Below are 115,343 nucleotides of genomic sequence, written 5' to 3'. Positions count from 1 at the left end.
TCGAAGTTGAAGGCGGCGACGATGTATTCGTGCACTTCACTGCCATCCAAGGCGAAGGCTTCAAAAGCTTAGAAGAAGGCCAAGAAGTTTCTTTTGAAATCGTAGAAGGAAACCGCGGACCTCAAGCTGCTAACGTTGTAAAATTATAATAACAACTCGCGCATTGATATAACGAAAACCTCCTGTCCTCACAGGAGGTTTTCTAATGTTAGGGACGGCTGAAAAGGAGCGTAACTCCTTTTCAGCCGTCTTTTTCTTTTATCAATTACTTTTTATTTATTTATCTTCTTCTTTGAAATAACTCAATAATTCTTACCTAAGCAAGTGGCAAGAACCCGCAAGGGAGCTTGCCACTTGCTTAGGTATAAATGACGGGATACGAATGCTTTTTATTCGTATCCCGTCATTTATGTCGATTCATTAGTCGAATATTTTTGGGCTGATTAAAACACTCTATTACTATGGAGGTGTTTATATGGACAGATTACCAAATCAAGAAGTAACAACAGGATATAACGATTTACAACAAGTTGAGGTCTTAGTCCAAACCGCTCAAAAAGTAGTCGGTTCCGCTACAATTACGATGGATCCGGAATTTCTTCAACATGCCCAAAACGCTGTCAACATTGCGAAAACTCAGCTCCAAAACGCAAAAGCCAACATTGCTACTGGAGCAGATCAGGACTTTTTAGCCAAATGTGAAAGTTCTCTTTTTCAATGTGAGCATCAATTGCAGGAAGCTTTACGGTAGCCTATAATATCAAAAAATGAGCCTTGCTTTTATTGCAAGGCTCATTTTTTGAGGAGCAACCTTCCATACTTTTGGATTTTTTCCCCTATCGTACATTGATTAATGCAAAAAGACTGGGCATAGTTCTTCCCCTTCTCTTTATTAAATGTACGTTTGATAAAACAATCTTGACAGTAATAATCTAACATTTGGGTCACTTCTTCGAGTAACTGTTTTCGTTCCAAGTTTTTCATCTCCTGTGCTTCAATCTTCTATCTGCTTATGACTGCTGATGTCCGTACCTTGTAGAGCCTGTGTGGCTAATTGATCCGCTTCCTGGTTTTGTTTTCGGGAAATGGATTCATAAACAGGATGGATTTTTAATTCTTTCATCTTTTCTTCAATACGGTCTAACCAACGATTAAACTCTTCTTCAAAACAAGGCCATTCACCGGATAGCTGTTTTAAGACCACTTGGGAATCTCCTCGAAACACAACAGATGCCTTTGATACCCCCATTGCTTCAAGCTGCTGCAAAGCGAAATAAAACGCGGCATACTCTGCTTCATTATTCGAGTTCAATTGTTCGACACGGGTGTTTTCGCGAATCCTGAATTTCTGGCGATTTTGCATATAATAAATAGCAGCACCCAGCCCGGCCTTGTTCAAATCAAGATCAAAACCTCCATCAAAATAAACCGTAATATCATCAGGCTCCGTTTCTACTTGTTTCACTAGCTTTTTCGCTTCTTTGATGGTCCATATATTTTGCTGTTCGTCCAACAAGAAGATTTCTTTCGTCCGACCTGTTTTTTCTAAATCCTCTACAATTAAGAGCGCTTCCTCAGCGTTCGTATATTCAGACAAGAACGTCAGTTCTCGGCTTTTTATTTTATAATGCCATTCGATTTGAAATTTCATCGTTTATAATCCTTTCTTCTGCAGTATGAATGGATTTTTTTCGTTGCTTTTTTAATATCGGAAACCATGGTACCACTACTTATTATATACAATCAAGCAAACACCCCTTCCCTGTCTATTGCAATGCGAATTAAGCATCTTTTTGTTTTTTTAAGTTTACACCTAAAAGCCTTCTCATATGATAAAATACAAGCAGAAAACTTATATAATGGGGGTGCTGAATTGATTGAAGTATACATAGATGGTGCAACAGCGGGAAATCCCGGTCCATCGGGAGCTGGCATTTTCATTAAAGGAAATGGAGAAAACCTTCACTACTCCATTCCATTAGGAACGATGACAAATCATGAAGCCGAATACCATGCTCTTATTAAGGGACTGGAAATTTGTCTTGAAAAAAACTTCTCCATTGTCTCTTTCCGAACAGATTCACAGCTCGTTGATCGGGCAATCGAAAAGGAATTTGCCAAGAATCCCGATTTTGCCCCGCTGCTTGAAAGAGCATTGGAGCTTTCCAAACAGTTGGATTTATTTTTTTTGAAATGGATTCCAAGCAGCCAGAATAAAGTGGCGGATGAGCTCGCAAGAAAAGCCGTGGTCCGGCAAAAAGCTGATGGGAGGGTGCTATGAAGAAAATTTGGTTAGCAGATGGTGCTTTATTATTTGTCGCGTTCATATGGGGAGCCACGTTCGTTATTGTACAGCAAGCCATTCAATACCTGCCTCCCCTCAGTTTTAATGGAATTCGCTTCTTCCTTGCTACCCTCTTTTTAGCAGCATGGCTGCTTCTATTTCAACGTCAGCAGCTCAAAGCGTTGACCAAAAACACTTGGCTGCATGGAGCCGCCATGGGAGCATGCTTATTTGCAGGATATGCCTTCCAAACGGTAGGGCTGATGTATACCACTTCCTCAAAAGCCGGATTCATTACAGGCTTAAGTGTTGTGCTTGTTCCCCTATTTTCTTTTTTACTGTTGAAACAAAAGCTGAAAGTGAACGGGATTTTCGGGGTAGCAATCGCAACCATCGGACTTTATTTTTTAACACTCGGTGATAAGTTAACGATTGATAAAGGAGATTTCCTTATTTTATTGTGCGCTATTTCGTTTGCACTGCATATTTTGGTGACCGGCTTGTTCAGTCAGCATCATCCTACTTTATTACTAACGATTATGCAATTGTTCACCGTCACTGTTCTTTGTTCTGTTTTTTCGTTTTTTATGGAAGATTGGCGGTTAGTCCTTCAACCATCTTTATTATTCAAACAAGAAATCTTAGTTGCTTTACTCATTACTTCCCTGCTCGCCACAGCACTTGCCTTTTTATTGCAAACCTCCGTGCAGCAATATACAACAGCAACCAGAGTCGCGCTCATTTTCGCTATGGAACCTGTTTTTGCCGCGCTGGCCGGTTTTTTCTGGGCAGATGAGCGATTGTCAGGTTTAGCGGTCATCGGCTGTTTATGCATCTTTATCGGTATGATCATTGCCGAATTGCCCCCTCTTAAAAGAAAGGCATCCATTGAAAAAGGAGCAGGACTGTCCTAGATTCATTTACAGCAGAAGGGCGGCTTCGGTAAAGTAACGAAACCGCCCCTCCCATTGCTTAACGATGAAAAAAACTGCTTGCATTCTTTCCTGCTCTATTCAATCATTCCTTTTTTCTTTAAAAACGAATGAATTTGTTTCCTTGTTTTAACATTTTGAACGATTAAGCTTTCCAGTAATAACATAAAGAAGCTGCCGTCAAATTCTTTTTGGACTTTCAACGTCCATTCAATGGCACCATTCACTATTTCATCGGATGCTCCTGTATAATGTTTTCCAAAGGAAATGAATCCTCTGGCATCTTCTTTTAAATGAAACCCCTTATCTTCTAAATAAAGAAGGTAATCCTCAATCTTTTGCAAAGACATATCCACCCATCCTTGTTGATTCAGAAAATTCCTTCCTTATCTTAGCGTAATTTTTAAGATTTGACTATGCTTTTTCACCTAAAAAGTAACCGAATGCTCCCATTACAATACCTAATAAAGCCCCTCCTATTACCTCTTCCGGCTGATGACCAAGCATTTCCCTCAACCGGGCATTTTTAAGGTCGATAAGCTGTCGGTCAGGCTCGCCCGCAAGTCGTTCAATTTCTTCGTCCAGTGTATTGACCCTTAATGTAATTTCTCCTGTTTGTCTTCGTATCCCCTGGGCATCGTACATGACAATCAACCCAAAAACGGAAGCTAGTGCAAAGTCTATAGATGAAATCCCTTTTCTTAAGGCCACGTATGTCGCCAGTGATGTGACACCGGCTGAGTGGGAACTGGGCATTCCACCGCTTGCAACGGCCATTTTCCAATCCCACTTCCCCGTTTGGTACTTTTTAATAGGGATTTTTAAAAGCTGCGCCAAGCCGATGGATGTAACGGAAATGGCAACCCCTTTATTCATATGCTTCACCTCTTTCTTAGTCTCTATTTTGTTGAAGCGAACTATTCACTGAATAACAAGAATAGCATCAGTTTCCTATTAGCCGCTCCTCACACCTACCAAATAAAAAAGCGATAAGGGGATTCCCCTCATCGCTTTTTTATTATTGGTGATTTCCTTGCTTAACGTTTGTCCGCTGTTTCCGATTGCTCATTTTAGTTGCCTCCAACTCTGCATAGGAAGCAAATTCTTGTCCATATTGTTCTTTCATCGCTTGAGCATTTCGTTTCATTTTGTTTGACTCTGCCATTGATTCCTGGGCAAACTCTTCATTGAGCTGATTTTTTTGCTTTGCATTATTATTACGCTGTGCATTAGCGTTTCCTAATTTTGTTTTACCCATTGCAATCTCCTCCTTTTGCACCTTTAAGGTACAAAGTTAGTATGAGGAGAAAAGGTTCAATTTAGTCAGCTTCTGCAGCGATTAGGTTTCCTTCGTAGGAAATCCAATCACTCCAGCTTCCCGCATACAGCTTCACATTCTTAAAGCCAAGCTCCGTTAAAGCAAGCACATTGGGACAAGCCGTGACACCAGATCCGCAATATACAATCATTTGTTGATGATTATTTGCTTCTAAAAAGCGCTTGTTCAACTCTTCCTTATCTTTCCACATGCCCTTTTCGTCTAATGCTTCACGCCAAAATTTATTGATGGCACCTGGAATATGCCCCGCAACCTGATCAATAGGCTCCTCCACACCGGCGAAACGCTTTTCTTCCCTTGAATCGATCAATAACATAGATGCATCGCTTAAACGCTGTTTTACTTCGTCCATGGATGCCAGCATCGATGGCTGAACAGATGGCTCATAAGACTTGGCAGCAACGGCGGGTTTCTCTGAAGAAACAGGATAAGAGTGCCTTTTCCAATTTGGGAAACCGCCGTTCAATACGTATACCTTCTCATGGCCTATGTATTTCATCATCCACCAAAAACGAGAAGCCATCGCACCAGCTTGACTGTCATATGCAACTACTGTCATCTCTTTCGAAATTCCGATGTTCTCAATAAAATGGATAAAATCGGCGAGACGAGGGAGCGGGTGCCTTCCGCCATGTTTTTCAACCATGCCCGATAAGTGTCGTTCAAGGTCCGCATACACCGCTCCGGTAATATGCTCCTCTTCATATTCTTTATACCCTTTTTCTTTTTCTCCTAGGTAAAAACGGCAATCGACAATTCGTACATTGGTATTTTGCATATGTTCTTTCAGCCAATCAGCTTCTACAATATGCTGAAACATGTCCTGCTCCCCCTTTTTAGATTTACTTTAAACGATTTACGTACTCTTGAACCATCTCAGGCGTCACAATTTTGCGTGTCGGCACGATTCCTTGGCGTGCTAACTCATTGATTCTTTTCGTAACTTCATTGATTTTCTCTACATTAAACGCCTTTCCTTCTTTACAAAGAGAAACGGCTTCTTCAATATACTGTTCTCTTGCCATGTCTAATTGAGCGAATGTTCTCACTCGTTGATGTTGTCTGTTTGAATGCTGACTAATTTCTTTATGTACGCTCATGTTCGTTATTCCTCCTAGTTACCTTGTAATGATATAATCCATTGGTTAAGCAATTCTTCATCCAAAGCCCCTTCTCCCAGCTCTTCCAGCTGTTCTTTAAAAAAAGGAAGCTGCTGTTCGGCAAAGTTCATGATGGAAAGACAAACCTCTTTCTCAACTACTTCATCATGTCTTTTTGCCTGTTGTAAAGAAATAGTATATTCACTAATGTCTTTAGGCAGCGTGCCTTTCATCACCAGCTCCTCAAATGAGAGCGGGGGCAATGCATGATGTGTCCGCATGGATTGAACAGACAGATATGCACGCATCACATGCAGACATACTTTAATGTCTCCTATACTAATAGGGGATGAAAGCTTTTTTTTCAGATTGGACTTCATCAATTGCCAGTAATGGAATCCAAGCTTTTTTAATGCATATTGAGACTCGATATACCTTCTTAATTGGCTGCTGAATGCCTGATCTTCCTGATAGACAACGGGTGAATGCAGCCATTCATATAAAGAAGGATTTGACTTTGTAAACAGATGCATTGCTTTGTAGAGGTCCCACCCCTGTATGTCCGCTCCTCTTAAGGATTGATCGTTTATCACCTCCCGAGGAGCTTTCAGCTTCAAATATTGTGTAACATCATATTTGAAAATAAACCGGACATCATAATCGCTCTGTTCTGTATGAAGGCCGTAAGCACGGCTTCCTGCCTCACAAGCATATAAAATTCGAATGTTATGCATTTTTTCAATGTGCTGCAATCGCTGTTTGATTTCCTGTTGCATCGCTGTCAATCCTTTGCTTTAGGCTATAGGTCCAGTGTTGAAAGCGTTCAAAATAGCCGTTTTGCACGAATGAGTTAAAATGTTGAAAATCAACCTCATTTTTTAACAAAGTCTTACTTTAAAGATGACAAGGTACTAATCGGCTAGACTTTGCTGCAGGATTTGTTTTGCTTTTTGCAGCTGATCCATGCTGATTGGATGAGTAATGGCTTTTTCTAAGCCTTTATATGTTTGTTCAATGTCTGTCAACAAATGATGCTGATATTGTTTGATGATTTCGGCAAAGACAGACGTGAAAGTATCAGCCAATCGTTGTTCTTGTCCTTTTACATACTCTTCCACAACCGGAGACAGTCTCTCTTTCAATTGCTCGCCCATTTTTTCTTTCTCATTTTTTTCAAAGAAACTTTTGCTGTTTTTGTATAAAGACAATGGCTTTTTGAATTCTTGGACATCAATTCCTTCAAACGGCGAAATAAATGTCAGATCCGTTGAACGAATGTCGCTTTTGAAGCTCCATTGAAGCGAAGCATCTATTTTGCCTGCATCCTTTATAAAGGATGCGTGAACATCTTTACCTAAACGTTTAAGCAATGTTTCCATTCGAAGCGAGGTCGCTCTCATTTCTTGGGCCACATCGAACCCTACAGACTGGATCAATTCTTCGAAACAAGATTGAAGCTGCTCTTTTATCCGCCCTTTATCATCCCTTAAATTGGCCGGGCTGAATGTTTCTCTAAAAAAGTCCGTATATCGAAGCATCGCACGCTGCTTCACATAATAAAGCAACTCTTCTATTTCCTGGCGCAGTCGCTGCTGTTCCTGATCAATATTCAAAGAATTCACCGTGTATTCCAATTGCTGCTTGGACCTAATGATGCTTTCAAGACGCGCTTGCTTTTCCTCTTCGCTCTGTGTTTGCCATTTCAACAATTCCTCTACCATATAAAGCGCCCGCTTTATTTCCTCATATGCGGAAGTTGTTACTAACTGTGTTAATTCGGTCGAAATGAATCGGTCAAACGCTTCTTCAAATGGCGTAAAACCCGCTGCTTCTTTATCTGTTAAAGCAAGGAGACTCGACAGCGGAAACAAGCGAGGAAAACGAATGCCGTATTGCTCGAGCTGCTGTCCAACATATTTCACGACCATATTCAATTCTTCATTTGATGAAGCCAAATCCGCCGCATTGATGATAAAAAACATTTTATCGAGCGTGAACAAATCTTTGACGCGCCCTAGCTGAATCAAAAATTCACGATCAGCCTTGGAAAACGCATGATTATAATACGTAACAAACAAAATGGCATCCGCGTTTTTAATGTATTCAAACGCTACATCCGTATGCCTTGCATTAATCGAGTCTGCTCCTGGTGTATCAACTAATGTAATCCCTTTTCTCGTTAGCTCGCAGTCAAAATACAGCTCGATGAACTGTACGAAACAAGCCTTTTCTTCCTTCGCTACATACTCATGGAATTCCTCAATCGTTACCGTCACCGCTTTGCCCAGCTGTTCAGAAACGGTACGATAGCCTTTCCTTACTGCTTGCAAAAACGATAAATGAAGCTTATGACGTACATCCATATCGTCATCATAGCGCAAATTGGCAATGGCGTTCAATGCCTCTTCTAAACTGTCCACTTGATGTTGGAATAGCTTTAACGAAGCTTGCAAATCAAGGAGCAGCTGCTCTTCAGATTTCAAATAGACATTTGCCGTACGATGCGGATGTTCCGTTGTTGGCGGCATGATTTTATTGATGGTCGCCGTCGTCGGGTTAGGCGATACCGGAAGCAATTTTTCCCCGATCAGCGCATTGGCAAAAGAAGATTTCCCTGCGCTGAAGGCTCCGAATAAAGCAACGGTAAACTGATGATCTTCCAGCCTTTTCGCTTTTTCCTCTAAACTGCCGATAATGCCTTGCAAAGACTCGAACGGAGAGACCGCTTTAATAGCTTTATGAACATCTTCAACAGCTTGCGGTATTCGTTTGCCGTCATGATGAATGACAACATCTTCTTGTTCTTCACTCACGACACGTTCTTCCTGTACGGATACGGAACCTAGTTCTTCTCCTTGTTTGACAAGGAACGTTTCATCCGCCAGTGCCCGCAAATGCTTCTTCGTTTGTTCGTTTACCTTAATATCGTGACCATTCAAAATAGACTGCAATGCTTTTTCGGCTTCTTCTCCCTTTTTTTGAAGCTGGGCAAGATGCTGGAGTTCTTTTTCATATTGTGCATAGCGTGCCAGTTCTTCTCTGTGGGATTCGATTTTCCCTTGTGAAGATTTTCGCTTATTGAAAAGAAGATGAGTCAAAATACTTTGGAGCTGTCTTTCTGCCTTTTTTTTGATGTCAGTGGCCGTATCATCGGCAAACGTCAAGATGTAAGTACCCGTTACCCCAGCACCGCTCTTCACCAATGAACGCAGCTCTTCTTCTTCCACCACTACTTCAAATTCACTTGCTTCCTTGAGCAACTCGCTGTCTTCTACATCATACTCCTTAAAAAAGCGGTGCAAAAACTGCTGTAAATGCCAGTTTAACTGAGAATTCACTTTTTCGTTCAATTCCTCGTGAAATCTGGTTAACCGTTCCTGACGCTCTTGTTCGGTTTTTTTCTTTGAAAACAAAAAGCCGACTTTAAAGTCACTCTGACAGCTTTCAATGAACAGTCCCGCCTTTTCCCGTGTTTCATACGGCATAAGGTTGGCATTTTGCAAAATATTTTTCGCTCCAGACCAAAATGCTTTCTCCATTTTAGTCTCTTCTTGCTCTATTTTTTGTGTTTCATGTTCAAGTGCGGAAACCGTTTGGAGCAGCTTCTCTCTTTCCTCCAAAGACAATTCCGTCAGTTCGTTGGCATAAGCGGCCATTTCCTCTTCCTGCTGCCGCTCTATCCATTGCAGATGATGGCCGAGCAGTCTTTTCATTCCTTGTAAAAGATGTTCTTCCATATACTGCTTTTTTTCTTGAACATATGTGGCCAAAAGCTCTTTTACTTTATTAAGCTCATTATATGTATGATCTCTTTTCTTTAACGTCGTATAAAAAATATCATCGGGCTCTACTTGCCAATTCGCAAATGACTGCCTGACAGATGCTTTAAATTGAGGAAAGGTCAGTTCTTGTTCTTGATGTTTATCGATTTGGTTGATGATTAAATATACTTTCTTCCCTTGTTGCTTCAGCTCTTTCGTAAACTGAAAATTCAGCTCTGATTGTACATGGTTATAATCCATGACATAAAAAATGATATCCGCTAAATGGAGCGCCGACTCCGTTGCCAAACGGTGAGCATCGTCCGTAGAATCGATTCCCGGTGTATCCATTACCGTAATTCCTTGCGGAAGCTGGTCCGTCTTCACGGAAAGGTGGATGGATTCGATTTCATCTCCATCAATCGCAAACGCTTTAATCTGTTCATAATCGTACGGAGCTAAATACCGGATCGGTTCACCTTTTTTGAAATGCACGGTCGCATGTTCTTCTCCCGCCCTTACCGATACTAAATTTGCGCTTGTAGGAATCGGACTGGAAGGCAATAAATGATAGCCTACCAGTTCATTGATCATACTTGACTTTCCCGCTGAAAAATGGCCGCAAAAGGCAATGACAAACTGTTGCTCTGACCATTTTTTATATAGTTGTACAATTTTTTTCGCATTTTCCGTATCCTGTGCCTTCGTAAACTGATCGTATAATGCTGCTAATTGATTTTCCGTCTCCGGTGAATGGCCTCGCTGTTTCACATTCAACATGATTTATACCCCTTTTTTGTTCCTGATTTATCCCTCATCAACGGGCAGTAAGCCCCACTGATGGAAGTTTCCTTTATAACAGTCCTATTTGACTTTTGGCGTCATTATAGTTTGTTATTTTTTTAACGCTGTATGACTCCCGCCCAGGGAGCCGAAAAAGCGCAAAAAGCATTTAAAGCATATGCATACATTTTACTTGATTTTGCCCCTATTTCATATGATAAATGTTTGAATTGTTTTATTTTTTACTCATGAATAAAAAAGGAAGTGCTGTTTAATCAGCACCTCCTTTTTTGCACGAACTCTATTCATTTATGCCTTTTGTGCACTATGTAAACCTTTTAAGACATATTTTCCTACGGCTGCATAAACCGCAATTGTTCCGATCACGAATAAGCTTACCATTATTTTCACCTCGTTATTATTTGTGAAAGTGATAATCTTTATCAAGTAATTACATCTTATCACGAAAGATAATCATTTTCAATGAGAATTTTTATCATTTTTTACCGGCAAAAAACGAGAGTGGCATTCAGTCACTTCCTTATAGTTTGTGAAAGCAGACAGCGCTTTTTCTTCCGCTGGGATACGGATAGATAAAACAAGAATATTCAGCAGGCTGAACAGCACCATTGTTGTATATGCTTCAAATAATAGCGGAATAATCAGAAACTCAAGCGCAACAATCACGTAATTTGGATGTTTTAAAAATTTATACGGGCCTTTTAATACGACGTCCGCTTTTGGGAGCACGAGAATTTTCGTGTTCCAAAACCTTCCTAACGAGGCAATTGTCCAAAGGCGTCCCAGCTGTGTAAACAAAAAAATTGCCGCCAATAACCCCCAAAACGAAGATAGCTTCCTTTCCATCCATACTACTTCGCTAATGAGCGATATAAAAAATAAGAAATGAACGAGAACGATCCACTTATAATGTGATTGTCCGATTTCCACTGCTCCTTGCTCACGCATCCACTTCTCATTTCGTTTGGCGACGGCCAATTCAAGCAGACGCTGAATGATAATGAACGTGAGCACTGCATAAAATAACATCTTCTCACCTCCACTTCACTAGAAGAAGCTCGGAACTGAAGCCGGGACCTAGCGCTGTAATGAGTCCATACTCGCCTTTAGCAGCTCCCTTTTGCATAAATTCGTGCAAAACATAGAGAACAGTTGCCGAGGACATATTTCCATGCTGTTTTAATATATTAAACGAGAGCTCAATCATTCCAGGATGAAGGTTCAATGCTTCGACATAAGCCTCCAGCACTTTTTTCCCTCCAGGATGCGCGATAAAATGCTGAATATCTTTTGTCGTGAGATCATGCCGTTCTAAAAAAGGATTGACTTGTCCTCCATACCAGCTTTGGACAATAGAAGGAATGTCCCGTGAAAAGATGACATAAAGTCCATCATTTTTTATATCCCATCCCATCACATCTTCTGAATGGGGCATAAGGGTAGAGTGGGTATCGAGAATAGCAGGATGCTCGAAATGCTTAGAAAAGTGGTGAACATTGACTTTATCCCCTGCCAACAGGACACATGCCACTCCATCCGCAAATAACGACGTTCCGATCAAGTTACTTTTGGAGTAATCATTAGGCTGAAATGTCAAACTGCAAAGTTCCACACATAGAACAAGAACCTTGGCATCAGGAAACGCCAGACAATATTCGTACGCACGGGCCAGTCCAGAAGCTCCTCCCGCACATCCCAACCCCCAGATAGGAATGCGCTTTGTATGCGGGGAAAAAGGCAGACGGTTCATAATTCGCGCTTCAATGCTTGGAGTAGCAATTCCTGTAGTCGAAATGTAGAAGATAGCGTCGATGTCTTTATGTGCAACGGGCTCCGCCAAATAAATGTCGGACTGCAAGCATTGACCCACGGCTTCTACTCCTAACTCGATCGCCGCTTCAATGAACGCACCGTTTTTTTCTTCAAAGGTATGTTCCTTTTGAAACCAAGATAAGTCTTTAGCAAAATGCCGTGTTTCAATTTGTCCGTTGGAAAATACCCCCAAAAGTCGTTCGATATCTTTGAATCTTTCAGAAAATAGGCGGCGGGCAAATTCAAGCGTTTCTTGCTGCTTCAACTTAAAAGGAGGAATAGCTGTTCCAACCGATACAATTTTAGGCAATGCCCTCACCTCGATTATGACGTTATCTATAAAATCTGTAAGAAGCGGGAAATTTATACATGGAAAAGTGAAGGCGACTGTTCAGCTCGTGAGGGAAATAGGGATTGATCCAGAAGGCGCTTTTTGCCTTATGAGAGCAATCATCTTTTCCACAACGAGCTAGGAGCCGTAGCTGGACAACGAAGAAAAGCGGAGCGAGTTCGTTCACACCCATAGGGCATTTATAGCTTCTGACAGAGAAACCGCTTTTTGGTTTCGGCGGAAGGGGCGTAATGACCGTAGGGTGTAGCTCGCGCAGCTGGACAACGAAGAAAAGTGAAGGCGACTGTTTAATGAAGATAATAAAAAAAAGCTTTCCCGCCAATATCGGGAAAGCCTACGTCTTGAAGGAGTAATTTGTTGTGCCTCTTTATTATAACGCAAATCTCCGTCTACTCCACAAACAATATCTTCCAAATAAGAATATTTCTTTTCAAACATTGCATGATTTTGTTTGATTGGAATATATTAAGCATGCGTAAAGAGGGGTAATTATGATGCATCAATCAAAGAAAATGGCCATAAAAATTTCATCTACGTACTCGCCGTTTAAATGGGCTTGCTCCTTCATAATTCCTTCCTCATGAAAACCCGCTTTTTTATAAAGCTCATATGCAACCGGATTGGAGGCAAATACCGTTAAACACAGCTTATGCAATCGTTGTTCACGGCACCATTCCAGTGTATATTCCATCAGCTTTTTTCCAATTCCCATTCCTTGTGCTTTAGCAATCAGCCATGTGCGGAATAATCCTGTATGGTGTTTCATTTGCAAATCACCGCGCAGCACACGGGCAATTCCCACCACTTCATTATCGACTTCTGCCACCATATACATATTTTTCTTTTTTACGATTGAACGAATAAATGCCTTCTCTTCTTCAACCTCTCTTGGCGCTTCTTTTTGAATATATTGACCGGCTTCAATGATTTCCTGAACAGCAGAAGTAATTTGCTGTGCATCTCGTTCTTCTGCAGGACGAATCGTCACTATCTTGCCGTTTTTCGCTTCAAATGTCATTCTCTGCATTGTCATTGTTGTCATATTTCATTCCACTCCATTTCCACTTCGTCCATTATGTATTTAGTGTGAGCGTTCTTCAAAAATTTATCAATCTTGAAAAATGCTTTTACTTGCGCCTATTTGTGAAAAAACACACAAACAGGCATGAAAGTATATTTTGACACAATACGAAAAACGAACGCAACTATTTCACATCAAAAAGAGCATCCAATCCAAAAGGATAGATGCTCTTTATAATTAAGAAACTTTATGGTCTGCTAAATGAGTAACATTCGATACTGTTTCTTTCTTCTTCAACACATTAAAGACCATATTCAACACGATTGCTGTCATGCTTCCTGCTACAATCCCGCTGCCTGTTAAAATTTGAAGGGTTGGAGGGAATTGAGCGAATGCTTCAGGTACAACCGTTACACCTAAGCCCATACCGACTGAGCATGCAATGATCAATAAGTTTTCTTGTGAAGTAAAGTCTACTTTGCTTAACATTTTAATACCGGAAGCTACAACCATTCCAAACATCGCAACCATGGCACCGCCCAGTACAGGACTTGGGATGATCGTCGTGATCGCTGCAATTTTAGGAGCGAATCCAAGAAGGACCAGAAGGCTTCCCGCTACGACAATGACATTGCGCGTTTTGATTCCTGATAACTGAACAAGACCTACGTTTTGTGAATAAGTCGTATACGGAAATGCATTAAATAATCCGCCTAAAATAATGGCCAATCCCTCTGCGCGATATCCATTCTGCAAATCTTTTTCGGTTAGTTTTCGTTCACAAATATCACCCAGTGCAAAATAAACGCCTGTTGATTCGACTAAACTTACAATCGCTACAAGAACCATCGTTAAAATCGCTGTTGCATTAAAAGTCGGCACTCCGAAGTAAAACATTTCGGGCATGTGAAACCATGATGCTTCACTGACCGCAGATAAATCTACTTTTCCCATGAAGCCGGCCACAATCGTTCCTGCTACTAAGCCTAATAAGATGGCCACTGAACGGATGAAACCATTGAAAAAGCGATACAGTAAAAGAATAAACGCTAAAACGCCAAACGCCAGTGCAATATTGCTAAGGTTACCAAAGTCCTTGCTGCCTTGACCGCCGGCCATGTCATTCATCGCTACCGGGATAAGCGTAATTCCAATGACTGTCACAACCGAACCTGTTACGACAGGAGGAAAGAATTTTACCAATTTACCAAAATACTTCGCTGTTAGAACGACAATCACACCTGATGCAATTATAGCTCCGTATATAGCTGAAACACCATAGGACGTCCCAATGGCAATCATCGGGCCTACCGCTGTAAACGTACAGCCTAATACGACAGGCAAACCAATTCCAAAAAAGCGATTTTGTGCGACTTGCAATAAAGTAGCCACTCCGCACATTAGTAAATCAATGGCAACTAAATAAGTGAGCTGTTCTGACGTTAACCCTAACGCCCCCCCAACAATTAGCGGAACGATGATGGCACCGCCGTACATTGCCAAAACATGCTGAAATCCTAATGAAAACACTTTTCCTTTATTCATAGTTACACTCCTCCCGCCACTGCTTCTTTGACAAATTCCACTTTTCCGTTTTCCAATGACGCAATACGCGCAAGTGATTCTACTTGAACCCCCAGATCATCTAATCGCTGACGGCCGTCCTGGAATGATTTTTCAATCACGATCCCAATTCCAGCTACGGTCGCACCCGCCTGCTTCACGATTTCCATCAACCCTAATGCGGCCTGGCCGTTCGCCAAAAAGTCGTCAATGATTAAAATCTCATCGTCTTGCGAAAAGAATTTCGCCGCAACTGTAATGTCATTTTCCTCGTTCTTCGTGAATGAATATACTTTCGCCGTAATTAACCCTTCTTTTAACGTTAATGACTTGCGTTTGCGGGCAAAGATCATGGGAACTTCCAATTCTAAAGCTGTCATAATAGCTGGAGCAATCCCTGAAGACTCAATGGTCAAGATTTTTGTAATCTTTTTATTGCGGAAACGTCTCGCAAACTCTTTTCCCATTTCTTTCATCAACACCGGATCCATTTGGTGGTTAATGAATGAATCCACCTTCAAGACCGTATTTGATAATACGATTCCCTCAGCTAAGATTTTTTCTTCTAGCTGTTTCATGTTAAATTCCCCCACATCTTTCATTCTCTATTTCAGCTTGATTGGCCTTGTTACAAAGAAATCATCCAGCACTAGATCTACAGAACCGGCCTTCCTGTTCTTATACAATCAAGAAAAGAATTTTCTGTTTTCTTAGCAGCCAAAAAAAGCCCAAAAACATTACTGCACCCGATATGAGTGGAGCAATGTCTTTGGGCTTATTCCATAAACACAAAGAAAAGAACGAAAAAGACAAAAGGAGCCTTCACGATTCTTCACCGCTCACTCATAGTCGAACCGTTTACGGCAGTTCGGTAGAAACTCTCGGGCCCTATTCCCGCAATTATATGAGTGCGTTTATTAAGTTACTTGAATTATAGCAGGAAAAAAGAAGAATGAAAAGAGAAAATTAGGATTAACACGAACATTCCTAATGAAAAATATTTTAAATATTCGATTTTTACTCTTATCTATTCCTATATTTGCTTTTTTGCACCTAACTCAATCGTATTATTACTTGCCTTTTTCATTATACACAAATATGTGTATCACTTCACAAAAACTTCATGTTTCCCATTATTTTCTGGCTTATTAATCACTTTAATATATGGCTTAAGTAAATAACGGGGCATAGGTATTTTCCCCATGCCCCGTTATTTATGTCGATTGAATTTGATAAATGCGGCGATACTTCTCTTCCAGATAATCGATTAAATATTGTGCGTTTAACACTTCTCCTGTGACATCTTGAAGGATTTCCAACGGTTGCTTCGTCTTGCCGTATTGATGGATATGATAGGTGAGCCATTGACGGATTTCATCCACTTTTCCTTGCTCAATTAGTTGGTCAAAGTCAGGAAGATCTTTTAAAATTGCCTGTTTGAATTGCGCTGCGTACATGTAGCCGAGCGCATAAGAAGGAAAATAGCCAAAATCTCCGCCCGACCAATGGACATCCTGCAGTACCCCCTCGGCATCGCTTTCAGGACGAATGCCCAAATACTCTTCATACTTATCATTCCAAATTTGCGGCAAGTCTTTGACTTCCATTTCTCCGTTAATAAGCCCTTTTTCAATTTCATAACGAATCATGATATGGAGAGGGTAGGTGAGTTCATCTGCTTCAATACGAATGAGAGAAGGTTTGGACTCATTGACCGCTCGATAAAAATCATCCAATGACACATCATCAAACTGACCTGGCGTATATTGTTTTAACACATCGTAATTACGTTTCCAGAATGAATAGTTTTTACCGATGAACTTTTCAAAAAATAACGATTGGGATTCATGAATTCCCATCGATGTTCCATCACATAAGTTCGTGCCGATTAACTCTTTTGAAATGTTCTGTTCGTAAAGCGCATGACCGCATTCATGAATCGTTCCAAAAATGGCGGTACGGAAATCGTTCTCGTCATATTTTGTTGTAATCCGAACATCGCCGGGATTCAATCCTGTGGCAAACGGATGTACTGTTTCATCAAGGCGCCCCGCTTGAAAATCATATCCAAGCTCCTTTAAAATAGCACGGCTGAACTCTCGCTGCTGTCCTTTCGGAAAAGAGCGATATAAAAAGGATGTATCTGGTTTATTCGGTGAGGTGGCGATTTGTTGGACAAGCGGGACAATACGCTCACGCAGTTGTCCGAACACACGATCAATGACTTCAACTGTCACACCCGGCTCGTACATATCCAAAAGGGTATTGTATTTATTCCCTTTATATCCCCAATACTCTACAAACTTCTTTTTATATTCCACAATTTGTTCTAAATAAGGCTGGAACATCGCAAAATCAGATTGATCTTTCGCCTCTTCCCAAGCTGATTCGGATTTGGATGATAAAATTATGTATGCTTTATATTCTTCCGCGGGAATTTTTTTATTACGGTCATATTCTTTTTGGCATTCAACCAGCATTTTCTTTGTCAATTCAGATGTATGAAGCTTAGCTTCTTCTGTATTCAACTCAGTAAGGAAGGCCGCCATTTCATCTGATGTGGACATATTGAAAACTTCCGATGAAAGCATTCCAATGACTTCTGAGCGCTGCTCCACTCCTTTTTTCGGAGCACCTGTACGCAAATCCCAAAACATCACACCGATGGCTTCATTATAAGCCGTCATTTTTTTGACATAATCCATAAATTGCTTTTCTGTTAAAAATATGGTTTCTTTCGTCAACTTACTTCCCCCTATCGAAAAGTTTTCTAGATAATTTTACCATATCTTTTATTTGAACTAAAAGAAAACCGCTGCACATAAGCAGCGGTCGGTGATTATCGCATTTAGATCACTTCTGGCGTTGTGGGCAAGTTAGAGGTGATGATGTTCAATACTTCTTCCTCAATGTTAGAAGGAACAAAGATTGTCACATATCCTTTATCGTTATGGGAACGAACTAAACGCCCCACGCCTTGCTTCAAGCGAAGCAGCATATACGGCATCTCCGCATCCCAGAACGGGTCGGCCACTTGGTTTCGCTTCGCTTGGAATACCGGATCATTCGGTGGATATGGAAGCGACCATATAATCACATTGGAAAGAGACGGTCCTGGAATATCCAGCCCTTCCCATAAATGAACAGCACAAAGAATCGTTTCTTCTTGCTGCTGGAACCTCGATACAAGCTCACTGATTTCCTGATCGCCCTCAAACAAGAACGTGTATTGATTCTCATAGGCAACTGCCATTTTAAACTGCATTAATTCCTCTTTACTATTAAATAGCAAAAGAGCCCGTCCATTTGTTTTCTCGATCATCTTCATGCTCATATCAAACTTATCGGCAAATGACATCTCATCATGTGCGACTCGCTTGATGGTTAAATTCATCTGTTCCTCGTAGTCAAACGGTGACTCGACAGAAAAAGAAAGATAATCAGAGATACCTAAACTATACGCTAAATAGTCAAACGATTGATTGTCTGACAGCGTAGCAGACGTAAATAAATAAGGAATTTTTTTAGAAAACACTTTTTCTTTCAGAATGTCTTTCACCGCTTGCGGCATGACAACAAGCGTTAACTCTCCCTCATGCTCTTCGGCCCAGTAAATGGCATTTTCGTTCTCTAAAAAGAGGTGAATGGAATAATCGATTTGATCCAAATACTCGTCTACAATTTTCAGCGCGTAGTCTTCAATCGTATACGTTTCACTTTCAAATACCATTTCATTCCCTATTTGCTCTAGTAAAGCAAGCAAATGTCCAGCTGCATCGGAAAGATCTTTATTTAATGTAATTTCTTTACGATTGGACCCTGGAACAGTTTTCGCCGAAGCATTTAACACATCAAAAAACTTGCCGTACACTTCAATGGCACGCTCCACCTTGAACGCAAACTCTTCCCTCACATCGTTTTCAAGCAAACGTGTCAGCAAATTTTCCAATGTTCGCTCCTGCACGCGATATGTTAACGCTTTTTGAGCCGCAAATTCCAATAAATGCCCTTCGTCAAACACGACCGCACAGCTTTCAGGAAGCAATGGCAATTGACCTTCACGCTTACGGGCCTCGTATGTCCATACATGTTCCATATAAAAATCATGTGAACAAATGATCAAATCAGCCGATTTACGATAATGATCACGTGACAATGTTAAACCACAGCGATGACGCTGGTCACATGAAGAACAATCCTGGAACGAATCCCAGTTTACTTGCCGCCACTCGTCATCTGCTAAATGAGGATATTCTTTACGGTCACCATAATGATAAAACGCCTGCATCGCCCCATGCTCATGCACAAACGGCGGAAGCGAATCATAGATTTCTTCGATGTTGTCGTTATCCGTACGCATCGTGACATCATCCAATTTCTTTAAACAAAGATATTGTTCTTGAGATTTAGCCAGACGAACATCAATATTCAACCCTAAAATAGTAGACAGCTTCACAATGTCCCCTTCTTTTTTTACGAGCTGTTCAATTAATGTCTCATCCGCACAGGCAATAATAGCCGGCTTACCTGTATATCGGGCGTAACAAAGAGCATACAGCAAATAGACAAGGGTTTTTCCCGTTCCAACCCCTGCTTCTGCAAACATAATCTTTTTCTCTTTAAACGCTCGCTCGACTTGGAACGCCATGAAAATTTGCTCGTCGCGAAGCTCTAAACCCGCGTCCGGCAGTAAATCATAAAATACATCGCCAATCCATTCATTCAATTTATCAAAAAAGTTTTCTTTTGGTTCAAGTGCAAAAGGTAACCGTTCTCTAATCATGTAAGGATACTCCTTCATTAAAGTCGAATTAAACAAAACATAATTATCCATCATTACGCATTAGTTGTCAACATCCCTGCGTAACCTCAGACTATATTATAGACGATTTGTTTTAAGTAAAAAAACGTTAAGGACGTATGTACCTTCATAATAAGAAAAAACTAATGAAAGACAGAAAGGAGAGATGAAAATGTCAAAGAACCAGCACATCCCAGAAGACAGAATGAATTTCACGAATACAATCGCCCACGCACTTAAAAATGTGGCCAATGGAGGGACTCTGACTGGGGTGGATACAGAAAAAATGAAAAATGCTGAACAAGAGCTTTCAAACAGAGAGAAGTGAGAAGGAACAAAATAACTGTTTTAACCAGCAAAAAGAAACTGTCCTGGCGCAGCGCCAGGACAGTTTCTCATGCAGTTGTATATGGCAGGTATTTCTTATCAACGTTTGTCGCTAACGACATGGCGGATTGCAAATCTTCTTGCGCTTGTTGAAGCTCCCCTAAAATGGACGGAGAAACTTCATCCCCTGACATTAAAAGATGTTGATAGCTATGCTGCAATGCTTGATGAATCATTGAAAAATCCATTTGTCCTTTTGTCATCATGTCATCCTCCTTTGCCATTGTAACTTTTTCTAAATACTATCAATATATACTTGTTCCGTTCAGTTTATTCCTTTTATTTCTAATCCTAAAAAAATAGATAAACAAGACACAGGTTTTTATCCGCGCCTCATTTACGAATGAATATATTCCATGATTAACTGTCCATATTCATTTTCTCAGCCATAACAAAAAAAGGAAACTCCCTGATATGGAATCTCCTTTTTCAATCATCATTTTACATGATTTTATTCGTCAGCCCTCAAGCCCGCTCCGCATCCGTTTTCCTCGCTGGACGTTTTCCCCAATACTGATAATAATCCGTTTCGATGAATCCGTTAAAGAGCTTGCGTTTTTTCGTCGCCTGTTTGCCGTAAAATTGTTCGAAACCTTTGTGAGACGTCAGCATGTAAATGGACCATGTATCAAGCGTAGCAAACGCCTGACCCATTTCTTGATACATCTTTTCAACAGACGGGCGGTCACTCAAACGTTCCCCGTATGGCGGGTTCCCGACAATCACGCCGTATTGCTTATCTGTTGTAAAGTCTCTTACTTGCATCTGCTTAAATGTGATCAAATCTCCCAACCCTGCTTCAAATGCATTCTCTTGAGCGATTTTAACCATACGGTGATCGATGTCATGCCCTGCAATATCAAGCTCTTGATCATAGTTTGCCAGACTCTCGGCTTCATCACGCGCTTTATCCCAAATGCCCGCAGACATCCACGGCCATGCTTCTGAAATGAATTCTCGATTAAATCCCGGCGCAATGTTTTGACCGATTAAAGCCGCTTCAATCGGAATCGTTCCAGAACCGCAAAACGGATCAATGAACGGACGGTCCGGGTGCCAATTCGTTAACATGACAAGGGCTGCAGCTAATGTTTCTTTGATTGGCGCCTCTCCCTGTCCAGCACGATATCCGCGCTTATGAAGACCTGCTCCGCTAGTATCAATCGTTAAGGTGGCCACATCCTTCAATAAAGCGACTTCGATTTTAAACTCCGGTCCAGTTTCTTCAAGCCAGCCCGTCGTTTTTTTATAATGCTTTTTCACACTTTCTACAATCGCTTTTTTGACAATGCTTTGGCAATCTGACACGCTGAAAAGTGTAGACTTGACCGATTTTCCGCTGACAGGAAAATTGGCATCGACCGGTAAATACTCTCCCCAGTTCAATGCCTTTGTTTTTTCAAATAACTCATCAAATGTTTTCGCTCTAAATTCACCAACTTTAATTTTCACACGATCTGCAGTACGCAGCCAAATGTTACTGCGAGCAATCGCCGTTTCGTCTCCTTTAAAAATTACTTTACCGTTATCAACTGTACATTCGTATCCTAAATCCCGCACTTCCTTGGCAACCAGAGCTTCAAGCCCCATCGCTGCCGTGGCGATCAATGTATGTTTTTTACTCATATTTCTACCTCTTCAGTTTCATTATGTATATCAACTGTTAACTTAACATAAAAAAGCCCTTGGATGCAATGTTCTTCCACACTCATCTTTCTCATCACAAGAAAACGGCCTAAGGAAAATTCCTAGACCGTCTATAAAAAACGTGCAACCGATTGCTCATTTACTCGTTCGTCAACAAATATACACGCGTTTCATATGGCTTTAACGTAAACGAATATACAGACTCGATGCTTTCACTGTCATAGTTACGAATCAACAGCTGCTGGCGATTAAATGCAATATCTTGCGGAAGTTCAAATTGCTCTTCACGACGGGACATGTTACAAATCACAACTGCCTTTTCATTCTCTAGTGTACGCGTGTAAGCATAAATTTTTTCATGTTCCGGCAAAATTAAGTCGTACGTTCCATATACAAACACTTCATGTTCTTTGCGAATACGAACCAGATTTTTATAAAAATTCAAAATCGAATTCGGATCGTGTTGCTGCGCTTCGACATTAATTTCTTCATAATTAGGGTTCACACCTAACCATGATGTTCCAGTTGTAAAACCGCCGTTGGCTTCTTTGTTCCATTGCATTGGCGTGCGTGAGTTATCTCGTCCTTGCTCCCACACAACTTTCATAATTTCTTCATGCGGACGTCCTTTTTCACGCTCAATGCGGTAATAGTTCACCATTCCAACATCATTATACTGCTCAATGGAGTCAAATTTGACATTTGTCATGCCGATTTCTTGGCCCTGATAAATGAAAGGCGTTCCTTGCATGTTAAAGTATAGGGCCGCTAAACATTTGGCACTTTCTTCACGGAATTCCGGATCACCGAATTTGTTGACTGAACGAATGTGGTCATGGTTTTCCAAATACAGTGCGTTCCATCCACCGTTCGCTTCCAAGCCTTTTTGCCATGATGTTAAAATTCTCTTTAAGCTGCTGAGGTCTAATGGGTTCGTTTCCCCTTTTGCCCATAGACTCATATGCTCAAATTGGAAAATCATATTAAATTTCCCATTTTCCGTTCCAACCCACTCATCAGCGTTATCCGAAGATACACCGTTCGCTTCGCCGACTGTCATAATATCATACTTTGCAAACGTTTGCTCTTTCAGCTCTGTTAAAAAGTCTTGAATACCTTCACGGTTCATATGACCTTCAAAAGACGGGACATAATCTAAGCCTTCCGGGTTTGGAAGATCAGGGAAACCAGCTACTTTTTTAATATGGGAAATAGCATCTACACGGAAACCATCAATTCCTTTTTCAAGCCACCAATTGACCATTCCGTATAAATCTTGGCGCACTTTCGGATTTTCCCAGTTTAAGTCAGGTTGTTTACGCGAGAATACATGAAGGTAATACTCCCCTGTTTTTTCATCATACTCCCAGGCAGATCCACTGAAAATAGATTCCCAGTTGTTCGGCTCTTTTCCGTCTTTTCCTTCACGCCAAACATAGTAATCACGATACGGATTATCTTTGGAAGAACGAGATTCAATAAACCATGGATGCTCGTCTGATGTATGATTGATGACTAAATCCATAATCAGCTTCATTCCTCGTTTATGAACTTCACCTAACAGTTCATCGAAATCAGCCATCGTGCCAAAATCTTTCATAATGTCTTGATAGTCGCTAATATCGTAACCGTTATCATCATTTGGTGATTGATAAATCGGACAAATCCAAATCACATCAATTCCTAAATCCTTTAAATAATCTAGTTTCGATATCACACCTTGGATATCACCAATTCCGTCACCATTTGAGTCCATAAAGCTGCGCGGGTAAATTTGATATGCAACGGCTTCTTTCCACCATTTTTTCTCCATAAGATCAACTCCTCTTACTGCATACTGCTCCGATGCTTAACTTTTTTCTGTTTTGAGCATCTCTCATTATTTTAAATGAAAACGCTGTATGAATCCACACAATTCATGGAACATAGAGAAAAAAACAGCCATGTTCTATGATTTACATATAAGCGGCTGTCCCATAAATTCTAAACAAAAACTACAAAGATGATTATTTACTGAAAAGACCCGTCACTAAATCCTTGATTTTACTGGATTTTCATGACGGGTCCCTTTCAGGAGTATGACTCAAAAGGTATGCTTTTTTATACCTTTTGAGTCATACTCTTTTATGTAGCCTTCTCCCTATGGATTAGGGAGAGCTGGTGTGGATTGATTTAATATTGTTCGGTCTTATGTTGCTTAAGGATAATGTTCTGTAAGCCATGTTTTGTTCCTTCGTACTTCAAACGGCAAGCAAAACCTCGTACTCCGGCGGCAATCATCTATCTACAAATAGGATACCTATCTGTCCTTCCCTCCGTTCAGTTCCTTTGGGAAGATGCCCCTACCATTATTTGGGTTTCTCGCTCGAGGGGTTTACCGCGTTCCACTCTTGCAATTTCTTACAAGACTCCGTCACTGTGGCACTTTCAGGATAATAGGACCATATCTAAATTCGACTTAGGTCTGTTCTCCGCCGTCAACCAAGCATCACTGCCCAGCTGCCCTAGCTTATGAATTCGCTAGGCACGAAACACTACAGGCATCACAGCCTGTGCGAGCATGGACTTTCCTCTGAATTGTCAAGCAATCCAGCGATTACCCGAACATTATCTACTCATCTCGAAAGACGAAATTAAGCATAACAAAAAAACAAACAAGATGCAACCTTTTTTCTAATCAGCATGTAAGTTAAGAAAATCTCCAGCTTTTTAATCTTTTGGCAACATGTGTCGATTACCCGGATAAAGTGGTAATCATGGCAGTAGATCGTGCTCGTGTTACAATCATTATTTAATATCGCTTCCTATTTAACGTTAGCGCTTACATTTTTTTAAATCAGTAAATATACTAATGGTGTGGCAATGATAAGAGTAAGAATAACTCGCTCAATCCAAATAATAACGAGCGTTCTTATAGAAAGTGGGATTTCTGTTGAAACAATACAAGGAACAAGTGACGAAAAAAAGATAATTGCTGATACAGAAACAACAGCCACAACCACTTTCACTTGAAGAACAGCCTCTGTTACCAAAAGGGCAGGCAAGAACATTTCAGCAATACTAAGAGCACTCGCCTTTGCAACAATCATTGGTTCAGGCAATTGAAGCATCACTGTAAAAGGATAGAAAATATATCCAATCAAGTCAAATATCGGAGTATGTTCTGCCAGAATCAATCCGAGCAGCCCGATAGATAAGATAGATGGAAGAATAGCCATTGTCATAAGAAGACCATCTTTTATATTCAGCCAAATGTTATCAAGTAATCGCGGGGATTCGGCTGCAGTTGCCTTCGCTTCCCTCCAAGCCGCTGAAAACAGATTGCCGCTGACTTCTGTTTCCGGTTGAGGAATAGAGCCTTCGTAGTATTCATCTTTTATTTTAGCCAATGGCCAAATTCGCACTGTAATAGCTGTCACAAGAAAAGTGACGAAAAACGTTAACCAGAAATATGTGTTCCACATTTCCATTAAACCTAGTGTTTTCGCTACAATCACCATAAAAGTCGCTGATACCGTAGAAAAACCTGTTGCAATAATGCTGGCTTCTTTCGCCGTATATTTTCCTTCTTTATATATCCGATTGGTGATTAGAAGACCAACAGAATAACTACCAACAAATGACGCCACCGCATCAATGGCCGAGCGGCCCGGTGTCTTCCAGATTGGACGCATAATCGGCCTAGTCAACACACCAATAAATTCCAGTAAGCCATACCCTACTAAAAGTGCTAGAAAAACGGACCCAATCGGCACAAGCAATCCAACAGGAATAACAAGCTTATTGAATAAAAACGGACCCATGTTAGGATCAAATAACCAGCCAGGCCCTATATTGAAAACGAGCATCATTCCGACCACTAAGCCGATTAATTTGAAAATAGAAAAAACGGCATTTACAGTTGATTGTTTCCATTTTCCTGATGCAAAGGGATAAACAGCACCGGCTGCAATGATAACCAATGCATAATAAGGCAAAAACGGGCCGGCATGAAGCTGAATATAGGTAACAATATGGTCAATGATGATTGATTTTTTGTCTCCCATTGTCACCGGGACGAAAAAAATGAAACCACCAATAAAGCTATAAACAAAAAACTTCCAGATTTGCGGCGGCACTAGTTTTTTGTCCGGCACCGGCTGCTCCTGTATTTGTTGTTTTATATCCATCCTATCCTCTCTCTTTCTTTGCTGAATATACCACATATGAAAAAATATTCATTTTAATCATTTTGGCGATTTTAAAATCTTTACTCGGGTTTAAACAGATAAAGTAAAATTGCATTTCTGGAAGAAGATTAGCTGCGTTACCGATTAAACCAATCAATAATGCCGTTCTTTTTCTTTTCTCTTCTTCTACTAACTCGATCACTTCCTAATAATGAATCCGTCTTTACATCTGTATAGCGAGTCTTGATTTATTTGTCTATTTTGTCCTTATCGACATGCAGATTACAGCCTCTTGTTGCCAGCTGCTTCATGACGAATAACCTTATTTTTTGTATTCGCTTTCATTTAACTCTACCCCCTTTTCCTTTAAATTCATTCTATAATGAAAATTCCAACTTTTTATTACGATTTAATTATAATTTTATAAATTATTTACATAATTCATTTTATTTTTTTATTTTTATAAATAATCTCAAACTATTTCTACTTGTCGTCACATTAAAGCGATTCGGTATAAACTGAACTGCTTTTTTCTTCATCCAAACTGATAAATCTCATAGAGTGCATGCTTCAAGCTACTTAAAATCAGTTTGGAGACAATAGCCCGTTAATTGTGCAACTTCTTGCAATGATAAATGACAGCTCATAGGCAATTTGCTGAAAGACATGATAAGTCGAAAAAAAGCGATGCCTGCAAAATTGCGGCATCGCTTTTTTTAGTTGTCCAGCTGCGCGAGCTACACCCTACGGTCATTTCGCTCCTTCCGCCGAAACCAAAAAGCGGTTTCTCTGTCAGAAACTATAAATGCCCTATGGGTGTGAACGAGCTCGCTCCACTTTTCTTCTTTGTCCAGCTGCGCGAGCTACACCCTACGGTCATTTCGCTCCTTCCGCCGAAACCAAAAAGCGGTTTCTCTGTCAGAAGCTATAAATGCCCTATGGGTGTGAACGAGCTCGCTCCGCTTTTCTTCTTTACTCATACAACTTGCTGCCAAACACGTGCTTTTCAAGATTGGATAGACGTTTTAAAATATCGAAGTTCGTTGTGCCAGCCGCTGCTTGCTGTGGAGCCGAATAAGAAGGTTTCTTCTGGACGTCCTCCATTTGCTTTTTCAACCGCAAGTTTTCCTGACGCAACTCTTCGATTTCTTGATGGAATGTCTCATAGTCTTTAATAATTCCATCCAAAAATTTGTCTACTTCTTCTTGGCTGTAGCCTCTCATGCTTGTTTTAAAATCTTTTTCCAATATGTCTTTTGCTGTGTAACGAATTTTATCAGAAAGCATTTTACTCACCTCTACACGGTAAACCCATTCTCTCATTATATTTTTTCAAAAATATAAGCAATTGTCAATTTATCTTAACGAAAGGTTTTCGACATTTTTATTTTTTCTACTCGAATTGTCCTTCTTCCACGATTACTTGTAAATCATATGATGTGATCGACACAATCGTGTAGTCTTCTGCCTCGGCTCTCATTTTAGCGGCCTCCAGCATATATTTAGGGCTTCCTTCATGTTCCTCATCATATACGATTAATAAACCGTCGCTTTTTGACACAAAAAATTGAGTTTTCAACCGAAACTGGGCAGGACTTTCATATTTTTTCTTTGTAATACTATCGACGAAATCCGCTTGGCTCAAGATCAAATCATATAACTCCCTGTTCGCTTCATTCCATTTTTCTTCTTGATCGAAAAAAGGAGTAATGACGGCCAGCTGCAGCTGTGGATATTCCATTTGCAAATCGAATACCACTTCGGCTGCCCATAGCTCGACACCAAGCTGGCCGCTTATCATCACCCATTCCAACCCTTCTTCAATCAAGGATATTAAGCGGCGTTGTAACGCTTTTTTTATGTACCCGATGCCTGGATGGTTCCCTTGGAAAATTCCTAGCTCAAACGGTTTGTATCCGGTAATGGCTACTACTTTCAACACGTTAAAACCCCTAACTATGTAGATAGGAACTGACAATAGTCAGTCCCTACCGATAAATTAACGGCAGCAAGGGCCTTTCATGAATGGTTTATTTTCCATTCCCGGCATGTATGCCCCTGCCACTTGGCCTGGCATCATACCTGGTCCTGGCATTCCTCCTGGCATCATACCTGGTCCTGGCATTCCTCCTGGCATCATGCCTGGTCCTGGCATTCCTCCTGGCATCATGCCTGGTCCTGGCATTCCCCCTGGCATCATGCCTGGTCCTGGCATATAAGCGCCGGCTACTCCCGGTGCTGGTCCTGGTCCCATATTAACTTGTTGGCTTGTTACTTGGTTTACAGCTGATTGAGTTTGTGGAAAATAGTGTTGATGCTGAACATTCGTATGATTGACGACAGTTGTGTGCGTCGGATGAACGTGAGGTTGAACTACGTTTGAATGAGTGTGCTGCACACAACACTTAGTAGGATGAACAATCGCTGGCAATACGCATGATGGTCTTGGTCTGCAATGCATTTTTCATTCCCCTTTCTTGTACTTGGTACACTAATAAATTATGAGAAAGGAGGTATACATGTACTAATACAAACACCTATTTTTGCCAACTTTATAGAAACGTGTAATAAGAATTCTTCAAGCCGCTGAAAACAATCATTGTTAAACAAACAAGGGCAAAAAATGAAACGAGAATGATGTTTTTCATGAAACTCTCTCCACCTATTTTATATTTCAAATTTTTAGTCATTACAATGCACTATTTTATCAAGGCATGAATCGCATCACAATATAAAAAGTGAGGTAAAATGAAAATTTCACTATTTCGAAAAATCAGAATTATTTCTAAGATGTTCAATCTGTTTCTTTCATTGCTGTTTGTTGTTTTTGCAGTTTTCTCTTCAGCCTCTCTAACCGCTTTTTCAATTCACGTTCGTGTGCATCATGACGGGTCAACAAACTTTTTCGTATCTCTTCCGCTATCGATGCATAGTGGATGGCTTCATTCAAACTTTTCACCTGATGCTCGTATACTTTCGCAAGTTCGACGGCCGCTTCCATTTTAACCATACCCGTTGCCTGTTGAACGATTTCTTTCCAAAACTCCATCGCCTTTTCCCAATCGCGTTCCCGTTTACATTGAAGCGCAAGCGCCATTTTCGCCCGCAAATGTTCGCTGTCTTTTGTGGCAGCTACAGATTCATACCCTTTAACAGCCGTTTGGCGGTCGCCCAATGCTTCATACCATCTGGCTACTTCAAACCGCTCTTTCGCTGTGGCTTCAAGCGAACTCAACAATTGCTTGGACATATGGATATATAACGTAATTAAAGACAAAATATCATGTTCATTATGCTTGATGACTTCAAAAATGCCTTGCGGCTGTTTGGACTGGACATAATCAAAATAAATCATCGGTGCCAAAAAACCGGGAACATCATTGATTCGATCAATTTGTAACACCTCTTTTTCAACGAGGGACAGTTTCACCGATTCCAGTTTATGCTTCCAAAGCCTTCTCGCTCCGTGCAATAAATCAAAATGACCGAAAGAAGGAAGCTTCGGCAAATGTTCACGGAGTAAAGTGTGACGCGTTTTCACCTGCGGCCAGTCAAACGCTTTGCCGTTGTACGTAACAAGAGTCGTGTAGTCCACACGCTCTAAAAAGCTTTCATAAAAGGCAATTTCTCCGCTTGGATCGGGCAAAAAATGCTGCCTGAGCACGACCTTGTCATCAAACACCTGCGCATAACCAAGCAAAAAGATGGTCGTACCTGCCCCTCCTTTCAATCCCGTCGTTTCTGTATCGAAGAAAAATAAATCGCTGGACTTATACCCGGCCGAAGAAAGCGGGTGTTCCGCCGAGGTATCGCTCCATTCTCCTACAACCTGATGTAATTCTCCGAAGGCATGGATGCCATATTTATGCTTAAGCGGATAGACCACTTCCCGAATCAAACAATAGCCGCCTTCAGCATAATAAGGTACTGCCCCTAATTCATTCCACTCTTTAATAAAAGGAACATCCTCAATTTCTTTCTTCTCTTCCTTTTTTTCCTTTATTTCTTCTGTCGAAACTTGTTTTTTTACATTTAAATGTTGCTTCATTCGCCGCAATTTATTTTTCATTGACATCTTCTCTCACCTATCCGTATGAATACAGGTTTTTTATAGCTAATAGAACAAGGTCATTCTTACCCCGCGTTCCATTCGTTATATAGATTTTGATACAAGAGCTTTTAGTAAGGTCAAAGCGTCTTGTTTTGCTTTTTCGGTTTGAGCTTCCGTTCCAATGCACGAAGGACAGCCGCTCTCGCACGAACACCCTTCAATTAGCAGATGTGTTTCTTTTAATACCTCATCCATCATTACATATACTTTATCGCTTAAGCCAATCCCTCCCGGATAGCGGTCATATAAGAAGATGGTTGGTTTCTCATTATGCACTGCTTTTACTTGCGGAACAACATGCAAATCAGATGGATCACACATCACCATGAGCGGGGCAATAGACTGCAGGGCATGGGCAACGGAGACAAGAGCCTGTTCCATCCGTTCCTTCGAGTTATCAAATAAACGCTCATGAAAGCTAAACCAAACCGCATTTGTATGAAGCTCTTCTTCCGGCAAGGAAATAGGACCTGAACCGATGTTTTCATGGGTCTCAAATTTGATTTTCTTAAAAATGGTCGCCATCGCCGTTACCATGACGTCCCCATACCCCATATCAAAATCTGTTGCTTCCTTGGATTTATCGGTCTCCAACACTTTCAGCTCAACCGCCAGATTTGCATCCGTGAAATAATCGACATCCACTTCTCTGACGAATGCTTTCTTTTCCTCCCAATCGAGTTTTTCCACTTGATATTGAATGCCTTGATGCAAATAAATCGCTTCCTCATGCAGCAGCGTCATCGCACTGAACCGATCCATCTCTCCAATGACTTTCACGTTCGCAACATCCGACTGGTCGATGATCACGACATTTTCCTGTGAAGCAGAACGGAGACTGATGTTATGGGCCGGAAACGCATCGCTCATCCAATACCACTTCTCGCCGCTCAAATGAAGGACTCGTTCCTCCGTTAAAAACTCGAGCACATCTTCTACCTCTACACTGCCAAACATATCGCCTCGTTTAAACGGCAGTTCATAAGCCGCGCATTTGACGTGATCAACTAAAATGACCAAATTATCGGGATTGATTCGAGCCGTTTCCGGATTGCGGTTAAAAAAGTAATCGGGATGCTGGATCATGTACTGATCGAGCGGCCCCGAACTTGCCACCATCACGATGACCGCTTCCCCGTGCCGTCTTCCGGCCCGCCCCGCTTGCTGCCACGCGCTGGCAATACTTCCGGGATAACCCGTCATGATACATACTTGCAGCTGGCCGATATCAACTCCAAGTTCTAACGCATTCGTACTGACGACCCCGAAAATTTCACCTTCACGCAGCCCTTTCTCAATTTCACGCCGCTGTTTCGGCAAATAGCCGCCCCGATAGCCCCGGATGGACTTGGCAGACAGCTGATGCTTCACTAACTCCTGTAAATACGTCAAAATGATTTCAACTCGGACACGGCTCCGTGCAAAGACGATAGTTTGAATTTTATTCTTCAAAAACTCGCTTGCCAGTTTCCTAACCTCTAGTGTCGCACTGCGTCTAATATTAAGGGGCTTATTAACGATGGGCGGATTATAAAAAATGAAATGTTTTCTCCCGGACGGTGCCCCGTTGTTATCAATGAGGACCATTTTTTCTTCTGTCAGCTGTTCAGCCAGCTCTTTCGGGTTAGCAATGGTCGCTGATGTACAGATGAACGTCGGATGGCTTCCATAGTAGGCACAGATACGCTTTAAACGGCGAATCACATTTGCCACATGACTGCCAAATACTCCCCTGTATGTATGCAGTTCATCGACCACTACATATTTTAAGTTTTCAAACAGGGATACCCATTTTGTATGATGCGGCAAAATCGCAGAATGAAGCATATCCGGATTTGTGATCACCACATGTCCAGCTTGTCTTACTTTTTGCCGAATGTTGGCCGGTGTATCGCCGTCATATGTATAGCTATTAATGTGTACACCCATTTCTTCAATGATTTCATTGATTTCACTTTTTTGATCTTGGGCGAGCGCTTTTGTCGGAAATAAATAAAGAGCCCTTGCCTGCTCGTTTTCTAAAATGGTTTGTAAAACGGGCAAATTATAGCAAAGTGTTTTCCCTGAAGCAGTCGGAGTAACCGCAGTAAAACTTTGCTTTTCATAAGCGGTCGAAAAGGCCGTTTCCTGATGAGTGTAAAGAGAACCAATCCCGCGGTTTTCCAATGCTTGTTTTAAGCGTTCATCCATAAAAGAAGGGAACGGGGCAGTTTTTGCTTCCTTCGGTTCAATCGTATGCCAGTGTACAATGTTTTGTCGGTAATTAGGATTGTCTTTCAATACATGGATAACTTCCTGCAAATTTTTACGCACTTTCATTTTCATCACCTAATATCTATTGTAACGAATAAGCGTTCGTTTTCAAACGGTATGATTTAGGAGAAATTGGGGATGGTAATTCATAGGAGGTGTTGGATGTGGCACATGCTTATCTATGTCCAAGCTGCAAAACCAATCGTTCACGTTTTAACATTCTAGAGCAGGTCGCGAAACCAGTCAAAATGGATCCTCGTACCGGAGACATTACAGAGGAGTATACGAACGATAATTTAGATCCATTTCACAATCCTTACCGCGGCCCGGAACGTCGTGTTCAATGTGCAGCCTGCGGCCTAGTGGAAGATGAAAAGATGTTTATTAAACACGCAGAACATAACCGGCTGTCATAAAGGAAACTTCCATCAGCTGGAGTTTTACTGCCCGTTAATGCCGGTAAAAGTAGATGCAGAAGAATCACACGCCTCTTCTGCATCCACTTGAATTTGATTGTTCACAAGCTTTTGCATACTTTCACTAATCGTGAAGTTTCTTCCCCCCAATGCCTGCAGCATTTCCCTTACTAAACATATGTAAGCGATCTAGAGAATTTCCATCGTCTTTGGAAATACGTTTTCATTTCATCGAAAGACATTCACAATTGGTGATTAAGACGACTCGAATCCCCCTTTCAAAGCATGGCCGTTCTTTGGTCAGGTCGAATTTTTTAAATCGATTTATATAAATGGTTAGCAATAAATTCAAAAAGTTTAGTAGATTTCTATTGTAGGTCTATGGTAATCTTTGGTTGATTACTTCAGTTGGCAAGCAATACTTTTAGACTAGACACCTATTAAGGTACCTATTCTTCTGACCAACTTTCATATTATTTAAATTGCAGACATCCTTATGGAAGGAAATGGATTATTATGAAAAAAAGTTTACAAATTAAAATGCTTTTTACCTTCTCCATAATCGTTTTAGCCAGTTGCTTAGTTTTATCTTTTATCAGTTATCATTCTTCTATTAACTTAGTCAAGGATTCGATTAGTAACGTAGCAGGAACTATTGTTCAACAAGCAGCCAAAGTAATTGATATAAAGAAATATGAACAGATTACCCTGAAATCAGGTGAAACAGAGTACTATCATCAATTGAGGGAACAATTAAATGAATTACGTGAGAAAACAGGATTGACTTATTTATATACGATGTCGCGAAAAGAAGTGAATGGAAGTTATGAGTACTACTATATGGTAGATGGAATGCCTAAAGGGGCTGAAGATGCCTCTTCTTTAGGGGACAAAGAAGACATTAGTGATTTCCCTGTATTGGTAAAAACGTTTGAAAAAGAAACGATGCAGGTTGACATGACCTATTCAGAAGAATGGGGCGGAAACGTATCTGCATATGTTCCAATAAAAGCTAAATCCGGTGAAGTCATTGGCATTATTGGAGCAGACCTTGATGCGACCCAAATCTATGAAACAATCCATGCAAACAAACTAAAATTGTCTATCATCACATTAATTATATTACTCATTAGTGCAGGTTTAATTTCCTTCTTTACATACTATTTATTAAAACCTTTAAAAGAATTAACAAACCAAGTGAAAAAAGTAGGAGACGGTAACTTATCTTCAGAGATTCAAATGAATCGGTCAGATGAAATTGGTGTTTTAGCGATCGCCATTAATAAAATGCAACAAAGTCTCCGGGATGTGATTTCCAACATCTCATATGCGGCTGAATCTGTTTCCAGCCAAAGTGAGGAATTGACACAATCATCCAACGAAGTAAAAATAGGAAGCCTGCAAGTGGCCTCAACTATGCAGGAGCTTAGCAGCGGAATGGATTCTCAAGCCAATACTTCAGGAACATTAGCAAAGGAAATGGCTACATTCACCGTTAAAATAAAAGAAGCAAATGAAAACGGGGAAGAGATCACAAATGAATCGAGACAAATTTTAGGACTTGCCGACGAAGGCAGTCAGTTGATGGAAACCTCCATGATACAAATGGTTGTCATCAACGACATTGTAAAAGATGCCGTTCATAAAATTCAAGGTCTGAATCAACAATCGCAAGAAATTTCAAAACTAGTAGATGTGATAAAAGCAATAGCTGACCAAACCAATCTACTTGCTTTAAATGCCGCCATCGAAGCCGCACGGGCGGGTGAATATGGAAAAGGTTTTGCAGTTGTAGCAGATGAAGTGAGAAAACTTGCTGTTCAAGTTACAGACTCTGTGCTTGATATCACAGGAATTGTAGACAACATTCAAACTGAAGCGAAAGATATGGTTCTCTCATTAGAGAATGGATATGAACAGGTGCAAAAAGGCAGTACCCAAATCAGTCTAACAGGAGAAGGTTTTAGAAAAATTAACCATTCGGTGACTAACATGGTTGAGAGAATCACTATTATTTCTAAAAACTTAGAAGAAATAACAACAAATTCAATGAAGATGAATGTATCAATAGATAAAATTGCAACTATCTCTAGGGAGTCGGCCACTGGAGTTGAACAAGCATCCGCTTCCATTCAGCAAACAACTACATCAATGGAGGAAGTTGCAGGAAGCGCCAATCAACTTGCCGAGTTGGCTGAGGATTTAAATAACCAAGTTAGAAAATTTATACTTGAATAGGTAACGCTCTTCCAACAGCCGTCAGAAGTCTTAAATGAATGCACGAGAAAGACCCGTCATGAAAATCCACAATCAAGGATTCAAGGGCGGGTCTTTCAGGAGCATTTGTCATCAGCGGCACTACCCATTCTTAAACGATTATCTTATTAGTAAAGCTATCTGAAATTCTCTCTATTCAAAAGGCAATCACATTCCTAGAGTGCTCAGCATATCCTTAGTGTATCTTCTCCAAATCATATGATCACATCCCTCACCCCAATAATTCTTCAGCAAATAATCAGGCTCTCCAAATTTCTTCTTCCATATCTTCTGGGCATAGGTATATCCGCTATCTAAACAAAATTCTTCGATTCCCCTATTCTGCAAGGTAAGAAACATGGCATTTAAAAGTAAAGTCCCTATACCGCGTCGTTGATAATCTGGATGAACAAACACCGTTCCTACCTCATACAATTCTTTCCATGCTCCCTCTGTACAAATATTAATCAGCTCGCTGGCAGGACCATATTCAATTGTACCGATAACTTTATTACTCTTTTTATCTACAGCTATTAAAAAATAGAAATTATTCCCATTACTATCAAAATCACATTTCAAGTATTTTTTCTTCGTTTCAATTTCATTTTCTATATCATCAAGCAACTCCGATAAACCTTCTCTAGCAAACGTATCTTCAATAACTGCACTAAAAACTTGATTCAGCTCTTCATTGTCCTCAAGTCGGGGTCTCCTTATCTCAACGTTATACACCCAAAATCACTCCCCTCTAACATCTCATTGGCAACTGGCGTATGTCGCTTCCTGTTTTTTCAGGACACAAAATCTTTCATTCTCATGCTTATGATTTTCTATTTCATTTAAAGAGGTGATTCATGACATCTTCAAGAGTTTTACTGTTCAATTCTCTTTCCGTTGCTAATTGAACACTCTCAAACTTTGCATCCAGTGTATCTTGATTTTTTCCCAACCGGACAATCAGGATTCGGTTTATACTAGTGGTTTTTAGAGTAATGGTTAAGTAAATAATTCTTTCATCCGCTTTCTTTAAACACTCTAATTACTCGGGTAGGTTTCTTTCAAAAATATTACCGATTGGTGAATTAACATTTTTAAAACAGCAAGGTCAATATCTGCTACTTTATTGATGTACACACACGCTTTTCCCGCCGTATGTTTTCCAAAGTTCTTTAACAACTCTTCTCGGTTTGTGTCACCGACAGCAAAATACAAGCTAATTTTTGCTTTTCGAGGCGAAAAGCCTACCAGTGGTGCATCGCCTTCGTGACCGGATTCATATTTATAATGGTATGAACCAAATCCAATAATACTCGGTCCCCACATCTTCGCTTCATAACCTGTCGTTTCCGTAAAAATATCTAATAATCTATATGCATCTTCACGTTTTTTCGGGTTTTCCACATTTTCAATAAACTCAATAACACTACTGTCGTTTTCTTTTGTTTTTAATTCGTACATAATGACCACCTCTCCTATTTTTTAGTATAAGTTTAACATTTAAGGATAAGGTTTTACATTTTCCTTTATTAAAACCTCACCCAAGTTAGTGAGATATGGAGGTAGTTACGTTTTAAGAAACTTTCTTATCAACTCATTCCCAAAAAGCAATACGATGGCACAAATGATTAAAAACCACCAACCAAAACCTTTCCAATATGTTGTTGCTATAACGGTAATGACAAAAATGCCATCCTAACTTTACTACCCAATATAAGAACCTCATTTCAGCCCCCCTCCCAAAAGATATTTTCTATAAAGGAAACTTTCATCAGCAGGGGGTCCTTCATTCATTCAAATCTACTTCAACTCCCGTTCGTTCAATAAAAAAATCTAGTACATGTGACTAGATTCTCTTTTTAACCTCTTCTCTTATAGATTCAATCATATTGTCTGATAAATCTGCCGGAATAGATGTATCTTCCTCAAAAACCCAGCTATTAATCATTTCAAGATCTGCTTTTTTAAAAGTAATGCTGTAATCTTTATGTTTGTAAGTAAAATCAGCCGTCACCGATTCTTCTCCATGAAACTCGTCGTCAATAATCATGTGCTTTATTTCATATGGTTTCACGATGCAATCTCCTTTTTGTCATTCTTTTACTATGTATATAGAGTAAACTATATATGGCTGTTTATTCACTTTTTCCAATCCATCTACCCACATTCTCAAACAGAAAAGCAGCCTCATTTAATGAAAGAACGCCATCCACTCATTGAACAGAAGTCTTCGATGCTGAGTTCACCTTAGGGAACATACTCGATTAAATATGGTACCCAAAGTAAGATTTCCTTCACCTAATTGTACTTATTTTTTGATTCTCGGAAAAATATATACGTTAAAACAGTTGCTTTTCCCCTCATTAACTGTCAAGCTTAAAAACGCAGGCTGTTTTCGTAAACATGGCTGCGTTTAGAAAAATGTGAAAAAAGTAAGAAACCTAATAAAAAGAACGTGCAGGTGACCAATATGATTGAGATAAAGACTTCTACCCTCAGTGATGGGGAGTTCAATAGAGGGGTATTTGCCACCCGAGATATAACAAGAGGCGAGCTTATACATAAAGCTCCCGTCATCCCTTATCCTAATGAACAGCATGCTTTTATAGAGAAAACGCTGCTTGCTGATTATGTGTTTGAGTATGGTAAAAATCACACTGCTGTCCTCTTAGGATATGGTATGTTGTTCAACCATTCATATAAGCCTAATGCCACTTATGAGATTAACTTTGCGAACCATACGTTTGACTTCTATGCCTATAAAGATATAAAAGCGGGAGAAGAAATACTCATCAACTATAACGGTGATGTTGATGACAAAGATCCGCTATGGTTCAATAAGGACGAAATCGATAATGGCAGTAATGGAACAATGAAGTATGCATCCGAATAATCGGGTGCTTTTTTTTAGATAATCTTCATATAAGCCTTCGGCAAGAGCCCGCAAGGGACATTGCCGAAGGCTTATGCTTAAAGATTTTAGCATGGGCGCTTTTTGCCCATGTTAAATTATTTATGTGGATTTATATACTCCACTTCATAACTCGACACGCTTCATTCCATCGAAAGGGATTCACAATCGGGGGATCCAGACAACTTGAATTTGCCCTCAAGGGTCTAGAAAATTGGGCATGGCCGTTCTTTAGTCATGTTGAATTTTCTAAAAGGATCTATATAATACATTTAAAAGCTAATTTTTTTAACTGGATGGTTTAGACAATACATATAAAGGGTATTAAAATATTTGGGGAAGTATATATGAAAGGGGATTATATATATGGAATTCATTTTTGAAGATTCATTTAATATAAAAAATTTCATTGAACAAAATAAACAACTATTTGAAGATACATTACTACAAGAGGCCGTTAATGTAAAAGATAAAATCCATGATATTCTAACAGTCGGCAATATTGACCTCGTAAATAATGCCCATAAGCTCGTTGTTTATATCATTGATGAGAGAGAACAAGAACTTCAAGCTTTTGCGAAGCAAGAGGGTATAGCTTGGGCGACACATTCACTTGCATTATCATTTAAATTAGAGTGGGTCCAAGCCATTCGCAGAACCTTATGGAACTTCATAAAAAAGTATTACGAGTTAAAAAAGCTTACTAATATTGAAGATTTTTTTCTACTGGAACAACAAATAAATAATCAAGTAGATCAATTTTTAAATGTTTTTTTTATTAATTATTCTACATACAAGGATTCATTAATAACGGCTCAAAGACAATTAGTGGAAAATCTATCCGTTCCTATTATTCCAATCACTCCTTCTATCTGTATTTTGCCTTTGATTGGTTCAATTGACTCGTTTCGAACGGCCATCCTGGAGGAAAAAGTTTTAACAGAGATTGGAAGATTGCGTATTCAAACATTAATTATGGATTTATCCGGAATTGCAGATATGGAGAACGAAGTAATCGACCATTTAATGAAAATTATTGATGGAACTTCACTAATGGGGTGTAACACCGTCATTACAGGGTTACGAGCGGAAGTTGTAAGAAAAATGATACACTTTGGAGCCCATTTTGATAAAAAGACAAAAACATTCGGAACATTACAACAAGCATTAAAGGAATATTTAATATAGTAAATAAGCAGAAAGCTGAGGAACATAAAAAGAACTCGCAAATGCGAATCCTTTTTATGTTCCTTATTATTTTGCAAATACATGGTTGCCAATAACAGTTGTTACAGGGCGAGACTTAATCCATTGGCTTTGAGCAGTTTTCGGATTATAGAAAAATAATGAACCGCTTCCCAATCCCTTCATGGCAATGGCTTCATTTACTGCACGTTTAGATTCTGCAGATGCAGATTGGTTAATTGCACCGTTTTGAACAGGTGTGAAAGCATAATGTCCATTCGAAATTTGATAGATAACACTTTTTACCGTATTAGGGAAATCTTTAGATTCTACACGATTTAGCACAACCGTAGCTACGGCTACTTTCCCAGCATACGATTCGCCTTTCGCTTCCGCATTAACTAAACGCGCAAGCAAATCTTTTTCATATGTCGTTAACGGAGACGTCGGAATGGTTATATTTTCACCAATATAGAGCATGTCATTTTTTTATTATTTACTTTTTTAATTTCAGTCACGGGAACGCCATACTTATTTGCGAAACCCCAAATAGATTCACCCTGTTGAACTTTCTCGATAGTAGATGCTTCTGCAACCCCTTGAGCAGCCATAAATGTAAAAGCAGCAGCGGCAGTTGTTAACCATTTTTTCATATTATGTAATTTCATCATTTCGTACCTCCAAAAATATTATCTGAAAATACGATAACATATGAATCTATTAAAATCAGTAACAAAGAATGTAACAATATTTTAGAGATGTTAACTATATTACAGGTATATTACAAATAAAAGATATTATCAAGAGATAATGCTTTTTCACATAAGAAGACTTCCCTTATCTAACAAGGAATTTCACCAACTTTTTAATTTAAATGGCAGGTGACTTTATTGAAAAAGAAAAATGAAAAATGGATGAAATTACCGAGTGGAAAACATTTCTTTCATCTGGAGGAATAGCTGGAAATGGCAAAGGCAGGTATAATAAGAGTGTACCGAACATAATCGGGCATTGAAGGGAGGGTGACTTTCCATGAAAAATCGTGAGAAAAGGCGAAAAAAGAAGCTTGAAACGTTAAAAGACTTCTTAAAAAACAAGCTAAAAAACTGGAAGCCTAAGCCTGGCAAAGCACCTGTGTCCAACCACCATAAACTGGCGGCTTAAAAAAGAACATTCTATACGAAATCGGATGGATCCCCTGCAAGCAACAACAAAAGCTTCTGCCAGCAGGGGATTTTTTACACTTAACATGTTATCCCATGCAAAAGGAAGATCCGCAGTGAGCAACAGTCCATTTAAAATGGCGTTTCACCCTTCTTTTCTAGCCGCCAAGAGCATGGTTTCCCCTTGAAAAGATTGAACTTGATTCCTTTCTATATGAATGGAAAAAAATTCGATTATATGCGAGGGAACAGATGTCATATATGTGTTTAATTCCAATTTACCGCTTTCTGAAAGTCCCATCATCTCACACCATCCATCAAATATAAATTTCTTTTTAAAAACAATGAAACTTTCAATCCGAAATCTATTTTTCTCCAGCAACGAAATCCATTCTGTTTTTTTATGCGCCCGATAATGACTCGGATCTCTTTTTTTCTCAATATCATTATAAAATTGATCATATTCATCTAATTCCGCTGCTACATTATCCACCAGCAGAAACAAACCGCCTTTTTGTAATACTCGTTCTGTTTCTCTTACAAAATTCTCTACCTTTGGGAAATGGTGAGGGGCAATTCTGCATGTGACCGTATCAAAAGTCTGATCTGAAAATGGCAATGCTTGAGCATCTCCTTGTACAAATGAGACATTTTCATGGCCATTTTTTCTGATAAAATCTTTTGCTTTTTCTAACATCTCAGGCAATAAATCAAACGCGATTACTTTCTCGAATAAAGGAGCCAGTTTATTGGCAACATGTCCCCCGCCAGTCGCAATATCCAGCAGATACCTATTCTGGTTTTCTTGGACCATCTCTAAAAGGATATTCAAGTCTTTTCCTTTGGCATGGCCTTTGCTTGTTACATATTTTCCGGCGTTCTTTCCGAACTGGCTTGCGACAATCTCTTTATTGTCCATCTTATTCCTCCATTTCCACTTTTATCTCTTATTGGGCAGTATGGCCCCCACCGATGGAATTTCCCTTTATAAAATCACACATTTACGCCCTTTTCTATATAACGTATTCAAACAAGAAAGCGAGAATGAATATAAGCATTAGAAAAGAGAAACGAGTTCATGCAGGAGGATAACAAGAAAAAGCCAAGCGCTTTATTAACACTTAGCTTTTCTCATCAATCATCGAGGAATTTTCCCAAAGACGTCATCTATTATTGAGCCGTATAACCGCCATCCATGACAACGGCTTGTCCTGTTACGCCTTTTGCTTTATTGCTTGCCAAGAAAATGGCATAATCTGCGATTTCACTTACATCTAATAATCGTTTTTGCGGAACTAATGGATAGATCACTTCTTCAAGTACACTCTCCAATGCGACATTTCTTGTTTTCGCTAAATCTTCCAATTGGCCGCGTACTAAAGGAGTATCTACATATCCCGGGCATAAAGCATTCACTGTAATCCCGTGCGCTGCTCCTTCTAACGCCGCTACCTTCGTTAATCCGATTACCCCATGCTTTGCGCTGTTATAGGCCGCTTTTCCGGCAAAACCGATTAAACCGTTAATAGACGCCACATTAATGATGCGGCCGTAGCCTTGTTTTTTCATAATAGGAAAAGCATGTTTAATCGCCATAAAAGGAGCCGTCAGCATAATTTTGATCATCAGCTCAAATTTTTCTGTCGGGAATTCTTCAATCGGAGAAACGTGCTGTAACCCAGCATTATTAATGACAACATGCAGTCCACCGAAATGTTCATTCGCTGTTTCGATTAAATGTTTAATGTCCTCTTCTTTTGTCACATCGGCTTTTACACCCACTGCCTCATAGCCCAGCTTTTTAAGCTCTTCAGCTGCCGCTTCTACACCTTCTTGATTAATATCAGACAGGACGATTTTGGCACCGCTTTCAGCGAAGTGTTTCCCAATCTCGAATCCAATTCCTCTTGCAGAACCTGTAATAACAACCACTTGCCCTTGTACCATTTATACTACCTCCCCTTGAATTTAATCCGATAGCTCATCCTTGGAAACTATTTTTCAACTGTAATAAAGTTGCTCTATGTAATCTTTACCCGCTATATAACTAATCTACTTTATTTACGTCTGTAGGTACAATGAATAAAATTCATAAGAAGTATAGATAAAATCTATAGATATATAAATCCACATAATGAATTTGACATAAGCAAAAAGCGCCTATGTCAAATTCATTACGCATAAGCGGCTGCCAAGCGACATTAAGGGTTCTTGTCAGCCGCTTATACGAGAACCTTTGAGAGCTTATTCAAGATGCAAGGACCCCAAAATCCTAAAGAGGGATCACGGCCAAGGTTATGTTAAAAACTTAAATTGTATTTATATATAGGTCCTATTTAATTTTTTAACATTCGCCATCGCTTTTTGCTCTATTTACGCCTTTCTGTTCTTCTATCTCGAATAAGCCCACAAAGGTCTACATATAAGCCTTCGGCAAGAGCCCGCAAGGGACATTGCCGAAGGCTTATGCGTAAAGATTTTAGCATGGGTGTTCTTTACCCATGTTAAAATCTTTACGTGGATTTATATATGGATTGTTTTAGAAAATCAGCCTTTCCCCTTTTCTAATCTGCCTCTCCTTTAAATTTCTTCTATACTAAAATATGTTATAATAAAACTGAAATTTCAATCATATAACTTCCATAGCTTAAAGCAAGAAAGGAATAGAGAAAAAATGCAGCGATTTAATGAACTTCTTTCAAAAAGACTGCCCCTGCTCATTGTGTTAACCGCATTCGGTACATACCTTTCACCAATTTATTGGAAAGTATCTTCGTGGCTTCCCAGCTTTCTTTTAGGTGTAGTGATTTTTTTTACAGGTCTATCGATGAATATCGAAGCCCTTAAAGAGATTCGAACGAAAAAACGAGAACTCATTTTAGCCACTGTGCTAAAGTGGACACTAACTGTTTTCATCTCTGTTGGGCTGGCATATATGTTTTTCTCATCTAAGCCCGATATTGCAGCCGGCCTCATTCTATCAGGAACTGTGCCCAGTGCGACAGCTGCAACGGTTTATACGTTTTTAGCGGGCGGGAACACATCACTTGTCATTGCCTCCTCATTACTCGATGTAGTCATTAGCCCTATTGTTACACCTTTTTCCATGATGGGAATTTCCAGTGAACAAGTAACGATTTCATTCCTGAGTTTACTGCAATCATTTTTACTTATTGTCATTTTTCCTTTAGCAATCGGCCTATTTTTTCAGCGAATGGCGCCTCAGTCTGCCGCTTATTCAAAATCCATTACGAAACTCGGATCCTCCATCTCCTTGCTGCTAATTGTCCATACCATTACAGGGAGTGGAAAAGAGGCCATTTCCTCCGAAATTACGTTACTCCCTTTGATTGCACTTGCGACGTTCATTCAAGTTACCCTGCCGATGGGGGCTGCTTATTACATCGCTAAAAAATTGAAGGTAAAAGAAGAAGACGCCCGTGCTACCTTATTTCAAGTTGGATTATGCAATACAGCCCTTGCCGCCATTCTAGCTTTTCAGTTTATTGGGGAACTTGGCGTCATTGCCCCCATCCTGAATATGATTTTTAATTTATCTCTCGGGGCGCTTATCGCAAACGTTTTTGCTAAAACGGGCAGCCATCCATTAAATACCGTATCTTCCTAAAAAATCGATAATTGTTTCTTCTTCCCTTCATGATGAAAAACAGATTCACTTTCCTGAGCAGCAGGCAATAGGATGGAAAATTTTGTCCCTTTTCCTTTTTTGCTGTAAACATGTACTTTTCCATTCATCGTTTCAATGATTCGATAAGTGACCATTAGTCCTAACCCTGTTCCTTTATCTTTAGTTGAGTAGAATGGGTTCCCGAGCCTTTCCAGCTCTTCTCTTCTCATTCCCACTCCAGTATCCGTGACATCAACAATGGCGTAATTGTCTCTTTTATAACTATGTATTTGAAGAGTACCACCCTCCGGCATTGCTTCTACCCCGTTTTTCAGTATATTAAGCAAAGCCTGTCCTAATTTTTTTGAGTCTCCTTTGACCATTAACCCGCCTTGTATATCATGGTTAATTTTTACATTTCCCATGATAGCAAAGCCCTCTATGATATTACTAATCTGCTTTACAAGCTCCCCTATTTCAATCGTTTCGTTTTTTTCGATTTGAGGCCTGGCATATGACAGATAATCTTCAATGATAGACTCTGCCCTATCTAACTCATTAATGACCAGTTTCATATAATCTTGATTTTTCTGCTCTATTTCTTCACTATTTAAGAGCTGAATAAATCCGCGAATAACGGTCATCGGATTCCTGATTTCATGAGCGATGGATGCAGCAAGTTCACCTAATACATACATTTTTTCAGCCTGTTCCATCTCTTTTCGAAGCATGAGATTTTCATGCATCATTTCAATTATGTATATGGTTATCCACATGGCTACAACATGCAATAAACAGTACATAACAAAAAATGTTACGGTATCTTTATCAAAAATGACTCCTAAATCTGACATTCTAATATAACTAATGACTGTCACTAGAAAGGAAGCAAAAAATGCTAAACTTAATCCAATTAAAAATTTTTTCCCAATGGTACCTCTTTTGTAGTTGGACATGACAATACCCGCCATACATACGATAATGGAGTAAGCATATATCGTTGTAAAAAATCCATCTCCTCCCAAATAATATCGATACAAAAACAATACGACCGTTAATATTCCCCCTACTAAGTACCCTCCGTATAACATTCCAAGCAGCAGCGGAATGATTCTTAAATCATACACGTACCCAGAGAGCACAGAAAAAGGAAAAGACATGCACAATATAATCGTAAAAGCTGCTAGAAAGGTAATCACGAACTTTCTTTTCTTTTTAATACGGGCAATACCTCTCCTTTGATTTAAAACGATCATAAAGCTCAAAGAAATGGAGCATAAAATTAAAACTATATTTAGGAGCAGCCCTTGAATACCGACCAATTAACTCCCTCCTTCTGTATTAGCTTTCATGTTAAGAGAGATCATTTTTCAAACTTTCAAATAATTATAACATCTTTTTATTATTGTAGGGAGAACGGACTGGCCACAAAAAGATTCCAGCTGTTATCATGAAACGAATTTTTATGGAGTAAAAAACTTATCTTATTGATTATTTGGTTATTGGATTTGTAACTAATATATAGTTCTAAATAGAAAAAAGGATAAGATTTCTTTATAAAATCTCATCCTTTCATTGCAAGAAACTGCTTTTAATAGAATCTGTAAAGCCCTCAACTTTTTGAGGGAGCACTATTAGTTTTTTACACCAAACCAAAAATTTCTTCATACATTTTGAATTCCTGGTGCCATTTTTCTTTTCCATATACCTTACATTTTATTCGGTACTTTTAACCCTAAAATGGAAAGGCCATCTTGAATAATTTCCCCTACAGCTTGGGCTGCCATCAACTTCGTTTTCATCTCTTGCTCATTCTCGACAAGGATACGGTTCTGTTGATAGAACTTATTGAACTGCTTACAAAGGTCCAGCAAATATCTCGCCAAAATAGAAGGTTCATTTTGAGCTGCGGCACGCTCCAGGATAGATGGATACTGGATAACTTCTTTTAACAAACTCCATGTTTCTTTTTGATTTAAATACTGTTCGCTTATAACAGCAAGGTTTTCTATTCCATAGCTTTTCAACGTCGATTTTTCTTTTATACTTTGGATTCGGGCATACGTATACTGTACATAAGGACCTGTATCCCCCTCAAAGTTAAGAGCTTCCTCTAATGAAAAATTCACTTCATTCAGACGATTATGCTTTAAATCTCCAAAGATAATAGCACCGATTCCCATAGCCTGTGCTACTTCTTCTTTATTCTGTAAATGAGGATTTTTCTCTTCAATCAGTTCTTTCGCTCTGTCTACAGCTTCGTTTAACACTTCTTCTAAGGTAATGACACGTCCTCTTCTTGTTGACATTTTCTTACCTTCTAATCTCATTAAACCGAATGGAATATGCTCACAATCTCTTGCCCAAGAGCGGCCCATTTTTTCTAATACACTGAACACTTGTTTAAAGTGTAAAGACTGTTCTGCACCAACTACGTAAACTAAGCGATCTCCCTTAAGCTCATCATGTCTATAAAGAGCTGTTGCGAGGTCTCTTGTTGCGTAAATAGTCGAGCCGTCAGATTTTAGAATCATGCATGGAGGAATCTCTTCTTCATCCAGACGTACCACATAAGCCCCGTCACTTTCTTCTAATAGCCCTTTCTCTGTTAATTCTTCCACCACCGCTCCCATTTTATCGTTATAGAAGCTTTCCCCCAAATAATACTCGAACTCCACACCCAGCTTTTCGTACATTCTTTTAAATTCCTTAAGACTTTCTCTCACGAAGTAATCCCAGAGCTCACGCGCTTCTTTATCCCCTTTTTCCAGTTTGGCAAACCATTTTCTTGCTTCATCTTTTAATGCCGGATCCTTTTCAGCCTCCTCGTGGAATTTAACATAAAGATCAAAAAATCGTCTGATAGGGTCTTGTTGAATGAGTTCTGGATTTCCCCATCTTTTATAGGCTGACATCTGTTTCCCAAACTGAGTTCCCCAGTCTCCCAAGTGGTTGACTCGAACAGGTTCGTAGCCTACTTTTTTATATAGATGATATAAAGCATTTCCAATCATGGTAGATCTTAAGTGCCCAATTCCAAATGGTTTAGCAATATTTGGAGAAGACATATCGATGATAATGCGTTTTCCTTGTCCGACATTAATATGTAAAAAGCTTGGGCTGTAAGCATTAGAAAGCAGTTTTTTCCCATATGTACCTTTATGGAAAAAGAAATTTAAATATGGTCCCATTGCTTTCGTTTCAACATCAGGTATACAAACGTTGTCCGCTAACTCTTGAGCAATCAATTGAGGAGATTTTCTCCACTCTTTTGCAAGAAAGAAACAAGGGAAAGCTACGTCCCCTAATTCCTCATTTGGAGGTATTTCTAAAAGCTCTTGAATTTTTTGTTCCGAAATAGGTACATGTTGACATAACCCCTTCACAATATAATCTTTTAACATTTTTTGCTCCTCCAGTCTTTATTTAAATAAAAAAGCTCCCGCCTCTTCAAAGAGACGAGAATCTTCACTTCCCGCGGTACCACTCTTGTTGCCTATCGATCACGATAAGGCCGCTTGCATCATGATAACGGATGTTCTCCGGGCATTACTTACTTTAGTTTTCAGTAATCCTTTTCATGGGTGCGCTTCCTTAACGATAAAGTTCCGGCTTTCACCATCCCGGATCGCTAAACCTTTACACGGATTAAGTACTCTCCCAATCACCAAATCTTATATTTTTTGAATATGAAAATAATGATCAAGTGAAACCTTCTATATATACTCCACTTAATAATTCAACACGTTTCATTCCATCAAAAGGGATTCACAATCGATTATCCAGATCACTTGAATCAACCCACAAAGGTCTAGAAAATTTGACATGGCCGTTCTTTGGTCATGTCAAATTTTCTAAATCGATCTACATAGCTTTATACAGCGTTATTTTGAATACCTTCTAAGTTCAGAAGCTGTTTCCACGTATTTTTGCTTTTCGTTTTCAGTTGTTTTTCAATGATTTTAACTAACTCGTCCTTATGTTGCAGCCGGGCTGAATTTGTTTTAAAACGCTCCGATTGCACTAATTCCTTTTTATCAAGCAGAACAGCCAACCTCCAAAACTGTTCATCGTCTCCAAGCTCTATAGCCAGTTTGCCATCACTGGCGTTGAACACTTGCAGATTCACCATTTTGGCTCCATGCACGGATTCTTGCAATCCTGTCTCCCCCTTTTCTTTATATAAACCCATGAAGGTTTTAACATTCATTATTTCATTTTATGTTGATTATGACCTTTTTGCTCTGCAACTTGAATAGATCACAAAGATCGTGAATTCGACATAGGCTTTTTTGCTCATGTCAAATTCGTAATGTGGGTTTATTCAGCTTTGTTGTATCGATTATCTTTCTTTTCCCTCCCTAGTCGGTCTTTTCATTTTTATATATGCAAATTCTGTGCCATTTTTTTAAAACTATAGGGATTATCGCTAAAAAAGCATGCTGAACAATGCTCAGCATACCTTCTCCAACTCATGAAAAGTGCACAATTTTCCTCTCAAATTTTTGGCTGTTCCTTACGTAAAAAAGGTTTTGACTGTTTTTATTGGATCCGCGAAAATTGAATGTAATGAAATACAACGAACCATGCAACCTTATGCCGATTCCCTATATCTTTTCCGCGTAGTAACTCATTGGCTATATGGAAAGACGTCAAAGTCTATGCAAAAATGCATAAATTATTAAATCCTGCATTAGAATCTTTCAATGTACTCTTTTTTCCAGAAAATCTAATTTATCTTTCTCATTATCCTTCGTGATGATGTCGATTCCACTATCAACTTTTTTTCCTCTATTACTTTTAATGCTTCTAAAGCTAATTGATCAGTGGTGGCAAATATACCTTTAAGATTGGGATATGTTTGTAAAATCGTTGTCGCTGCTTCTGATGATAAATCGGCTTTTTAATACCGATCAACTCCGCAATCGAAATCATGACCGGCACTCCGACGCCAATCGTTGCGAAAATAATATGGAAATCCAGCGTTAAAGTCGTTAACATGCGACTCTTTTTTCCAGTAACTGGATAACTTTATAAGACATATCCAGGAAGTAATTAATCCTTTGAGTGAATCTTCATTGGAACGAAAAAGCTTCTAAAAATCCAATATGTATTGATTTATTAAATTAAAAAGCTGTACAATATCTTCGTTCGCAATAAGGAAAGCGATTACATTTTCTATTTCTACTTTCCACCTCCAATCAATATTTAGATGTCACCATAAAATACTCGCAATATCTATGCCAACAAACTCTATGAACATATAAAAACGCCTTAAAAATTAATTTAAGGCGTTTTTATATATAGTGTGATCGGTCACTGTTTGGTTATTACCACCCGCGCTCTTGCATACGGTGTTCTGGTAACAATGTGGAAATCTCAATTCCTTTCATGGCTGTTCCTAAGCCTTTGGAAAGCTGGGCAATTAACTCATAGTCTTCATAATGAGTCGTTGCTTCTACAATGGCACGGGCAAATTTAGCCGGATTCTCTGATTTGAAGATACCAGAGCCTACGAATACACCATCAGCACCTAATTGCATCATTAAAGCTGCATCTGCAGGTGTCGCTACTCCGCCTGCAGCGAAGTTCACAACCGGCAAACGTCCTTCGCGTTTAATCTGAAGTAAAATCTCATATGGAGCACCCAACAATTTTGCTTCGGTCATAATTTCATCTTCGCTCATATGTACTAATTTACGCACTTGAGCATTAACTTTGCGCATATGGCGTACTGCTTCTACGATATTGCCTGTTCCAGGTTCACCTTTCGTACGAAGCATGGATGCACCTTCTCCAATACGGCGAGCAGCTTCTCCTAAGTCACGGCATCCGCAAACGAACGGAACGGTAAATGTACTTTTATTAAGATGATACTCTTCATCTGCGGGTGTTAATACTTCACTTTCATCGATATAATCAACGCCAAGCGCCTCTAATACACGCGCTTCCACGATATGACCGATACGTGCTTTTGCCATTACTGGAATAGAGACTGCACCCATTACTTCTTCTACAATTGTAGGATCCGCCATCCGTGCAACTCCGCCAGCTGCACGGATATCTGCCGGAACTCTCTCTAGGGCCATAACTGCTACTGCTCCTGCTTCCTCTGCAATTTTTGCTTGTTCTGCATTGACAACGTCCATAATAACGCCGCCTTTTTGCATTTCTGCCATTCCACGTTTAACACGATCAGTACCTGTATTACTCATTATCCATTACCTCCAAAATAAGATTAAGATCTTTTAGGTTTTTAATATTTCCAGCAAGAAAATAACCGATTTATTGCTGGTACCAGTTATTCTTAACATTATTAGCTTTTCTACAGATGGCTCGTTTTATCACTTCCTTTTTAGTGTACCAAACAAAAAATGACTGACTATCATTCATTTTACACTGGAGATTCGGAACTTTCAATACGAATTTATGTCTGAAATGAGGGCAGTTATCCCTCGCTTAGACCTCTCAAATCTTGAAGCGTGGGTCTTACTGCCCGTTAATGCGGGATAAATTAGGATAGCGACCTGTGTAAAAACCTAAACAATTGATTTTGTGACTCTTCAAGAGTGATATCCTGATCCTTTGCAATATAAAAGCGTTCAGCGGCATTTTCCACGAGATTAATGATCGTCTTCGCCGTCCATTTCACATTAATATCAGGTGTAATATCATTTTTTTCAATGGCTCTGTGCAATATCTCTTCAAACCATTCATAATATGGCTGATAAACGTTTTCCCATGTTTCCATTGAATAATCAAAAGCAAATCCAGAATAGCAGAGAATCAAAACATCTTTATATTCATCGGTAATGCTATATGTCTCATCGATATAAACTTTTAATTGACTCCAAAAATCCTCCTTACCCGTTACCCTTTTCTTTATCTTTTTTAATGTAGTGGTAAGCAAGTTTTCAGCTATTGCAGGAATTAAAGCATTTTTAGAGTTAAAATATAAATAAAATGTACCTTGAGCCACTCCAGCTTTTTTCACAATATCAGAAATGACTGTTTTGTTAAGTCCTTTTTCTGATATAATCTCAATCGCAGCTTGCAGAATTTTACTGTACTTATCATTTGCGTTTGTTGTCAAATTCCTACCCCCATCAAAGACTGATTATCATTCATTTTACTATAAATACCGAAACCTTATCAAATGAGCATTCAATCATTTGATAAAATATCGTAATGATCACTTACTTCATTAAAAAATTTTATTTAATTACTCATGTCTGCCTGTGTAAACCCCTAACTTGTACTTTTAAGTATTTGCTGAAGAGCTTCTTCTATATTATTTAATTTAAACTCATATCCTTCTCTTTCTAACCCAGCAGCTTTTCATTCCTGCGCAGATGCGTATCATGAGGTGGCTGAATACATGGATTTCTACAACAATCGAAGAATCCATTCGAGTATTTTAGATTTCGCACCAAATGAATTTTATCAACGAAACCAAACAGAAGAGCTAACGATTAAAGAAGTGAGAGTATGAGACAAGATGATTTTCTTGCCTCACTTAAAATAAAAAGCAATTCTATGAAATAATGAGCCGAGAGTAGTATGTATCCAAAATTAGGGGCCACTTCAGCTGCTTAATCTCTTTTTTTATAGTGTCCTTGACATAGGTGCCAGTTTAGTCTGCCCTCCTCCAATATAGAAATTCAAGACTGTCAATCTACAAGATGTTTATTTAAAGAAATTTGAAATACCGTGAAAACAAGAGAAAAAACTTACTTTAATGAGGAAGCTGTTTGGGATGGCATCATAATCTGTCATTGAACAGGCCATGTAGGTTCTATGTCTCCATCAAATAGTTTTTGCACCAGAACCATTTTTCGAGCCTCTTTCCTACATACTATTTTCCTTCCAATTAAATGATTTCATTTCTTTTAGTACTGAAAGGAAATATTTCCAATTATTCATCGTAGAAGGTATATTTAAATGTTCATCGGGAGTATGAACATTGTACATATCAGGACCAATCGAAATAGCATCTAATCCAGGAATTTTCTCGATAAAGATACCGCACTCAATTCCAGCATGCACTGCGATAATCTCAATATCAGTACCATGTTTTTTCTTATAAATTTTTTCAAATAACTTTCGGATGTTTGAGTTAGGATTATATGGCCATTCTGGATAATTGCATTCGGTAGTAAATTGGCACCCCAGTGTATCTGCTACTATTTTGGCTTTATTCACTATATTGTACTTTAGACTTTTTACCGAACTTCTCGTATCACTTTCAAACTTTATTTCTGTATCTACTGTTGTAACAACTCCTAAGTTAGTTGAGCTTTCGACCAACCCTTCTATCTCCATACTCATGCTTTGAATACCGTTTGGAATTAACATCAGAGAGGTAATTGCCTTATGCATTGTTTCTTCTGAAAAAACCTTGGTAAAATCAAACTTTATGTTTTCAAGCCTTATATATACATCCGGGTCAGAAGTTTGCAGCTCGTTTTTTAAAATAACATTCCACTCGTCAATTTTATTTTCTAGTTTCTCAACATTATCTGAATGAAGCAAAATAATTGCATCAGCTTCACGAGGAATGGCATTTACTGCTACACCACCATTGATTTGTTGAATAAAATAAGGGCATTTAGCTAACAAATCGTATAATAACCGACCTATTATTTTATTGGAATTACCCCTTCCCTTATTGATAGATATACCAGAATGTCCTCCCTTTAATCCTCTGACGCTAATACAATAAGCCGATACGTCCTTAGGGGCCTCTTGCCAAACTATCGGAAGAGTTTGGATTACTTTTATCCCGCCTGCACTGCTTACTAATAACTTATTATCTTCTTCTGAATCAATATTAATGAGAATTTTACCGTCAAGGTTAGCAGGATCAACAGCTAAAGCTCCCCCCATAGTGGTTTCTTCTTCTGTTGTGATAACAACTTCAAGGGAAGGATGAGGGATTTCATCTGAATCTAATAAAGCAAGGGCATAGGCTACTGCAATTCCATTATCAGCACCTAATGTGGTATCTGTTGCATATAGCATATCTCCTACAATTCTTAATTGAAGTGGATCTTTTTCAAAATCATGAAGAGTCCCTTTATTCTTTTCACAAACCATATCCATATGCCCTTGGATAATGACGGTTGGTATATTCTCATATCCAGGTGCAGCTTTCTTTTTTATAATGACATTGAATGCTTCATCCTGTATGACCTCTAAATTGCGTTCTTTTCCAAAGCTAACTAAATAATCGCTGATCGCTTTCTCATTGCCAGAACCTCTAGGGATATTTGATATTTCTGAAAAATAGTAAAAGACTCGATGTTTTTTTAATTCTTCTAAACTATTATACAAGTTGATCATCCTTTCACCGTTCAATTACGGTCCATAATTAATAGCTACTGCAATGATAACAAATATGATCTCCAAGCTCAGAATTAAAAGGAAAAGCGGCCATAAAAATTTATACCAACGATCAATTGGCATGCAGGCAATCCCGCATATAACAGCAACAGTATGAGGCCAAAACATATTTGCAAATCCGTCTCCAAATTGAAAAGCTAGAACGGCAATTTGGCGATTCAAATCGACAAGATCTGCTAGCGGCGTCATAATGGGCATTGAAATCGCTGCCGCGGCAGTTGCTGAAGGAATAAATAAATTAAGTAAAGTTTGTCCAATGACCATAGAGCTTGCAGAAATCCAAGGCGATAAGTCCTTTATAACATAGGCCATAGCATGTACAAGTGTATCGATAATGTGCCCTTCTTGAAAAACAACTAATATAGCATTAGCTAGACCAATAATGAGAGCAGCAAATACCATAGTTTTACATGCTTCTATAAAAGTATCTGCAATTTGAGCAAAAGTAAGCTTGTTTACTAAACCTATGACAATCATCATCATAATGAGGACAGCTGATAATTCTGGAAGATACCATTTAAATTTAACTGTTCCCATAATTAAAGTGAGAATGGTACCTATAAACAATTGAGGTATCTTGAAGAAAATAGATCTACACATCGGCTTTACAGAAAAGTTCTTACAAGCAATTAAAAAACCTCATATTTCTAAAATGTGAGGTTACACGAGGCTATGCAAAATATAAAAACGTCTTCCTTTACTACGTTTCCAAAGCTATACCTTTACAAACACAACTTATGAAGCTATCAAACTCAGTAAAATCAAGTTTAAAAAGGTGGCACCACTTATTAAAGTACTGCCACCCGTTACTTTAAGTATAATTATTCACAAATCTGCTTTATGAATCGAACCTGAAAAGGGCCAACCCAAAAGTTCAAATAATGTAAATTTATATTGGCATCATCCAATCACTGGATTCCTTTGACTTCCCCCAGAGGGTGATCCTCCGTATTAGAACACCATTTGTTTCACCTGTTCTTATTTTATTTCCATGTAATGAATGCGGAGAATCCCTTCTATTTCCGTCCCTTTTTTTGCTACCAGCTTACCCTTATACAATTTCTTGCCTGTCATTAAATCGGAAACTACCAGCAATCCCGGTGGCTGTTGCGTCTGGCGGGGATAGCTTTCATCCGCGGAATATAAGTAAATCCGATTGTTCTTTATGATTACCCTAGTGTTAGTGTCTTCAGGCATTTGGCTAGGCACAGTCGGAAATTCGAATGTATTGGTCAATTGCTTGCTTTTTATATCATGCGTTTCAATTTCCAATTTCTCAGTATCCCGATTAATGACATAAATCGAGGAATTATCGTAAAACGACTCGTATCCTGTATAACTAGAATCATTGATAGTACCCGCTTGGATCGTTTCTTGTTTACCTGTCTCCAGGTTATAAGCGATCAACTCGCCGCTCTGTTTATCCATCGTCTTGTTCCCATAGCTGTCGGTGCCTTCTTCAAGATGATATTTTTCATAAACGACATACTGATTTGGATTCCTTATATTGATTTCGTTTAATTTTTGATAATTAATAAAGCTGCTGCCAGCCTTTTCATTTTTAAAAATAAGATTGTCTGCAATGATTTTTTTGCTGGACAAATCGATGCTGTACACATGGACTTCTTTTGGCTGAAAGTCTGAATTCGTATAGAAATCTTGCTCTGTGACCACCTTCAATGTCCGGCCTATCAACTGAACGTCGACTTCACTCATGAATAAGATCGATTTTTTCAGCGGAATTTCAATTTTAAAATCATTCCATTCTCCCTTTTTCTTATCCAGAAGTGAAATGTTGAATGAATACTCTTTCTTTTCGCTGTTTCCTTCTTCCTTAATTGCAGCATACGCCAGAACATCTTTATCTTCATAAAAAGAGGCTGGATCCCACTTTCCCCTCATGAAGGAAGGATATTTCTCCTGAAGATCTCTAATTCCATATATATGTCTATATCTCTCGGTGATTTGTTCGAAAAACGATTGCTCACTGCTGTATTGAATCCGATTATTTGATATATGCAGGCTTTCCGCACTTCCAAAATGGCCAGAACGGTCAAAGGAGCCTTCCAATACGATTGGCATTATTTCACTTTCATCACCAGACTCTTTGACAAATGTAAATTGCGGAAGGCTGCTTGCAGATACTGCATTCTTGACATAAAAAGAACCTATGCTAAGCAAAACCGCTAGAACAATCACCAGCGTCTTCCAATATTGTTTCATACGACCACCCCTCTTACACGGTTATCTTTTTATTTAATAAAAACCTGCTGATGATGATTGACAATACTGTAATCGAAATAAGCAGCACGCCCTCCAACAGCAGCAACTCTTTCGGGTACAGAACATCCTCCACTAAAAACGGTGTTAGAAGCAGCAGGCCGACAAAAATGATAAACAAAATCCCTATCACAATTCCCTTCCACCGGAAGCTTCTCTCGAATAATATCGCGGTAAACAGTAGGAATACAGCCATGATGCCAATGCCATATGACACCAGGAATTGATCGAATGAATACGGTATAATCAAGGACAAAAACCAGAAGCTGTTCAGTGCATGATGATAGTCCGAATAGCCAAGAAACTCTGCCGGCACCAGCGACTCAAAAAGAGTCTGCTGCAGCGGCAGCAGGATCAGCTGAAATGCGATCAATCCAAATACCAACAGGACAATCGCTGTAGCCTTAGCGAAAAAAATGTTGATTCGTTCTGTAGGCAGCATCAGCAGCCGGTAAATGAACGTATTTTTCCCGAACCAGTCACGGTACCAGATCAAAAAGATATACAAAATCAATAAAGCCGAGCTCAACGCGATTGGACCAAGGAACCAGAGGCTAGTAATGATTTGTGAAAAGCTGATCGTGCCATGGCTATTAAGGAATTCTGCCTGTGTTACTGGTTGCTCCCGCATGACCCTATTTGCTTCACTTAAATAATTCTTTGACCTTACAACAACACCGGCGAATTGTGAAACTGCCACAATCGCCAACAGTGATGCAAATAGTTTTGATGCCCTGTTTATTTCGAAATTTACCAATTTAAGATAACGGTTCATCGCAAATACACCTCCCTCATTACATCAACGACCGATTTGCCCTCCTGCATGCGGATTTCCTCAGTGTTGAATTCTTTCAGCACTTTCCCATTTTCGAGCAAGACCGCCTTGTCTATCAAATGTTCAATGTCACCGATTTCGTGCGTAGTGATAATTACGCCCCTGTCTTCAATCAAATGGCTGGCAAAAACGTCAGCGATTTGTTCGCGGCTAAACATGTCAATTCCTGAGAACGGTTCATCCATCAGCACATAATCCACGTCAATGGACAGTCCAAGCAGCAGATTGATTTTAGCTGCGTTTCCCTTTGACAGTTCTGATATGCGGGTATCTTCATTAAGCTTAAAAAATGACAGCAACTGAGAAGCACGATCCGCATTCCAAGTGCTGTAGAAGTCCTTCATGAACATCATCGACTCCTTGATCGTCATGTTCGGCAGCATGGTGATTGTGTCTGGAATGAATGTAACTTTCTCATAGCTGCTTTTTGAAATTGGCGCTTCATCAATCAAGATTTGCCCTCCGGAAATAGGTGTCAAAGCCATAATTGCTTTTAATGTCGTCGTCTTACCTGAGCCGTTGATTCCAATCAAGCAAGTTATTTCCCCTTTGTTTGCGTGAAAGGATAGTCCGTCAAGTACTTTTTTTCTGCCGAATTTTTTTGAGATATTCTTCACTTCAATCACGTTGCCCGCCTCCTACTCCTCCATGCTCACCACATATTTTTTCTTTATCAGCTCCAGCAGTTCATCAACTGGAACATGAATTGGCTTAACCAATTCCAGGAATACATCGATTGCCTGGAGAATCAGCTCTTCCCTCACACCGTTTAAAATCGACTGGTCCGTAGTAATCCGGCTTGGATGATTTCTTTCTGTATGAATCAAACCTTGTTCCTCCATTTCCTTATACGCTCTCTGGGCCGTGTTTGGATTGATTTTCAAACTGGCCGCAATCTCCCGTCGTGACGGCACTTCCTGCCCTGCAACAATTTCACCTGTCGCGATCTGCTCCTTAAAATAGCGGACAACCTGCAAATACACCGGATCGCGGTTATTAAAGGTAACATTCATTTCAACATCTCCTATGCACCCGCACTTTAATATAGCTTAATTGGTAATCGTTAGTGTATGTATTAATCAGTTCATACACTTTATGTGTGTACTATACACTTAATACACCTTTGGCGTCAATAGGTTGTTCCATTTTTTTACACATTATCTTGTGTTCACAAAAGAAAACATGCATAGATGAAAGTTGCTAAATTTACATTAATTTCGATATTTAATCATAATATGGAGATGGGAATTCCAATTTTCTACAAAGGAGATGATTTTTTGTATCCTTACTATTTTTATCGAGTTAACAACTGGGGACAGATTTTAAATTTGTTACATCAAAGTTTATATGCTGAAGAAATGGTATGTGCTATGAGCACTCAACTTTTCCATATACCAAAAACAAAAGATTTAAAAGGGAATCGTGAGATGCATAATCATCTAGTCCCTGCTTCTTATCATCGTGTTACAGCAGTAGGTTCAGCCCAAAGACTAGTAAATGGTGAAGAACAGCAATCCATTATAGAAACAATGGTGGATTGTATAAAAAATGCTGAAAACCAAGATAAAAAAGTGCATGAAGGATTAAAAACGATGGAGGAAAATGCAAGTCCTGAGTTTATAACGTTTATTAAAGTGATTATCAAATGGCAAGAACAAGCAGAATCCTATTTAAATCAAGCAAAAGAATCTTTGCAAACTATGGGAGGTTTATTTCCTGCTGAAAGTGAACAGCAGAGTGAAGAATACAATTTTTATTAAAATATGATCAGGTTGGTCCTAGCAACCAAATACAAAAAGGGGAGGCAGCATGAATGCTGTCTCCCCCTTTTTGACAAATATTTTTTTAATAGGCTATTTACCCAACTCTAGAAACTTGTTTAATCAATAGCTGCGATCAACTGTGTATAATTATGTTGCATTCTCAATCGGTTATCCAAACAACTTGAATCCGCCCTCAAAGGTTAGAAAGTTCGACATGACCGCTCTTTGGTCATGTCGAACTTTCTAAATCAATCTATATCTTCCTTTATCTTTAAAGCAATTAAACTAGCAAAATCATGGACAATCGTTGCGGCTAAAAGTGTCGTGATTTGAGTAGGATCATATTGAGGTAAAACCTCCACCACATCAAACCCAATATAATTAAACCCTTTAAGGGATCGAATCATTTCCAGTGTTTCTCTACTGCTAAATCCTCCCACTTCAAGTGTCCCTGTTCCCGGAGCACATGAAGGATCCACAAAATCAATATCAAAGGTTAAAAAAACAGGCGTGTCACCAATTACTTCTCTCATTTTATGAATCACTTTTTCAAACCCTTGTTTTTGCAAATCTGATGTTGTAATGACGTTAAAGCCTAAATCGTGACTGCCTTTTACATCACCAGGATGATTTAATGTCCCTCTAATGCCTATTTGAAACACTTTTGATGAATCCAATAATCCTTCTTCATGAGCTCGGATAAAGGGGGAACCATGCCAATATTTCTCTTCATAATAAGTGTCCCACGTGTCAGTATGGGAATCAAAGTGAATCATCGCTACAGGTCCATGTACTTTTGCGGCTGCACGTAAACTTGCCAATGTTATAGAATGGTCGCCGCCTAATCCAATTGGAACAATGCCTTTTTTCATTAACCCAATAACAGCCTCTTCCATTAGGTCATAGCTGCGGTGGATATTATGGGGAATGACGGATACATCCCCTATGTCAATCGCATTTGTATCTTCAAATGGATATACTTCATGAATCGGGTGATATGGAAACAATGTCATGGAAGCCTGTCGAATCGCCTGCGGCGCAAATCTGGCGCCCACACGAAATGAAGCGGCGGTATCAAATGGCATTCCAAGAATAGCAACTTTGGCATTAGCTTTTTCTTGCGGTAAACGAGCAAAGGATCCTATTGTACAAAACTCAGGTTTTACTTCTGGCGAAAGTGGATATTTCATAGTATCTCCTCCAAGTGTTTTTTCAATTGTTATGAATATTCGATGATACCAAGCGATAAAAAATCTAAAATCATCGAGAGTAAGACTGCAATTAAAAATGTTTTTCGGAGCATACTTAAAACCTATCCTTCCTTTAATAATTATTTGAATGATAAGGATAATAAACCAGAAATGACTGACTATCATTCATTTTATTATAAAAACCCCTTGAATTCCAGTTTTTTTCTCAAAGAATTAAAATAATCTGAATATTAAATGGAAACTTCATTTTCCTAATGGGCTTATTGTTTGTATTTATATAAAAGTTGAAGCAGCTATACTTTATGAACAATAATGATGTCACTCCTGCTGCTTTAACCACTTCAACTTGAAAATACGATTTTATTGAACCTCTTCCATATAATAATCTTCATCTTCATTTTCTCTCCAAATAAAATGCTAAAGGCGTCTGCTTAAGCATCCTTTTGTACGTACAGCTGTGTTTTTTCCATCTCGAATTGGGGCGGTGCCGAACGAAATGCTTTTGTGATATATAAGAGATAACAAAAACCAATGGCAGCCCAACTAAGCCCCAGTATAAATGAACTGGTCTCAAGATTGACCCATAGTACTCCGACTAAGCCTGCACCAATTAACGGCAATACAAGATAGTTAATAAATCCTTTTATTGTTTTATGTTCCTTTTCACGAATCACAAAGTGATTGATAACAGACAGATTGACAAAGGTGAATGCGATCAGGGCTCCAAAGTTAATAAGTGAAGTCGCCATTACTAAATCCAAAAATATAGCGGACAAAGAAACAATCCCGACCAATATAGCGTTAAACGCAGGGGTTTGCCACTTTGGATGGATATAGCCAAACCATTTCTTCGGAAATACATTATCACGTCCCATAACATACAAGAGCCGTGAAACGCTGGCGTGGGACGCCATCCCTGATGCAAGTGTATTGATGAACGTTGTGCACAGAAAAATCGATTGAAACAGCTTGCCACCTACATAAAGAGCAATTTCCGGCAAAGCGGCCTCCGGATCATTGAATCTGGACATGTCCGGAAAGAACAATTGGATAAAAAAAGAGGCTGTGATGAAAATGACTCCGCCCCAAAGTGCCGTGAGAAAAATCGCACGCGGAATCGTCTTTACTGCGTTCGGCGTTTCCTCCGCAAGAGTGGTAACGGCATCAAACCCTAAAAAGGAAAAACATAGAACAGTTGCGCCGGCCACTAATGCCGAAAGCTGTATATCATCCGTAAAAAATGGCTGTATCGTCAACACCTCTCCTGTACCTTCTCCGTTATGAAGCCCCCTTACAACCAAAATAACGAACACTGCCATAATGGCGATTTGAATGAGGACAAAAACCGTGTTGAAGTTTGCCAGTACTTTGACACTCCTTAAGTTTAAAAAAGTGACAATCCCTACAAAAACAATGACCCAAATCCAGGAAGGGACTTCCGGAAATAAAGCAGAAAGATAGAGCTTTGTCAGCAATGCGTTAATCATGGGCAAAAATAGATAATCCAGTAAAGATGACCATCCTACAAGAAAGCCAAGATGTGGATTTATCGCCTTCTGTGTATACGTATAGGCAGAGCCCGCTGTCGGGTAAACTCTCACTAGTTTCCCGTAACTAGCTGCCGTAAACAACATGCCGATTAGGGCTATCATATACGCTGTAGGAACATGTCCTTTAGTCATCTCTGAAACAATACCGAATGTATCAAACACAACCATTGGTGTCATATATGCTAATCCCATCATTACAACTTGCCATAATTTTAACGACTGCTTCAACCGATCCCCATTCCCCATATATCATTCCCCCTTGGTAATTTAAATTGAAGAAACTTTCGGAAAATTTTTGTCCTTCTCCTCTGAAAAGCTTTTACAAAACACAATATTGATTAACTCCCCGTTATGATAAGTTTCTCTTTATTAACTGAATGAAATTCATTCATTAAACAAACATAACAAGAATGATAGCGAGCAGTAATATCGTTAAAATATAGAAAAGTCAGAAAATTTACTAGTTAAAATATAGACATGTTTTTGATTTTATCCCACCACTTTGTAAGATTTTCTAACACATATTATTATCTGTTTCTTAGCTATTCGTGTCTTTCCTTATTTATCAGCAGATACAAAGCATAGCCAGTCATAGTGAATCTTAAATGCTTAATTCCGAAAGGCTTGGAAATATTAGAGGACACACCTGTACCTCACCTGTTGCCAGATTAACCACTTTTGTAAAATCTTCATTTACATCGCCTATCCACTTTCCATCAATCTACATTGGAAAAAGCTTATAGTTTTGTTCTATTTTACTCACCTCTTCCCCTCCTCTGCATTACGTATATTGTGGTGCTATCACGGCTTCAATCGATTCCTCGAGAATCGTTAATCCTTCCTCGAGCTGCTCATTTGTTATCGTGAGAGGCATCAAAATACGAAGGACATTGCCAAATATACCGGCACTTAAAAGAAGCAGGCCCCGCTCATTGGCAGTTTTGACGATTTTCCCTACGGTTTCTTTATCTGGTTTTTTGCTGTCTCTATCTTTTACGATCTCCATGGCACACATCGCTCCAAGCCCCCGAATATCACCGATTTGCTCAAAACGGTTCGCCATCTGCTCCATCTTCTCTCTCACTCTTTTTCCTATTTGTTCCGCTCGTTCGTTCAACCCTTCTGTTTCAATGATATCCAAAACGGCAAGAGCAGCACGGCACCCCAGCGGACTTCCTGAATAGGTGCCGCCCAATTCTCCTGAATCGGCTGCGTCCATGATTTCTTTCCTTCCGATCACACCGCTGATTGGTACTCCCGCTCCCATCGATTTAGAGATGGTGATCAAATCAGGCTCAATCCCAAAATGGTCAATCGCAAAATACTTTCCTGTCCTTGCAAATCCGGTTTGAATTTCATCGGCGACAAATAGAATACCGTGTTCCCTGCAAATTTCATGTACTCGTTTCACAAAAGCCTGATCCGGTACAATAAAACCGCCCTCTCCTTGTACAGGTTCCATCACAACCGCTGCAACCGTCTCTGGTGCCACTTCCGATATCAGAAACTGTTCGAACTGCTCAATGACAAAAGCGCTGTACTGCTTTTCACTCATTCCCTCGGGACGTCTATATACATAAGGGTAAGGGGCTTTATATACTTCAGGAGCGAACGGACCGAATCCATATTTATAAGGCTTCACCTTGCTTGTCATCGTCATGGTCATTAATGTTCGTCCATGGAAACCTCTTGTAAAGGAAATGATCCCTTGACGCTTCGTATATTTGCGGGCGATTTTCACGGCATTTTCCACCGCCTCAGCACCGCTGTTAAAAAAGGCCGCCTGTTTCGGAAAATCTCCGGGCGCAAGCTCTATCAACTTTTCAGCAAGCTCAATATAAGACTCATACATCATGACATTAAAACCGGTATGAATAAAATTGCTTACCTGTTCTTGAAGAGCCCACACTACCCTTGGATGAGAATGACCGACATTGAGGGTTCCAATCGCACCTGCAAAATCGATATACGAGTTTCCATCCACATCCTCCACACATGCTCCTTGTGCCTTTTGTACAAAAGCCGAGCAGTTGTTGCTGATTCCTTTTGGAACAACTCTTTTTCTGCGCTCCAGTAAATCCCGGGATTTCGGTCCGGGAATAGCTGTATTTATTTCTGCATGTTTTTTCGTCACCTTGAATACACCGTCCTATAACTGATCCATTGAATTGGTTTCTAAATCGCAGATGGACCGGTAAAAAGTCCATCTGCTTTCTTTTATTACAATCTTTCTATAGCCTTACAGGTACAAAATATTAAGGAAACTTCCATCAGTGGGGGACTTACTGCCCGTTAATGCGGAATAAAATATAAAATCATCAAATCTATCATTATTCAGCTGTCACTTGCTCCAACACTTCTTTAAACGTATTGATGACGGTATTGACTTCCTCATAACTGATGGTCAAAGAAGGCTCAATACGAATAGTTTTAGAATTTATAAGAGTACCAGCCACAAGAATTCCTCTATCAAACATCCCTTGAGATACTTGGTAACCAATCTCATCCTTATGGAATTCAATTCCAATCATCAAGCCTTGCCCGCGAATTTCCAGAACTTTGTCTTCATGTCCCTTTGCTGCATCCCGTAATCCGTGCAAGAAATAGTCTCCTACCTCTGCTGCCCTTTCCGGCAAGTTTTCTTCCAGCAGCACATCAATCGTGGCAATGGCAGCTGCGCATGCAAGCGGATTGCCTCCGAACGTAGTCGTATGCATGAATGGATTTGGGAACCAGCTCTTGAATACTTTTTCCTTCGCGACGATGGCTCCGGCCGGCATGACTCCGCCTCCAAAAGCTTTCGCCAGACAAAGAATGTCAGGTACCACATCATATAATTCAGCCGCAAACATTTTCCCCGTACGCCCCATTCCGGTTTGTACCTCATCAAAAATCAGTAACGCTCCGTACTCATCACACAGCTCTCTTACTTGTTTCAAATAGTTTTCCGGAGGGAGAATGATTCCGCCTTCCCCTTGAATCGGCTCAAGGATGACAGCCGCCACATCTTCTCCTACTAACGCGCATGTTTCAAACGTTTTTCTCATCATCTCGATATCGCCGAATGGAACATGGCGAAAACCAGGGATCAATGGTAGGAACGGCTTACGGAACATTCCTTTTGCCGTACCCGATAAGGAACCGAGGCTCTTTCCGTGGAAGGCCCTTGTTGTTGAGATGAATGTTGTACGTTCGCTGTACATTTTAGCGAGCTTTAACGCTGCCTCTACACTTTCCGTCCCGCTGTTGGTAAAGAACGCATATTTTAAGTCACCAGGCGTGATGTCTGCCAAGATTTTGGCCAATATCGCACGAAGAGGATCCAGTAAATCTTGGCTGTGAAGCGCTTGACGTTTCAATTGATCCGATACGGCCTTCACCACTTTCGGATTGCGGTGCCCCACATTGTAAATGCCGAATCCCCCTAGACAATCAATATATTTCTTGCCGTTTACATCGGTAAAACAAGAGCCCTCATCCGACCATTCCACCGCCGCAAATTGAGTGTCCTTCGTTACCGTTTTTCTATACTCGAGGAAGCCCGGGTTCACATGCTCGCGGAAGCCGTCTACCGTTTCTTTTGTAATCCATCTTGCTTCTTCTTCCGTCACCGTCTCTTTTTCAATTAAACGTAACACCTTTTTAATATAATCGTTTACACTTTGAACCTGTTTTTCTTTTTTTACATCAATACTCATGCTAATCGCTCCTGTCTATTTTTTATGTGGTTATATTTTGATAAACACTCTTCTTTATTTCTCAAACCAGCCAATCGGCTCCACTTGTAAATTGATATTGATTTGCTTAATTTCCTGAAATTCTTCCAATCCGAATGTTCCTAAGCTGCGTCCGATTCCGCTTTGCTTATATCCGCCCCAAGGTGCTTCATTGTAGGTCGGATGATAGGAATTGATCCACGTGATTCCGGCACGGATTTTTTTGATGACACGCAGCGCTTTTGCCCCGTCAACGGTGAATACTCCGCCGGCAAGTCCGTAATCCGTATCGTTTGCAAGCTTAACTGCTTCTTGTTCATCCTTGAATGTTTGAATGACGACTACAGGGCCGAAAATCTCTTCTTGCACAATGCGCATATCCGGTTTTACATCCACAAATACGGTCGGCTCCACGAAAAATCCCTGATCCAGGCCGTCTTTCGTAATGCGATTGCCGCCGCATACAAGACGGGCACCTTCTTCTTTTCCAATCTCAATATATTTCAACACCTTCTCCATATGCTGCTGGCTGACAAGCGGCCCCATTTCTGAATGATGGTCATCTCCCGGTCCTACTTTGATTTGGCTGGCACGTTCCACAAACCGTTTGACGAACTGATTATAAATTGTTTCTTCTACGAGAATCCGGGAGCCCGAAGAACATACTTGCCCGGCACCTGCATAAATGCCAAACAACGCATAATCGACAGCTGTTTCAAAATCGGCATCAGCAAAAATGATATTCGGCGATTTACCGCCAAGCTCCAACGAAATCTTTTTCATATTGTCTGCAGCTGTTCTCATGATGTGCTTTCCTGTTTTCGTGCCCCCCGTGAAAGAAACCATGTCCACATGGCTGCTTGCCGCTATTTCATTTCCAACAATAGGTCCTGCCCCCATGACCATATTGGCAACACCCTTAGGCAGTCCCACTTCTTCAAATATTTCAAACAGCTTGGTCGGTGTGACCGGCGTTACTTCTGATGGCTTAAACACAATGGTGTTTCCTGCTGCTAAAGCCGGCGCGATTTTCCAGACGCTCATAAGCAAAGGATAATTCCATGGAACGATGAGTCCGCACACGCCTACCGGTTCACGAACGACCATCGCTTGCATCGGATCGGCGACGTGATACGTATGTCCGTCCGGCTTTGTAATCAGGCCGGCATAGTAACGAAAACAAGCAGCTGCATCTCCTACATCAAATCCGGCTTCCCGCAATGTTTTACCGTTATCCATCGTTTCTAGGCGGGTAAGCTCTTCCTGATTTTCTTCGATTTTATCGGCAATCTTTAATAGGTAAGAGGCTCTTTCCACAGCAGGCAGTTCTGACCACACACCGCTTTCAAACGCCGCCTTCGCTGCATCGATTGCTTCTCTTGCATCTGCTATCGTTCCTTCAGCTGCATAGGCGATCACATCACTGTTGGCAGGATTCACAATGGGCCTTTTTTCTTGATTGCTGGAATCTCTCCATTGTCCGTTAATATACATCTTTAAATCTAATATTCTATTTTCCCCCTTATTCTGGACACCTTGCTTATTTGTTGTATCGATCATCTTTCTTTCTCCTCCCTCGTCGATCTTTTCATTTATATATATTTGCAAGTTCCATGCCAATCTGGCAGTGTCGTTATTCATCGTTTTTTTGCATGAAAGGGATGTAAAATCTATGCAAAAATGCATAATCTATTAAACAGTGCATATATAGAGCTTCTTGGTAATAGATGAGATTTTGACTTATTCTTGTAAAACAGCTGTTTTATATCCTTTCAGCTTTAGCTGAAAGGATATAAAAAAAGAGTCCAGCAAGCAGTTGCATACTGCTTGCCGGACCCTTTTGTAAAAGATTCTCTCATTTATTCGCAATGAGAGAGGTGATTATTTATAGAGGTTTCCTTATCAAAATGAACGGTTATCCATTTTCATTTCCTTTTCACTTACAATCTTTTGATATTTTCGACTGACTGAAGATTGGCTGATTCCGAGAGCTTTAGCTGCTTTGGTCGTCGTTTTGTATTGCTTCATCGCTAACTCAATCAATTGTTCTTCCACATGGTCGAGAGCCTCTTGAAGAGGAATTACTCTTGTGATGACCGGCTTGGATTTTTTAAAGTCATAACCAAGTGTAAGAAATTGGCTGACAAATTCAGCATTAATCGTTTGATCATCAGCTGAAACGACCAGGCGTTCTATCATATTTTGCAGCTCCCTTACATTTCCCGGCCATGGATAAAATTCCAACACATTAATGGCGTCAGGTGTCAGATGAAAATTCTTATTATATTTTTCATTTAATTGCTGGAGGAAATGAAATGCCAGCATTGAAATATCTTCAATTCGTTCTCTTAAAGGCGGAATCTGGAGAGGAATAACATTTAAGCGGTAAAATAAGTCTTCGCGAAAAGTCCCTTTTTCAACCATTTTCTCTAATCTTTTATTTGTTGCTGCAATAATTTGCACATCCACTTTAATAGGCGTTGTACTTCCAATTGGAATAACTTCCTGTTCTTGCAGCACTCTGAGAAGTTTTACTTGCAGATGTAAAGGCATTTCGCCGATTTCATCCAAAAATAAAATTCCCTGGTCCGCTTGTTTAAAATAACCGTCTTTTCCCTGCTTGTCCGCACCTGTAAATGATCCTTTTACATAACCGAATAATTCGCTTTCTAATAAATTCTCAGGGATCGCACCGCAATTCAGTTTAAGAAACGGTTTGGAAGAACGTCCTCCTAATTGATGTATAGCCTGTGCAATCACTTCTTTTCCGACGCCGGATTCTCCGTTGATCAGAACCGTTGAAGAGAACTCTGCTATTTTTTTAACTTGATTAATAATTTGTTCCATTTTCGGACTGCAATAAATCAATTTTTTTAGGAATCGATCTTTATTTTTGAAATCGTCTAATTCCTTTTTATATTGCTCTGATATTTTTTTCATCTCTTTCAGCTCTGTTCGAAGGCGTGTGGTTTCCGTAATATCCCGCGAAGCAATGATAATGCGGTCAATCTCTTTTTTTTCATTAAATACAGGATTGCCGACGGCCAGAATCTTTCTCCCGCTTTTCGTTTCTTGGACAATCGATACTTTTTTCTTCTTTTCCAATACAAGGCGAGTGACTGACGGAGTAAATAAGCCTTGATCCTCTAATTCCAGAATATTCTTGCCGATAAGCTCTTTTAAATCGACATTCCAAAAATCAGGAATAACCGTTTCGCTAAAACGCAATAGTTCTCCCTTCTGATTGACCACCAATATTTCATCATAAATACTGGATAAAATCGCATTTAAATCAGTATTCAAATTTTTGATGTATTCAATTTCCATCGCCATTTCTTCCACCATCGGCAAATCTTGGACAACGATGATAATTCCTTCTACTTCCTGTTCAAGATTAAAAATGGGGCTGTAATCAACCAGTACGCCCATTTCATCAGTAATTTGAATTTGATTTAAAATCGTTTTTCCTGTCGTAAACACATTTTGAATATGGTTGCCCTTAAAAATCGTTTCTGCTGACACATTCATGACCTTTTCTGATGTTGATTTAATCATTTTCAAGCCGGCATCATTACAATTAATAATTTGTTTTTCACGATCAACAACGAAGATTCCCATCGGAATAGAAGTTAAAATGATTTTAAGTAAATCTACGCTTTTATTTTCTTGTTTAAACAGTTCGGCAAGCACATCTTCCCTTCTTATATAACCTGATGGCTCTCCCGTTTCTTCTTTTACAATCGCAATAGGTTCTCCAATAATCTGGAAAAGAACAGGCAACGATATATGTTTACTAAGCTGGCATACATGATCAATGGAAATGGCATTGGAAAGCAGCGTTTCCAACTCCAGTTTCTCTTTCCCCCCATCTCCCTGCAAAAGATTATTCACATGAACGTAGGCAAATAATCGATTTTGTTTTTTCAAAAATAAAAATGGTTCTCTTATATTACGGATTTCTATATAATCTTCTTTCTCCATCTGATCGATGGCCAAAGCTGTAATGGGTCTAATTTTTTCTTTTTCGATTGAAAACATCTGTCATCCCCCTCCAAGCTGCACACACTTCTTATATTACCATTTTAACAGAACTTTCGATCAAGTCTAAAATCTCTTTTGGCATTAACATTCAAATCTCAATGGATGTACGTTGAAAATATGACAAGAACAAGGGTGATTCTCGTCACATTTTCAACGTATAAAGGATTGACAATCTCCCTTGCGAGTTCTTGCCAATCCCTTATATATAGCTGTATAAAGTGAATGTTTAATCAGCGGCCCACTTATTAAGTTCTTATAGGCAATGATTCCCCGCTTTTAGATACTCAATCACTTGCACTTATGACCATCTCTTCTTTTATATAGGCTAAAACCATTCCCGGAATGACTTGGTCCCCTTCTTGTACTTCCAAAGACTGGACCTCTCCGCTGACACCCATTTTAATAATTTCTGTGCCCCCATCAATCGTTTTCACATAAAAAAGCGGCTCCCATTCATAAACCCTTGAATGTTGATTGATTGAGACTTTCTCAATCGTTCCATGACATGGACTTGTAATCATCTCATAATACAATTCGGACCCTTCCTTTCTTAAATTTTAAAGGATTTTTTAGAAAACAAAGCACATACTTCTATACTCAATCTTGTTATTTAGCAATATTGCTCTACATACCCTTGCGACTGAAGAATTAAATGAAAAAAGTTCCGAAATTCTCCAACATCTTGCTTTTCAATTCCGAGCTTTTGCGCCCAATATTGTTCCGCTTCAATATCTTCTGAGCATAAAAGAACCATTTGGCCATTTTGAAGCGAGGTGACCACCGCTTTTCCAAAAAAATGATTTGAATAAGCGACCATTAAGTCGTAGCGGTAATAATCCGTTAAAAGGCAGTAATAATGGATAGGCTGCTGCTCCCTTTTCTCTGATACAATCTCCATTTTCAATTGCTAAACCTCCCTTTGAATTGTTATATAAGCTTGACCAATGAGTCAAAAACAAACTAAAAACGTACCCACCCGCGGAGACGGGAAGCTTCCGTTATTTTACGTATTCCCTCTATATAGGCTGCCGTTTTCATATTGACTCCAAAATGATTGGCTGTATGGTAAACGTTTAAAAAGCTCGTTGTAATCTTTTCTTTTAAACGTTCATCCACGAGATCTTCCGACCAATAATATCCTTGATTGTTTTGACACCATTCAAAATATGACACAATGACGCCTCCCGAATTGGCAAGAATATCCGGTACAACTAAAATGTCTTTCTTATCCAATAGTTTGATAGCTTCTTTAGTAGTCGGACCGTTGGCAGCTTCAATGACAATTTTACACTTCAGGCGATCTGCATTGTGTTTTGTAATGACTCCGCCAATTGCCGCCGGTATCAATACATCACATTCTTTCTCAAGCAGCTCTTGATTAGGAATCTTTTCAGTAAATAAATTGGTAACAATGCCAAAAGAGTCTCTATTCTCCAGCAAGTAAGGAATATCCAATCCATTTGGATCATACACGCCTCCAAGAACATCCGACACCCCTACAACTTTCGCTCCCAGATCATATAAATATTGAGCTAAATAACTTCCTACATTTCCAAAGCCTTGAATAACCACACGCATATCCTGAATAGGAATATTCTTTAGTTCACTCACCAACTGAAGGGTATACAAGACCCCTTTTGAAGTAGCCGTTTCCCTTCCTTCTGACCCGCCAAGCACAAGCGGCTTCCCTGTTATAAAACCCGGTGAGTCAAACTCACGAATATGATCATATTCATCCAGCATCCATGCCATAATTTGAGAATTCGTGTACATATCGGGAGCAGGAATATCTTTTGTTGGGCCTACAATTTGACTGACCGCTCTGACATATCCTCTGCTTAATCGTTCGAGCTCTTGTAAACTCATGTTTCTTGGGTCGCAGATAATCCCGCCTTTTGCACCCCCATAAGGCAAGTCTGTAATGCCGCATTTTAAACTCATCCAGCCGGCCAAAGCTTTTACTTCTTCTGGTGTAACATCAGGATGAAAGCGGATTCCGCCTTTCGTAGGACCTGTCGCATCATTATGTTGAGCCCGATATCCTTCAAAAACTTTCGTTGTGCCATCATCCATTTGAACCGGAATACTTACTTCTAAAAATCTCATCGGTTTCTTTAAAAAATCAAATACCTCCGTGGGGTAATTAAGAATACCACTCGCTTCTTTTAGGCTTTCCTGAAATTCTTTTAAAGGATTATCCTGAGCTATTACCTCTTTCTTAGATTCAGTATTTTTCATTTTTACAGATTGATTTGTCATTTTAACACCTCATTTTTTATTGTTACTTATGTAATAAAGCAAGTTTCGTGCCAACTGTTAAAAATGATAAACAAATGCAAGGAAATAAAGGGTTTATCGATCATACAACCTATCCGTCTCTCTTCGAAAAACGAAATTTGAACTATCATGCGTATGAAAAAATGCATGACCTATTCAGTTTTGCATGAAGAATCATATGTATTCCCCTAGTATTGGACATGAACACAACAAAAGAAAGGGCTGCTCTTAGAAGAAGTACCATTTCAGGGCAAGAATAAATAAAAACGCATCTCTTTGGCTCTCGAGATGCGTTTTTATTAATAAATAATCTATTTTCCGCTTTTATAAAGGAAACTTCCATCAGTGGGAGGCTTGCTGCCCATTAATGCGGGATAAACAGTTTCATAGACTGGTATTTTCGATATTACACCTGTACCTCTTCCGTTTGGAACTGCGGCGGTACAGTTCGAAATGCTCTTGTAAGGTATGTCAGATAGCTAAATCCAAAAATAGCCCAAACAATTCCCACTATCAATGAACTCGTTTCAAGGCTTATCCATAATACTCCCACAGTCCCTGCACCCATTAAGGGCAACACGAGATAGTTAAAAAATCCTTTTATCGTTTTATGTTTCTTTTGACGAATAACAAAATGACTTATAACAGATAAGTTTACAAACGTAAATGCCATCAATGCTCCAAAATTAATGAGAGAAGTAGCTGTTACTAAATCTAAAAATATGGCAGATAATGAAACACCCCCGACTAACACAACATTGAGCGTAGGAGTGTTCCAACGCGGATGTTATATCTGATACAATCCCAAAACCATGGGAGCCATAAATGCTAATCCCATCATTACAACTTGCCATAATTTTAACGATTTATTCAGCCGTGCACCATTCTCCACATATCATTCCTCCTCTTTCATTTCATTTAAAACGCTTTCAATTTTATTTTTCTGCTCTGCTCCACCCGATAAAGCATCTCCTCTTTTCAAAAAACGACTCTTAACTAAATATTCTTTCAATTTTCGTGCCAATTTTTATATATAAATACTTTTTTATAAAATGACAATCTATTAAATGTAATAAAAAAGGCGAATTCTGTCGTATTAAGTATATATTTAAAAATAAAAAATTCATATCATTAAAATATTTCTAATTGTTTAACACAAATATTTAACTAAATCTTAATGTCGATGAGGTTAATGCAATAATGCATAGGTTATTCTTTACTTCATAGATTATGGTAAGACAAGCACAAATTCCTTGGTTAAAGAAGGCTGATGTCCTGCAGGCACAAAAAATAGGGATTGATCGCTATTTTTTGTGCCTTATAAGGACAGTCAGTTTTTCACTTACTAAGCCAGGCGCTGGAGCTGAACATCATAGAAGGGATCAAAGTGTAAATTTTAATAAATGGCCCCTCAAATTCACTAAATGATTATAGAGTAAATCAAACAGCCCCATCCTCTTGAGCTTCTTCTATGATGGGGCTGCTCTTTTATGTTTTTGCCAATTGCATGGGTAGTCTTCATTAAAACCAATTCATTAGTCCAAACCATTTTTTAAATTTTTCATATGCTACATACAAAGGAAACAACAATCGTTCCTTTTAATCTTCACAAAGAGGTGAATGAAATGTCAGAAGGACGCAACAACGGCTTTGCATTAATTGTTGTATTGTTTATCCTGTTAATCATCGTAGGTGCCGGTGCTTTAGGAGGATACGGCGGAGGTTACGGTTACTAATCATCAAATCTATGATTTTTTATGACAGGAGGTGAAAAGGATATGGGCTTCGGAGGATGCTGCGGAGGTTACGGATACGGCGGTTATGGTTATGGCGGATACGGAAACGGCGGCGGCTTTGCGTTAATCGTTGTATTGTTCATTTTATTAATCATTATCGGTGCTGTTGCTTTCGATAAAAAGTGTTAATACACTAATTTTCACAACAGCAAGCCGCCTGCATGGATTTCTTGGAGGCGGCTTGCCATGTATTTCTCTAACAGGCTTTCAGGTCATGTTCTGTCTCTATAGTCGATTTTTTTAATGTAAATCGATTTCTTTTTCTTCTCCATACCCTATCATCAACACTTTCGTTTGATTATTACCTTTTAATAATTCAACTAATTCTTTGTCTTTATCCATCATATTTTCAATAATCGGGAAACTGCCCATTAACTGTTCCATCGCTTCTTTAGAAGGGGCATTTTCTTTTGTAGGGAAAGTATGACTTGGAATCACGATTTTAACGTTAAGAGGAATTTGAATGGGGTAAGCATATGGAGGGAAATTTCTATTGAAACACTTTTTCACCAGCTTCAGAAAAACGGTTCAACTTTAGAGCAATGCTTGTTTTACATACCTCTCGTTCCCCACAAAAATTTTGTTTGTTCAATTCTCGACTCATTATTATCAAAAATAATAATATTATATAAAACAATATCATTTGAAAGGAATGATGGTTATGGCATTTACGGAACAAGAAGGAACCATTGCAGGCATAAATAATATGGCAGGGGACTTTTTCCCCTGCCATATTATTTGTGGAATTTTTTTATAATAATACTACTAATACTTTGTAATTTTATTTTTTTCAAAAAAATAGTTGTGATATTGATAAAAGTGTTTTAAAATACAGATTAATGAATATATATAAATTTTTTAAATGTTATTTCAAAAATAATATTTTTATTTTATAATATTAATAATTTTCAAAAAAATGAAGAGAGAAAATGAGGGGGAAAAACATGAAAAAGAAAAAATGGTTTTCGTCAATTTTAAGCGGTATGCTTGCTGTCAGTCTATTAACAGCATGCGGAACAAGCGGTGAAAAAGAAAATGGAGCTGCGGAAGGGGGCGCAGAAAAAGAAGAAAAGAAAGTATTAACGATGGGCACATCTGCTGACTACCCGCCGTTCGAGTACATCGATACAGCTAAAGGTGATGAAATTATCGGTTTTGATGCTGATTTGGCAAAAGCAATTACAAAAGAACTTGGATACGAAGTAAAATTGGTAGATATGGATTTCAACGGCCTAATTCCTGCGATTCAAGCCGGCAAAGTAGATTTTGTTATGGCAGGTATGACTGCTACTGAAGAACGTAAAAAGAGCGTCGATTTCACAGAACCGTACTACATTAGCAACAATCTCATTGTCACGAAAAAAGACAGCGGCATTGAAAAACTTGAAGATTTAAAAGGAAAAACGGTTGGTGTACAAGTAGGAACCATCCAAGAAGGAAAAGCAATGGAGCTTCAAAAAACAATTGATATGAAAGTTGAAAATCGCAACCGCATTCCAGAAATCATTCAAGAAATGAACTCCAATCGTTTTGATGCAGCAGTAATTGAAGATGTCGTTGCAAAAAACTACTTTAATAAAGATGAGACTCTTGTAGGCTTTCCAATTCCAGATGCAGAGGAAAAAGGATCGGCAGTAGCGTTCCCTAAAGACAGCGAGTTGACTGCTGAGTTCAACAATGTGTTAAAGGAAATGAAAGAAAGCGGCGAATTGGATAAATTAATCGAAAAATGGTTCGGCGGCGAGCAACCGGCTGAATAATACAACTATATAGATCGATTTAGAACCCTTGAAGGCACATTCAAGTTGTCTGAATGGCCGATTGTAAATGGCCTTGGATGGGATGAAATGTGTCAAATGATTAAGTAGAATGTATTAGAAAAGAGAAACGATGGCGCAAAATTCGCATCGTTTCTCTTTTTGTCTTTTTGTATGCCAAAAGATCGATTTTGATTTCGCTATGTTTGGCTGAAGATGATCGTTACGCCGTTTCCGTATTTAAACCTTTCAACTTTTGGATTTCCTTTTCTACCTCGTCTTGCATGGCCACATCCATATAACGGGGATTAAAGGCGTTTGAAGACTTGGATAATTGGTGACCTGCTTGTACCTCAGCCTCCTTCATTACTACTCGTTCTTCCGCTCTCGCTACTCCTCTCGCTACATTCTCTGTGCTGAATGATATAAAAGTATTGTGCATTTGTTTCATTGAGTGAGCCACATTCGCTCTTGAAACTAGCAGAAGTCTTTTTTGCTGTAACTCTTGATATTTTTGTTTCAATTGATTCAACTGTTCCCATAGAGTTGTCGTCTGGCTTTTGATCATTTCATACTGCTCTTGATAGACGTGCAGCTGCTTTTCTTGAATCAATTTCTCCTGTACAGCCAGTTTGGCTATTTGCTCTTCCCCTCGTTCCACTGCTAATTTTGCCTGCCTGTTCCTTTTGCTGATCAATTCCTCTGTCTCTATAATTAAAGTTTCTTGTTTCTTTTCCAAAAAGATTTGGTTAGAAAGAGCTTGCTGTCCCTTGTTGATTTCCTGCTCCATTTCTCTTACGTATTGATTTAACATCTCGATTGGGTCTTCTACCTTATCAAGAAGTCCATGTGTTTCAGCCATCATAATATTTTTTATACGTTTAAAAATTGCCATATGGTCCACTCTCCTTTTTAGTTGTTTGATTTTCTTCCCACTCATCCAATACATCTGCATTCCTGGTGTTTACATGAGCAGCTCGATTAATAATAGACGCTTCCATAATGGAAGATCGGAACGAGCGATTCGCTTCTTTCTTTTTAAGCCATCTCCATAAGATAACGGCAGCAGCTACTCCTAAAAACAGAAACACAACCCATCCCATTAAATGAAAGCCTCCATGATGCGGTCCATGCATTAAATGGTGGTGTCCAAAGCCCGGGCCATGTCCCCTGCCTACTAGCTGGTGACGCAGCGGGGCATTATAGAAAAAGAAACCTCCTAAGAAGTTCATCAGAAACTTGATTACGGTAAATGCAAGAATTATCCCAGCGATCCATAATATACCTTTTCGTACTTGAGCATTCATTCTTTCCCCTCCTTCCATCTCCTGATACTTGAATTTTAGTAAAGTAAAATGAAAACTCGGTGAAAATGAACGAAGCTTAAAAAAACTATTTAAAAATTTTTTCATAAAAAAACTCACCTATCAATAGGTGAGGCCTCTTCATTTCTATTCAAATTAATTTCCGTCTTTGACTGTTCATGAACGACGAGTTGACCGTCTAACCATGTGATTACATATTCGCATTTATAGCTTTGAACTTCCATCGTTTCATTACTGCCCGGGAGGCGGTATTCCTCATAGACAACCGCTTTATAACTTGACTCATCCAGTTGTGTAAGATCACCAATACTGTACGTTAGCAGTATTTCTGGAATATTGTCGCCGTTTAAAGACTGAATATGATTTTGTACCTCTTGATACGCAGAACCATTTCGGTCAAGCAATTTCTCTACATAAGCAAAATCGTCCTGCTGGATGGCTTCTTCTCGTGCCTTTATATACTCTTCCATAAATATAGCCATATCAGATTCTGTTACGGTTACTTCATTGTCTTGTTCCTCTTCACTGCTTTTCAGTGGATTGAACTCTTGTTCATATATCCTCTCATTGACAGCTAATTGCTCGTCCTTTACTATTTTCACGATATAAACACTATTAAATCTCTTCGTTTCCTTTTGAGCATCCCTGTAGACAACATTATACTCTTCATGTGCTGAAACCTTATATGTTGATTGATCAGTTTGTTCAATATCGATTACGTTAAAGATGGACATTTCCTCTATTATCCCGCTGTTTTCTGCATTATTATAATAATCGAGCTGTTCTTGATAAATGGAGCCGGCCGGATCTATTAAAGGTTCCACAAGAGAGAAGTTTTGCTGTTTCAATGCTTCTTCACTTAAGACAGCATACTCCTTCATAAAGGCTTCTACCTCTTTTATTGTATACACGACTGGAGCTGGCACTTCCTGAATTTCTTCCTGTACTTCGATTTGTTCTTCATCCTGATTTCCCCATATCCTCTCTTCAGATACTTCAGTTAGAGGTTTTTGCTCCTCAAAAGAGGGTGATTGTTCTACAGCAACAGGAATCTCCTGTTCTTCCAAAGTCGGAATCTTCTGTAACTGCAAATAAGAAAACAGCTCGTGAATCAATAATATAGCGAAGATTCCCGCCATGCCGGCAACAAATCTCCGCATCCATGGAGATGTTCGTCTCCTTCGCTTCTCCGCTCGTTTTCGCGTTTCATATGGAAAGGCTCTTTTGTCTCTAAATGATCTACTCGGCTGCTCAGACTTCTCTTTTGGCCTGTTAGAACGAAGCGGCGGCTTTTCCTTTTCAGCAGCTAGAACCGATATTTCTTTGAATAAAGTCAGCTCTCCTTTTTCCACTAAGCCTCCGCTTTTCTTCTCATTTTCTGTTGTTTGCAAAGACTCTGTCTTCCATACAATGGATTCTAATTCCGCAATGGTGCTTGGGTTCTCAATCTTTAAATGTCGAATTACCTCTTTATCTAACACGGAGTATTGACAAATCACATCTACGAGCTGTTTGACATCTGCAACTACATCATGTTGTTGACTTCCATTTATCGCTGTTGATTCCCCTGCACCATACAGAACGACACGCCCTTTATTCGTAAGCCAAATATTTTCAGCATAAATGGATCCATGAACCACTTTCTTTTGATGAAGATGGTGAACGGCATCAATTAGCTGTAAGACTTGCTCTAATCCAATTTGGCCCTTGCTCTTTAATATGCGTCCTTCTTCTCCCTCCAATATCGTATATGATCGAAACTCGTCTATCATATTAATGGAAAAAACTCGAGGTAAATATTTGAAATTAGTGATAGTCAATTGATACTTCTCGTAGACTTCATACCATTTATCTTGCTGAAGCCCTTCTTGATGGCTGGATACATCCAGCAGCCTTAACATATGACGTTGACCATTATTCAAGCTGGTCACTTCATACACAGCCAAACCGTATTCATTCGAGAAAATCTCTCTTTCTATCTCATAACCATCTATTCTCAATGTGTATCACACACCTTTTAAGTCATGCATTTTTACAGTCATTATGTTAGCTTTACGCTTTCAACCTTCCGAATATTGCTTTCCTTTTGCACGATGGTTACCGAAACGCTTTGCTGCTGATTAATCCGAAACGTAATGTGAATATCCAATTCCCCTGCAGGATACTTCTTTAACCCCGAGACGTGAATGGTTCCGATTTTTTTGTTATTTTTCGTGAGTTTTGAGGAACCTTGATACACATCAATATCCACTTCCTCGCAATCATCAGCATTGGTTGTAAATATGCGGGTTGCTTCACACGGGGTTTGGCGATTGCTTGGGATTAACACGCTGAACCGGCCGTCTCCTAACCCAATACCGAGCGCATGAGCAGTAGCTGTTTTAATTTCAATTTTTTTAGACCATTCAATCCGCTCATCCAAAAAAGCTGCATATACACTCGCTCCTTCGGCAACGCAAAGATCTGGATCGATATTGCCAAAAATTTTGTCCGTCCCAATTTTTTGAGAAAGCAGTTCATCAATTTTAGGAATACGGCTCGAACCTCCGACTTTAATCACACGGTTAATATCATTTCTTGATAGCGAAGCTTTCTCAATGACGGTATCAAGAATCATATCCATTTTCTCGAAATAGTCTTCTATACATTTCTCGAACTCTCCCCGCTCAACTTCAACTTCAATATGCTGTCCCGGCAATATGTTCGGTTTGATAATATCCGTATATTCTTCGTATGATAATATTTCCTTTGCCTCTTTTGCCGCTTCCATCAAAGCCGCTTTTACTTTCATCTTATTTGCAGAAGAAAGTCCTGAAAAATTCAATGCTGCTTTCTCTCTAATCAACTCTGCGAGACTTTTATCGAAATCAAGGCCGCCAAGACGGTCATCTCCTCCTGTTGCGAGTACTTCGAATGTTAGTCTCTCTTTACTGTTTCGTAAACGGAAAATAGTCAAATCAAAAGTGCCGCCGCCTAAATCAAATACCATGATGACTTCATCACTCAATGTTTCCTCTTCATGAATTCCATAGGCAAGCGCCGCTGCAACCGGCTCCTGAATGATACCAAGCACATTTAGTCCTGCTAATGAAGCTGCTTCCGATGTGTTCATACATTGGAGCGCTGTAAAATAGTATGGAACAGTCACCACAACGCCTGCAGGATCAAATCCGGGTGTTGTTTTTTCTGCATATTCATACACATCACGCAAAATCATAGAAGAAATTTCAATCGGTGTATACTCCCTGTTTCCTAAACGGATTTTTTCTCCCCCAGCATCCATCATTCGCTTCACACCGATTACAGCATTTTCAGGATCGATCAACGCGCGCTTTAATGCAAGGTTTCCAACCAATGGCTTGGCTTGACGCTCATCATGATAAACAACTGACGCCCACGTATATTCTCTTCTCGGATTCTGGTATACTTTCGGCCCTTTCTCCGTCCATCTGGCAATCGCCGAGTAAGTGGTACCTAAATCAATACCAAGAACCGGTTTCTTTTCATTGTCCATTCTCATGATTCGTCCCTCTTTGCTCTTCTATCGTGTTTTGTATCTTGTTTTTCACCACAATCACCTGCGCAGGCCGAATGAGAAACGAGTCCTGATTAAATATCGGTTTCTTATAAAACAAACCGTATCGAACAACCTCTTTTATTTGTTCACTTTGAAAATGTAAATCGTCTACAACCCCAATCGGCTCATGTCTATGTTCATCAAAACTATCACCCGCAGCAGGCGCGAATAAGGTAATGGAAAATTGATTAAATAGAGTTTGAATCTCTGATAGTAATAAACTATAAATCACGAGCCACTCTTCCACTTTTTCCATTCGTTCATAACGAGCGTCTCTCAGCTCCGCTATTAATTCAGTTGCATAGCACTTTCCGCTGTATAAACCGTCCATGATTGGGGCCACACTTTTTTCCATGAATGTCACAAATCTTTTTTCCGCTGCTTCAATAGACTCGTCCAGTTCCTCAATTATGTTGCGATTAGAAAGAAGGGTTTCCTCCATAATTTTGTTGCCTGCCTGTTCATTCTCTTGTTCCACGGTTAGTTCGCACCGATCTAATTCCTCACCCTGCACATTTTCATGATTGTTTTCTGCCGCTTGTTCAGCTTTCATATCACTTGCAGTTTCTTTAAATACCCCGTCTTTTCCTTTGTTTAATTGGGAATCTTGTAGATTGATTCCCTCTTTTAGCACTTTCCAAGTGAAGATTGATAATTTAACTGCCAGCTCTTCCTCACCTATGAATACAGAGGCGCTCCCTTCTAACGGCTTTTCAGGCTTAAGTTTGCGGAGCAGCCGGCTTACGCTTTTGACTGATAATCGAATACCTTCACGCCGATTTTCTAACTTTTCTTTCACCTCATCCCCAAACTGTTCGCTAACGATCCACTGTTCATAATGCTGCTCAAAGGACATTATGAGTCTTTTAATTTCTAGTTCCAATTGCTGAAATTGATGTTTCCAATTATCTAATCGTGCTCTTTTCCGTTTATATAATATTTGAAGATCACCAAATTCTTCGATAAATTTTTTTAAGTGTGTCATGCTAAAACTCCTAGTCTCTTTGAATAGTCATTTGACTTGTGATTCCTTCTTCCCCTTTCAATGCAGCTGTGACGATGACCTCATTTTGCTGATTCACTTCGAATCGGACCGTGATACGATGTGTGCCTTTTGGTGCCGGCGGGATTCCAGTCAGAAAGAACTCTCCAATACAAACACATTGTTGATCACTAACGTATTCAACGATGTCGGAGGTCTGGAAAACGGAAATTCGCATCTCTGTCATATCATCTTCCGGTGTGCTGTAAATTTTCTCCATCGACACAATCGGATGTTCTTTCGTTAGCTCCACTCCTTTTTCAATAATTGAATTGAAACGCCCGCCGCGAATTTCAATACCGAGATGGTGGGTAACAATATTATTCATTTCAATCTCGGTATTCGGCTTATCTTCTTGTTCAACCTCATTTGTTTCGTCCAGCTTGTCAGTCGGAACTCCAAGGCTTGCCCCGAAAATGGCTGCCCCTTGCGCTACTACCGTATCTGGATCGATATTGGCATACGGTTCTTTATTCAATAGCTGTTTAATTTTTTGGCTGACTAAAGGAATGCGGGAAGACCCTCCCACTAAAATGACTCGCGAAATATCACGAATATCAAGCTTCGCATTTTCAATCGCTCGCTTCACTGTATGGATGGTCTGTTCAATTAACGGATTGATGGCTGCTTCAAATGCCTCTCTTGTTAATTCATACTCGATATGATGGATAACGCCAAATTCATCTTTAATCACATTGGCGATCTCCAGCACCGCTATATCCGTTTCAGACAACTCTTTTTTCGCCTGTTCACACGCTTCTTGTAATTTTTGCTGCGCTTCCAGCAAGTCTGCAGCGGATACTCCCTGGTCTGCTTCTAAATCAAATAAATCAAGCTTGCTTTTTTGTTTAAAATCCTCTGCTGCAAGTTTCATCATGACTCTGTCAATATCATAGCCGCCAAGCTTTGGTTCCCCTTCTTTTGAAAGGATCGTAAATACAGCCTGGTCTTCCTCTGATACACTATCTACTTTTAAAATAGATACATCAAACGTACCGCCTCCGAGATCATACACCATAATCGTTTGGTTCCGCCCTGTTTCCATGCCATAGGCAATGGCCGCCGCAACAGGTTCCTCCAATAAATACGTAACGTGAAGACCGGCTAACTCAGCTGCTTCTCTTGTAGCGCGCTTTTTATTGTCATCAAAATTGGCGGGAACACAAATGACGGCATATGCTGGTGTTCCTTTTAAATCTACCTCTTCTTGATCCATGACATATTCTTTCAGTTTCGATAAAATTTCTGCTGAAATATCTTCAGGACGATAACTTTTACCAAAGAACTCATGTCTCCACTCTGTTCCCATTTCACGTTTAATGAATGAAACTGTATGCTCAGGATCAATGAGAATTCTTCGTTTTGCAGCTTCTCCGATTTGAATATCTTCTTCAGAACGAAAACCGACAACAGACGGAATCGTGCTTTCCTTCCCCAATTTGATAATATGCGGTTTTCCTTTACGATATATGGAAACCGCTGAATTGGATGTGCCTAAATCGATGCCCAATACATATGGGCTATTTTTTTCAATAATCGTCATTCGTTAAACCTCCGTTTTTTTGGTATCAATTACGATTTTTTGGGGAACAATCTCCCCTTGATGAATCATCGAGTGCAGAAGCTGTAGGTCGACTTCTTTGTTTTTCCTGTAGGAAGAAAGAAGCGGAGAACCTTTTGCGATTTCAGCGGTTGAAAAGGTCAAAATACCATCTTCATCCAGCTCAAATAATGAGACAACACTTACGTGATACGGACGAATACTGACAGGCAAATGTAATTCTCCAAGCTTCGCTTCCTCAGCCGGCATGATTGACTCTGTGCGGAATACTCCTGCCCGAATGGACGGCTGGTAAGGTCTTAGCGTTGAACCAATCGTAGCACCTGTACAAGGGAGCCTTGTATTCTTCTTGATTAAATGGAACACCTTTAATCGATGATCACTTGTGTCAATCATGTCCACTCCAAATGAGTGGGCCGTCACTTCTTCTACTATGATTGGAACAGGTGTCGAATCTAAATCAGGTACCGATAAATTAGCCGCCATAATAGCTGCACCATATGCCACAACTTCATCGACATTATCTGCGATATATGGTTTCTTTATTTGTTCTGTCACCGCTTCCTGGACAGCCTTCATTCGAGTTGAGCCGCCTACAAGAATCACTCTGCTGATCTCTCTTTTGGTCAATCCTGCTGATTGCAGTACTTCTTCGATTTTATGAATGGTACGATGTAATAATGGCTCAATCATGTGATTGAAGATTTCAATGTCCAGCTCTTCCTCAATATGAATGCCAAAGATATCAGGAAGCGAAATGTCCACTACATCACTTTCCGACAATTCTTTTTTGGCTTCTTCAGCAGCTTCCTTGATTCTCTGCAGCGAAAGGGAGCCTTGAACGGATTGATTAGATCCTGCTGCTGTCTTTATTTTATTGAGCAAATGCTGCACAATCAGTTCATCCACATCATCACCGCCAAGCATGGCGTCTCCGTCCACCGCGATGACTTTAAATGAATTGTTTTCTACTTTTAAGATGGACACATCAAATGTGCCGCCTCCTAAGTCGTATACCATGATGGTTTGATTACGCTCTTTATCGAGGCCATAGGCAATCGCTGCAGCCGTCGGCTCTGCAAGAAGGCGAAGTACATTTAACCCGGCTCGTTCACCCGCTTTTTTTGTCGCCTCCCGCTGCTCCTCCGTAAAATAGGCGGGAATTGTAATCACGGCATCTGTTACCTCCTCCCCCAAATAGCTGCTTGCTTCTTGTTTGATTTTTTGAAGAATTTCTTGTGCTATGTCAACAGGAGTCAGTGTTTTATGTTGAATATGGTAAACTTTACCCGGATCACCGATAAACCGCTTAGAGGAAGCCACAGTGTTTTCTGGATCTATATAAAGCCGGGATTTTGCTGCCCCTCCTACCAAAATGCGGCCGTCATCTTTGCAAGATACAACGGACGGCAAAATTTTTCTTCCTTCAATCGGAATGCTTTCTATCTTCCCTTTACGGTAAATAGCAGCGGTACAATTGCTCGTTCCTAAATCTATTCCAATGGCCATACCCATACTATCACCCATCCTTTTTCTATTCTTACAATAAGGTAAGCCTACTGTGACCTCTTTTGTCATACGTTTGGCTTCACTAGGAAAAGCTTAATAGGTTTCAATGAAATTTCAGTGAAAAAAACGAAAACCTCCCTTCGAAATGTATGGTAAAATACGGTAAAAATAACTTGTAAATACGTGAATAAGCAGCGCCAGGAACAAATACCTCTCATGCATGCTATATAAGTTGAATTAAAGGATTACAATCACTCTCTGTTGAAGTATAAGGGTAACACTTACCAATGAACGGAGAGGAACGAGATGACCCATTCACGTCAACATGAAATCGAAACCTTGCTTACAGCGATGAAAACGACCAAAGATAAACGAATGTATGAACGTTATCAAGCGATCTATTTTTATTTACAAGGCTACTCTAAAAAAGACATCACAACCATGATTGGGCGTTCCGAAAAAACCATCTATAACTACGTGAATGCCTACGAAGAAAAAGGACTAGATGGCTTAACCATGGGACAATCACCTGGAGCCCCACGCAAATTAACTCCCGACCAAGAACAGGAATTGGCTCAAGTGATTACGACCAAACTTCCCGTAGATGTTGGCTTCCCAGCTAAGCATAATTGGACGTTAAAGATCATTGCTTCATTTATCGAGAAAACATGGAACCAACCGTATACTCTTCGTGGTGTTTCTCGGCTTTTACACGATTTAGGCCTTAGTTATACCAAACCGACTTATACGCTGGCAAAAGCGGACCCGTTGAAACAAAAAGAGTTTGTGGAAGAGACATTCCCTGCCTATAAAAAAACTCTTAAATGAGGAGATTGACCATCTTCTCTTTCAAGATGAGTCGATGATTCGGGATTACCAAGCTCTTCAATACACATGGTTTTTAAAAGGCAAGCAGCGAATCATTCCGACTTATGGAAAGCATCAGGGTGTCAAACTCATCGGTACACTTAATTATGAAACGGGAGATGTGCTTTGTGTAGAAGAAGAACGATACGATGCCGAAGCGTTTCTTCGTTTTCTTCAAAAGGTATTGAAACATTATCCAACCGGGAAAATTGTTATGGTGTTAGATAATGCCCGTATTCATCATGCGAAGCTGATTGAACCTTTTTTGCGTAGCCACCAACATCGTTTAGAATTGGTCTTTTTACCACCTTACAGTCCTGAGTTAAATCTCATTGAAGGATTATGGAAATGGCTCAAATCAGACGTGATTAATAACCTTTTTTATTCCTCTGTCAAAGAGATTCGAAGAAATGTGCAAGCTTTTATTCGTGAGCTAAATGACTCCCCTAGAAAAGTGATTGATCGATTGTGTATTCGATTGTAAAAGATAAATTCAACTTATATAGATTACGAAGAAAAATAAAAAAGCGTAAGGTGTTATTGCTAACCTTACGCTTTCATTACAAGCTATATTAAAAAGTTTTTCATTACAAAATACCCGGCATAGAGTGATTGACCAAAAAATACAGTTCCCCAGACTGCTGCAGGAATAAGAGTCGTTTGCGCAAGACTTGTGGCATCTCCAGCATCTTTACGTTGAGTGAAGCTTAGCTTACATACGGTAAAAGCAGTAAATATCGATTGAAGGAGCACAACTGACGATAAGAAGATACTCGTATGCATAATCACTATTTCATACTTTTTATAAACCATAAAACCTAATAAAGAAATAAATGATATTGCCCATAAAAACCCATAAAAATTGCGTACCCATAATAATACTGAAATGACTGCGAGAGTGATGAAAAAGTAAATGATGGTATTAAAGTGACCTTTGTTCACTAAATAAAACAAGGCTATCGCCGTTAACGAGGAGCCTGTATAGCCGGCATAAAAGATCAGTACTCTTGCGAATCTGGAATTTACACTAGTTACCGCCAGCCCTGAAGCATCCTTGTTTAATGTAATTTTATGCACTACCCTCCCACTTAAACAAGCCGCACAAATTACATGAAACACCTCATGAAGCAGCGTGTTGCAAAGGGCAGTATAAACTCCCAGAACAGGCATTTGGCTAGTAACCAACGCTATAGCCAGATAAATATAGATAAGCGTAGTGCTTTCCACTGTTAATTCTCCTTTGAGTTTTTTACATTATACATTTTTTTTAGAATTAAATTAAATTCTTCTAATTATTTGATGAGTAAAATCTTAGTAAAAGAAAATGAAAAATTGATGAAATAAAGCTCTGATTCAAAATTTAGCACTTACGAGTATATTTATATACATTTCACTTAATAACTCGACACAGCTTCATTCGATCGAGGGACATTCACAATTGGTTATTCAGACCACTTGAATTTACCCTCAAAGGTTCACCTATGCGGATGGTGCCAACCCCGCAAGGGGGGGTGACAGCCGCTTAGGTCTAGAAAATTCGACATAGCCGTTCTTTGGCTATATCGAATTTTCTAAATCGATCTATATAGCCCCCTTTTTATCCTTTATATTTATACACTTTCATTGTTTGATTCATATTGAATGGCTGCTGGCTGTCCGTTTGCTGTTCAGATTGCCACTCACTACTTGGTACTTCTTCACAATTCTCTTTAATCCATTCGGTAGCTGATTCGCTTTGGCCCGGTCTTCCGTCACCACCAATTAAGAAATATTTTACTTCTCCGTTTTTCGTCATTTCTTCTAGTTTTTCCGAAGTGAGGACCTGATCCGATCCTGAAAATCCGCCCATTGCCATGACTGCATAATCTGTATTCAGCATAAATGAATAGGCTGATTGTGCACTAGGTACGGCTAAAAACCATTTCTCTCCATCATAGTTTTCCTCCAGATAGGAAAGCAATTTAGTATCCAGAGTTTCCATTTGGCCTCTGCCTTGGCCTCCAGGCTGACTGTTATCCGGCCTTGTTACTGAATCTGTATTTTCGTCATTTTGACTGTTGTTCGAGCCGCCTTCTGAAAGGTTTGCACCGCCGTCTGATTGTCCTCCAGGTCCACCGTTCGGCATTTGCATATCTCCATCTGGTCCTTCGTTCGATCCTCCCATATTAGCGCCCATCATTCTTCCAAACTCATTGCTTGGACCGGCAATTGGTGTCATTGAATTTCCTTCTTTATGAATGGTAATCCATGTCCAATATAAAGGAATGACAAGAAGGGCAAGCACCCCGGCAATGGAAAGATAATAGGACATTTTTTCTTTCTTTTTCATGACAACTAAAATTACAAAAAAGAAGATTCCTGCAGCTACAGCTCCCGCCAGCCAGCCTTGGGAAACAGAATCTTTATTTTGGTAAATAATTAAGGCTTCAAACAAGAAGGTTGCCAAGACAGATACAGGAAGCAACCAGCTTTCCCAGCCTTTTTTCTCCTTAAATTGATTCCATAAAACAGTCCAACCGATTCCAACGAGTGCTGCAATAGCAGGCCCCATCATGCTTAAGTAATATTGGTGGAAAAACTTGGCCACACTGAAAAATACCATCATTGGAATAAGCCATGTTACCCAAAACAGAGCGAATTTATGCTGTATGCTCCATTCTCTTTTTCTAAAAAACTGTACCGAAAGCGCAATTACCCCAAATAGGACAAAAGGAAGTAAAAAGCTGATTTGTCCTGATAACTCTGTAGAAAAAAGCCGCAATACTCCGGGATCTCCTGTTCCAAACATGCCGCTCATTCCCTGACCTTGGCCGCCGCGGCCGTCATCTCGCATATTTCCAGGAGAGTCGCCATTCCCAAACTGTCCCTGCAATTCTTCTAATTCATCAGGATCCATGTTTTGCAAACCAGGAGGAAGATTCCCCTGCTGATTTCCATCTAATTGGCTTCCGTCTTGTTGATTGTTATTTTGTTGGTTACCTTGTTGACTGTTATCCTCTTGTTGATTTTGTTGCTTATCATCCTGTTGGCCCGTTCCCTGCGGACCGCCGCCACCAGGTCCATTTTGCCCCGTTAGACGGGAAATCCCATTATATCCAAGGGCAAGTTCAATAGCGGAATTGGTCTCGCTTCCCCCAATATAAGGACGTTCATCTTCAGGTGTAAACTCAACGACCAACGGCCATGACAAGGAAACCGAAGCCAATACAATAGTAGCCATCACCAGATGAACAATACGTTTTGTCCACTTGACCTTTACAGCAATCAAGTAAAAAAGATAAAAAGCGGGCAATACCATATAAGCTTGAAGCATTTTTATATTAAAGCCGACACCGACAAGTGCTACACTAAGAATCAGCCATCCAACCTTTTGTTTTTCCACCGATTTCATTAAAGCCCACGTGGCAATCAATAACGTTAAAATAAGAATGCTGTCTACATTATTTGTACGGACAACGGCAACAAAGATCGGCGAACATGCTAATACCAAGCTTGATACTAAAGCAGCTATACGGCCAAATTTAGGCTTAACAATGACATACATCAACCAAACGGAAATCACACCTGCCAGCGCTTCAGGCAAGAGAACACTAAAATCGCTCAATCCAAAGAGATAAGCACTGATGGTTTGAACCCATAACGCTACAGGAGGCTTATCTACGGTAATAAATCCAGCTGGATCAAAGGATGCATAGAAAAAGGTATGAAAGCCTGTTAACATACTTTTAACTGCTACGGTGTAGTACGTGTTTGACCCTGCATCTTTCAACTGATAAAAGTTCAGAAAAAATGATAAAATAATAATTCCGACTAAGAAGAAATCAACCCTTCCCTTAACCTTCATATTCATATTTCGCTTCTACTCCTTTTCAACATATTGGATCCTAATCTTATATTTTCATTCATAGTCTGATAAAATTTGAGAATTATACTATATACATTCCACTAAATAACTCGACACAGCTTCATTCGATCGAGGAACATTCACAATCGGTTATTTAGACCACTTGAATTGGCCCGCATAGGTCTAGAAAATTTGGCATGGCTGTTCTTTGGTCATGTCGAATTTTCTAAATCAATCTATATAGAACCAAGCTGTTTTTATTTAAGCTGCACTTCTTTTAATTGCTCGTAATTTCTTCATGCCAAAGTAAAGGATAATGATGACCATGGAAATGATCACACTGGGTGTAGTATAAGTTCCTGCCACTTTTTCGATATTCTCCCAGTGACTTCCCAGTTTTGTACCCAGGTAGACAAACAAAATAGACCATGGAATGATCGCCAACACCGTCAATATTGTAAATTTCATAAAAGGCATCTTGGCTGCACCGGCAGGAATGGAAATCGCGTGTCGAACGACCGGAATAAAACGAGCAGTAAACACGACTCCGGCTCCATATCGTTGAAACCACTTCTCCGCCTTTTCGATATGATGCTTTTGGATGAATAAATACTTTCCATACTTATCTAAAAACGGACGTCCTCCATAGTAACCAAGCCAGTAAAGAAACCACTGGGCAATCGTTCCCCCTATGACTCCAGCTATAATGGCTCCGATAAAGCTGATCGTTCCTTTTGAAACCATATAGCCGCCATAAGCTAATACGATTTCGCTCGGAATCACTTCGATCATTAATCCTATGGCAATCCCTGCATAACCTAAGCTGGTGAGCGCTATTAATATATCATGTATGACGCTTTCCATAAGCGTTATCACCTTGCCTTCTCGTTTTTTTATCTCTCGCTCTATAGATAAAACGGTAAAAGCACATTCGCCCTTCTACCGCTTAGCGATGATATATGAGCTCTAGTAACCTATTTAAACAAACTGCTTTTTTTCATAGCCATTCGGGTGGGCCAAATGCCATCTCCAGGCACTTTGGATAATTGTTTGTAAATCGCTGTATTGCGGTTTCCATCCTAATTCCTTTTTAAGATTATGGCTATCTGCTACAAGTACAGGAGGATCCCCCTCTCTTCTTCCATCTATCTTCCTAGTGATACCTCTTTTCGTTATCCGCCGGGCAGTATCAATGATGTCTATCACAGAATGACCGAAACCCGTTCCTACATTATAGATATTTTGTTTAAGGGAGCCTTCATCAATGGAATGGAGAGCCAATATATGGGCATGAGCTAAATCCACGACATGGATATAGTCCCGAATGCAAGTTCCATCAAGAGTGGGGTAGTCGTCACCATAGATTGAAATGTTTTCTCGCTGGCCTAACGCTGTTTGTAAAACAAGAGGAATAAGGTGGCTTTCCGGCTGATGATCCTCTCCAATGGTTCCTTCGAGTGAAGCTCCAGCTGCATTGAAATAACGAAGGGCCGTCCATTTTACATCATGAACACTTCCTACCCACTGTAAATATTTTTCAAGCATGAGTTTAGATTCTCCGTATGGATTTACAGGCTGCAGGAAATCCGTCTCTTTAATCGGCTTATGATGAGCTGAGCCATATACAGCTGCGGTCGATGAAAAAACGATATTCCTCACCCCCTCACGAATGATATTTTCAAAGAATGAACAAGATTTCATCGTATTTTCCCTGAAGTAAAGCTCCGGCTTTTGGACAGATTCTGATACTAAGCTTTTAGCTGCAAAATGGATAACAGCATTAATCCGATGCTTTTGGACAATGTCCTTAACCAGTTGGTGGTCCGCAATATCGCCTTCATAAAAATGTGGTGCTTGAACTGCCTCCCGATGCCCTGTTGATAAGTTATCCAGCACAACGACGGGAATGTTTTGTTTTTGTAACTCTAATACGGTATGGCTGCCGATATAGCCGGCTCCTCCCGTTACGAGAACAGACTTCATTGTAAAATTCCCCTTTCCGCTTCTCTCTTTAGCACACTCTCTAAATACGACAACAGCTGCTCCCTCATTTCTTCACGCTGCAGCCCCACCTCTGTACTTGCTTTCAAGTAGCCCAATTTATCGCCAATATCAAAACGATTTCCTTCTAGTTGAAGAGCGTGAATCGCTTCATTTTTGCAAATGTCTCTTAAAGCATCGGTTAGTTGAATTTCATTTCCGGCTCCCCTGCCGATTGTTTGCAAAATCGGAAAGATAGAAGGCTTTAAAATGTACCTTCCCATCACCGCGATTTGGGACGGAGCTTCCTCAAGAAAAGGCTTTTCTACTAAATCCTGAACTTCATACACATTCCCGTTTTCCCTGCGCGGATGAATGATCCCATACTTGTTTACTTCAGTTGGTTCAACAGCCTGGACACCTACCACTTCTGTCTTGAATTCTTCAAATACATCCATTAACTGTTTTAATGCCGGTTTCTCCGATACCATAATATCGTCGCCTAACAAAACAGCAAACGGTTCATCGCCAATAAACTGCTGGGCACATAAAATCGCATGCCCTAACCCTAACGGCTCTTTTTGTCTGATGTAGTGAATGTTAGCCATATTCGCAATTCCCTGCACTTCTTGTAAGACATCAGACTTTCCTTTTTCTGATAAAGTCTGTTCCAGTTCAATAGATCGGTCAAAATGATCTTCAATGGATCGCTTGTTTCGACCTGTCACGATAATAATGCTTTCGATACCGGATTGAACAGCTTCTTCCACAATATATTGAATCGCCGGTTTGTCGACAATCGGCAGCATTTCTTTTGGCTGAGCTTTTGTTGCCGGCAAAAACCTTGTTCCTAATCCCGCTGCGGGAATAACCGCTTTTTTTATTCTCATCATGATTCACTCCTTTTATTGATTCGTTCTTGAAACACCCAAAGACGGCTTCCAATAAAGGTAATAAGGATCCCTCCAATCGTTGCGATCACTTTACTTACAACAAGAGATAGGCCAGCACCTTCCTGAAGAATATACAGAATAAGAAACGTCATGCTTGATGCTCCTATGTTGACGATGGCAAATCGGACCGCCTCCTGCATATTCGCTTTTTGTTTCACTTGAAATGTCCACACCCGATTCCATACATAGCTGTTTACCATGCCCGCTGCATAGGAGCACCCTTGCGCGAAAAGATAAGGGATTCCTCCAGCAGTGAGAAGGAAAAACACTCCAAAGTCAATGAGCGTATTTCCTACCCCCACTGTACAAAATCGTAATAATACGTTGACCTTTTCTTTAATAATTCGCATAGCGAGATACCTTTTCGCTCTCCCGTTCGACTCTCCGACTGTCCTGAAGAATGTATAACGGCCGGTCCTTCGCCTCATCGTAAATTCTTCCGATATACTCACCGATTACCCCTAACATCACGAGCACAACTCCATTGAAGAAAAGCATGGTCATGAGAAGGGAAGACCAACCGGTAACGGTCGAGTCCGTAAATAATTTTAAATATAAAACGATGAACATCCAGATCACACTTGAAAATGAAAGCAAAACTCCCAAAATACTGGCCAGTTTTAATGGCTTATAAGAAAAGGAAGTAATTCCATCCATTGAAAAGCGAAGCATTTTCTTGAGCGGATACTTTGTCTCACCTGCCAAACGTTCATCCCGCTCGTATTCAATTGCGGTTTGCTTAAACCCTACCCAGCTGACGAGCCCCCGGACAAAGCGGCTTCTTTCCTTCATGCTTACTAACTGGTCGCACACCTTCCGGTCAATCAAGCGGAAGTCGCCTGTGTCCAGGGGAATGTCAATCTCCGTTGATGCCCGTAAAACACGATAAAATAAATGGGCCGTTTGCTTTTTAAAGAACGTTTCTCCCTTCCTCTTCGTCCGCTTAGCGTACACAACCTCATAGCCCTCCTTCCATTTTTGGATCATATCCAAAATAAGTTCAGGCGGGTCCTGCAAGTCTGCATCGATAATGACGACAGCTTCTCCTGCCGCATAATCCATTCCTGCGGTAATGGCAATTTGATGCCCAAAATTCCGGGAAAAATCTAAATATTTCACCGTCTCATCTCTAACAGAAAGCTCTTTTAAAATATCGATGGTTTTATCCTTGCTGCCGTCATTCACAAACAATAATTCATAAGTTCCGTCCGTTTGCTCCATCACTGCTTTTAATCGTTTATATGTTTCACGAACCACTAGTTCCTCATTATATACAGGAATGATAATAGAGTATTTGACCATGCCGTTTGCCTCCTATCTTTCGTATTGATAAAGCTACATTCCCTTTTCACTCATTTTTACAGATACATTGATCTTCTTCCCGTCCCGATAAAGCTCCACTTTGATTTGATCTCCAATCTTGGCTTCGGTATAAATGTATTTTCTTAATTCTCCAATACTGTTCACTTTTGTACCGTTAACGGTTGTGATTAAGTCCTTGATCTGGAGTCCTGCTTCTGCCGCAGGAGAAGCAGGTTCGACCGATGTAACGATTACTCCACCCTGTGTATCTTCAGGCAAGTTTAATTGCTCTTGGATAGTTGACGGAAAATCACTCAGACTCTGCAATCCTACCCCCAAGTATGGGCGCTTCACTTCCCCGTATTGCAGTAAATCCTCTATAACCGGTTTGACATCCTGACTGGGAATCGCGAAACCTAAGCCTTCCACTCCGTCTTCTGCAATTTTCAAACTGTTTATACCGATTACTTGTCCGGCACTGTTAATTAATGCTCCGCCGCTGTTACCCGGGTTAATAGCTGCATCCGTTTGGACTACATTTAAGTCCCATTCCCCTCCTGACGTGGAAACAGGAATGGTGCGATCCGTATTGCTCACAATTCCTTGAGTAACCGTACTTGATAAATCCAAACCAAGCGGATTTCCAATCGCTGCTACTTGCTCACCAATACGGAGCGAAGAGGAATCTCCAAAATCTGCTACCTTTGTCGCGTATTTACTCTCTATTTTCAACACCGCTAAATCGGTTAGCTGGTCAGCCCCGACGACTTCTGCAGCAATTCTCTCACCCGTGGAAAGAGAAATTTCTACTTTACTGGCCCCTTCAATGACGTGGTTATTCGTAATAATATAAGCATCGTCACCAGATTTCTTAAAAATGACTCCCGAGCCCGTACCGCTCTCTTGCTCAGTCCCTTGCTCTTGAGAGCTTTGAGGGCCGTGAGAAAAATAATTGGTTTGTTGTTGGATATTGACTACTCCTACTACTGCTTCCCTTACATTCTCGATTGCATTGATCATGCTGTTCGAAGTTGTTGACGTTTGTTGAAGCTGTAATGTATTTTCGGAAGCTTCGCTTTGCTCCACTATCGCTGTTTTCTCCTGATCAATACTTTCGGTAATCGGAGAAATCCCGCTCATCCCTAATGCTGGGGCTAAGTAAAGAGTAGCCACACTTCCGACAATAGCTCCTGTTAAGGATGCAAACAAAGGTGGGAAAGATCGTCTCTGTTTAGGTGTTTGTTTGTTATTTTCATATTCGTGTAAGTTCATTTTATCTATCTCCTTTTTACGAGTTTCCTTTTGTCTGAATCCTATTGTAGAGAAGAATGATGAAAACACGATGAAAAGCGACTACCAAAGACAAAGCGCAAGAAGACTTCTTATCCCTTACACTTTCCTCTCCCTTACTGTCCCTCTGATACTTTTAAAGCACGTTTTTTTCTGCTTTTCCTCTGGACTGCTAACAATTTTACAGATAAATAGATGCCCGAACTGGTTAAGAAGATCATGCTGATAGCGGCCACGTCAATTACCCATTTAATATCCATGGTTCCTAACCTTCCTTTATGAAGACCTTGGATGATGCGGGTTAAAGAGTTACCTTCACCTTCTCTCGCTTCAAAACTTCTTTGTTGTAAATCCGAGGATGCCGCGTTTCCACCTTGCTCGATAGTACCAGCGTCCGATTGTTCTTACCCGGCACCAGTTACTGATTGTTGTCCTTGCTCTCCATTTTGCATAAACATAGGCTGCTGTTTCGACTCCTTTCCTATTAACCAAGATTCCGCCAATAATAATCCTGTAATTGCTTGCATCAACAAGAAAACCGATGTAATTAATCCAATCCATAAATGCGCTTGTCTCATTTTCAGACAGGATTCTAAAGAAGAATGATGAAAATATGGTGAAAAAAGAAACTCGAATAAAAGAAACTGCCCACCAACGCGGGATAAATAAAAAAGCGCAAGATGCTTTTCAGCAGCCTTACGCTTTTTTTGTATTGGAGGAAAAAGGAATTCTTATGGTAAAGGTACTCCCCTTGCCGATTTCACTGGAAACTTGAATCGTTCCCCCATGGGTTTCAACAATCCACTTAGCAATCGACAAGCCTAATCCATGTCCTCCCATCTTCCTTGTCCGTGCTTTATCCGATCGATAAAATCGGTCAAATATACGGGCATAGTCTTCCGGCTTGATTCCTATTCCCGTATCCTTTACTTGAATGCACATGACGAGACGATGCTCGTATGATTCAACCGAAAGAGCCAGGTAAACATCTCCCCCATTCGGAGTGTATTTGATCCCGTTATCCAACAAAATATAGAGCAATTGCGTTAACCTTTCCGGATCTCCATTTACGACCATCGCCTCAGGAGCACTCAAATGCAGCTTAATTTGCTTTGCCGCTGCCAGCGGCTCAACCGATTGAATGGCTTTTTGTGCAGGAGGCCGAAAATCAAACGTTTCATTAACTCGTTCGATTGTACCTGAATCCGAACGAGCAAGTGTCAGCAAATCGCTCACCAATTTAGTCATCCGCTTCACTTCATTTCTCATATTGACTAGCAGCTTACGAGAAAAATCATCTTCCTCCGTATCTACAGTCATTTCCATCGCATCGATTGAAGACAACATCACGCTTAAAGGAGTCCGGAGCTCATGGGAGGCATCCGCCACAAATTCGCGTTGTCTCGTAAATGCCCGGGTAATCGGCACCATCGCCTTTTTAGACATCAAATGACTCATATACAGGGCAACTCCGGAAAATAGAATAGCTAGTCCTGCTAAAATAATAAGGAGCAGCTTAAATAATTGGTAAGCAAATGAAATATCTTTTCCGATATAAAGCATCCCGATTAATTGACCTTTATAGAAAATCGGGCGGCTGGCTATCATCAGCTGAATTTCGTGATGTTGTGGAGGAGAACGCAGTTCATCATCCATTCCCTTGCCTTTTGCTTTTGGTCTCCACTCGGAGTAGGTGGCATGCAGTGTTTCCTGACGAATTTCTTTTCGCTGCGGATCCCATCCTCCTAGAAGGGTGAATAAATCCTGACGCAGCTCAGGAACCTTTTCATCTCCCATGATTAATTCACCTTTAGGATTCACTACATAGTAAAAAAATTGATCTACGCCTGCTAACACTAACTCTTGATTTTGAATCCCCTGAAGGCTGCGGTAATTGTTTTGCACCAAATAGCTCTCGAAAATCCGTGCTTCCTGAGCGGCCATTTCCTCCAGTTCACGCTCTTGGTCCTTTAAAATTACTGTATAAAGCAATGAATAAACAACGACAATGAAAAGAACGAGAAAAAGCATAAGCAATCCGCTGTACAGAAGAGTTAAACGATTTTGTGTACTTTTAAATACATCCTTCTCTCCACCATTCCGCCAAGCACGTATGAGTGAAAGAAGATTAGATTTCAAATTTGTATCCCACCCCTCTGATACTTTGAATCCATTCTTGCTTTCCAATGACATCAAGCTTCTTTCGGAGCAGTTTAACCGTCGCATCAATGGTCTTAATGGATACATCCGCATCATATCCCCATACGCGATCTAAAATGGTCTCACGCGGCAAAACTTGTCCTTTATTTTGAATGAGTAAATCCAATAACTGAAATTCGCGCGGACTCAATTGGATAGTCTCTTCTCCTTGGCAAACCGTTTGGCTCGTCCGATTCAACATCATATCATGAATACGGACCTCTTCCTCTACAATAGGTGCATAATTTCGGCGGGAAAGGGCCCGTAATCGCGCAAGAAGTTCGTCGATTTCAAACGGTTTGACGAGGTAATCATCCGCACCCGAATCCAGGCCTGCTATGCGGTCTTCAACGGAGTCCTTCGCTGTCAGCATCAAAATTGCCCCTGAATATCCTTCTTTTCGCAAGCGGCGGCACACATCCACTCCGTCCCCGTTTGGCATCATCCAATCCAGAATGAGGATGTCATAATGAGAGGCGACGGCATAATCATAAGCATCCTCTCCCTCCATCACCCAATCGACCTTGTATCCTCCTTTCTTCTTTAACATAAACCCGATTAATTCACCAAGCTGCAAATCATCTTCTGCCAAAAGAATATTCATATGTAAAAAACTCCTTTCCTCTTTGTCCATACTTACAAGATAATGAAAGAATATACTAGAGTAAAGCCTTCTTTTGCTTACTATGCTATATGCGCTTCGCTTAAAATGGCAGCCTTCCATACGAGGCTGCCATTTTTCAGCATACATATCATCAGGACAAACAGAACTGACTTAAATGTTTTTTCTACTGGATTAACCGAACCTTTATCTCTTTCATCTCTTCCTTCATTATGATAGTCGGTTTCTTACACAATTCAGCACGAATTCCTTTTTCTTTTAAAAGTGCAACAAGTTGTTTCAATCTGTCTGCACCTTCTTTTGGCTTCATCCATTATTCCCTCTGTTTCTTTATGATGTCGAAAACTACTTCCTCTAATTTTTCATGCAGTTGCCGCTTTACCGTTAATTGGCAAAAACCAAAAGGGTATTAGAGTCGAAGATTTAGCTTATCTATAAAAAGCCGCTATCAATCCATTCTAAGAAGTTCTTCTTCACTCTCCATCTTCTGTAAGAAAATTCTCGATGTTATATTCTTCTTTTTTCTCTTCCAGCCACGTCGTATATTCGGTTTGCATCTTTTCACTGGTTAACAGCTCTTTAATTTCACTTTTGCTTTCTTCATAGTTCGCTTCTTTTGCTTCTTGTTTCTCGACCAGCTTAATAATATGATATCCATATTCTGTTTTGACCGGCTCACTAATTTCATCTGGCTTTAATGAAAAAGCAACTTCTTCAAATTCAGCTACCATTTCCCCTTTTGCGAAGAATCCAAGATCACCGCCCTGTTCCTTTGTCGTTGTATCTGTTGAATATTCCTTCGCTAATACGGAAAAATCTTCACCGCCTGCCAGCTTGTCTTTCACTTTTTTCGCTGTTGTTTCATCTTCTACTAAAATATGACTCGCCTTCACTTGCTCCGCTGTGGCAAATGACTCTTTGTTTTCATCAAAATATGTTGTCATTTCCTCTTCGGTTACTGAGATTCTAGATTTAAGAAGCTTTTCAATTGTTAAATTCAAAGAAAGATCCTTTTTAACATCTGCCAGAGAGATGCCGCTTGTTTCCATTGCTGCCTTCAGTGCTTCTTCGCCGCCATAAGATTCTTCTAATAGTTTTAATTCATTTTCAATCTCTTCGTCAGCAATATCAATCTTTTGCTTCTCCGCTTCGCTTTCAATAATGGTTTGATCAATAAGAGCATCCAAAGCTGCTTGTCCGCCTTGTTCTACTAATAAATTGTATAATTGATCTTGGCTAATGGCTTTCCCATCTACACGCGCAATGACTTCTTTATTTGAAAATACAACACCGATTGACACGACTACACCTAAAATAATTAAGATTATTAAAAAATACTTTTTCTTATTACGTAACTTTTCTATCATTTTCCATTCTCCTCTCACCTAACATCCAAAGGCCTCATTGAATTCATTTTTGCAGTTTTATACGATAAGCGCCTGCAACCGCAGGATAAGACTTTAACGCTCCTTATTAAAGCACGCTTCATCAGTACTTACTATATAAAACAAAAATGAAAAAACGGTGAAAAAGGTTGGTATGTTCCAGGACTCTTTTTTTCAGGTAAATCATCATTCTATCGAGAGTAGGGAAATGATAAACTCCTCTTTTAAAACATTCACTTTCTGTTATAATGAGTACGGTACTAAATTAAATATTGAGGAATGTAGGGGAACCGGTTTTGCTGGTTGAGAGAACATCCGTAAGGTGTTGACCCTTAGAACCTGATCTGGTTGATACCAGCGTAGGGAACATACTTTCATACAAAATCATGATTGTTTGATAGTGTGCGCCCGGGTATCGTATCCAGGCGCTTTTATTTTTATTCCCAGCTTTTGTGGAGGATGTAAAGCGTATGCGTTTTTTACCAATTACATAAAACGACTTAGGAGGATGATTTATGAAAAAGTGGTTAACAGTTCTCTGTTCACTGTTTCTATTTTCGGGCTGCAGCAACAATAATGCCGCACCAGCTGAAGAACAAAAAGAAAAAAAGGATTCTCTCACAAAAGTTTCAGTTGTTCTGGATTGGACACCAAATACAAATCACACAGGACTATATGTCGCAAAAGACAAAGGCTACTTTGAAGAGGAAGGATTAGATGTCGAAATTATTACACCTGGGGAAACAGGCGCAGACCAGCTTGTTGCTTCAGGCAAAGCAGAGTTTGGAGTAAGTTATCAAGAAGGAATTACCCAGGCTAGGGTTCAAGGTGTTCCTCTTGTTTCAATAGCTGCCATTATTCAACACAACACTTCCGGATTTGCTTCACCTGCAGAGAAAACGATTAAGTCACCTAAAGACTTTGAAGGTAAAACTTATGGCGGCTGGGGGTCGCCAGTAGAAAAAGCCGTTATGTCTTCCTTAATGAATCTCGAGAAAGCAGATGTCGAGAAAGTAAACTTTGTGAATATGGGAGACACTGACTTCTTCACAGCGGTTAAAAGAGATATTGACTTTGCATGGATTTATTACGGCTGGACAGGCATCGAAGCTGAGCTTCGAGGGGAAAAATTAAATATGGTTTATTTAACCGATTACACAGACAAACTCGATTACTACACACCGGTATTAACTACCAGTGAAAAAATGATCGACGAACATTCCGATACGGTAAAAGCCTTTGTTAAAGCAACTTCAAAAGGTTATGGGTTTGCAATTGATAAGCCGGAAGAAGCAGCCAATATTTTACTGAAGGCTGTACCTGATTTAGACTCAGATCTTGTTAAAAAGAGTCAAGAGTGGCTGTCTCCCCGCTATCAAGATGACGCCGCACGATGGGGTGAACAAAAGCTTGAAGTTTGGGAAAACTATGCAAGCTGGATGCATGATAATAAACTATTAGAGAAAGAACTTGACTCCAAAAAAGCATTTACGAACGATTTCTTACCTGAATAAGGAGGCAAAAACATGGCCAATTCATTAGTAAGCATTCAAATAATCCCAAAAACAAAAGATGGGGAAAGTGTCATTCCTTATGTAGATGAAGCAATTCGCGTCATACAGGAATCAGGCATCAAATATGAAGTTCATCCTCTTGAAACGACGATGGAAGGCGAATTACAGGAATTATTGGAAATCATTGCTAAAATGAATGAGCGTATGATTGAAATGGGGAGCCATAACGTAATATCCCAAGTAAAAGTGCTTTATCAGCCTGATGGGATTACAATGGAACAATTAACGGAGAAACATCGATAATGAGCAAGCGTGTTTTAAAAAGGTGGAGGCCAATTTGGATACTCCTCCTTTTCTTCATTGTATGGGAAATAGCAGTAAAACAAGCAGAGGTCCCGGAGTGGCTGCTTCCAGCTCCCACTAAAATTTTTTCGGAAGCGCTGGCAGGCTGGCCGCATTTTTATCCAGATTTCTTTTCCACTGTCAAACTGGCCCTAATAGGGTTTGCAGTTGGTACTGGAATAGGCCTTCTTACCGCTGTGCTGTTGCATTTGCTTCCTTTTATAAGGGAATCCGTATATCCTTTATTAATTTTATCGCAAAATATCCCGATTATCGTACTGGCTCCCCTTTTAGTTGTCTGGTTTGGATTTGGCCTTCTGCCAAAAATGATTGTGATTACTCTTGTTTGTTTTTTTCCAATAGCAGTTGCTTCGCTTGACGGATTTAGACAAACAGATCCTGAGTTAAAACATTACATGATGATGGCCGGGGCATCAAAAAGACAATTATTTTTAAAATTAGAGCTTCCTTATGCCCTTCCCTCCATTTTTTCCGGCTTAAAGATATCAGCAACCTATAGTGTGATGGGAGCCGTTATTTCAGAATGGCTTGGAGCAAAACAGGGAATTGGTGTTTATATGACATTAGCCTCTTCTTCCTTTAGGACGGATCGTGTTTTCGTAGCGATTCTTTCTATTATGGCATTAAGTTTACTATTCTTTGCAGTAATCCTGCTGGCGGAACGATGGCTGGTAAGATGGCAATTAAAGGGGGATAAAAGGAAATGAGTCATCTGACTGTTAAGGATGTTTCCCTTCGCTTTGGACAAAATGATGTAATTAAACACCTCAGCTTAACGGTTGAAAAAGGAGAATTTGTCTCCATTCTAGGTCCATCTGGAAGTGGAAAAAGTACGCTCTTCAACTTAATTGGCGGTATTTTACCACCTGATAGCGGACATATTTATTTAGATAATCAAATAATTAACGGGAAACGGGGTTCTATTAGCTATATGCCCCAATCCCCTTCCCTTTTGCCGTGGAGGACGATCTTAGCAAATGTCATGCTTGGACAAGAACTTATTGGAAAAAAAGATAGGGAAATGGCTAGAGAAATGATTCAGAAAGCCGGTTTAGGAGCTTATGAAAATGCCTATCCCCATGAGCTTTCAGGGGGAATGAAGCAACGTGCAGCTTTTATTAGAGCTTTATTAAGCCCTCAATCTGTCATTTGTCTCGATGAACCATTTTCAGCCTTAGATGAGCTGACAAGACTTGAGATGCAACAATGGCTTTTATCCATATGGGAAACATATCGTAAAACAATATTATTCGTGACTCACAATATAGAAGAGGCACTGTTTTTATCAGATCGAATATTAGTTTTGTCTAAAAAACCAGCCCATGTCATTGCAGAGTTTAAGGTTCCTTTTTCCAGACCGAGAAAAGAAGAATTTTTACTGGAAGAAGAGTTTTTACAGTGGAAAAGAAAGATATATTATACATTAATGAAACCGGGTGAGTAATTCACTCCACCTCAACATCTTGAGATGATATGAATTACAGCCAGCAAAAGAATTTGGAAAACCTGATGAATGTGGATTTTTTGATAAAAATGGTTGATTAAAAGTATTTCTTATAACGATAGTTTTTTTATATTAAAGAGCCCGTTTTGAAAAAGAATTGATCGAAATGGGCTCTTTATATTTTTTTAAAATTATATATAAGTCCAACTTAAGTTTTTAACATTAACTTGGTCCGGGCTCTTTTTTAGAATTTTGGGGTTTCTCATCTTGAATCATCTCACAAAGGTTCTCGTATAAGCGGCTGTTTAGACCACTTGAGTTCGTCCTCAAAGGTTCTAAATCGATCTATATAGTAAAATATTTTCTATATTTCAATCACCTATTTAATCAACCCGATTACATACTAACTAAACATCTAAAATCAATATTTCCGTCTGAGCTGTCTAGTGTATTTTCATTTCCCAATTATAATGAGTCTCTAAAAAAAGAAATATGTACTTATAGCTTTCAAAATATCCTATGCGGTTACAGTTGCTCTAAACCCAGTAAACGAAATTTTACTAAACATCAAACTATTTTACTAAACACCATATTATCTTCTTTGTTTATGTTGTTTCTATATATTTTGTTTTTATGTTTATTTGTTTAAATGATTTCTTGTTTTTATGTTTTAGGGCTTGAAAAAGCCTGATATGACAGCCTTTGTTAAGGTTAATCCTCACATTTTTTATCCGAACTATCACAGATTTTGTTCGAGTTATCACATTCTTTATCTTTAATCTCACAAAATTTATTTTAACTATCGCACATTTTATTTAAATTCTCACAGATTTTATCTCTGAAAGATCACACTTTTTATTTGTAATATCACATCATTTATTTTAATTATCACACTTTTTATACGAACCCTCACAGATTTCATCTTGAATTATCACACTTTTTATGCAAACCCTCACAGATTTTATCTTGAACTATCACACTTTTTATGCAAACCCTCACAGATTTTATCTTGAACTATCACACTTTTTATACGAACCCTCACAGATTTTATCTTGAACTATCACACTTTTTATACGAACCCTCACAGATTTTATCTTGAACTATCACACTTTTTATGCAAATCCTCACAGATTTTATCTTTTAACCATCACATTTTTTATCTTAATCCTCACAGATTTTATCTTTTAACCATCACACTTTTTATTTTATAACTATCACACTTTTTATCATTCCTTTTTCTAAAAAAAATCCTATTCTAAAAAGAAATATCTTAAGCTGCTAGTCGTTTTATGTAATCTTTTGTAAAATTTTATAGGTAGCAAATGTAAAAAATTCCATGATTTTTATTCCATCGTCCAATTGGGATGGAAATTATCACATTTCTTATAACTAGAAAAATCAACTATCACAAATTTTATACGTTTTTTAAAGGATATTTTGATTGATGGAATTATCACAATCTATTAGAATTAGTGATAGTTAGGAGGCAGTTAAATGCAGGATGTCGTAAAACAGGAGAAGAAAATCAGTCCTAATCACAAGGTAACCAAGTCCAATGATTTAATAGAGACCGCTTATAAATTATCTCTTCAAGAGACGAGGATTATACATACACTTATTAGTATGGTTGAACCTGATGATGAACATTTTCAAGTTTACAAATTTACTGTAAAAGAATTTGCCAATATGGTCGGAATTAAGGGGAATATTTATCAATATATCCGTGAAATTATTACAGGGCTCCAGGAAAAAACGATTCCCATTAAACAAGACAAATCAACGCTCGTCGTCAATTGGCTGGCCAGTGCGGAATATTTTCCGGGTGAAGGTTATGTTGAATTAGAGATCTCCTCTAAATTGAAGCCCTTTTTGCTTAATATGAAAAAACGATTTACGTCCTATCAGCTCAAGTACATCTTGCAGCTTAGTTCGTTTTACTCCATTCGAATTTATGAACTGTTAAAGCAATATCAGTTTTTACGGCACAAAACCCGGACGATTCCTCTTGAAACGCTTCGGGAATGGATAGGACTTGAACCTAATACATATAAGCAATACGGTCATTTTAAAAACCGAATCTTATCAAAGGCGCAAGAAGATATCAATGAAGTGACGGACATGAACTTTGAATTTCGGGAAGTGAAAAACGGTCGTAAAGTGACAGCGATCGAATTCCGTATTATTCCGAAAGATAACGAAGAATTGCCTTTACTGGAAGTAAACAATGAAGTAAAAGAAGAAAATCTCGCCGTATTGACAGATGAGAACGAGGAGAAAAAATGGGACAAAGCGCAAAAAGATTTATTGGATCAGCTTTTACAGCACAATATGGAGAAAGCAACAGCAGAGTCCCTTTTCATGCAATACGACAATGACCGTATACAAAATGCTCTCGAATATACACGACAGCGCCTTGAGACAAAAGAGATTGATAATGTTCCCGGCTATTTATTATCTGCCGTCAAAAAAGGATGGAAGCCGAAAAAACGCGGTGTTATCCGTAAAGAGATGGTTCCGGTATTTATGAAGCAGCAGAGTGATGACGAGAAGCGCTCTCTCTATTTGGAACGTTTCGGATCACAAGCCGACTTTGAACATCACTGCCTCGAAGTATACGAGTTAAAGAAAAGCCTATCCATGGAAAAAGAGGATTCGGAGAAAATCGCTGCTGCAGAAGTACGTAATACCATTCGAATGGACATTATGAAAAGGAAAGAACTCGGCCTTCCAATAAGATTATTCGATGATTTTCAGCATGATCTTTTAAGAAGGTTTTACCAGGAAGTCATTTTAGAGCACTTATAAATGCCAAAAGAAAAAATCCCTTATACAAACGATAATTTCAGTTTGTGATAAGGGATTTTCCATATAATTTAGTTTACTGATAATACCGTCTACGGCCCTTTTCAAACATTTGATCTACTCAAAAGACAAAGGAATCGTCATATTAACGGTTGTCCCTTTATCCGGTTTGCTTTTGATACGAATGCTTCCTTTATGATGCTCCATAATACGGTTAATAACCATATATCCAAGTCCTGTTCCGGTTTCTTTTGTCGTGTAAAAGGGTTTTCCCAAGTTTTCGATGTGTTCTTGCTTCATACCGCAGCCATCATCTTCAATTTCGATGACCGCCGATTCCGCGCCTTTTTTCCACGCGCGTACCGTAATAGTTCCCCCATATGGTAAAGCTTCCATACTGTTTTTCAATAAATTCATAAACACTTGTTTTAATTGATTCTCATCGCACTCGACGGTCAGCTCTGAATCCCTTAAATCCGTCTTTACTTCAATATTATTCATAATTGCCTGAGCTTGAAACAAAACAATTGTTTCATTTAACGTTTGTAATACATTCTTTTTTTGATAATTTAATACATGCGGCTTTGATAAAATTAAAAATTCACTGATGATAAAATTGATGCGGTCCAATTCTCCTAAAATGATTTTATGGTAATCGTGATTAGAAAAATTCTCTTCTGTAAATTGAATGAACCCTCGAATCGTTGTAAGCGGATTGCGAATCTCGTGAGCGACACTTGCTGCCAACTGACCTACAACCGCAAGCTTTTCTGAATTTAACAATAAGCTTTCTGTCTGTTTGCGTTCTGTAATATCCCGGAATTGAGCGAATGCTCCCACTAAGTGCTGACCATCATCGAAAATGGGGAGAGCGTCAAATAAAAAAGTGAGAATATGTCCATCTTTTCGGGTAAATGATATTTCAATATCAGTATAAAGCTTTTTTTCTCGAAGCACATCTTCCAGATACATTCCAAAGGGTTTTAACTCATTGATGCTTTGATTAAAGACACTTGCTCTTTCTATCCCCGTCAAATGCTCTGCATAAATGTTGTATCCAATTAGCTTCCCATCTGGATTTGCAATGATAATGCCATTCCGTGTCGTATCCATGATAATTTGATTCAATACATTTAGTTGCTGGTTTTGTTTTAATAGCTTTAATTCTCTTTCAATCGAATCATTGACGGTCGATAGCAGCGTTAGTAGCAGCGGATTAGCAAAATCTATAGAGGTCATAAGGGAGATCGTTCCAATCACTTTGTCTTCCGTTTGGTCTTTAATGGGTACAGCGTAACAAGCAGATGAATGTAAAAAGCGGTGGTAATGCTGTTCCCCAATAATTTGCACCTCTGTTTTATGTTTTAACGTCAAACTTATGGAATTAATTCCACTATCCTCTTCGGTAAAACGAATCCCTTCTTGAATCCCGAGTTCGTTCACCATATTCTTGATACTTTCATCCCCCATCATTTGTAAAAGATAGCCTTTTTCATCACTAATCACTGTTAATATAGGGACTCCTTTTACAGACAAATGGAATTTCCTTAAAAAATGGGTCACGACCTGCAGCATTTCTCGGTATCGTAAACGTCTCGCCTGCAATTGCTCTTTATTTAAATATTGCTGAAAGGCTGGGAGACCTGAAGGGTCCATCCCTCTCTCTTTACATTGTGTTTTTAGGGAATCAAAACATAGAATGTTATCTGCCATAATTCTTGCTCTCCTGTCACACCTGTTATATTGGGCGACTGCCCATCGTCACAGTTTATATCTATATAAATATTATAGGGTAGAAATGAAAAGCCGTTAAGAGTAAAAACTCAACTCTAACAGCCTCTTCTTGAAATTCACATAACGGTTAAGAATATATTCAATGTTTTGAAACAGGATCATTACCTTATAAAAGATCATTATTTACAAAACGTATATTCAATAATCATTTTCCCCAAACTATCTTGTGTGACTTTTAATTAAGAAATGGAGTGATAATGATGGCACAATCAAAACGAGGATCTCAAAAAGGGAAGCCAAATTCGGATACAACAAATCCTGTGATAGCCGCTGAGGAACTGGAAAAAGCCATTCATCCGACAAAACGTCAGAATGCTAAACAGTAACGGATCCATCCATCGAAGATACACACAAGAGAAATGCAGTTAGAAAGAAAGCAGGCCAATTCATGAAAGACAAGAAAAGCGAACCGCCATTTCAAAGCGGGAACCTCGTAAAAGATGAGCTGAAAGGTTATTATGCGATGGATGCAGACATAAGTCTTCAATCTGTCAATTTTGCGACAACCGAAAACGCTTATTTAAACGAGCATTATCAGGAACAATCACGGGAAGAAAATACAGAAGATTAATTTTTGCAATGAGATGTGGCTCTTCAGAAAGTCATAAAAGACCGGGATATGTCTTTATCACCGGTCTTTTAGCATTAAATTTAGAAAAAGTTATTTTAAACTATTCAACCTTTTTTAGGACAGCACGCACCGGACTCCCATCTCCTTCAGCGAGCGGCAGCGGTAGTGCAGCCAATTCATAGTCTCCTTCTGTGATGCCATCAAGTACAAGTCCTTCTAAAATATGCAGGCCGTGGTGCGTAAGTTCATGATGGGCAGACAATTCCTTGCTGTCCAATGGGTCGACTGACGGCAAATCAAGTCCGATTAGCCGCACACCTTGCTGGGACAAATACTCTGCCAGTTCCGGTTCAAGATGGGGAATGGATTCCGGAAAAACGGCTCGTTTTTCCCATGCCCCTGTATAGATTAATAAACGAGTCACTCCTTCTAAGTCAAGATGACGTAGATCATTTACTCCAATGCTTGTCTTGTTCGGCAAATGGATGACACGTGCCGGCCCGATATACAAATTAATGTCCAGCTCTATCACCCGTTTGCCTTCATTATCGAAGTGGAAAGGAGCGTCAATATGTGTGCCTGTGTGGGTGCTCATCGTGATTTGTCCTACATTGACCGATCCGCTTTCTTCTTTGCTCCAATTGACTTTATACGCAAAAGGCGTATCTCCGGGCCAGACAGCTACGTTTCCATCCAATGGTTGTGAGATGTCAATCCATGTACTCATATGATTTTCCTCCATTTTATGTTTAGATTTTTACTTTCAACAATCTGTGCCGCTCAAATACGGCTTATATGTAAAAATATGCACTTGAGGAGAATGACGGCAGCCACATATTTTCCGTGGCTGCCGTCATTCTCCTTTAAAGTTTCGTTCTTAAGCTCCATAGTTCCGGGAAGAAATGATGGTCAAGCGCTCTCTTTAAATACGTGACGCCTGATGAACCGCCTGTTCCCTGCTTATGGCCAATAATTCGTTCGACTGTGCTCATATGGTTAAAACGCCAAAGCTGCTGCTGGCTTCCGATATCCACGAGCTTTTCTGCCAATTCATATAAGTCCCAGTACTGATCAACATTGCGGTAGACCGTTAACCAAGCCTCTTCTACGCTGGCATTTGGCTCATAATTCTGTGACCAATCTCTTTCAAGCGCTTCTTGGTCAATCGGTAATCCTCTTAAGGCGAGTGCCCGGATGGCAGCATCATAAATACTAGGTTGATTTAACGCTTCGTTCAATTTTTCATAAAGCTCCGTTTGATGCTGATAAACTAATAAAGTATGAGCATTTTTGTTTCCAAGAGCGAATTCGATCAGACGGTTCTGGTAAGACTGGAAACCGGATGAATGCCCGAGTTTATCGCGAAATTCCATGTATTCTGCCGGTGTCAACGTAGACAATACACTCCATGATTGGATCAATTGCTGTTGAATTCTTGATACACGTGACAGCATTTTAAAAGACGAATCTAAGTCATTGCGGCGAATGCATTCAGTCGCGGCTGTAATCTCGTGTAAAATGAGTTTCATCCATAGTTCGCTTGCTTGATGGATGATGATAAACAACATTTCATCATGATGATCTGATAATCGGTGCTGACTTGATAAAATTTTGTCAAGGTGAAGGTAATCCCCGTAAGACATATCTTTTTGGAAGTCTGTCCGAATTTCTTTTTCTAAGCCGGGCTTTGTACCATGCTCATTATTGTTTGTGTTTACCATTTTGTAATCCTCCCTTTTTCTTTTACACATCGATGTTCTTTAACAAGGAGATGATCTAATCAACTTTCATATCGTTGTCAGACATACTTGAAGCTTTTTGTAATGCACCATGATTCATGTTCTTCTTTTTCCACACCATGTAAGCGATGGACAGGAAGATTAGCCACGGTACGCCGAACTGAAGCATAATTTTAAACGGTGTAACCCAAGTTGTTAACATCAGACTTAATAAAAGTACAGCCCCTGCGATTGTTAAATAAGGAAAACCTATCATTTTAACCGGTAACTTCCGCCCGCCGTTTCTCTCCCACTGTTTACGGAAAAATAGATGCGAAATGAACACCATAAACCAGGTGAAAATGGCCCCGAACATGGAAATACCCATCATGAATGCATAAGAAGAATCTGGTACGATTGCACCTACTGCCGCCGCCAAGAAAATACCGCCTGTTGAAACAGCGAGTGCTCTCGAAGGAATCCCTTTTTTGCTTATCTTTCCAAAGAAAGCAGGCGCATAGCCTCCCCGCGATAATGAATACATCATCCGGGTTGAAGCGTAAAGCTGACTATTCATCGCCGATAAAGCAGCCGTCAAAATGATAAAGTTCATAATTCCAGAAGCGCCTGGAATATTTAAAATTTCCATGACTTTAACGAACGGGCTCTTATCTACACCCGCGGACTGCCACGGAACAATCATCAACATGATGGCAATTGTCAGTACATAAAACGTTGATAATCGAAATACGGTTGCTTTCAACGCTTTAGGTACCGCCACATCCGGATCTTTTGCTTCACCAGCTGTAACGGCTATCATTTCTGTACCTAAGAAGCTGAATAAGGAAATAAAGATTGCGACCCACATTCCCCACCAGCCAAACGGCATGAAACCGCCATCGTTTACAAAGTTTTGAGGTCCGATGCTTGATTGATCCGGCCCTCCGAATAAAACATAAGAACCAAGAAGTATGAAAAGCACAATTGCGCTTACTTTAATCATGGAGAACCAATATTCAAATGTAGCGAATGTATTGACGCTTGTTGCATTCACATAGATGAGGACGAGAGAGAAAAATAAAATCCACACGGCACCCGGAACATCGGGGAACCAATATTTCATGTAAACGGCAATGGCACTTACTTCTACGCCGACAGCCAGAACGTTTGCCACCCAGTATGAGTATCGGACAATGAAGCCTGACCAAGGATTAATATATTTTTCAGCAATCGTTCCGAACGAGCCGGAAGTAGGATGGGCTACTGTCATTTCTGCCAGACATCCCATTAAAAGCAACACGATAAATGCTCCAATTGCATAGCTCAGCAGTACACTCGGTCCTGCGGTGCCGATGGCAAGACCGCTTCCAAGGAACAATCCTGTTCCAATGGCGCAGCCCATCGCAATCATTGTAAGCTGATTTGTCTTCAACTCACGTTTTAATCCTGATTCCCCATTATGATTCCCCATGTTTCATCCCCCTTGTTCTCCCAAAACTTTCAGCTTTATGCTACTACTTCACGTTCATTTTCAAATTTTTCATATTGCTTTTCAGTCATGATGGCTTTGAGGGTTTGAACGACTTTCCACACCTCTTCATAAGAAGTATACAATGCTACTGGCGCCAATCGAATAATATTTGGGGCACGGAAGTCCGGAACGATTCCATTTTCTTTTAAAGATTTGCAAATTCGTGCCGCTTCCTTGTGCTCAAGACTAATATGTCCTCCGCGGCGTACATCATCTCTAGGGTTTCCAATGATAAAGCCCATATCCGTCAACTCATGTTCGATTAAATCCATTAAATATTGATTGATCAAGAGTGATTTTTCTCGAATATTTTCAATTCCCGCTTCTGCAAAGATTTCAAGAGAACCGATTAAAGGTGCAAGACTCAATACATGAGGAGTTCCGATTTGGAAAGCTCCTGCATTTTCAGCCGGAGTCAATGTATGTTCCATATCGAATTGTTTGTCTTTTCTTGAACCGAACCAGCCGGCCAATCCTGGGTGTGTACCGAAATGCTTACGATTGACATACAGCCCGCCGACACAACCCGGCCCCCCGTTCAAATGTTTATAATTGCACCAGTATGCAAAATCAACTCCCCACTCGCTGAATGAATGAGGAATAGCTCCTACGGAATGGCAGCCGTCAAAGCCGATTAAAATTCCTCTTTTATGAGCCTCTTCTGTCAAGCGTTTCATATCTAGAATTTGACCGCTTCGATATAAAACAGTTGGTAAAACGATTAACGCAATATCATCAGTCATGGCAGCAATGATATCATCTTCTTCCAAAAAGCGTCCATCTCGGCTTTTCACACGAATAAGATGTGTTTCTGGATCGTAGCCATGGATGCGAAGCTGACTTTGAAGCGCATAAATGTCCGACGGGAACGTTAGCTCATCAGCTAAAATTTTCGTGCGTGTTCCTTCCGGCTTGTAAAATGATGCCACAAGCTGATGCAAGTTCACAGTCGTGGAACCGGTTACAATTACTTCTTCAGGCGAAGCTCCGACGATTGGCGCACTCATTTCACCCAGCTTTTCGGACATGAAATACCATGGATGATTGCCTTGTGTCCAGCCGTCAATCCCAAGTTCTTTCCAATCCGCCAAAGACTCTAAAAGCGTCTTTTCCGCTCGTTTAGAAAGGAGGCCCAATGAATTTCCATCCATATAGATGGAGTTCGGTTTTAAATAAAACTCATGGCGGAAATGCGAAAGCTTATCCTGTTGATCAAGGCTTTGAGCGAAGTCCACTGTTGGTTGAAAAGAATATGAAAGCATCATAATCCCCCTTGATTTTATTATTAGTAATGTACTAGCGCAATCGTATCAAAGAATATGACATGATGTCAATAACGAATTCGAACATTCTAAAAATTGATGAAAAGGTTAGAGATTCTTCACAAATCCCCCTTTAGTTTTATCGGAAATACCTATATGCTAGAATTAATGAAAAAATTTTAGGGAGGGTTAACGAGTCATGAAAAGAGATGAAGTCGTGGATAAACGCCATTTGCGCTCCATCATGACAAGAGAAAAACTATTAGAAGCCGCAAGAGCAGTATTTCTTGAAGACGGCTTTCAAAAAGCGACTATTTCTCAAATCATTAAGAAAGCAAAGGTCGGGTATGGAACCGCATACGTTCACTTTGAAGGAAAAGATGACATTCTAATCGTGTTAATGGAAGATGTCATGGCACAATTTTATCAAATTGCCGAGACTTCCTTTTTCCCAAAATCTAAAATGGAAGCGGAACAAATTATTCAGAAACAGGCATATTCCTTTTTAAAATTGGCAGAAAAAGAGCGGGGAATGATGCAAGTTTTTGAACAAGCAATCGGCATCTCCCCTGTCGCCTCTCATAAATGGAAAGAAATCCGGGAAAAGTTCATCCAAAGAATCGCCAAAGATGTTGCCTATTCTCAGAAGAACGAGCTGGCAAGGCCCGGGCTGAATCATGAACTCGTGGCACGGGGCTGGTTTTTTGCGAACGAAATGTATTTATGGGAAATTGTCCGCGATGAACATCAATCTCCTGTTGAGGAAATTGCCAAAACCATTACAGCGGTTTATACGGCGGGGCTTTATTTGTAAAGGAAACTTCCATCAGTGGTGGACTTGCTGCCTGTTAATACGGGATAAAATTGCAGGCGCTTGTTCAGCTCATTCACAAAAAAAGATTTCCAGTAAATAAGGACAACCTTTACTGGAAATCTTTTTTATTTAACAGACGTATGTTCCCCGCTGATGAACGTTTCATTTATTTGAATTTTGTCACTCGAAATACCTGTGAGGATTCTGCATACCCATTATAATGAATGTCCAAATCGTGAAAATAGCGGTGCAGTGTTTTTACATTCGATTTATCTTTTTCATTGTTCTCGATCTCCTGCACCAGCTTGGCGATGTTCTTGAAATCTTTTGCTAAGTCTTCGTTAGCCGGCTTTAAACTCGTGAGTGAATGAAGGATAGCGGAAGCGGCTGCGGCTTGCTCTTCCCAATTTAGTGAATTCACTCTTCCATAGCAAACTGTTTCGTTATAAAAATGATGGAAATAAGCAATGAACTCACCCTCATCCGTAAATTCCTCCAGGTCCTTGACGGAATCAAGCATGGTGGCTTTCGTCGTCTCAGGCTGTATCGCTGCGTCTTTCCCGCTCCGCCACGAGACGGCTGCATAGCTTACGGTTAAAAGCATAACGATAGCAAAACCGATGATTAATCTCTTGACTATTTTATCTGATGTTTTCTTCTCTTTCTCCATCCCCGATCCCCCTCTTCTAATTATTTCTATTTTAACATGGAAATCGTGGGATATTATGGATTTTCATTCGCTTGATATTGAACTATTGGCTTGTATTACCGTTAAAAGCTTCTGGAAGCATAGTGAACCCTTCAATTACGGTATCTTCTTCCACTTCAATCATAAGGTAACGTTTACCGTTAAAATTGACCTGCCTTACGTATCTTAAATCTGGTGGACTAATCGAAATGTTTGCTACTTTCGTGTTAATTTTGATAGATTTTGAGTTATACTTTGGCACGATGCTGCTTGCTTTTAGCTCATAGTTTTCGTCATCGAGGACTCTTTTGAAAGCTGTTTCTACCTTTTCTGTATTTACATCTTCTAGTCCACTCATCTTTAGAACACGTTCTATGTCTTTGTAATCTAGTTTTGGGGTTTCTTCATCTTCATTTTCTTCGATTACACGGTTAATTTCTTCATATACATTGGAGAGTGTTGACGTGTTTAGCTGGTCGCCTGTTACGTTTTTTACAATTTCCTCAAAAGCGATTTTATCGTCTTTTGCCGTCATCGTCTCTTCACCATTTAATACTTCCTCTATGAACTGATAATCAAGCTCATGCGCCTTGCCTGCTGAATAGAGAATGTGGTTGACATCCGCAGCATTATCTGTGAAACAAGGAAAAAGAAACCCTGCTACTGGAGCGTCAAGGTTGATGACAGGATCTATCACAACATTGTACTTGAATTCCTTCTCGACATAGTCAAAAAGTAATTCTTTTTTTGGTTCTTGTGTCTTATTTATACTGCATAGAATAAATGAATGAGAATAAACGGCATCTCGTTCATTTTCCTCAGCCTCTTCGATTGCGCGTTTCATTGGCTTCAAATATTCTCCTCGAATGAACGTTACGACAATATCCATTTCATATTGTCGGTCTTTAAGCATTTTTTCAACGATGAGAAGCATTTGTTCTTTCCAGCCTTCCACATCACTGCTTAACAAGCCTTTATGCAAAATAAGCTGACTGTTATTTTCAGCATCACGCTGAAATTTTAATTCAAATAACTTTTCATCTAATTGCCCTGTCAATAATTTTTTAAAGTTATTCATAAACAACTCTTGCTGATCTTGGTCTAACATTTCAAATGGTTGACTTTGATGATGATAGATTTCACTTGTTTCCTTCATGATATAAACATTGAAGATTTCGGTGATTTTAAGTAAATCATTATCTACTTTAAATTGTTTTCGAATGCTTGCTATGTCTTTTTTGTTCATATGTATTCCCACTCCTAAACTATTTTGATCGGCTATTATATAGAGGTCCGACTAATTACTTTCCATCCTTTAAAATATTCTTTTATTTTAACATAGGGTTTGATCGGATAACCTACTTTAGGTTTTACATAATCAAAATCAGAAATAGAAAAAAGAAAAAAATGAGGATAGAATTAATAACTGGTTAGTGGATATAAGAACAGATGCACTAACTATATAAATGCTGGAATTAGTGTCGGAGTAGGCTTCATTTTGACTGATCAACTTAATGCTCTTTTCAATCAAATCGGCTGATACTTGGACATTAGTATCAAAAATATTATTAATGCGGATTAAAAAGTTTACCTCGCATTAATTCCAATTGCTTTTCCATCGAGGAGATTCTTATTCAGCGGCAAGGAACTGTTGCGAACATTCATCGCTCGGAAACATCATGCATTTTTATTTTTCTCCATATTTTTCAATCTAAAGCAACAATATATATCCAATTTGAAGGATGTAAATCAGCGTCTTTTTTCTTTGATTATGGACACAATATATTTAGCCCTTATCACATCATGAAAGAAGTGCTGGGAGGTTTTTATGCTATTCAAATTATCCAAGTACCAGAAGGAAATCGAGTACTTTCAGGATTGGAAGTCTAATTTTGAGCAAGAGCTAAATGATTATAAAGTGGATTTCTCAAACATTAAAGGGGAAGCAACGAAGGAATTGCTATCTAAAGAAATCAACAAGCTTCAAACGTTTATAGACATAGCCGATAAACGAATAAATGAATACCGCAAATAATCCATAAGTCTTAATGGGACTAAAAAGACGGTGTTTTATCGAAAGGCCCGTCAATAAATGCTTAGTTTTTATGGTGGATTCTTTCCAGAGGATGACTCGTAAGGTATATTTTTCATACCTTTTTCGAATCATCCTCTTCTTTATTCTTATCATTACTTTCGTAATTGTAATCAAAATGTAATACATGGCTTCTATTGGAGAAGAGAAACCTATTCGTGAACATCAATCGAGCTTTCAAACAAAAAAGGTCGTACCACTTGCGAACATTTAGAAATCGATGAATAAAAAGGGGGTATCTATATGAACACATTGCATGCAAGGAGACGGATGCTTCTCTCCCTTGCTCTTCTTCTCATAATCATGAAAATCCCTGTTTCTCTTGCTCAGACAGAATTTCCAACCAATCATGAAGAGGATAAAGCATTTCATAATTCATCGCTTATTCTAAAAGAAACTTCAAACTCAACAATTCAAGATCACTTTTTGACTCAAAAAGAATATAAAAAAATGATTAGAGCCTTTAGCTCCATCAGCCCTGCTTCTCATGTATTGCCAACTGAAGAACAATATATTGCTGCATTGCGCCGATTGTTCCAAAAACATTCTATATACAGTTCTTGAAATGATAAATCCACGGCATAATACATGAGTACACCAAAGAAATAAATCATGGACTGATGATATTTAATACAGGATCATAAAACAGAAACGTTGTCATGAACCCTTCCATTCTGCACATGCTTGAAGAGCGAAGAGGTTTATAAAAAGCGGGTTTCCCCCCCGTATACGTTAGGAAACCCGCTTTTTATAAACTCACTATCAATATAACAC

The 115,343-nt window shown here is 39.5% G+C and carries 110 protein-coding genes, 1 other RNA gene, 2 pseudogenes, 2 riboswitches and 1 other annotated feature (1 of these 116 running past the window's edge); of the genes and pseudogenes, 27 read left to right on the top strand and 86 right to left on the bottom strand.

Annotated elements, in window-relative coordinates; genetic code table 11:
• Both cspD and BK575_RS06845 read left to right on the top strand, forming a co-directional pair.
• Positions 1 to 149: the 3' portion of a cold-shock protein CspD gene (gene cspD, locus BK575_RS06850; RefSeq protein ID WP_028396624.1), read on the top strand. It extends 52 nt beyond the left edge of the window; the window shows 149 of its 201 coding nt (coding positions 53-201); its start codon lies beyond the left edge, outside the window; its stop codon occupies positions 147 to 149.
• Between the two features lie 326 nt (positions 150 to 475).
• On the top strand, positions 476 to 751 hold the full coding sequence (locus tag BK575_RS06845) for a DUF2564 family protein (protein ID WP_078409589.1): 276 nt from the start codon (positions 476 to 478) through the stop codon (positions 749 to 751).
• Positions 752 to 792: 41 nt separating this feature from the next.
• On the opposite strand, the gene BK575_RS06840 is transcribed toward BK575_RS06845, so the two are convergent.
• On the bottom strand, positions 793 to 975 hold the full coding sequence (locus BK575_RS06840; RefSeq protein WP_078409587.1) for a zinc-finger domain-containing protein: 183 nt from the start codon (positions 973 to 975) through the stop codon (positions 793 to 795).
• A gap of 19 nt (positions 976 to 994) precedes the next feature.
• Entirely contained in the window at positions 995 to 1,651 is a 657-nt protein-coding gene (locus tag BK575_RS06835) for a ribonuclease H family protein (RefSeq protein WP_078409585.1), read from the bottom strand.
• A 222-nt stretch (positions 1,652 to 1,873) separates the two neighbouring features.
• Between BK575_RS06835 and BK575_RS06830 the strand changes: the two genes are divergently transcribed.
• Positions 1,874 to 2,281, top strand: a complete 408-nt coding sequence (locus BK575_RS06830) for a reverse transcriptase-like protein (RefSeq protein ID WP_078409583.1) — start codon at positions 1,874 to 1,876, stop codon at positions 2,279 to 2,281.
• Entirely contained in the window at positions 2,278 to 3,198 is a 921-nt protein-coding gene (locus BK575_RS06825; RefSeq protein WP_078409580.1) for a DMT family transporter, read from the top strand. Before BK575_RS06830 ends, BK575_RS06825 begins: the two co-directional genes overlap by 4 nt.
• Before the next feature lie 95 nt (positions 3,199 to 3,293).
• On the opposite strand, the gene BK575_RS06820 is transcribed toward BK575_RS06825, so the two are convergent.
• The 14 genes from BK575_RS06820 to BK575_RS06755 form a co-directional block, all read right to left on the bottom strand.
• On the bottom strand, positions 3,294 to 3,566 hold the full coding sequence (locus BK575_RS06820) for a DUF6123 family protein (protein ID WP_078409578.1): 273 nt from the start codon (positions 3,564 to 3,566) through the stop codon (positions 3,294 to 3,296).
• 64 nt (positions 3,567 to 3,630) lie between these two features.
• Complete coding sequence (locus tag BK575_RS06815) at positions 3,631 to 4,092, bottom strand: divergent PAP2 family protein (protein ID WP_078409576.1); 462 nt, start codon at positions 4,090 to 4,092, stop codon at positions 3,631 to 3,633.
• A gap of 142 nt (positions 4,093 to 4,234) precedes the next feature.
• A complete protein-coding gene (locus BK575_RS06810; RefSeq protein WP_078409574.1) occupies positions 4,235 to 4,474 on the bottom strand; it encodes a hypothetical protein in 240 nt (79 codons plus the stop codon).
• A gap of 61 nt (positions 4,475 to 4,535) precedes the next feature.
• The gene (locus BK575_RS06805) at positions 4,536 to 5,375 is read right to left on the bottom strand and encodes a sulfurtransferase (RefSeq protein ID WP_078409572.1); all 840 of its coding nucleotides are present in this window, start codon (positions 5,373 to 5,375) and stop codon (positions 4,536 to 4,538) included.
• Between the two features lie 22 nt (positions 5,376 to 5,397).
• Complete coding sequence (locus BK575_RS06800) at positions 5,398 to 5,655, bottom strand: YpbS family protein (protein ID WP_078409570.1); 258 nt, start codon at positions 5,653 to 5,655, stop codon at positions 5,398 to 5,400.
• Between the two features lie 14 nt (positions 5,656 to 5,669).
• Positions 5,670 to 6,431 carry a nucleotidyltransferase domain-containing protein gene (locus tag BK575_RS06795; RefSeq protein WP_078409568.1) on the bottom strand — a complete coding sequence of 254 codons (762 nt, stop codon included), beginning with the start codon at positions 6,429 to 6,431 and terminating at the stop codon, positions 5,670 to 5,672.
• Positions 6,432 to 6,566: 135 nt separating this feature from the next.
• On the bottom strand, positions 6,567 to 10,196 hold the full coding sequence (locus tag BK575_RS06790; protein WP_078409566.1) for a dynamin family protein: 3,630 nt from the start codon (positions 10,194 to 10,196) through the stop codon (positions 6,567 to 6,569).
• Positions 10,197 to 10,679: 483 nt separating this feature from the next.
• Positions 10,680 to 11,249 carry an isoprenylcysteine carboxyl methyltransferase family protein gene (locus BK575_RS06785; protein WP_078409564.1) on the bottom strand — a complete coding sequence of 190 codons (570 nt, stop codon included), beginning with the start codon at positions 11,247 to 11,249 and terminating at the stop codon, positions 10,680 to 10,682.
• A gap of 4 nt (positions 11,250 to 11,253) precedes the next feature.
• Positions 11,254 to 12,342 (bottom strand): type III polyketide synthase, encoded by a 1,089-nt coding sequence (locus BK575_RS06780; protein WP_078409562.1) that lies wholly within the window; start codon positions 12,340 to 12,342, stop codon positions 11,254 to 11,256.
• Between the two features lie 541 nt (positions 12,343 to 12,883).
• Positions 12,884 to 13,426: a GNAT family N-acetyltransferase gene (locus tag BK575_RS06775; RefSeq protein WP_078409560.1), complete on the bottom strand. Its 543-nt coding sequence runs from the start codon at positions 13,424 to 13,426 to the stop codon at positions 12,884 to 12,886.
• A 216-nt stretch (positions 13,427 to 13,642) separates the two neighbouring features.
• Positions 13,643 to 14,950, bottom strand: a complete 1,308-nt coding sequence (locus tag BK575_RS06770) for a nucleobase:cation symporter-2 family protein (RefSeq protein WP_078409558.1) — start codon at positions 14,948 to 14,950, stop codon at positions 13,643 to 13,645.
• 2 nt (positions 14,951 to 14,952) lie between these two features.
• Entirely contained in the window at positions 14,953 to 15,546 is a 594-nt protein-coding gene (locus tag BK575_RS06765) for a xanthine phosphoribosyltransferase (RefSeq protein WP_078409556.1), read from the bottom strand.
• Between the two features lie 248 nt (positions 15,547 to 15,794).
• A riboswitch (purine riboswitch) is annotated at positions 15,795 to 15,896 on the bottom strand.
• A 286-nt stretch (positions 15,897 to 16,182) separates the two neighbouring features.
• A complete protein-coding gene (locus BK575_RS06760; protein ID WP_078414677.1) occupies positions 16,183 to 17,673 on the bottom strand; it encodes a carboxypeptidase M32 in 1,491 nt (496 codons plus the stop codon).
• A gap of 143 nt (positions 17,674 to 17,816) precedes the next feature.
• A complete protein-coding gene (locus BK575_RS06755) occupies positions 17,817 to 19,751 on the bottom strand; it encodes an ATP-dependent DNA helicase (RefSeq protein ID WP_078409554.1) in 1,935 nt (644 codons plus the stop codon).
• Between the two features lie 190 nt (positions 19,752 to 19,941).
• On the opposite strand from BK575_RS06755, the gene BK575_RS28385 reads away from it, so the two are divergent.
• Positions 19,942 to 20,097: a hypothetical protein gene (locus BK575_RS28385; RefSeq protein ID WP_169907612.1), complete on the top strand. Its 156-nt coding sequence runs from the start codon at positions 19,942 to 19,944 to the stop codon at positions 20,095 to 20,097.
• 67 nt (positions 20,098 to 20,164) lie between these two features.
• On the opposite strand, the gene BK575_RS06750 is transcribed toward BK575_RS28385, so the two are convergent.
• The 11 genes from BK575_RS06750 to BK575_RS06700 all read right to left on the bottom strand — a co-directional run bounded on the left by BK575_RS06750 (position 20,165) and on the right by BK575_RS06700 (position 32,402).
• Positions 20,165 to 20,362, bottom strand: a complete 198-nt coding sequence (locus BK575_RS06750) for a DUF3921 family protein (protein ID WP_169907610.1) — start codon at positions 20,360 to 20,362, stop codon at positions 20,165 to 20,167.
• 259 nt (positions 20,363 to 20,621) lie between these two features.
• Positions 20,622 to 21,782, bottom strand: a complete 1,161-nt coding sequence (locus tag BK575_RS06745; RefSeq protein WP_078409550.1) for a THUMP domain-containing class I SAM-dependent RNA methyltransferase — start codon at positions 21,780 to 21,782, stop codon at positions 20,622 to 20,624.
• Positions 21,783 to 21,942: 160 nt separating this feature from the next.
• Positions 21,943 to 23,616, bottom strand: coding sequence for a glycoside hydrolase family 13 protein (locus BK575_RS06740; RefSeq protein WP_078409547.1), 1,674 nt, complete (start codon positions 23,614 to 23,616; stop codon positions 21,943 to 21,945).
• Positions 23,617 to 24,012: 396 nt separating this feature from the next.
• Positions 24,013 to 24,411, bottom strand: an RNA gene (gene rnpB / locus BK575_RS06735) — RNase P RNA component class B.
• A gap of 223 nt (positions 24,412 to 24,634) precedes the next feature.
• Positions 24,635 to 25,972, bottom strand: coding sequence for a YjiH family protein (locus BK575_RS06730; protein ID WP_078409545.1), 1,338 nt, complete (start codon positions 25,970 to 25,972; stop codon positions 24,635 to 24,637).
• Between the two features lies 1 nt (position 25,973).
• A complete protein-coding gene (locus BK575_RS06725) occupies positions 25,974 to 26,174 on the bottom strand; it encodes a hypothetical protein (protein WP_078409543.1) in 201 nt (66 codons plus the stop codon).
• Between the two features lie 770 nt (positions 26,175 to 26,944).
• Complete coding sequence (gene gpsB / locus BK575_RS06720) at positions 26,945 to 27,259, bottom strand: cell division regulator GpsB (RefSeq protein ID WP_078409541.1); 315 nt, start codon at positions 27,257 to 27,259, stop codon at positions 26,945 to 26,947.
• Positions 27,260 to 27,365: 106 nt separating this feature from the next.
• Positions 27,366 to 27,911, bottom strand: a complete 546-nt coding sequence (locus BK575_RS06715) for an SLOG family protein (RefSeq protein WP_078414676.1) — start codon at positions 27,909 to 27,911, stop codon at positions 27,366 to 27,368.
• A 60-nt stretch (positions 27,912 to 27,971) separates the two neighbouring features.
• The gene (locus tag BK575_RS06710; RefSeq protein WP_078409539.1) at positions 27,972 to 28,433 is read right to left on the bottom strand and encodes a CotD family spore coat protein; all 462 of its coding nucleotides are present in this window, start codon (positions 28,431 to 28,433) and stop codon (positions 27,972 to 27,974) included.
• Positions 28,434 to 28,766: 333 nt separating this feature from the next.
• Complete coding sequence (locus tag BK575_RS06705) at positions 28,767 to 30,047, bottom strand: ribonuclease H-like domain-containing protein (RefSeq protein WP_078409537.1); 1,281 nt, start codon at positions 30,045 to 30,047, stop codon at positions 28,767 to 28,769.
• A 78-nt stretch (positions 30,048 to 30,125) separates the two neighbouring features.
• The gene (locus BK575_RS06700) at positions 30,126 to 32,402 is read right to left on the bottom strand and encodes a DEAD/DEAH box helicase (RefSeq protein WP_078409535.1); all 2,277 of its coding nucleotides are present in this window, start codon (positions 32,400 to 32,402) and stop codon (positions 30,126 to 30,128) included.
• 98 nt (positions 32,403 to 32,500) lie between these two features.
• On the opposite strand from BK575_RS06700, the gene BK575_RS06695 reads away from it, so the two are divergent.
• Complete coding sequence (locus BK575_RS06695) at positions 32,501 to 32,752, top strand: DNA alkylation repair protein (protein WP_078409533.1); 252 nt, start codon at positions 32,501 to 32,503, stop codon at positions 32,750 to 32,752.
• 24 nt (positions 32,753 to 32,776) lie between these two features.
• Here the strand turns inward: BK575_RS06695 and BK575_RS28380 are convergent, their stop codons facing one another.
• Positions 32,777 to 32,914, bottom strand: a complete 138-nt coding sequence (locus BK575_RS28380; RefSeq protein ID WP_169907608.1) for a hypothetical protein — start codon at positions 32,912 to 32,914, stop codon at positions 32,777 to 32,779.
• Positions 32,915 to 33,268: 354 nt separating this feature from the next.
• Here BK575_RS28380 and BK575_RS06690 point away from each other — a divergent pair, with 354 nt between their 5' ends.
• Positions 33,269 to 34,990 carry a methyl-accepting chemotaxis protein gene (locus BK575_RS06690; protein WP_235867325.1) on the top strand — a complete coding sequence of 574 codons (1,722 nt, stop codon included), beginning with the start codon at positions 33,269 to 33,271 and terminating at the stop codon, positions 34,988 to 34,990.
• Between the two features lie 186 nt (positions 34,991 to 35,176).
• Here BK575_RS06690 and BK575_RS06685 read toward each other — a convergent pair whose 3' ends face one another.
• The 4 genes and pseudogenes from BK575_RS06685 to BK575_RS06670 all read right to left on the bottom strand — a co-directional run bounded on the left by BK575_RS06685 (position 35,177) and on the right by BK575_RS06670 (position 37,079).
• Positions 35,177 to 35,740 (bottom strand): GNAT family N-acetyltransferase, encoded by a 564-nt coding sequence (locus BK575_RS06685; protein ID WP_078409531.1) that lies wholly within the window; start codon positions 35,738 to 35,740, stop codon positions 35,177 to 35,179.
• A gap of 103 nt (positions 35,741 to 35,843) precedes the next feature.
• A pseudogene (locus BK575_RS28960) lies at positions 35,844 to 35,976 on the bottom strand (Rrf2 family transcriptional regulator); the annotation flags it as partial.
• A gap of 67 nt (positions 35,977 to 36,043) precedes the next feature.
• Positions 36,044 to 36,466: a DUF1801 domain-containing protein gene (locus tag BK575_RS06675; protein WP_078409529.1), complete on the bottom strand. Its 423-nt coding sequence runs from the start codon at positions 36,464 to 36,466 to the stop codon at positions 36,044 to 36,046.
• 385 nt (positions 36,467 to 36,851) lie between these two features.
• Positions 36,852 to 37,079, bottom strand: a complete 228-nt coding sequence (locus BK575_RS06670) for a hypothetical protein (RefSeq protein ID WP_078409527.1) — start codon at positions 37,077 to 37,079, stop codon at positions 36,852 to 36,854.
• 396 nt (positions 37,080 to 37,475) lie between these two features.
• On the opposite strand from BK575_RS06670, the gene BK575_RS06665 reads away from it, so the two are divergent.
• Together BK575_RS06665 and BK575_RS06660 are read left to right on the top strand one after the other, a co-directional pair.
• The gene (locus tag BK575_RS06665) at positions 37,476 to 37,898 is read left to right on the top strand and encodes an SET domain-containing protein (RefSeq protein ID WP_078409525.1); all 423 of its coding nucleotides are present in this window, start codon (positions 37,476 to 37,478) and stop codon (positions 37,896 to 37,898) included.
• Positions 37,899 to 38,282: 384 nt separating this feature from the next.
• On the top strand, positions 38,283 to 39,104 hold the full coding sequence (locus BK575_RS06660) for an STAS domain-containing protein (protein ID WP_078409523.1): 822 nt from the start codon (positions 38,283 to 38,285) through the stop codon (positions 39,102 to 39,104).
• Positions 39,105 to 39,170: 66 nt separating this feature from the next.
• On the opposite strand, the pseudogene BK575_RS06655 reads toward BK575_RS06660, so the two are convergent.
• Positions 39,171 to 39,769 (bottom strand): annotated as a pseudogene (locus BK575_RS06655) (cell wall hydrolase).
• Positions 39,770 to 40,133: 364 nt separating this feature from the next.
• Here BK575_RS06655 and BK575_RS29305 point away from each other — a divergent pair.
• Positions 40,134 to 40,265 (top strand): hypothetical protein, encoded by a 132-nt coding sequence (locus BK575_RS29305; RefSeq protein ID WP_268877706.1) that lies wholly within the window; start codon positions 40,134 to 40,136, stop codon positions 40,263 to 40,265.
• 144 nt (positions 40,266 to 40,409) lie between these two features.
• Here the strand turns inward: BK575_RS29305 and BK575_RS06650 are convergent, their stop codons facing one another.
• Both BK575_RS06650 and BK575_RS06645 read right to left on the bottom strand, forming a co-directional pair.
• Positions 40,410 to 41,183, bottom strand: coding sequence for a class I SAM-dependent methyltransferase (locus tag BK575_RS06650; RefSeq protein ID WP_078409521.1), 774 nt, complete (start codon positions 41,181 to 41,183; stop codon positions 40,410 to 40,412).
• Positions 41,184 to 41,434: 251 nt separating this feature from the next.
• Positions 41,435 to 42,211, bottom strand: coding sequence for a 3-hydroxybutyrate dehydrogenase (locus tag BK575_RS06645; RefSeq protein WP_078409519.1), 777 nt, complete (start codon positions 42,209 to 42,211; stop codon positions 41,435 to 41,437).
• A gap of 727 nt (positions 42,212 to 42,938) precedes the next feature.
• Here BK575_RS06645 and BK575_RS06640 point away from each other — a divergent pair.
• Entirely contained in the window at positions 42,939 to 43,892 is a 954-nt protein-coding gene (locus BK575_RS06640; RefSeq protein ID WP_078409517.1) for a bile acid:sodium symporter family protein, read from the top strand.
• Here BK575_RS06640 and BK575_RS06635 read toward each other — a convergent pair.
• The 6 genes from BK575_RS06635 to BK575_RS06610 all read right to left on the bottom strand — a co-directional run bounded on the left by BK575_RS06635 (position 43,889) and on the right by BK575_RS06610 (position 50,985).
• Positions 43,889 to 45,214 (bottom strand): ATP-binding protein, encoded by a 1,326-nt coding sequence (locus BK575_RS06635; protein WP_078409515.1) that lies wholly within the window; start codon positions 45,212 to 45,214, stop codon positions 43,889 to 43,891. The two genes, BK575_RS06640 and BK575_RS06635, sit on opposite strands and share 4 nt — an antisense overlap.
• Positions 45,215 to 45,601: 387 nt before the next feature.
• A complete protein-coding gene (gene argS, locus BK575_RS06630; protein WP_078409513.1) occupies positions 45,602 to 47,296 on the bottom strand; it encodes an arginine--tRNA ligase in 1,695 nt (564 codons plus the stop codon).
• A 47-nt stretch (positions 47,297 to 47,343) separates the two neighbouring features.
• Positions 47,344 to 47,569, bottom strand: a binding site (T-box leader).
• A 197-nt stretch (positions 47,570 to 47,766) separates the two neighbouring features.
• Positions 47,767 to 48,051 carry a CoA transferase gene (locus BK575_RS06625; protein WP_169907605.1) on the bottom strand — a complete coding sequence of 95 codons (285 nt, stop codon included), beginning with the start codon at positions 48,049 to 48,051 and terminating at the stop codon, positions 47,767 to 47,769.
• Between the two features lie 656 nt (positions 48,052 to 48,707).
• Positions 48,708 to 48,893, bottom strand: coding sequence for a hypothetical protein (locus tag BK575_RS06620; RefSeq protein ID WP_078409509.1), 186 nt, complete (start codon positions 48,891 to 48,893; stop codon positions 48,708 to 48,710).
• A 329-nt stretch (positions 48,894 to 49,222) separates the two neighbouring features.
• Complete coding sequence (gene pdxS, locus BK575_RS06615) at positions 49,223 to 50,107, bottom strand: pyridoxal 5'-phosphate synthase lyase subunit PdxS (protein ID WP_078409507.1); 885 nt, start codon at positions 50,105 to 50,107, stop codon at positions 49,223 to 49,225.
• A gap of 299 nt (positions 50,108 to 50,406) precedes the next feature.
• A complete protein-coding gene (locus BK575_RS06610; protein ID WP_078409505.1) occupies positions 50,407 to 50,985 on the bottom strand; it encodes a TetR/AcrR family transcriptional regulator in 579 nt (192 codons plus the stop codon).
• A 195-nt stretch (positions 50,986 to 51,180) separates the two neighbouring features.
• On the opposite strand from BK575_RS06610, the gene BK575_RS29300 reads away from it, so the two are divergent.
• On the top strand, positions 51,181 to 51,384 hold the full coding sequence (locus BK575_RS29300) for an IS3 family transposase (RefSeq protein ID WP_139367978.1): 204 nt from the start codon (positions 51,181 to 51,183) through the stop codon (positions 51,382 to 51,384).
• A gap of 356 nt (positions 51,385 to 51,740) precedes the next feature.
• On the opposite strand, the gene BK575_RS06605 is transcribed toward BK575_RS29300, so the two are convergent.
• The 6 genes from BK575_RS06605 to BK575_RS06580 all read right to left on the bottom strand — a co-directional run bounded on the left by BK575_RS06605 (position 51,741) and on the right by BK575_RS06580 (position 57,422).
• Positions 51,741 to 53,225, bottom strand: a complete 1,485-nt coding sequence (locus tag BK575_RS06605; protein WP_078409503.1) for an aminoacyl-histidine dipeptidase — start codon at positions 53,223 to 53,225, stop codon at positions 51,741 to 51,743.
• Between the two features lie 24 nt (positions 53,226 to 53,249).
• Entirely contained in the window at positions 53,250 to 53,894 is a 645-nt protein-coding gene (locus BK575_RS06600; protein ID WP_078409501.1) for a Na+/H+ antiporter NhaC family protein, read from the bottom strand.
• A gap of 378 nt (positions 53,895 to 54,272) precedes the next feature.
• Positions 54,273 to 55,517, bottom strand: a complete 1,245-nt coding sequence (locus tag BK575_RS06595) for a hypothetical protein (RefSeq protein ID WP_078409499.1) — start codon at positions 55,515 to 55,517, stop codon at positions 54,273 to 54,275.
• A gap of 13 nt (positions 55,518 to 55,530) precedes the next feature.
• Positions 55,531 to 56,349 (bottom strand): hypothetical protein, encoded by an 819-nt coding sequence (locus BK575_RS06590; RefSeq protein ID WP_078409497.1) that lies wholly within the window; start codon positions 56,347 to 56,349, stop codon positions 55,531 to 55,533.
• Positions 56,346 to 57,035, bottom strand: a complete 690-nt coding sequence (locus tag BK575_RS06585; protein WP_078409495.1) for an ABC transporter ATP-binding protein — start codon at positions 57,033 to 57,035, stop codon at positions 56,346 to 56,348. Before BK575_RS06585 ends, BK575_RS06590 begins: the two co-directional genes overlap by 4 nt.
• Before the next feature lie 12 nt (positions 57,036 to 57,047).
• The gene (locus BK575_RS06580) at positions 57,048 to 57,422 is read right to left on the bottom strand and encodes a GntR family transcriptional regulator (protein WP_078409493.1); all 375 of its coding nucleotides are present in this window, start codon (positions 57,420 to 57,422) and stop codon (positions 57,048 to 57,050) included.
• A 177-nt stretch (positions 57,423 to 57,599) separates the two neighbouring features.
• Between BK575_RS06580 and BK575_RS06575 the strand changes: the two genes are divergently transcribed.
• Positions 57,600 to 58,169 (top strand): hypothetical protein, encoded by a 570-nt coding sequence (locus tag BK575_RS06575; RefSeq protein WP_235867323.1) that lies wholly within the window; start codon positions 57,600 to 57,602, stop codon positions 58,167 to 58,169.
• A 251-nt stretch (positions 58,170 to 58,420) separates the two neighbouring features.
• On the opposite strand, the gene speB is transcribed toward BK575_RS06575, so the two are convergent.
• From speB to BK575_RS06525, 10 genes are all read right to left on the bottom strand, one after another.
• Positions 58,421 to 59,362: an agmatinase gene (gene speB, locus BK575_RS06570; protein WP_078409491.1), complete on the bottom strand. Its 942-nt coding sequence runs from the start codon at positions 59,360 to 59,362 to the stop codon at positions 58,421 to 58,423.
• A 452-nt stretch (positions 59,363 to 59,814) separates the two neighbouring features.
• A complete protein-coding gene (locus BK575_RS06565; RefSeq protein WP_078409489.1) occupies positions 59,815 to 61,179 on the bottom strand; it encodes an APC family permease in 1,365 nt (454 codons plus the stop codon).
• 535 nt (positions 61,180 to 61,714) lie between these two features.
• Positions 61,715 to 63,067, bottom strand: a complete 1,353-nt coding sequence (gabT, locus tag BK575_RS06560; protein ID WP_078409487.1) for a 4-aminobutyrate--2-oxoglutarate transaminase — start codon at positions 63,065 to 63,067, stop codon at positions 61,715 to 61,717.
• A 196-nt stretch (positions 63,068 to 63,263) separates the two neighbouring features.
• Complete coding sequence (locus BK575_RS06555) at positions 63,264 to 64,631, bottom strand: putrescine aminotransferase (protein WP_078409485.1); 1,368 nt, start codon at positions 64,629 to 64,631, stop codon at positions 63,264 to 63,266.
• Between the two features lie 54 nt (positions 64,632 to 64,685).
• Positions 64,686 to 66,158, bottom strand: coding sequence for an aldehyde dehydrogenase family protein (locus BK575_RS06550; protein WP_078414673.1), 1,473 nt, complete (start codon positions 66,156 to 66,158; stop codon positions 64,686 to 64,688).
• A gap of 393 nt (positions 66,159 to 66,551) precedes the next feature.
• On the bottom strand, positions 66,552 to 68,687 hold the full coding sequence (locus tag BK575_RS06545) for a sigma 54-interacting transcriptional regulator (RefSeq protein WP_078409483.1): 2,136 nt from the start codon (positions 68,685 to 68,687) through the stop codon (positions 66,552 to 66,554).
• A gap of 287 nt (positions 68,688 to 68,974) precedes the next feature.
• The gene (locus tag BK575_RS06540) at positions 68,975 to 69,223 is read right to left on the bottom strand and encodes a biotin/lipoyl attachment domain-containing protein (RefSeq protein ID WP_078409481.1); all 249 of its coding nucleotides are present in this window, start codon (positions 69,221 to 69,223) and stop codon (positions 68,975 to 68,977) included.
• Positions 69,224 to 69,300: 77 nt separating this feature from the next.
• Positions 69,301 to 69,588: an SAV0927 family protein gene (locus BK575_RS06535; RefSeq protein ID WP_235867462.1), complete on the bottom strand. Its 288-nt coding sequence runs from the start codon at positions 69,586 to 69,588 to the stop codon at positions 69,301 to 69,303.
• 62 nt (positions 69,589 to 69,650) lie between these two features.
• A complete protein-coding gene (locus BK575_RS06530) occupies positions 69,651 to 70,949 on the bottom strand; it encodes a Glu/Leu/Phe/Val family dehydrogenase (RefSeq protein WP_078409477.1) in 1,299 nt (432 codons plus the stop codon).
• Positions 70,950 to 71,373: 424 nt separating this feature from the next.
• Complete coding sequence (locus BK575_RS06525; protein WP_078409475.1) at positions 71,374 to 71,640, bottom strand: hypothetical protein; 267 nt, start codon at positions 71,638 to 71,640, stop codon at positions 71,374 to 71,376.
• A 952-nt stretch (positions 71,641 to 72,592) separates the two neighbouring features.
• Here BK575_RS06525 and BK575_RS28370 point away from each other — a divergent pair.
• Both BK575_RS28370 and BK575_RS28365 read left to right on the top strand, forming a co-directional pair.
• Entirely contained in the window at positions 72,593 to 72,703 is a 111-nt protein-coding gene (locus BK575_RS28370; RefSeq protein ID WP_169907599.1) for a YjcZ family sporulation protein, read from the top strand.
• Positions 72,704 to 72,745: 42 nt separating this feature from the next.
• A complete protein-coding gene (locus BK575_RS28365; RefSeq protein ID WP_169907597.1) occupies positions 72,746 to 72,892 on the top strand; it encodes a YjcZ family sporulation protein in 147 nt (48 codons plus the stop codon).
• A gap of 111 nt (positions 72,893 to 73,003) precedes the next feature.
• On the opposite strand, the gene BK575_RS06510 is transcribed toward BK575_RS28365, so the two are convergent.
• Positions 73,004 to 73,201, bottom strand: a complete 198-nt coding sequence (locus BK575_RS06510) for a hypothetical protein (protein WP_139367977.1) — start codon at positions 73,199 to 73,201, stop codon at positions 73,004 to 73,006.
• A gap of 506 nt (positions 73,202 to 73,707) precedes the next feature.
• Between BK575_RS06510 and BK575_RS06505 the strand changes: the two genes are divergently transcribed.
• Positions 73,708 to 74,523, top strand: a complete 816-nt coding sequence (locus BK575_RS06505) for a transporter substrate-binding domain-containing protein (RefSeq protein WP_078409469.1) — start codon at positions 73,708 to 73,710, stop codon at positions 74,521 to 74,523.
• Positions 74,524 to 74,743: 220 nt separating this feature from the next.
• On the opposite strand, the gene BK575_RS06500 is transcribed toward BK575_RS06505, so the two are convergent.
• The 7 genes from BK575_RS06500 to BK575_RS06470 all read right to left on the bottom strand — a co-directional run bounded on the left by BK575_RS06500 (position 74,744) and on the right by BK575_RS06470 (position 83,540).
• A complete protein-coding gene (locus BK575_RS06500) occupies positions 74,744 to 75,415 on the bottom strand; it encodes a PspA/IM30 family protein (protein ID WP_078409467.1) in 672 nt (223 codons plus the stop codon).
• Complete coding sequence (locus BK575_RS06495) at positions 75,402 to 75,827, bottom strand: hypothetical protein (protein ID WP_139367976.1); 426 nt, start codon at positions 75,825 to 75,827, stop codon at positions 75,402 to 75,404. Before BK575_RS06495 ends, BK575_RS06500 begins: the two co-directional genes overlap by 14 nt.
• A gap of 113 nt (positions 75,828 to 75,940) precedes the next feature.
• A complete protein-coding gene (locus BK575_RS06490) occupies positions 75,941 to 77,845 on the bottom strand; it encodes a TcaA NTF2-like domain-containing protein (protein WP_078409463.1) in 1,905 nt (634 codons plus the stop codon).
• 41 nt (positions 77,846 to 77,886) lie between these two features.
• Positions 77,887 to 79,365, bottom strand: coding sequence for an Hsp70 family protein (locus BK575_RS06485; RefSeq protein ID WP_078409461.1), 1,479 nt, complete (start codon positions 79,363 to 79,365; stop codon positions 77,887 to 77,889).
• The gene (grpE, locus tag BK575_RS06480) at positions 79,349 to 80,407 is read right to left on the bottom strand and encodes a nucleotide exchange factor GrpE (RefSeq protein WP_078409459.1); all 1,059 of its coding nucleotides are present in this window, start codon (positions 80,405 to 80,407) and stop codon (positions 79,349 to 79,351) included. Before grpE ends, BK575_RS06485 begins: the two co-directional genes overlap by 17 nt.
• Before the next feature lie 10 nt (positions 80,408 to 80,417).
• On the bottom strand, positions 80,418 to 82,007 hold the full coding sequence (locus BK575_RS06475; protein WP_078409457.1) for an Hsp70 family protein: 1,590 nt from the start codon (positions 82,005 to 82,007) through the stop codon (positions 80,418 to 80,420).
• A 3-nt stretch (positions 82,008 to 82,010) separates the two neighbouring features.
• The gene (locus BK575_RS06470; RefSeq protein ID WP_169907595.1) at positions 82,011 to 83,540 is read right to left on the bottom strand and encodes an Hsp70 family protein; all 1,530 of its coding nucleotides are present in this window, start codon (positions 83,538 to 83,540) and stop codon (positions 82,011 to 82,013) included.
• A 300-nt stretch (positions 83,541 to 83,840) separates the two neighbouring features.
• Here BK575_RS06470 and BK575_RS06465 point away from each other — a divergent pair.
• Positions 83,841 to 84,885 (top strand): IS630 family transposase gene (locus BK575_RS06465; protein WP_139367955.1). Its coding sequence is split into 2 segments (ribosomal slippage): positions 83,841 to 84,338 and positions 84,340 to 84,885, totalling 1,044 coding nucleotides; the frame shifts between segments, so codons are not numbered across the junction.
• A gap of 83 nt (positions 84,886 to 84,968) precedes the next feature.
• On the opposite strand, the gene BK575_RS06460 is transcribed toward BK575_RS06465, so the two are convergent.
• From BK575_RS06460 to BK575_RS06405, 14 genes are all read right to left on the bottom strand, one after another.
• Positions 84,969 to 85,628: a M50 family metallopeptidase gene (locus BK575_RS06460; protein ID WP_078409452.1), complete on the bottom strand. Its 660-nt coding sequence runs from the start codon at positions 85,626 to 85,628 to the stop codon at positions 84,969 to 84,971.
• Positions 85,629 to 85,998: 370 nt separating this feature from the next.
• Positions 85,999 to 88,251, bottom strand: coding sequence for a glycosyltransferase family 39 protein (locus tag BK575_RS06455; RefSeq protein WP_078409450.1), 2,253 nt, complete (start codon positions 88,249 to 88,251; stop codon positions 85,999 to 86,001).
• Between the two features lie 255 nt (positions 88,252 to 88,506).
• A complete protein-coding gene (locus BK575_RS06450) occupies positions 88,507 to 89,109 on the bottom strand; it encodes an undecaprenyl phosphate transporter UptA (protein WP_078409448.1) in 603 nt (200 codons plus the stop codon).
• A gap of 114 nt (positions 89,110 to 89,223) precedes the next feature.
• On the bottom strand, positions 89,224 to 90,228 hold the full coding sequence (gene galE, locus BK575_RS06445) for a UDP-glucose 4-epimerase GalE (protein ID WP_078409446.1): 1,005 nt from the start codon (positions 90,226 to 90,228) through the stop codon (positions 89,224 to 89,226).
• Positions 90,225 to 91,118, bottom strand: coding sequence for a UTP--glucose-1-phosphate uridylyltransferase GalU (gene galU / locus BK575_RS06440; RefSeq protein WP_407984339.1), 894 nt, complete (start codon positions 91,116 to 91,118; stop codon positions 90,225 to 90,227). The genes galE and galU overlap by 4 nt, the downstream gene beginning before the upstream one ends.
• Positions 91,115 to 91,528 (bottom strand): GtrA family protein, encoded by a 414-nt coding sequence (locus tag BK575_RS06435; protein WP_169907593.1) that lies wholly within the window; start codon positions 91,526 to 91,528, stop codon positions 91,115 to 91,117. Before BK575_RS06435 ends, galU begins: the two co-directional genes overlap by 4 nt.
• Positions 91,515 to 92,480 carry a glycosyltransferase family 2 protein gene (locus BK575_RS06430; RefSeq protein WP_078409442.1) on the bottom strand — a complete coding sequence of 322 codons (966 nt, stop codon included), beginning with the start codon at positions 92,478 to 92,480 and terminating at the stop codon, positions 91,515 to 91,517. The genes BK575_RS06435 and BK575_RS06430 overlap by 14 nt, the downstream gene beginning before the upstream one ends.
• A gap of 33 nt (positions 92,481 to 92,513) precedes the next feature.
• Positions 92,514 to 93,752 (bottom strand): S1C family serine protease, encoded by a 1,239-nt coding sequence (locus tag BK575_RS06425; RefSeq protein WP_078409440.1) that lies wholly within the window; start codon positions 93,750 to 93,752, stop codon positions 92,514 to 92,516.
• Positions 93,753 to 93,886: 134 nt separating this feature from the next.
• Positions 93,887 to 94,153, bottom strand: coding sequence for a PepSY-associated TM helix domain-containing protein (locus tag BK575_RS29295; protein ID WP_268877758.1), 267 nt, complete (start codon positions 94,151 to 94,153; stop codon positions 93,887 to 93,889).
• Positions 94,101 to 94,331 (bottom strand): hypothetical protein, encoded by a 231-nt coding sequence (locus tag BK575_RS28950; protein WP_235867321.1) that lies wholly within the window; start codon positions 94,329 to 94,331, stop codon positions 94,101 to 94,103. The genes BK575_RS29295 and BK575_RS28950 overlap by 53 nt, the downstream gene beginning before the upstream one ends.
• 135 nt (positions 94,332 to 94,466) lie before the next feature.
• The gene (locus BK575_RS06415; RefSeq protein WP_235867320.1) at positions 94,467 to 95,909 is read right to left on the bottom strand and encodes a sensor histidine kinase; all 1,443 of its coding nucleotides are present in this window, start codon (positions 95,907 to 95,909) and stop codon (positions 94,467 to 94,469) included.
• Positions 95,899 to 96,573, bottom strand: a complete 675-nt coding sequence (locus BK575_RS06410) for a response regulator transcription factor (protein ID WP_078409436.1) — start codon at positions 96,571 to 96,573, stop codon at positions 95,899 to 95,901. The genes BK575_RS06415 and BK575_RS06410 overlap by 11 nt, the downstream gene beginning before the upstream one ends.
• 184 nt (positions 96,574 to 96,757) lie before the next feature.
• Entirely contained in the window at positions 96,758 to 96,901 is a 144-nt protein-coding gene (locus tag BK575_RS28360) for a hypothetical protein (protein ID WP_169907591.1), read from the bottom strand.
• 163 nt (positions 96,902 to 97,064) lie between these two features.
• Positions 97,065 to 97,958 (bottom strand): peptidylprolyl isomerase, encoded by an 894-nt coding sequence (locus tag BK575_RS06405; protein ID WP_078409434.1) that lies wholly within the window; start codon positions 97,956 to 97,958, stop codon positions 97,065 to 97,067.
• A gap of 291 nt (positions 97,959 to 98,249) precedes the next feature.
• A riboswitch (TPP riboswitch) is annotated at positions 98,250 to 98,359 on the top strand.
• A gap of 132 nt (positions 98,360 to 98,491) precedes the next feature.
• On the opposite strand from BK575_RS06405, the gene BK575_RS06400 reads away from it, so the two are divergent.
• The 5 genes from BK575_RS06400 to BK575_RS06380 all read left to right on the top strand — a co-directional run bounded on the left by BK575_RS06400 (position 98,492) and on the right by BK575_RS06380 (position 104,102).
• Positions 98,492 to 99,490 (top strand): ABC transporter substrate-binding protein, encoded by a 999-nt coding sequence (locus tag BK575_RS06400; protein WP_078409432.1) that lies wholly within the window; start codon positions 98,492 to 98,494, stop codon positions 99,488 to 99,490.
• Positions 99,491 to 99,502: 12 nt separating this feature from the next.
• Positions 99,503 to 99,793, top strand: a complete 291-nt coding sequence (locus BK575_RS06395; protein WP_078409424.1) for an MTH1187 family thiamine-binding protein — start codon at positions 99,503 to 99,505, stop codon at positions 99,791 to 99,793.
• Positions 99,793 to 100,560, top strand: a complete 768-nt coding sequence (locus tag BK575_RS06390) for an ABC transporter permease (RefSeq protein ID WP_078409422.1) — start codon at positions 99,793 to 99,795, stop codon at positions 100,558 to 100,560. Before BK575_RS06395 ends, BK575_RS06390 begins: the two co-directional genes overlap by 1 nt.
• The gene (locus BK575_RS06385; RefSeq protein WP_078409420.1) at positions 100,557 to 101,297 is read left to right on the top strand and encodes an ABC transporter ATP-binding protein; all 741 of its coding nucleotides are present in this window, start codon (positions 100,557 to 100,559) and stop codon (positions 101,295 to 101,297) included. Before BK575_RS06390 ends, BK575_RS06385 begins: the two co-directional genes overlap by 4 nt.
• 1,494 nt (positions 101,298 to 102,791) lie before the next feature.
• Positions 102,792 to 104,102, top strand: a complete 1,311-nt coding sequence (locus tag BK575_RS06380) for a replication initiation protein (RefSeq protein ID WP_078409419.1) — start codon at positions 102,792 to 102,794, stop codon at positions 104,100 to 104,102.
• Positions 104,103 to 104,216: 114 nt separating this feature from the next.
• Here BK575_RS06380 and BK575_RS06375 read toward each other — a convergent pair whose 3' ends face one another.
• On the bottom strand, positions 104,217 to 105,812 hold the full coding sequence (locus tag BK575_RS06375) for an ATP-binding protein (RefSeq protein WP_078409418.1): 1,596 nt from the start codon (positions 105,810 to 105,812) through the stop codon (positions 104,217 to 104,219).
• 278 nt (positions 105,813 to 106,090) lie between these two features.
• On the opposite strand from BK575_RS06375, the gene BK575_RS29290 reads away from it, so the two are divergent.
• Together BK575_RS29290 and BK575_RS06370 are read left to right on the top strand one after the other, a co-directional pair.
• The gene (locus tag BK575_RS29290) at positions 106,091 to 106,219 is read left to right on the top strand and encodes a hypothetical protein (RefSeq protein WP_268877705.1); all 129 of its coding nucleotides are present in this window, start codon (positions 106,091 to 106,093) and stop codon (positions 106,217 to 106,219) included.
• A 62-nt stretch (positions 106,220 to 106,281) separates the two neighbouring features.
• Positions 106,282 to 106,464 carry a hypothetical protein gene (locus tag BK575_RS06370; protein ID WP_078409417.1) on the top strand — a complete coding sequence of 61 codons (183 nt, stop codon included), beginning with the start codon at positions 106,282 to 106,284 and terminating at the stop codon, positions 106,462 to 106,464.
• 100 nt (positions 106,465 to 106,564) lie between these two features.
• Here the strand turns inward: BK575_RS06370 and kynB are convergent, their stop codons facing one another.
• From kynB to kynU, 4 genes are all read right to left on the bottom strand, one after another.
• Complete coding sequence (gene kynB / locus BK575_RS06365) at positions 106,565 to 107,191, bottom strand: arylformamidase (protein WP_078409416.1); 627 nt, start codon at positions 107,189 to 107,191, stop codon at positions 106,565 to 106,567.
• 136 nt (positions 107,192 to 107,327) lie between these two features.
• The gene (gene kynA, locus BK575_RS06360; protein ID WP_078409415.1) at positions 107,328 to 108,185 is read right to left on the bottom strand and encodes a tryptophan 2,3-dioxygenase; all 858 of its coding nucleotides are present in this window, start codon (positions 108,183 to 108,185) and stop codon (positions 107,328 to 107,330) included.
• A gap of 55 nt (positions 108,186 to 108,240) precedes the next feature.
• Positions 108,241 to 109,653 (bottom strand): amino acid permease, encoded by a 1,413-nt coding sequence (locus tag BK575_RS06355; protein WP_078409414.1) that lies wholly within the window; start codon positions 109,651 to 109,653, stop codon positions 108,241 to 108,243.
• Positions 109,654 to 109,688: 35 nt separating this feature from the next.
• On the bottom strand, positions 109,689 to 110,975 hold the full coding sequence (gene kynU / locus BK575_RS06350) for a kynureninase (RefSeq protein WP_078409413.1): 1,287 nt from the start codon (positions 110,973 to 110,975) through the stop codon (positions 109,689 to 109,691).
• A gap of 199 nt (positions 110,976 to 111,174) precedes the next feature.
• Between kynU and BK575_RS06345 the strand changes: the two genes are divergently transcribed.
• On the top strand, positions 111,175 to 111,789 hold the full coding sequence (locus BK575_RS06345; protein ID WP_078409412.1) for a TetR/AcrR family transcriptional regulator: 615 nt from the start codon (positions 111,175 to 111,177) through the stop codon (positions 111,787 to 111,789).
• A 166-nt stretch (positions 111,790 to 111,955) separates the two neighbouring features.
• Here the strand turns inward: BK575_RS06345 and BK575_RS06340 are convergent, their stop codons facing one another.
• Both BK575_RS06340 and BK575_RS06335 read right to left on the bottom strand, forming a co-directional pair.
• Positions 111,956 to 112,459 (bottom strand): hypothetical protein, encoded by a 504-nt coding sequence (locus tag BK575_RS06340; protein ID WP_078409411.1) that lies wholly within the window; start codon positions 112,457 to 112,459, stop codon positions 111,956 to 111,958.
• 82 nt (positions 112,460 to 112,541) lie between these two features.
• A complete protein-coding gene (locus BK575_RS06335; RefSeq protein ID WP_078409410.1) occupies positions 112,542 to 113,723 on the bottom strand; it encodes a DUF4317 domain-containing protein in 1,182 nt (393 codons plus the stop codon).
• A gap of 582 nt (positions 113,724 to 114,305) precedes the next feature.
• Here BK575_RS06335 and BK575_RS06330 point away from each other — a divergent pair.
• Positions 114,306 to 114,512, top strand: a complete 207-nt coding sequence (locus tag BK575_RS06330; protein ID WP_078409409.1) for a hypothetical protein — start codon at positions 114,306 to 114,308, stop codon at positions 114,510 to 114,512.
• 300 nt (positions 114,513 to 114,812) lie between these two features.
• Entirely contained in the window at positions 114,813 to 115,133 is a 321-nt protein-coding gene (locus BK575_RS06325) for a hypothetical protein (protein ID WP_078409408.1), read from the top strand.
• Positions 115,134 to 115,343 lie beyond the last annotated feature (210 nt).

This window comes from Priestia abyssalis (genome assembly GCF_002019595.1).
Lineage (GTDB): Bacteria > Bacillota > Bacilli > Bacillales > Bacillaceae_H > Bacillus_BA > Bacillus_BA abyssalis.
The sequence above is the reverse complement of the archived record's forward strand: the minus strand, read 5'-3'. Positions and strand labels throughout refer to the sequence as shown.

Coding starts and splice junctions, on each gene's coding strand:
- BK575_RS06475 (WP_078409457.1), bottom strand. CDS start 82,007: ATGACGATTATTGAAAAAAATAGCCCATATGTATTGGGCATCGATTTA.
- BK575_RS06845 (WP_078409589.1), top strand. CDS start 476: ATGGACAGATTACCAAATCAAGAAGTAACAACAGGATATAACGATTTA.
- BK575_RS06600 (WP_078409501.1), bottom strand. CDS start 53,894: ATGTGTAGATCTATTTTCTTCAAGATACCTCAATTGTTTATAGGTACC.
- BK575_RS28380 (WP_169907608.1), bottom strand. CDS start 32,914: ATGCTGCAGGCATTGGGGGGAAGAAACTTCACGATTAGTGAAAGTATG.
- BK575_RS06450 (WP_078409448.1), bottom strand. CDS start 89,109: ATGGAAAGCGTCATACATGATATATTAATAGCGCTCACCAGCTTAGGT.
- BK575_RS06710 (WP_078409539.1), bottom strand. CDS start 28,433: ATGCATTGCAGACCAAGACCATCATGCGTATTGCCAGCGATTGTTCAT.
- BK575_RS06400 (WP_078409432.1), top strand. CDS start 98,492: ATGAAAAAGTGGTTAACAGTTCTCTGTTCACTGTTTCTATTTTCGGGC.
- BK575_RS06690 (WP_235867325.1), top strand. CDS start 33,269: ATGAAAAAAAGTTTACAAATTAAAATGCTTTTTACCTTCTCCATAATC.
- BK575_RS06750 (WP_169907610.1), bottom strand. CDS start 20,362: ATGATGACAAAAGGACAAATGGATTTTTCAATGATTCATCAAGCATTG.
- BK575_RS06765 (WP_078409556.1), bottom strand. CDS start 15,546: ATGAAACAGCTAGAAGAAAAAATCTTAGCTGAGGGAATCGTATTATCA.
- BK575_RS06530 (WP_078409477.1), bottom strand. CDS start 70,949: ATGACAAATCAATCTGTAAAAATGAAAAATACTGAATCTAAGAAAGAG.
- BK575_RS06785 (WP_078409564.1), bottom strand. CDS start 11,249: ATGTTATTTTATGCAGTGCTCACGTTCATTATCATTCAGCGTCTGCTT.
- BK575_RS06640 (WP_078409517.1), top strand. CDS start 42,939: ATGCAGCGATTTAATGAACTTCTTTCAAAAAGACTGCCCCTGCTCATT.
- BK575_RS06760 (WP_078414677.1), bottom strand. CDS start 17,673: ATGGATTATGTCAAAAAAATGACGGCTTATAATGAAGCCATCGGTGTG.
- BK575_RS06790 (WP_078409566.1), bottom strand. CDS start 10,196: ATGTTGAATGTGAAACAGCGAGGCCATTCACCGGAGACGGAAAATCAA.
- BK575_RS06805 (WP_078409572.1), bottom strand. CDS start 5,375: ATGTTTCAGCATATTGTAGAAGCTGATTGGCTGAAAGAACATATGCAA.
- BK575_RS06390 (WP_078409422.1), top strand. CDS start 99,793: ATGAGCAAGCGTGTTTTAAAAAGGTGGAGGCCAATTTGGATACTCCTC.
- BK575_RS06345 (WP_078409412.1), top strand. CDS start 111,175: ATGAAAAGAGATGAAGTCGTGGATAAACGCCATTTGCGCTCCATCATG.
- BK575_RS06435 (WP_169907593.1), bottom strand. CDS start 91,528: ATGCGAATTATTAAAGAAAAGGTCAACGTATTATTACGATTTTGTACA.
- BK575_RS28385 (WP_169907612.1), top strand. CDS start 19,942: ATGTCAAAGAACCAGCACATCCCAGAAGACAGAATGAATTTCACGAAT.
- BK575_RS06820 (WP_078409578.1), bottom strand. CDS start 3,566: ATGTCTTTGCAAAAGATTGAGGATTACCTTCTTTATTTAGAAGATAAG.
- BK575_RS29305 (WP_268877706.1), top strand. CDS start 40,134: ATGAAAAATCGTGAGAAAAGGCGAAAAAAGAAGCTTGAAACGTTAAAA.
- BK575_RS06745 (WP_078409550.1), bottom strand. CDS start 21,782: ATGAGTAAAAAACATACATTGATCGCCACGGCAGCGATGGGGCTTGAA.
- BK575_RS06815 (WP_078409576.1), bottom strand. CDS start 4,092: ATGAATAAAGGGGTTGCCATTTCCGTTACATCCATCGGCTTGGCGCAG.
- BK575_RS06700 (WP_078409535.1), bottom strand. CDS start 32,402: ATGAAAGTGCGTAAAAATTTGCAGGAAGTTATCCATGTATTGAAAGAC.
- galU (WP_407984339.1), bottom strand. CDS start 91,118: ATGATGAGAATAAAAAAAGCGGTTATTCCCGCAGCGGGATTAGGAACA.
- BK575_RS06355 (WP_078409414.1), bottom strand. CDS start 109,653: ATGGGGAATCATAATGGGGAATCAGGATTAAAACGTGAGTTGAAGACA.
- BK575_RS06330 (WP_078409409.1), top strand. CDS start 114,306: ATGCTATTCAAATTATCCAAGTACCAGAAGGAAATCGAGTACTTTCAG.
- BK575_RS28360 (WP_169907591.1), bottom strand. CDS start 96,901: ATGAAGCCAAAAGAAGGTGCAGACAGATTGAAACAACTTGTTGCACTT.
- BK575_RS06705 (WP_078409537.1), bottom strand. CDS start 30,047: ATGTCAATGAAAAATAAATTGCGGCGAATGAAGCAACATTTAAATGTA.
- BK575_RS06810 (WP_078409574.1), bottom strand. CDS start 4,474: ATGGGTAAAACAAAATTAGGAAACGCTAATGCACAGCGTAATAATAAT.
- BK575_RS06375 (WP_078409418.1), bottom strand. CDS start 105,812: ATGGCAGATAACATTCTATGTTTTGATTCCCTAAAAACACAATGTAAA.
- BK575_RS06645 (WP_078409519.1), bottom strand. CDS start 42,211: ATGGTACAAGGGCAAGTGGTTGTTATTACAGGTTCTGCAAGAGGAATT.
- BK575_RS06500 (WP_078409467.1), bottom strand. CDS start 75,415: ATGGCAATTTTTAAACGTATAAAAAATATTATGATGGCTGAAACACAT.
- BK575_RS06395 (WP_078409424.1), top strand. CDS start 99,503: ATGGCCAATTCATTAGTAAGCATTCAAATAATCCCAAAAACAAAAGAT.
- pdxS (WP_078409507.1), bottom strand. CDS start 50,107: ATGAGTAATACAGGTACTGATCGTGTTAAACGTGGAATGGCAGAAATG.
- BK575_RS06555 (WP_078409485.1), bottom strand. CDS start 64,631: ATGAGTATTGATGTAAAAAAAGAAAAACAGGTTCAAAGTGTAAACGAT.
- BK575_RS06775 (WP_078409560.1), bottom strand. CDS start 13,426: ATGACAACAATGACAATGCAGAGAATGACATTTGAAGCGAAAAACGGC.
- BK575_RS06495 (WP_139367976.1), bottom strand. CDS start 75,827: ATGAATGCTCAAGTACGAAAAGGTATATTATGGATCGCTGGGATAATT.
- BK575_RS06660 (WP_078409523.1), top strand. CDS start 38,283: ATGGAATTCATTTTTGAAGATTCATTTAATATAAAAAATTTCATTGAA.
- BK575_RS28950 (WP_235867321.1), bottom strand. CDS start 94,331: ATGGATTGGATTAATTACATCGGTTTTCTTGTTGATGCAAGCAATTAC.
- BK575_RS06405 (WP_078409434.1), bottom strand. CDS start 97,958: ATGATAGAAAAGTTACGTAATAAGAAAAAGTATTTTTTAATAATCTTA.
- kynU (WP_078409413.1), bottom strand. CDS start 110,975: ATGCTTTCATATTCTTTTCAACCAACAGTGGACTTCGCTCAAAGCCTT.
- BK575_RS06425 (WP_078409440.1), bottom strand. CDS start 93,752: ATGAACTTACACGAATATGAAAATAACAAACAAACACCTAAACAGAGA.
- BK575_RS06730 (WP_078409545.1), bottom strand. CDS start 25,972: ATGGATATAAAACAACAAATACAGGAGCAGCCGGTGCCGGACAAAAAA.
- BK575_RS06335 (WP_078409410.1), bottom strand. CDS start 113,723: ATGAACAAAAAAGACATAGCAAGCATTCGAAAACAATTTAAAGTAGAT.
- BK575_RS06795 (WP_078409568.1), bottom strand. CDS start 6,431: ATGCAACAGGAAATCAAACAGCGATTGCAGCACATTGAAAAAATGCAT.
- BK575_RS06675 (WP_078409529.1), bottom strand. CDS start 36,466: ATGTACGAATTAAAAACAAAAGAAAACGACAGTAGTGTTATTGAGTTT.
- BK575_RS06470 (WP_169907595.1), bottom strand. CDS start 83,540: ATGGGTATGGCCATTGGAATAGATTTAGGAACGAGCAATTGTACCGCT.
- kynA (WP_078409415.1), bottom strand. CDS start 108,185: ATGGTAAACACAAACAATAATGAGCATGGTACAAAGCCCGGCTTAGAA.
- BK575_RS06755 (WP_078409554.1), bottom strand. CDS start 19,751: ATGATTAGAGAACGGTTACCTTTTGCACTTGAACCAAAAGAAAACTTT.
- BK575_RS06770 (WP_078409558.1), bottom strand. CDS start 14,950: ATGAATAAAGGAAAAGTGTTTTCATTAGGATTTCAGCATGTTTTGGCA.
- BK575_RS06665 (WP_078409525.1), top strand. CDS start 37,476: ATGATTGAGATAAAGACTTCTACCCTCAGTGATGGGGAGTTCAATAGA.
- BK575_RS06545 (WP_078409483.1), bottom strand. CDS start 68,687: ATGTTTTCAATCGAAAAAGAAAAAATTAGACCCATTACAGCTTTGGCC.
- BK575_RS29290 (WP_268877705.1), top strand. CDS start 106,091: ATGATGGCACAATCAAAACGAGGATCTCAAAAAGGGAAGCCAAATTCG.
- BK575_RS06575 (WP_235867323.1), top strand. CDS start 57,600: ATGAAAGTTGCTAAATTTACATTAATTTCGATATTTAATCATAATATG.
- BK575_RS06825 (WP_078409580.1), top strand. CDS start 2,278: ATGAAGAAAATTTGGTTAGCAGATGGTGCTTTATTATTTGTCGCGTTC.
- BK575_RS06430 (WP_078409442.1), bottom strand. CDS start 92,480: ATGGTCAAATACTCTATTATCATTCCTGTATATAATGAGGAACTAGTG.
- BK575_RS28370 (WP_169907599.1), top strand. CDS start 72,593: ATGTCAGAAGGACGCAACAACGGCTTTGCATTAATTGTTGTATTGTTT.
- grpE (WP_078409459.1), bottom strand. CDS start 80,407: ATGACACACTTAAAAAAATTTATCGAAGAATTTGGTGATCTTCAAATA.
- BK575_RS06580 (WP_078409493.1), bottom strand. CDS start 57,422: ATGAATGTTACCTTTAATAACCGCGATCCGGTGTATTTGCAGGTTGTC.
- gpsB (WP_078409541.1), bottom strand. CDS start 27,259: ATGCTTTCTGATAAAATTCGTTACACAGCAAAAGACATATTGGAAAAA.
- BK575_RS06525 (WP_078409475.1), bottom strand. CDS start 71,640: ATGGCATTTACGTTTGTAAACTTATCTGTTATAAGTCATTTTGTTATT.
- BK575_RS06455 (WP_078409450.1), bottom strand. CDS start 88,251: ATGAATATGAAGGTTAAGGGAAGGGTTGATTTCTTCTTAGTCGGAATT.
- BK575_RS06835 (WP_078409585.1), bottom strand. CDS start 1,651: ATGAAATTTCAAATCGAATGGCATTATAAAATAAAAAGCCGAGAACTG.
- BK575_RS06800 (WP_078409570.1), bottom strand. CDS start 5,655: ATGAGCGTACATAAAGAAATTAGTCAGCATTCAAACAGACAACATCAA.
- BK575_RS06505 (WP_078409469.1), top strand. CDS start 73,708: ATGAAAAAGAAAAAATGGTTTTCGTCAATTTTAAGCGGTATGCTTGCT.
- argS (WP_078409513.1), bottom strand. CDS start 47,296: ATGTTAAAAGATTATATTGTGAAGGGGTTATGTCAACATGTACCTATT.
- BK575_RS06740 (WP_078409547.1), bottom strand. CDS start 23,616: ATGGAGAAAAAATGGTGGAAAGAAGCCGTTGCATATCAAATTTACCCG.
- BK575_RS06535 (WP_235867462.1), bottom strand. CDS start 69,588: ATGGAGATTGTATCAGAGAAAAGGGAGCAGCAGCCTATCCATTATTAC.
- BK575_RS06340 (WP_078409411.1), bottom strand. CDS start 112,459: ATGGAGAAAGAGAAGAAAACATCAGATAAAATAGTCAAGAGATTAATC.
- BK575_RS06385 (WP_078409420.1), top strand. CDS start 100,557: ATGAGTCATCTGACTGTTAAGGATGTTTCCCTTCGCTTTGGACAAAAT.
- galE (WP_078409446.1), bottom strand. CDS start 90,228: ATGAAGTCTGTTCTCGTAACGGGAGGAGCCGGCTATATCGGCAGCCAT.
- BK575_RS06590 (WP_078409497.1), bottom strand. CDS start 56,349: ATGAACCGTTATCTTAAATTGGTAAATTTCGAAATAAACAGGGCATCA.
- BK575_RS06485 (WP_078409461.1), bottom strand. CDS start 79,365: ATGAGAATGGACAATGAAAAGAAACCGGTTCTTGGTATTGATTTAGGT.
- BK575_RS06380 (WP_078409419.1), top strand. CDS start 102,792: ATGCAGGATGTCGTAAAACAGGAGAAGAAAATCAGTCCTAATCACAAG.
- BK575_RS06620 (WP_078409509.1), bottom strand. CDS start 48,893: ATGTTAACGACTTTAACGCTGGATTTCCATATTATTTTCGCAACGATT.
- kynB (WP_078409416.1), bottom strand. CDS start 107,191: ATGAGTACATGGATTGACATCTCACAACCATTGGATGGAAACGTAGCT.
- BK575_RS06410 (WP_078409436.1), bottom strand. CDS start 96,573: ATGAATATTCTTTTGGCAGAAGATGATTTGCAGCTTGGTGAATTAATC.
- BK575_RS28365 (WP_169907597.1), top strand. CDS start 72,746: ATGGGCTTCGGAGGATGCTGCGGAGGTTACGGATACGGCGGTTATGGT.
- BK575_RS06595 (WP_078409499.1), bottom strand. CDS start 55,517: ATGAAACAATATTGGAAGACGCTGGTGATTGTTCTAGCGGTTTTGCTT.
- BK575_RS06565 (WP_078409489.1), bottom strand. CDS start 61,179: ATGGGGAATGGGGATCGGTTGAAGCAGTCGTTAAAATTATGGCAAGTT.
- BK575_RS06650 (WP_078409521.1), bottom strand. CDS start 41,183: ATGGACAATAAAGAGATTGTCGCAAGCCAGTTCGGAAAGAACGCCGGA.
- BK575_RS06325 (WP_078409408.1), top strand. CDS start 114,813: ATGAACACATTGCATGCAAGGAGACGGATGCTTCTCTCCCTTGCTCTT.
- speB (WP_078409491.1), bottom strand. CDS start 59,362: ATGAAATATCCACTTTCGCCAGAAGTAAAACCTGAGTTTTGTACAATA.
- BK575_RS06370 (WP_078409417.1), top strand. CDS start 106,282: ATGAAAGACAAGAAAAGCGAACCGCCATTTCAAAGCGGGAACCTCGTA.